This is a genomic window from Streptomyces sp. NPDC002845, assembly GCF_053591955.1.
In genome coordinates, this window is sequence record NZ_JBSFUU010000027.1 from 7,163 (window position 1) to 118,243 (window position 111,081).

Genomic DNA, 111,081 nt, shown 5'->3' on the forward strand with positions numbered 1-111,081 from the left:
GTACGACCGCACCGGACTGACTCGGGATGCCCACCGACACACCCGAATCCACCGGCTCCACCGGCTCCACCGCACCCGACTGACTCGGGATACCCACCGACACACCCGAATCCACCGGCTCCACCGGCTCCACCGCACCCGACTGACTCGGGATACCCACCGACGCGCCGGAATCCGAGCCGACGTGACCACAGGAATTTCCGAACGCGGGGTTGAGAACACTCACCACGTCCACGGAATTGCCGCACGCATTCACCGGAACACTCACCGGCGCCTGCACATTGTTGCCCGACAGGACACCGGGCGAGCCGATAGTGGCTCCGTCCGCGTCGGACTGACTCGGGGTGCCGTCCGACGCGCCGGTGTGACCACAGAAGTTGCCGAACGCGGGGTTGAGAACACCGACCACGTCCACGGAATTGCCGCATACATTCACCGGAACACTCACCGGCGCCTGCACATTGTTGCCCGACAGGACACCGGGCGAGCCGATAGTGGCTCCGTCCGCGTCGGAGTCGGCGAAGGCGGCGCTGCCGCACAGGTTCAGGATGCTCGTCGCGGTCGCAGCCACGACCGCCCCCCTGCTCAGGGTCTGTCGCATCGTTCGTTGTCTTCCTGCTTGGAGAGATGGGGAAAGCCGGCCCTGGAGTCGAAAGAGCGTTCCAAGGCCGGCTGTGACGCAGCCAGGGCGGCTGCTGCAACGCCGTCAGTTGATGCTGCAGATGGCGCCGGACGCCGGGTTCAGCAGACCGAGGGCGCTGATCGTGTTACCGCAGAGGTTGGCCGGAACGTGCAGAGGGATCTGGACCACGTTGCCGGAGATGAAACCCGGTGAGTTCGTGGCGGAGCCCTGGGCGCCCGTGTCGGCGATGGCCGGGGCAGCCGCGCCCACTGCCATGATTGCGCCCGCGACGACAGCAGCACTCTTCTTCATGAAGTTTCCCTTCTCTGTTCGGTCATGCCCTGTGTCGGCCGAAGCCGAAGCGAGCGCAGCATGAATAGCTCGCACCATGACCTACAGGCTGTAAACGAGGCATAGACAGCCGAAGCAACTGCGGAACGCGAGGCGATGTGAATTCACCCGAACGCTCCTTGGTAATTTCTTGCGACAATTCGCCTGCCTGGCACCAGGTCACCGGTTGTTACCGATAAGCCATCGGAGTGAACACGAGCAACCACACACGGCTGCGGCCGTTGACCAGAGCGCTCCGGTGGACGGAGTCTCTCAGAAGGGACCAGCTAGTGATCAAGAAGGTAATGGCCGCAACGGCTGTCGCTGTTTCCGTCGTCGGCGCCTCGGCTGCCGCCGCACCGCAGGCACTGGCAATCAGTGACGACGGTGGCACGACGTCCACCAACGGCGACGGTGCCATCCAGGAGTTCGGCAACTCGACCACGAACGGCAACATGAGCCCTCAGATGGCTCTGATCCAGGGTTCGCTGAACAAGCCGTGTGTCGGCCTGCCGGCCAAGGCGAACGCAGGCTCCATCGTCGGTGTCGTGCCGGTCACCGTACAGGACATCCCCATCCTGTCGGCCCCCCAGAACCAGCAGTGTGTCGAGAGCTCCACCCAGGCCAAGGGCGACGAACCGCTCTCGCACATCCTGGATGACATCCCGGTCCTGTCCGGCAACGGCACGAACAACGGCAGCTGACCGCGGCACCGTGCGAGCGGGCCGCCGAGCACATCGGCGGCCCGCTTTCGTGTGCCCACTTCGTCGTGCCGCCTTCGTGTGCCGACTCACTTCTTGGTGTAGAGCGCCTCGATCTGGTGCGCGTACGCCCTCATCACCGCGTGCCGCTTGACCTTGAGGGACGGGGTGAGCAGGCCGTTCTCCTCGTTGAACTCGCCCTCCACCAGCCGGAACTCCCGGATGGACTCGGCGCGGGAGACCGCCTGGTTCGCGTAGTCCACGGCCTTCTGGACATCGGCGCGCATCCGGGGGTCGTGGACCAGCTCGGACATGGGGGTGTCGGCGGGCATGCCGCGGACGTAGAGCCAGTGGGTGATGTCCTCGGCGTCGAGGGTGATCAGAGCGGCGACGTACGGGCGGTTGTCGCCGACGACGATGCACTGGCCGACCGGCGGGCGGCTGCGCAGGCGGTCCTCCAGGACGGCCGGAGAAACGTTCTTGCCGCCGGAGGTGACGAGGATGTCCTTCTTGCGGCCGGTGATGGTGAGGTAGCCGTCCTCGTCGAGGGAGCCCAGGTCGCCGGTGGCGAACCACTCGTCGGTGAGGACGGCGTCGGTGGCGGCCTTGTTGTTCCAGTAGGAACCGAAGACGATGCCGCCCCGGATGAGTACCTCGCCGTCCTCGGCGATGCGGACCGCCGTACCGGGGACGGGCTGGCCGACCGTGCCGGGGCGGGGCCGCAGCGGCGGGACGATGGTGGCGGCCGCAGTGGTCTCGGTGAGGCCGTAGCCCTCGTAGACGATGATGCCGGCGGCGTAGAAGAAGAGGTTGAGGTTGCGGTCGAGCGGGGAGCCGCCGCTGATGGCGTAGCGCATACGGCCGCCGAGTTCCTTGCGGACGCGGCGGTAGACCAGCAGGTCGTAGAGGGCCCAGGCGGCGTACAGGCCGAGGCCAGGCCCCTTGCCCGTGCCGAGAAACTTGTTCAGGTACGTCTCCCCGAAGCGGACCCCGATACGGTCCGCGCGGTCGAAGGAGGCGCCGCGGCCGATGCGTTCGGCGGTGGCGCGGCCCGTGGCGTGGATCTTCTCGAAGAGGTACGGGACGCCGACGAGGAAGGTCGGGCGGAATGCGTGCAATGCGGGGCGGAGTTCGTCGGGCTTGATGCTCGGGAAGTGACCCAGTTCGATGCGGGCCATCAGACAGGCGATCTGGAGGCTGCGGCCCAGGATGTGGGCGAGCGGGAGAAAGAGGAGGGTGGAGGCCACCTGGCCGGTGACTTCCTTGAAGACGGGGTGGAGCAGTTCGACCGTGTTGGCGGCCTCGGCGTGGAGGTTGGCGTGGGTGAGGATGCAGCCCTTGGGGCGGCCGGTGGTTCCCGAGGTGTAGCAGAGGGTCGCGGGTGTGTCGGGAGTGAGGGCGGTGCGGCGCTTGGTGAGCTCCTCGTCGGGGATGTCACGGCCCAGGTCGATGAGTTGGGTGAGCGCGTCCCCCGCTGTGTCAGCAGCTGATGTCGGCGTGAGCTGCCACAGGCGCGGGGGTTGGGAGTGACGGGCCGTGCCCGTGGCTACGGCCTCCGCGTTCTCGGCGGTCTCCACGATCACGAGGCGGGCGCCGGAGTCCCGTACGATCCACTCGATCTGCTCGGGTGAGGACGTGGCGTAGATGGGCACGGACTGGCCACCGGCCGCCCAGATGGCGAAGTCGAGGACCGTCCACTCGTAGCGGGTGCGGGACATCATCGCGATACGGCCGCCCGGTTCGAGGCCGGCGGCGATCAACCCCTTGGCGGCGGCGGTGACTTCGCGGGCGAAGACGGCTGCCGTGACCGGTTGCCAGGCACCGTGTGTCTCCCGGCGCAGGACCACGGCGTCGGGGGCCTCGGCCGCGTTGGTGAAGGGCAGGTCGGCGATGGTGCCGGTCGCCGCCCTCGGGGCGAGGGCGGGCGTGCGCGCCTCCCGGACGACGCCGTGCTCGTCTCTGACGACCTCGACCTTGACGCGATTCACCAGGTCGGAGCGCTGCTTCGCCTGCCTCAAGTCCTTACGTACGCTCATGACGGCTCCCGGTCGCGTCGTTGCTGACGTGTTGCCGTACGTACAACTGCCGCTTACTGGGAAGTAAACTTACCCAGGCGTAGGAGAAGTTCAACGGGTTTCACTCAATTTGCTCACCGGCCCCACGGGTGTGACAGGGCCCCGGACGCGGCCTGCCTGGTCCAGCCTCCGGGACGCCGTTTCGATGGCGTCTGCCAGGTCGTGCAGGTCCTCGTCCTCCGTGGTGTACGCCAGTTCCTCCGCCCGGTCGGACAGTTGGCGCAGGTCGGGGCGGCCGGGGAGGTCGCTCCAGCGGCTGTCGCCTTGGCGGAGGGCGTCGGCGAAGTAGGCGGCCACGGCGGCGACTTGGAGACGGTCGGGTGAGGCGTTCCACAGGTCGTCGTGGAGGGCGTCCGTCTCCAGGGAGCCCGACTCCTCGTGCGGCGCCCGGGTGTCGGGGTCGAGCCAGCGGACGGTCGCCGTGGCGAGGTGGCCGGAGGCGCCGGGCCGGACTCGGACGGCGTAGAGAGCGGTGACCGTGTGGCCGGGGCCGACCTCGCCGCCGTCGACCCGGTCGTTGCGGAAGTCCTCGTCGGCTACCTGGCGGTTGTCGTAGCCGATCAGCTGGAACTCGGCGACCGTCTCCGGGTCGAAGGTCACCTGCGCCTTGGCGTCGCGGGCCATGAGGTCGATGTTGCGCGGGAGTTCGGAGGAGAAGACCTCATGAGCCTCTTCCTGCGTCGACACGTACGTCGTGTGGCCGTCGCCCTCGTCGGCGAGGCGCTCCATGAGGGCGTCGCCGTAGTCGCTGCCCACACCGACACCGAAAAGCGTGATCCCGTGCTCGCGCCGGGACTCGGCGATGCGTTCGAGAATCGTGTCCGCGTCGGTCTCGCCGGTGTTGGCGAGCGCATCGGAGAGGAGCACGACCCGGTTCGTCGCGCCCTCGCGCAGGCCCTCGACGGCGGTGGCGTAGCCGGTGCCCACGCCTGCACCGAGGTTGGTGGAGTTGGTGGGTTCCAGGCTCTCGATGGCGTCGTGGACGCGGTCGCGGCCGCCGTCGTCGTCCAGGCGGGTCATCGGCAGGACCGTCTCCGCCTCGTCGCTGAAGGTGACGATCGCGACCGAGTCGTCGTCGCGCAGCCGGTCCGCCATCACGCCGAGGGCGTCCTGGGCCAGGTCGAGGCGGCCCGGTTCGCCCATGGAACCGGAGACGTCGATGACGAACGTGAGGACGGCGGGAGGCCGTTCCCCCTCGTTCTCCTCACCTCGCGTGGCCAGGCCCACCCGGACCAGGGACCAGTCCCCGTCGGCCGATTCCTCCGTGCGGGCGCCGTCGACCGTGACGGAGAAGCCGCTGCCGTCGGGGCGTTCGTAGTCCTGGCGGAAGCTGTTGACGAACTCCTCCGGGCGGACCGTCGACGGGGCCGGCAGGCCCCCGTCGGCGAGGGTGCGGCGCGCGTACCCGTACGAGGCGGTGTCGACGTCGAGGGCGAAGGTGGATAGGTAGTCGGAGGAGGGGGCGAACTCGCGGTAGTCGTCGCCCCGCTGCTCACCCTCGGCCGTGCCGTCGTCCTGGTCGGGGGCGGGTGCGGGCAGGCCGTCCGCACGGCCTCCGCTGCTGTTGTGGCGGTCGTACGACGACGAGTTGCCACCGCCGTCGCTGCCCGCGCCGCACGCGGTGAGCAACAGGCCGCTCGCGGCGGTCAGGGCGACGAACACGCCGCGCAGCCGCCGTGTTCGGTTGCGTTCCATCTCTGGTGCCCCCTCGGTCCGTTGACGTCGACCTTTGTGACTGTGACGCGCCAGGGGGCCGGGACGTGCGCGATGGAGCATTGCGGATGGATTGCGAAGCGGCCACGGCGAGGGCCCGTCGAGACCGGTAGGTGATCTTCCGTTGACCTAGGAGACCACGTCCTTGCGGGCGAAACCCCTGAAGGCCAGGGCGAACAGCACCAGTGCGTACGTTATGGAAATCGCCGTGCCCTGGATCATGCCGGCCCACTCCGGACGGGGCTGCACGGCGTCCGCCCACGCGAACTGCCAGTGCGCGGGCAGGAAGTCCCGCCAATCACCGAGGGCGGTGACCGCGTCGAGGACGTTGCCGACGATGGTCAGGCCGACCGCGCCGCCGACGGCACCGAGGGGCGCGTCCGTCTTGGTGGACAGCCAGAACGCGAGCCCGGCGGTGACCAGTTGGGACACGAAGATGTATGCCACCACAATGACCAGGCGCTGGGCGGCCGTGCCCGTGGAGAGGCTGCCTCCGGTGGGGATCTGCAGCGGGCCCCAGCCGTATGCCACCGCGCCGACGGCGAGGGCCACCAGCGACAGCAGCACCATCGCGGCGAGGCTGAGGCCGAGCCCCACGACGAGCTTGGACCACAGCAGGCGGGCCCGGGGTACGGGCGCCGCGAGCAGATAGCGCAGGGAGGACCAGCTCGCCTCGGAGGCGATGGTGTCCCCGCAGAACAGCGCGACGGGGATGACCAGCAGGAACCCGGCGGACACGAAGAGGTTCACCGCGGCGAAGTTCGCCCCGGACGCGGTGGCCGTGTCCATCAGGTTGATGCGGTTGCCGCCGCCGTCGCCGTCGCCCGGTTCGCCGCCGATGGCGAAGGCGACGGCCAGGACGAACGGCAGCGCGGCGAGGATGCCTCCCATGACGATGGTCCGGCGGCGCTTCAGCTGCCGGACGAGCTCCACGCGCAGCGGCAGCGTCCGCCCCGCCCGGTAGCCGGAGGCGACCTCGGCGCTCGCCGTGCTCTCGGCGAGTGTGCTGCTCATGCGGAACCTCCGATCAGGGTGAGGAACGCGTCCTCCAGGCGGCGGTGGGGTCCCACCGACTCCACGGGTACTTCAAGCCGTACGAGTTCCGCGATCAGGCGCTGGGCGCTGCCGTCGGTGTCGAGGCGGACCAGGAACCCGCCCTCGGCGCTCGCGGCGGAGGCCACGCCGGGCAGGGCGCCGACCTTCTCGACGACGGGCTCCTCCACGGGGGAGGCGGTGCCGACGAGCAGGGTCTCGCCCGAGCCGATGATCTCGCCGACCGGGCCCGCCTGGACGAGGCGCCCGCGGTCCATGACCACCAGGTGCGTGCAGGACTGCTCGACCTCGGCCAGCAGGTGGCTGGAGACGATGACCGTGCGCCCGGCGGCCGCGTACCGGATCAGGACCTCGCGCATCTCGCGGATCTGGGGCGGGTCGAGCCCGTTGGTCGGTTCGTCGAGGATGAGCAGGTCCGGCAGGCCGAGCATCGCCTGGGCTATGGCGAGGCGCTGGCGCATGCCCTGGGAGTAGGTGCGCACCGCGCGGGACAGCGCGTCGCCCAGGCCCGCGATCTGAAGGGCCTCGTCCAGGTGGGCGTCCTCGGGCGGGCGGCCCGTCGCCCGCCAGTACAGCTCCAGGTTGTCACGGCCGGACAGATGCGGCAGGAAGCCCGCGCCCTCGACGAAGGCGCCCACGCGGGACAGCACCGGGGCGCCCGGGCGGATGGCGTGGCCGAAGACGCGGATCTCGCCGTCGTCCGGCTTGATCAGGCCCATGAGCATGCGCAGTGTGGTCGTCTTGCCCGCGCCGTTCGGCCCGAGCAGGCCGAGGACCTGGCCCTTCTCCACGCGGAACGACAACTCCCGTACCGCGTACTGGTCCGCCGACTTCGCGTACCGCTTGCTCAAGTCGGTGATCTGGAGCGGGACGTCCGACAGGCCCGCCTCCGCCGCCGACGCGGGTGCACTGCGGTGGCGGCCGGTCAGCAGCAGGGTGAGCGCCACCAGCGCGCCCGCCAGCGGCAGCCACCACACCCACGCGGGCAGCGGCGCCGCCGCGGTGGACACCCCGGAGGCCGTCGGAACCAACAGGTCACTCTTCAGGGACACGGTGTACGTCGCCGAGGTCACCGGGGACGCGTAGCCGAGGTCGGTGGAGGCGAGGACCAGGCGGAGCCGGTGGCCCGCTTCCACCTCGTGGTCGATGGCGGGCAGGGTGATCGTGACGTCCTTGCCGTCCTTGGCGCCCTCGACGCGGAGGGGGGCCACCAGCTGGGAGGGCAGCACCTGCTGGGTGCCGGCCGGACCGACGTCGTAGACCTTGCCGAAGAGAACGGCGTCATCGGTGGAGGACGTCACGTGCACGGTGGCTGTCGGCGATCCGGTGATCCGCAGGTCCTCGCCGACCGGGGCCGACTCGAACTGGGCGTACTGGCCGGGGAAGTCGAGTGAGATCCCGACGCCGAGGGACGACAGCTGGGCGAGGCCACCGCCGCCGAGGCCCGGGAGGGCGGAGACGGCGGGCGGGTTGGCGCCCGGCGGGTTGTCGAAGGTCTGCTCGCGCCCGGTCAGGACGATGGTCTGCTGCCCGCTCTCCAGACCGGGGTATGTGTCACTGCTCGCGCCCCGCAGCTGGGCGGTGCCGTCGGTGGAGTCGATTCCGCCCGTCCGGGTGACACGGAAGGCGGAGCCGGTGTCGACGCCCGGCTCGTTCTTCAGATAACGGTCGAACCAGGCGGTGACCCGGGCCTCGACCCGGTCGGTCTCCATGTCGCCGCCGTCGTGCCCGCCCGCGATCCAGTCGACGTCCACCGGAGCGCCGTTGGCACGGATCGCCTTGGCGGCGGCATCGGCCTGGCCGAGCGGGAAGAGGGAGTCGGACTGGCCCTGTACAAGGAGGGTGGGCACCATGATGCGGTCGGCGACGGCGGAGGGGCTGCGCTCCTCCAGCAGCTCCACCGCGTCCGCGTCGGGCGTCCCGGACTCGGCGACCCGGTCGTACATCTCGCACAGCTGTGCCTCGAACCGGTCGCAGCCGCCGCCGCTGTTGAAGAAGATGCCGGTCCAGAGCTTCTTGAAGACGCCGTTCGGGAACAGCGCGTCCGCCAGGTTCCAGTACGTGATCGCCGGTGCGATGGCGTCCACCCGCTGGTCGTACCCGGCCGCCAGCAGCGAGATCGCCCCGCCGTACGAGGCGCCGGTGACACCCACGCGCGGGTCGCCGCTCTTGTCGAGCTCGACCTCGGGCCGCTCGGCCAGCCAGTCGATCAGACGGGAGACGTCGGCGACCTCGCCCTCGGGGTCGTTCAGCCCGATCCTGCCGGTCGACTGCCCGAAACCGCGCGCTGACCAGGTCAGCACCGCATACCCGTCGCGCGCCAGCTCCTCCGCCTGCTCGCGTACGCCGTCCTTGCTGCCGCCGAAGCCGTGGCCGAGCAGGACGGCCGGACGGCGACCACCCGAGCCCGCGGTGAAGTACGAGGTGTCGATCCGCGCCCCGTCTCCCAAAGCCATGACGCTGTCGGCACGTCGCACCGCCGGTGCATCGTCCGAGGCGCCGGCGGTCCACACACCGGCGCCGGCGAGCACGGCGACGGCCGCGGCCGCTGTCACGGCGACCCAGCGGCGCGGCCCTCGCAATGCGGACAGTCGAAGATCCATGCGTCAACGGTAAGGGCACCCACCGACAGCGAATGTCGCCGTCAGTCTGAACCCTGGACCATCCCACAGGATTACGGGTCCTCCTCCTCGTACCGCGAACGCGGTATGCGAAGCGACCTGAACCCCACGTGTGACCTGCGGAAACAAAGCCGGAGTACACCAGGTCGACCGGGAGGCACACCCTCCGGCGCACGGCGTGGCCTGTGCGCCGCACCGGAGCGACGGCGCACAAGTGACAGCTGATTGACAACAACGCTCGTGCCGCCGGCCGCGCTCAGTGGTTGCGCGGGAAGCCGAGGTCGACGCCCACCGGGGCGTCGGACGGGTCGGGCCAGCGCGAGGTGACGACCTTGATGCCGAGCCAGGGGCCGTCCTCGTAGCCCTCGACGGTGTACCCGGTGCCGTCCAGCACCACCTCGGAACCCCGGGCCGCCGCGCCCGCCACATAGGACGCCACCTTGTCGCGGTGCGCGGCGGTGATCAGCGGGCCAGTCTGGGACATCGGCGCGCACCCCTTGGGCACCGCCGAGTCCGGAAACGCAGAACCCGGGTGCCACTGTTGCAGATGGTCAGCCGACTGATCGCCGCGGTGGTGAGCCTCGCCGTCGCCATGGTCAGCGTGTTCAGCGGCATCGTCGTGCACGACCCGTTGCGCGAGATGGCAACCGACGCCCCTGCCGGCTCCGACGCGAACCACTGGTGGCCGCTGCTGGTCTACGGGCCCTGGGCAGTGGCCTCCTTGTCGATCCAGCGGGCCGCTCTGCACCAGCATCGCCGTGCCACACATTCATGGGGCGTTGTGCTGTTCCTACTCCGCCGTGGCCATGGTGCTGTGCGTCACCCGGGCGCCGAGGACACTCCCGGTATTTCCGCTGCGGCAATCCCGGCGATTTCGGCACTGACCTGTTTCCAGCGACGGTGCGTCACGCTGACCCGGGCGCCCCGCAAGGCCACTTCTCGGCACCGCAATGCCTCACCCTCCTCCAAGTGGGCTTTCAGAGCCTGAGTCCGGCACCCGGCGGCCCGGATCCGCCCATCCGAGGGACGAGTGTCCGGGACCAGGGGAACACCTGCTCCAAAAGCGAACATTCCGAATGTAATCGCCATGGTGCGCCACCCCTTCCGCGGAATAGAGATACCCACCAGCATGAACAGGCCGGGCCCGACCACCCCGGCAGCGAGGGGGAAGTACATCGTTGCGCGGGCTGACGAATCCCGGAGGGATCATCATGCAGAGAGCCGTGAAGCAGGCAAAACAGGCAATGGAGTGGCTGGCCGCCGCAGCGTCCAATCCACAGGCCTGCAAGCGCCAGTGGCGCGGAGAATCCGGCATCTCGGTGCTGGCCTGCGGGCGTTTCTGGGACGTGCTGAGCGTCCCGGAGGAGTTGGGCGTACTGGCCCTCGACACCCTGCTGTGCATCCCGCAGGCGCCCGGGCCCGCGCTCGCGGACGCCGCCGCCCGCCGCGTGGGCTTCTTCCTGCCTCCGGATCCCGCAGGCAGCTGGATCGGCTCGGACATTCGCTATCTGGGCAAAGGCGGGTGGATCAAAGCGCCCGCGCCGCATCGGGCGGCAGGAAATCTGCGCTGGCTGGTCCCGCCCGACGGCACCGGCTCCCTGTTCGTGCCCGCCGCCGTGGAGCTGGCCCTGCAGCAGGCCCTCGGCACCCTCGCCGCGCAGGCCGGCACGCGGCGGCGGTGCCCGATGTGCGGGACGGCCCCCGCGCGGCTCTACAGCCACAGTGGCGGCCGACCCGGCTGACCACCCACCCCCCGCCGAGGACATCGCGGAGTGAATGCGCCGAGGCGCGGGGGCATTCGGCAAAGGGGGGCCCTTCAGCAAACGGACACCAGGTCGGCCGGATGAGCCGGGGGCGGTTCGGCGACGCGTTCCCACCGGCCGGAACGGCGTGTGACGTCTGCCGAAGTCTGACGTTGCCACCACGTTGCCGCAGTGATCGCAACGAGGGCAGTCCACTGTGCGTCCTGCGCACCGGGGACCATCCGGCCACTGTCCTGCCACTCCGTGAGCAAGGCTGCGTAGATGGGTGGGTCGTCCCGGAGCATGCCGGTGAGGCCGCCGTACCGTACCTGTCGATCCGTGCTCGCCGGCAGGCGATAGGCGGCGATGCCTGTGCGTTCCATGTCGCTGCCAACGCGCCCGCGCACGACAGTGGTACGCCCGGGCCCCGGTATGCCCCTCATCGGGGGAAGCGGCATCCCCCGATCGGGGCCATACGGTTGTCGGAAAGGAGTATCGCCCGCCTCAGTGGTTGCGCGGGAAGCCGAGGTCGACGCCCGCCGGGGTGTCGGACGGGTCGGGCCAGCGCGAGGTGACCACCTTGCCGCGGGTGTAGAAGTGCGTGCCGTCGTTGCCGTAGATGTGGTGGTCGCCGAAGAGGGAGTCCTTCCAGCCACCGAAGGAGTGGTAGCCGACGGGGACCGGGATCGGCACGTTCACGCCGACCATGCCCGCCTCGATCTCCAGCTGGAAGCGGCGGGCGGCGCCGCCGTCCCGGGTGAAGATCGCGGTGCCGTTGCCGAACGGCGAGGCGTTGATGAGGGCGACGCCCTCCTCGTACGTCTCCGCGCGCAGCACGCACAGCACCGGGCCGAAGATCTCGTCCTTGTACGCGTCCGAGTCGGTCGGCACCTTGTCGAGCAGCGAGATGCCGATCCAGTGGCCGTCCTCGTAGCCTTCGACGGTGTAGCCCGTGCCGTCGAGGACGACCTCGGAGCCCTGGGCCGCCGCGCCGGTCACGTACGAGGCCACCTTGTCGCGGTGGGCTGCGGTGATCAGTGGGCCCATCTCCGACGTGGGGTCGTTGCCCGGGCCGATCTTGATCTTCTCGGCGCGCTCGCGGATCTTCTCCACCAGCTCGTCGCCGATCGCGCCGACGGCGACGACGGCGGAGATGGCCATGCAGCGCTCGCCCGCCGAGCCGTACGCGGCCGACACCGCGGCGTCCGCCGCCGCGTCCGGGTCCGCGTCCGGGAGGACCAGCATGTGGTTCTTGGCGCCGCCCAGTGCCTGGACGCGCTTGCCGTTCGCGGAGGCCGTGGTGTGGATGTAGCGGGCGATCGGGGTCGAGCCGACGAAGGAGACCGCCTTGACGTCCGGGTGTTCCAGGAGGCGGTCGACGGCCACCTTGTCGCCGTGGACGATGTTGAAAACGCCGTCGGGCAGCCCGGCCTCGGCCAGCAGCTCGGCGAGCTTCATGGCGGCCGAGGGGTCCTTCTCGCTGGGCTTCAGCACGAATGTGTTGCCGCAGGCGATGGCGAGCGGGAACATCCACATCGGCACCATGGCCGGGAAGTTGAACGGCGTGATGCCGGCCACGACACCCAGCGGCTGCCGGATCGAGGACACGTCGACACGACTGGCGACCTGCGTGGACAGCTCCCCCTTCAGCTGCACGCTGATCCCGCAGGCCAGGTCGACGATCTCCAGGCCGCGCGCGACCTCACCGAGCGCGTCCGAGTGCACCTTGCCGTGCTCGGCGGTGATCAGCTCGGCGATGGCGTCGCGGTTGGCGTCGAGCAGCGCGCGGAACTTGAAGAGGATCGAGGTGCGCTGGGCCAGCGAGGACTGGCCCCAGGTCACATACGCTTCCTTGGCGGCCTGTACCGCCGCGTCCACCTCGTCCACGGACGCGAGGGCGACCCGCGTGGTCACCGCGCCGGTCGCGGGGTCGGTGACCGGCCCGTACGCACCCGACGCACCCTCGACGGTCTTGCCGCCGATCCAGTGGTTGACGATCTTCGTCATGCCCAAGAACTCCTTCACAGATGCCGGCGTCGGGTCGAGACATGCCGGTCGTACACCTCGCGTGCCTTGACCGCCGACGAGCGGGTCGCGGTCTCGGCCACGGGTACATCCCACCAGGCCTGGGCGGGAGGTGCGCCCGACACTGTGTCTGCCGTTTCGGTCTCCACGTAGACACATGTGGGAGTGTCGGCGTCCCGTGCCTCGGCGAGGGCCGACCGCAGCTCACGGACGGTCTTCGCGCGCAGCACCGTCATGCCCAGGCTGGCCGCGTTGGCGGCGAGGTCCACGGGCAGCGGGGCGCCCGTGTAGGTGCCGTCCTCGGACCGGTAGCGGTACGCGGTGCCGAACCGCTCGCCGCCGACCGACTCCGACAGGCCGCCGATGGAGGCGTACCCGTGGTTCTGAAGGATCAGGATCTTGATCGGGATGTGCTCCTGTACGGCCGTCACGATCTCCGTCGGCATCATCAGATACGTCCCGTCGCCGACCAGCGCCCACACGGGCCGCCCGGGCGCGGCCATCCGTACGCCGATCGCGGCCGGGATCTCGTAGCCCATGCAGGAGTAGCCGTACTCCAGGTGGTACTGGTCCTTCGACCGCGACCGCCACAGTTTGTGCAGGTCACCGGGGAGCGAGCCGGCCGCGTTGATGAGGATGTCCTCCTCGTCGACGATCTCGTCGAGGAGGCCGAGCACCTGGGGCTGGGTGGGCCGGATGTCCGGCTCCTCCGCCTCGAAGCAGGCGTCCACGCGCTGTTCCCAGCGCTCCTTGTCCTGCGTGTACTCGGCGGCGTACGCCCGGTCCACCGTGTAACCGTGCAGTTCGAGCGCCTCGGTGAGCTCCTCCAGGGCCACCCGTGCGTCCGCGATCAGCGGCAGCGCGGCGAGCTTGTGGGCGTCGAAGGGCGCGATGTTGAGGTTGAGGAAGCGGACGCCGTCGGCGGTGAAGAGGGTGCCGGAGGCGGTGGTGAAGTCGGTGTACCGGGTGCCCACGCCGATCACCAGGTCGGCGGTGCGGGCGAGTTCGTCGGCGGCCGCGGTGCCGGTGTGGCCGATGCCGCCGACGTCCTGCGGGTGGTCCCATCTCAGGGAGCCCTTGCCGGCCTGCGTGGACGCGACGGGGATGCCGGTGGTCTCGGCGAGTTCGGCGAGCGCGCCCTCGCCCCGGCCGTGGTGGACCCCGCCGCCCGCGACGATCAGCGGCCGCCGTGCCGCGCGGATCTCCCGTACGGCACCGGACAGTTCGGACGCGTCGGGCGCCGGGCGCCGCACGGTCCAGGTCCGCTCGGCGAAGAAGTCCTCCGGCCAGTCGTACGCCTCCGCCTGGACGTCCTGCGGAAGCGCCAGCGTCACCGCGCCGGTGTCCACCGGGTCGGCGAGTACGCGCATCGCCTGCAGGGCGGCCGGGATCAGCGCTTCGGGGCGGGTGATCCGGTCGAAGTACTTCGACACCGGCCGCAGGCAGTCGTTGACGGACACATCACCGGCGTACGGCACTTCGAGCTGCTGGAGCACCGGGTCGGCCGGGCGGGTCGCGAAGATGTCACCGGGCAGGAGCAGCACCGGAAGGTGGTTGACGGTCGCGAGGGCGGCACCGGTGACCAGGTTGGTCGCGCCCGGCCCGATCGACGTCGTCACGGCGTGCGCCGACAGCCGGTTGGACTGCCGGGCGTAGCCGACTGCCGCATGCACCATCGCCTGCTCGTTGCGGCCCTGGTGGTACGGCATGACGGGGGGTGTGGGGGGTGTCCCCCCACTGGGCACAGTGGCGTACTCGATGAGCGCCTGCCCGAGGCCGGCGACATTGCCGTGGCCGAAGATGCCCCAGGTGGCGCCGATCAGCCGCTGCCGTGCGCCGTCCCGTTCCGTGTACTGGGCGGCCAGGAACCGCACCAGCGCCTGCGCGACCGTCAGCCTCGTCGTTGAGGTCATCGGGGTCATCGGTATCCCTCTGTGCTCTCCAGGGCCTGTCTGGGGTGGACCCTGTGCTCACCGGGCGGCGGACCGGATGGCAGCGGGTCCGCCGTTGTCGTCCATGGTGTGGCCGCGAACGCCCCGTGTGGGAGACCTCCGGCGCGGGGGCCGTAGCGGGCGGGGAGTCGTCGCTCGCACTTCGCTCCTGCCAGGGCGAAGCGGCTTCCCGCGCCGGAGGCGATCTGGTCCCGGGCGTCACGGGGCGCGTCCGTGAGGTCCGAGACCCCGCTGAACGCGCTTTCCCCGCCCGGGAAGGGGAACTGTCCGTCATCGAGGCGCGTCGCACAAGCCTCACCGCCCGGCGGCAGGAGGCGCCGGCCCTCGGGTACGTACAGCTCGGTCATGCGGCGGCCCTCACAACAGTCCTACCGCGGTGTCCACGGCCGCGGCGACATCGCCGTCCGCCGGGTACAGCAGCGAACGGCCCACCACCAGGCCCTGGACGGTGGGGAGCTGAAGGGCGCCGCGCCATTTCTCGTACGCGCCCTCCTGGTCGTCCCCGACCTCGCCGCCCAGCAGCACGGCCGGCAGGGTCGAGGTCTCCATGACGCGGGCCATGTCGTCGGGGTTCTCGGTGACGGGGACCTTCAGCCAGGTGTACGCCGAGTTCCCGCCCAGGCCGGAGGCGATGGCGATGGACCTGGTGACGGCGTCGGCGCTCAGATCGTTGCGGACCCTGCCCTCGGGGGTGCGACGGCTGAGGAACGGCTCGACGAACACGGGGAGCCGGCGCGCGGCCATGTCGTCGATGGCCCGGGCGGTGGACTCCAGGGTGTCGAGGGAGCCCGGGTCGTCGTAGTCGATGCGCAGCAGCAGCTTGCCCGCGTCGAAGCCGAGGCGCTCGATGTCCTGCGGACGGTGCCCGGTGAACCGGTCGTCCATCTCGAAACAGGCGCCCTGCAGTCCGCCGCGGTTCATGGACCCGAGGACGACCTTGTGGTCGAGCGCGCCGAGCAGGAGCAGGTCGTCGAGGATGTCGGCGGTGGCGAGGACGCCGTCGACGCCGGGCCTGCTGAGTGCCAGGCAGAGGCGTGTCAGCAGGTCGGCGCGGTTGGCCATGGCGAACGTGCGGTCGCCGACGGACAGGGCACCGCGGGCCGGGTGGTCGGCGGCGACGATCATCAGCCGGCCGGTGTCGCCCAGCAGCGGCCGCCGGGCACGCCGGGCTGCGGCCTCCGCCATGGCCTCGGGGTGCCGGGTGCGGGTGCGGACGAGGGCGGACACGTCGACGGCACTCACGGCGCTCATGTGACGGCTCCCGCTGTGAGGGCGGCCTCGACCTCGGCCTCGGTGGGCATCGCGGAGGAGCACTCCAGCCGGGACGCGACGATGGCGCCCGCGGCATTGGCGTACCGCATGATCCGCTCCAGGTCCCAGCCGTCGAGCAGCCCGTGGCAGAGGGAGCCGCCGAAGGCGTCGCCGGCGCCGAGTCCGTTGAGGACGTTGACGGGAAGGGGCGGCACCTCGGCGGTTTCGCCGGTGGCACCGACCGCGAGGACGCCCTTGGGGCCCTGCTTGACGACGGCGAGTTCGACGCCGGCGTCGAGGAGGGCGCGGGCCGCTGTGTGCGGGTCGCGCTCGCCGGTGGCGATCTCGACCTCGTCGATGTTGCCGACGGCGACGGTGGTGTGGCGCAGGGCCTCGGCGTAGAAGGCGCGGGCGGCCTCCGTGTCCTGCCAGAACATGGGGCGCCAGTCAAGGTCGAAGACCGTCGTACCGGCCTTGGCTCGATGGGCGAGGGCGGCCAGCGTCGCCGTACGGCTCGGCTCCTCGCTCAGGCCGGTCCCCGTCATCCAGAAGACACGGGCGTCCCGTACGGCGTCGAGGTCCAGCTCGTGTGCGTCGATCTCCAGGTCGGGGGCCTTGGGCTGCCGGTAGAAGTAGAGCGGGAAGTCGTCCGGCGGGAAGATCTCGCAGAAGGTGACCGGGGTGGGCAGGCCCGGGACCGGGGTGACCCAGCGGTCGTCGACGCCGAAGTCGCGCAGGGCCTGGTGGAGGTACTCGCCGAAGGGGTCGGCCCCGGTGCGGGTGATGACCGCCGTACGCCGTCCGAGCCGGGACGCGGCCACCGCGACGTTCGTCGCCGAGCCGCCCAGGAACTTCCCGAAGGACGACACCTGCGGCAGCGGGACCCCCGTCTGCAACGGGTAGAGGTCCACGCCGATCCGCCCCATGGTGATCAGGTCGTACGCCATCGAGTTCCCTTCCGCTGCGGCCGGACCCAAGGTCTAGCCTCGTACGGTGAGCCCTGTCAATGTTTTGTCCGGACATTCGGACCACCTATTGACAGTCTCGTTTGCGTGGCCTGAAGCTGACGCCCATGACGTCGTTGTCACCTCATTCCTCGTCACCCTCCTCACTCTCCCGTATCCGGGTCGGCTCGGCGCCCGACTCCTGGGGTGTGTGGTTCCCCGACGACCCGCGGCAGGTCCCCTGGCAGCGCTTCCTCGACGAGGTCGCCGCGTCCGGCTACGAGTGGATCGAGCTCGGCCCCTACGGCTATCTGCCCACCGACCCGGCGGTCCTCGCCGAGGAGACGGCACGGCGTGGCCTGAAGGTGTCGGCGGGGACCGTCTTCACGGGGCTGCACCACGGCCCGGACGTCTGGGAGAAGACGTGGGCCCACGTCTCGGACATCGCCGCACTGACCCAGGCCATGGGCGCGTCCCACCTGGTGGTCATCCCGTCCTTCTGGCGGGACGACAAGACGGGGCAGGTCCTTGAGCCGAGCACGCTGACGGTCGAGCAGTGGCGGCATCTGACCCAGCTCACCGAGCGGCTCGGGCGTCAGGTGCGGGAGCGATACGGGCTGGAAATCGTCGTCCACCCGCACGCGGACACGCATATCGACAGCGAGGAGAACGTGGTTCGCTTCCTCGACGGTACGGATTCGTCGTTGGTCTCGCTGTGCCTGGACACGGGGCACTACGCGTACTGCGGCGGCGACAGCGTCAAGCTGATCGAGACCTACGGGGAGCGCATCGGCTACCTGCACCTCAAGCAGGTCGACCCCGAGATCCTGGCCGAGGTCCGGGCCCAGGAGCTCCCGTTCGGGCCCGCCGTGGCCAGGGGTGTGATGTGCGAACCGCCGTCCGGGGTACCTGCGCTGGAGCCTGTGCTCGCCGCCGCGCAGAAGCTGGACGTGGATCTGTTCGCCATCGTCGAGCAGGACATGTATCCGTGCGAGCCGGACCGGCCGTTGCCTATTGCTCAGCGGACTCGGGCGTTTTTGAGGTCTTGCGGGGCGTAGGGGTCCGCCTGGCCTCCCGCGCCCTAACGTGTGACTCCTGCTTCAGGAGAGCGGGCACCCCTCCCTTTTCATCACCCGTGTCACAAACAACACCTTCGCGTCACACATGTCCCGCGTACGCGAATACCGCGTCACACTCAGTCGACAAGCACTGCCCTGTGGTAACTCTGTGTCGTTCAACGGGCACAGGTTTTGTGATCACCAGCGCAGCGCCCGGCTCCCCCTGACGGCCACCCCCGGCCGCCGCCGTGGCGCGCGCGGGGAGGTGTCATTGATGACGGACCGTCGGCTCTGGTCGTACAAGGAGATCGCGGCGCACATCCGAGTGCAGCCCGACACTGTGAGGTCGTACCGCAAGCACGGGCTCCTGCCGGCGCCCGATCACGTCGAGGGCAGAAAACTCTATTGGTATGCGGATACCGTCCGCGCCTGGGGCGCCGCCCGGCCGGGCAACCGGGGCCGCCGGGACGCCTGACCGGCCGTTCCTCAGCCCCTGGCCCCGTGCCCCGCCCCGAAGCGCTGCCCAGCGTTCCCCGGAGCGGGGCACGGCCCGTCCGGCCCGTCCACCCCGTTCAATCCGTCCGGCCCGTCGGACCCGTCCAGACCGTCCGGCCCGTTATTCCGTTGCCCGTGTCTTCGTGCTCTCCCGAGAATCGCGGGATGACCTCTGCCCCGACGCCTCCCACCCCAGCCGCCGACTTCTCCGTCAAGCCCGTACTCACCGGCGAAAAGGTCCTGTTGCGGCCCCTCGCCGAGGACGACGTGCCGGTGATGGCGCGGATTCTGTCCGACCCCGAGGTCATCCGGCTCACCGGCAGCCCGGCCGAGACATTCGGGCTCGACCGGCTGCGCTCCTGGTACGGCACTCGAAACGACCAGACCGACCGCCTCGACCTCGGGATCGTGGACCGGGCGAGCGGCGAGCTCGTCGGGGAGGCCGCGTTGAACGAGTGGGACGCGTGGAACCGCAGCTGTTGCTTCCGGATTCTGGTCGGTCCCGGTGGGCGGGATCGCGGGCTCGGCACGGAAGCCGTCCGGCTGGTCGTCGGGTACGCCTTTGAGCAACTCGGGCTGCATCGCGTCTCGTTGTACGTCTTCACCCACAATCCGCGGGCCCGGCGCGCCTATGAGAAGGCCGGGTTCGTGGCCGAGGGCGTTGAGCGGGAGGCCCTGTGGCAGGGGGGCGAATGGATCGACGCCGTGCGGATGTCGGTCCTCGAACACGAGTGGGCCGCTCATCGGGTGCGGCCCGGAAACGCGCCCGTCAGCTCCACGGTTCGATGACCGTCACCCCCGCTCCCGGCGCCGTACCCATCGCGACCAAGGCCGTCGGCGTCGCGTCCAGCGGGATCGTCGACGTGACCAGGAGGTCGGGGCGCAGGGCACCGGTGCGAACCAGTTCGAGCATGGGCGGGTAGGCGTGGGCGGCCATGCCGTGGCTGCCCAGGAGTTCGAGTTCCAGGGCGATCGCGCGGGCCATGGGGACGGGGGTCGTGCCGTCGGGTGAAGGGAGCAGGCCGACCTGGATGTGGCGGCCTCGGCGGCGGAGGCCGGCGACCGAGCTCGCGCAGGTTGCCGGGGAGCCCAGGGCGTCCAGGGAGACGTGGGCGCCGCCGGCCGTCAGTTCACGTACCGCCTCCGCCGTGTCCTCGACCTGCGAGGCGTCCACGCACTCCGCCGCGCCGAACTTCCTTGCCAGTTCCAGGGCTTGAGGCGATACGTCCACCGCCACGACCCGCGCGCCGGAAGCCGCCGCGATCATCACGGCGGACAGGCCCACGCCGCCGCAGCCGTGCACGGCCACCCATTCGCCGGCCGCCACCCGGCCCTGCGCCACCACCGCCCGGAACGCTGTGGCGAATCGGCAGCCCAGTGACGCCGCCGTCCCGAACGACAACTCCTCCGGCACCGCCACCAGGTTCACATCCGCGTGCTCCAGCGCCACGTACTCGGCGAACGAACCCCAGTGCGTGAAGCCCGGCTGCGTCTGCCGTTCGCACACCTGCTGGTCGCCCGCCGCGCAGGCCGCGCAGTTGCCGCAGGCGCAGACGAAGGGCACGGTGACCCGGTCACCGGGGCGCCAGGCGGTGACCCGGTCGCCGACTGTCTCTACGATTCCGGCGAGTTCGTGCCCGGGTACGTGCGGCACGGTGATGTCCGAATCGTGGCCCATCCAGCCGTGCCAGTCGCTGCGGCAGAGGCCGGTCGCCTCCACCCGGACCACGACCCCGTGCTCCGCCGGGACCGGGTCCGGCACGTCTCGTACTTCGGCCGGTTCCCCGAACCGTTCGAACACCACCGCGCGCATACGCTCTCGCCCTTCGTCCGGAGACAGAGATCATCATTCCGGGACGAACGGTAAACGGTAACCGGACGAACGCTAGCCGCGTGCCTCCACCTTGCCCTGGGAGTCCTGGGAATCCTGAATGTCATGGGTGCCTTGGGTGTCTCGGGCGCCTTGGGCTCGGTCCTCGCTCCCGGGCTCCGTCGTCTTCGCCCGCCCCTCCCCCTCGCTCAGCCCGAACCGCTCGTGGAGCCTGCGCAGTGGGGCGGGTGCCCACCAGGTGGCCCGGCCCGTCAGACGCATGACCGACGGGACCAGCAGGCTGCGGACGACCATGGCGTCCATCAGGACCGCGAGGGCGATGCCGAGGCCCAGCATCTTGGTGTTGGTCACGCGGGACGTGCCGATCGCGACCATCACGAGCGCCAGGATGACCGCGGCCGCGGTGATCAGGCCGCCGGTGCGCTGGAGGCCGAAGCGGACCGAGGCGCCGTGGTCGCCCGTGTGGTCGTACTCCTCCTTGATGCGGGACAGCAGGAACACGCCGTAGTCCATGGAGAGGCCGAAGGCCACGCAGAACATCAGGACGGGGAGGGTCGTCTCGATCGAGCCGGGGGTGGTGAAGGCGAGGGGGCCGGACAGGTGGCCTTCCTGGAAGACCCACACCACCGCGCCGAACATCGCCGTGAGGCTGAGCGCGTTGAGCAGGACCGCCTGGACCGGGATCAGCACGCTGCCCGTGAGAAGGAAGACCAGGAGGAGGGTGACGATCGCGATGAACGCCAGTGCCCAGGGGAGGCGATCCGCTATCGCGTCCTTGGAGTCGACCAGGACCGCCGCCGTGCCGGTCACCGAGGTCTCGAAGGGCGCTTCCGCCGCGCGGAGTTCGTCCACCAGGCGTTGTGCGCCCTCGTCGACGGCCTCGCCCCGCGGCAGCACCGTGAAGTAGGCGGAGTCGCCCTGCACCAGGGGGCCGTCCACCCGCAGGACCTCGGGCAGCTCGGCTATGCGGTCCTTGTAAGCGACGTACTGGGCATCCGTCGCCCGCCCCTCGGCCAGGACCTCCAGGCCGCCGCCGGGGCTGCCCGGGAAGCCGTCCCGGATGTGCTGCTGGACGACATGGGACTCGGCGGTCGAGGGCAGCTGGCGGTCGTCCGCCGTGCCGAACTTCACGCCCAGGAAGGGTAGTCCGAGAAGGATCAGGCCGGCGGTCGTGGCGACCGCGAAGTACGGGGCGCGGCGCATGACGAGTGTCGCCATTCGGCCCCAGGCCGCGCCCTCGTCGGATCCGCCCGCCGACGGCTGGGGCTTGCCTCGCCGGAACAGGCGCCGTAGGTCGAGGGAGTTGACCCGGTCTCCCAGCAGGACCAGTGCGGCCGGGAGGAGGATCAGGGCCGCGGCTGCCGCGAGGAGGACCACGGCGATGCCCGCGTACGCGAAGGAGCGCAGGAAGTACTGCGGGAAGAGCATCATCGCGGCCAGCGAGACGGCGACCGTGAGGGCCGAGAAGAGGACCGTGCGGCCCGCTGTGCGCAGGGTTGTGCCCACGGCCGTCAACGGGTCGGCCCCCGCGGCCAGTTCCTCGCGGAAGCGGCGCACGATGAACAGGGCGTAGTCGATGGCCAGGCCGAGGCCCAGGGCCGTGGTGAGGTTCAGCGCGAAGACCGAGACGTCCGTGAGCTCGGTGAGGCCGCGCAGCACCGCGTTGGTCCCCAGGATCGCGACGATACCGACGCCGAGCGGGAGCAGGGCGGCGACCGCGCTGCCGAAGACCATCACCAGGAGCACGAGGGTCACCGGCAGGGCGATCACCTCGGCGCGCAGCAGGTCCTCCTGGATGACCTGCTGCATCTCGCTCCGTACGGCGAGAGGGCCGCCGATCGTGACCTCGACCGGGCCGTGCGTACCGCGCAGCTCGGGCGCGATGCGGTTCAGGGTCTGGTTCGCGGTGGTCTCGTCGCCCGTGACGCGGGCCGCGATCAGCGCCTCGTGGCCGTCCTCCGCGCGCAGGGCGGGCGAGTTCTCCTGCCAGTACGAGCCGACACCTATGACGCCTTCCTCGGCGGCGAGCCGGGACACCAGTCGCTCGGCCTCGGCGGCGGCCTCCGGGTCGTCGACGGTGGCGTCGCCCGCGTCGACGAGGAGCAGCAGGTTCGGCTGCGAGGCCGGGAACTCGCGCTCCAGCGCCTTCGTCGCGTAGGTGGACTGTGCGTCCGGGTCCTCCCAGCCGCCGCTGCCCAGGCGGTCCGCGACGTCGCTGCCCGCCAGCACCGCGAGGGCGGTGAGGAGCAGGGCGATGAGCAGGGACAGCCGTGGGCGCGCGGTCACGAAGCGGGTCCAGCCGCCGATCGGCGGTGTCCCGTTGACTTCGGTCATTCTGCGGTGTCCCCTTCACCATGACCCCGTGTCCCGCCATTCGCGCAGGCAGCACGGGTCGACCATTGCCATAGACTGGCAAACACGAGTCGTTGCTCGCGTTTCCCTAGAATGCGAGCGACTGCTCGCGTTTGTCAATCGCATCCCGAGAGCTGGGGATAACTCGTGCCCGACAAGCAGCAGACCGAGGAGCAGACGCGGCAGCCCCGGCCCAGCACCGACCGGTCCGGGGCGGCACGGTCGGCGTCTACCCCGCCGGCCACCGACCGGCCGACCGCAACGCCACCGGACGCCCCCGACGCGACCCCGTCCGCCGAGAAGCCCCGTCGCCGTCAGGCCCGCGGTGAGCGCCGTATCACCCAGCTCCTCGAAGCCGCCGCCTCCGTCTTCTCCACGACCGGCTACACGGCCGCCAGCACCAACGCCATCGCCCGCGAGGCGGGGGTCTCACCCGGCACGCTGTACCAGTTCTTCCCGAACAAGGAGGCCATCGCGATCGAGCTGGGCACCCGGCTCCTGCACGACATGCGGACGACGTACGGGGAGGCCTTCGCGCCGGTGGACCCCGCGACCCCGCTGGAGGAGGCCGTCGGCTCGATCGTCGACCGGTTCATCGCCTTCAACTGCCAGAACCCGGCGCTGTTCACGCTGCTGCACGGCCCGGACCTGCCCGGCCGGATGACCGAGGAGCACGACGCCCTGCACGCGGCCCTGGTCTCACGCCTGCAGAACCTGCTCACCTCCCTCCTCCCGTCCGGCAGACCCCCGGCCGACGTCACCCGCGTCGCACAGATGACCCTCGGCCTGTACAAGGCGGGCCTGGAGCTCGTCCTCGCCCACGAGGGCGCCGAACGCGAGGCGTACGTCCAGGAGCTGAAGGACGTCCTCGTCCGCTACCTCGAACCTCTCATCGACGACAGGCCGGCCGACCGCACACCCTGACCCCGGCCGCCAGCAGCGCGAACGCCGCGAGCAGGGCCGTCGACCGGCCCGGTGAGCGCCCGCCGAGCAGCAGGGCCATGGCGATGTTCGGCCCGAACTCCCCGACCGCACCGAAGGCCATCGCGAAGGCCATCATCACGGAGCCGAAGCGGGAGTACCCGCGAAGAAGCCGGACATTGGGATCAGCATGCCCGATTGCGACATAAGCGGGTGTTTAGCATGAAGTCCGGCAGATTCGAGCGAGTGCCCGGCACCCCTCTTCGTGCACCCTCTTGGATTCATACCCCCTAGGGGTATAGAGTAGCGAGTGTCGAGGGGGAACCCTGGAATCCCAGCGCCCCCTTCCGCCCACGCACACACGCACGCTTCGACGAGGAGTAACGCCATGACCGCCCAGACCGACACCCCCGGCTCCGTCACGACCGTCTACAAGGTGAGCGGAATGAGCTGCGGACACTGTGAGGGTTCCGTCTCCGAGGAGCTCTCCGGGATCGCCGGCGTCACCTCGGTGAAGGCCGTCGCCACCACCGGCGAGGTCACCGTGGTCTCCGCCGCACCGCTCGACGAGGACGCCGTACGTGCCGCCGTCGACGAGGCGGGCTACGAACTCGTCGGCAAGGCCTGAGCCCGAGCATCCGGGCCGGGGTGCGGGGCCGCGGTCCCGCACCCCGGCCCTTCCAGAGCACGGAGCACGGAGCGCGAAGCATGGAGCATGGAGCATGGAGCACGAATATGAGCAGCACCACCACAGAGGTGCCCATAAGTGAGCCCCTTCAGGAGGTCGAGCTGAGTATCGGCGGAATGACCTGCGCCTCCTGCGCGGCCCGCGTCGAGAAGAAGCTCAACCGGATGGACGGCGTCACCGCCACGGTCAACTACGCCACGGAGAAGGCGAAGGTCACGTACCCCGAAGGGGTACATGTGGCCGATCTGATCGCCACCGTGGTGAAGACGGGCTACACGGCCGAGGAGCCACCGCCGCCACAGCCGCAGCCGGAAGCGGAAGCGGAAGCGGCCCCTGCGGAGGACCCCGAACTCGCCTCCCTCCGCCGGCGGCTCACCGTCTCCGTCGCCCTCGCGGTGCCCGTGATCCTGATGTCGATGGTCCCCGCGTTCCAGTTCGACAACTGGCAGTGGCTGTCGCTGACGCTCGCCGCGCCCGCCGTCGTCTGGGGCGGGCTGCCGTTCCACCGGGCCGCGTTCACGAACGCCCGGCACGGCGCGGCCACCATGGACACCCTCGTCTCGGTCGGCACGCTCGCCGCCTTCGGCTGGTCGGTGTGGGCGCTGTTCTGGGGCGATGCCGGGATGCCGGGGATGCGGCACGGCTTCGAGCTCACCATCTCGCGTACGGACGGCACGTCGGCCCTCTACCTGGAAGTGGCCGCCGGGGTCATCGCGTTCATCCTCCTCGGCCGCTACATGGAGGCCCGCTCCAAGCGCCGCGCGGGAGCCGCCCTGCGCGCGCTCATGGAGCTGGGCGCCAAGGACGTCGCCGTACTGCGCAGCGGTCGTGAGGTACGTGTTCCGGTGGCCGAACTGGCCGTCGGCGACCGGTTCGTCGTACGGCCCGGGGAGAAGATCGCGACCGACGGCACGGTCGTCGAGGGCGCCTCGGCGGTCGACGCGTCCATGCTGACGGGCGAGTCCGTGCCCGTGGACGTGACCGTCGGGGACGCCGTGACGGGCGCGACGGTGAACGCCGGGGGCCGGATCGTCGTGGAGGCGACCCGTATCGGCGCGGACACACAGCTCGCGCGGATGGCGAAGCTTGTCGAGGACGCGCAGAACGGCAAGGCCGAGGTGCAGCGGCTGGCCGACCGGATCTCGGCGGTCTTCGTGCCGGTGGTCATGCTCATCGCCGTCGGCACGTTCGGCGGGTGGCTCGGCGCCACCGGCGACACCGTCGCCGCGTTCACCGCCGCCGTCGCCGTCCTGATCATCGCCTGCCCCTGCGCGCTCGGCCTCGCCACCCCGACCGCCCTGCTGGTCGGCACGGGTCGCGGCGCCCAGCTCGGCATCCTCATCAAGGGCCCCGAGGTCCTGGAGTCCACCCGCCGCGTCGACACCGTCGTCCTGGACAAGACCGGAACCGTCACCACGGGCCGGATGAGCCTCCAGGAGGTGTACGTCGTCGAAGGCGCCGACGAGAAGGACGTCCTGCGGCTCGCGGGCGCCGTGGAGCACGCCTCCGAGCACCCGGTCGCCCGGGCGATCGCAGCCGGCGCCGAGGAGCGCGCGGGGGACCTGCCCACCGTGGAGGGTTTCGAGAACATCCCCGGACGGGGCGTACGCGGCCGCGTGGCGGGCCACGACGTCCAGGTGGGCCGCTTCCTCGACGAGCCGCTCCCCGAGGCGCTGACGGACGCCAAGGAGGCGGCCGAGGGCGAGGGGCGTACGGCCGTCGTGGTCAGCCGGGACGGGGTGGCGGTCGGTGTCCTGACGGTCGCGGACGCGATCAAGGAGACCAGCGCCGAGGCCGTACGGCAGCTGCGCGCCCTGGGGCTCACGCCCGTACTGCTGACCGGGGACAACGAGCGGGTGGCGCGCTCCGTGGCCGCGTCCGTCGGCATCGACGAGGTGATCGCCGAGGTGCTGCCCCAGGACAAGGTGGACGTCGTCGGGCGCCTCCGGGCCGAGGGCCGTACGGTCGCGATGGTCGGGGACGGCGTCAACGACGCGGCCGCGCTCGCCACGGCCGACCTGGGGCTCGCGATGGGCACAGGGACGGACGCGGCGATCGAGGCGGGCGACCTGACGCTCGTACGAGGGGATCTGCGGGTCGCGGCGGACGCGATCCGGTTGTCCCGGCGGACCCTTGCCACGATCAAGGGAAATCTGGTCTGGGCCTTCGGTTACAACGTGGCCGCGCTGCCGCTGGCGGCCGCCGGATTGCTGAACCCGATGATCGCCGGTGCCGCAATGGCCTTTTCGTCCGTATTCGTGGTGACCAACAGCCTGCGACTCAGGGCATTTTCCTGACGTCGGCATAGGAGTCCCTCTGGAGTCCTGCCGACGGCTCACATAAGCTCTTCACAAGGCTCGCGCACCATCCTTACGCTTGGGTCCCGATCGCCATATGTGCCTCTTGTGCATCTTCAGGACATGCACAAGAGACGCAGATCACAGTGATGGCAAGGTAACCATCGAAGGGGTTCGTGAGTCTAAGTTGGCGATGTCAGAAGCGTCTTGGGGGGCGTGACTGACATCTGGGGATGTCTTGGGGGACGTTCCCGGAAACGGCGTTGCCGGGGCACGTGCACCGGGGAGCTTTGAGCGGCCCTCCCGTACGTACGCGTCCCGGCAGACCGCAAAGAAAGTGGCAGGGCGAGTTCTGCTCGTTCTGCTCAGCGATTCAGGCGCTGGCCCACCAGACGCCCGGCCGGATCCCGTGGGGGGAATCCGCACCGGGACATGGGAAGGCGCCCTGCTCGCCGGCCCGTGGGGGGACCGGTGCTGCAGGGCGCCTTCTTTATTGCCTGCCTTGTGACCGTGGCTTCGCCATGTGGATCACTGTCCGGCGAGTGAGCCGAAGGGGCGCGCCGGTGTCGAGAGCCCGAGCGCGCGGAGGCCCCGACGAAGGAGGGGTCGAGCACGGTCGGGCTCTCGACACCGGCTTTTGCGCCCCGGAGGCGAACCGAGCCTAAAAAATCATCGAGCCTCGACCGGGACGAAGTCGCGCTCGACGACGCCCGTGTAGATCTGGCGCGGGCGGCCGATGCGGGAGCCCGGCTCCTTGATCATCTCGTGCCACTGGGCGATCCAGCCCGGCAGGCGGCCGAGGGCGAAGAGAACCGTGAACATCTCGGTCGGGAAGCCCATGGCGCGGTAGATCAGACCGGTGTAGAAGTCCACGTTCGGGTAGAGCTTGCGGGAGACGAAGTAGTCGTCGGCCAGCGCGTGCTCTTCGAGCTTGAGCGCGATGTCGAGAAGCTCGTCGGACTTGCCGAGGGCCGAGAGGACGTCGTGCGCCGCCGCCTTGATGATCTTCGCCCGGGGGTCGAAGTTCTTGTAGACGCGGTGCCCGAAGCCCATGAGCTTCACGCCGTCTTCCTTGTTCTTCACCTTGCGGATGAAGGTGTCGACGTCGCTGCCCGAGTCGCGGATGCCCTCCAGCATCTCCAGCACCGACTGGTTGGCGCCGCCGTGCAGCGGGCCCCACAGGGCGGAGATGCCGGCCGAGATCGAGGCGAACATGTTCGCCTGCGAGGAGCCGACCAGGCGGACCGTGGACGTCGAACAGTTCTGCTCGTGGTCCGCGTGCAGGATCAGCAGCTTGTCGAGCGCGGAGACCACGACCGGGTCGAGGTCGTACTCCTGCGCCGGGACCGAGAAGGTCATGCGCAGGAAGTTCTCGACGTAACCGAGGTCGTTGCGCGGATAGACGAACGGGTGGCCGATCGACTTCTTGTACGCGTACGCCGCGATCGTCGGCAGCTTGGCCAGCAGCCGGATCGTGGAGAGGTCGCGCTGCTTCTCGTCGAAGGGGTTGTGGCTGTCCTGGTAGAACGTCGACAGTGCGCTGACCACCGAGGAGAGCATCGCCATCGGGTGGGCGTCGCGCGGGAAGCCCCGGTAGAAGTTCTTGACGTCCTCGTGCAGCAGGGTGTGCTGCGTGATCTCGCTCTTGAAGGCGGCGAGTTGGTCGACGGTCGGCAGCTCGCCGTTGATCAGCAGGTAGGCCACCTCCAGGAAGGTGGAGCGTTCGGCCAGCTGCTCGATCGGGTAGCCGCGGTAGCGGAGGATGCCCGCTTCGCCGTCGAGGTAGGTAATGGCGGATTTATAAGCGGCGGTGTTGCCGTACCCGCTGTCCAGGGTCACCAGACCGGTCTGGGCCCGGAGCTTCCCGATATCGAAGCCCTTGTCGCCGACAGTGCTGTCGATCACCGGGTAGCTGTACTCGCCGTCGCCGTACCGCAGTACTACAGAGTTCTCGCTCACGTCTTCCCTCACCGACGTAGTGCCTCATCTTCGAGGTGCCCTGACTGTCTCTACCATCCCCCATTTGGCTCAGGAGAGTGCACTCGGGGTCGACCGTTGGGCTCATCGGCGGCACTCAGTGCCGCCAACTTGCTCATCCTGCCCCGTTCTCGGGGCATCTGGAAGTGCTGTGTGACCTTTACGACTCATTTGATCGATCATTTTTCTGGATACCCGCCCGATACCCATCCGGGCGGGCCTCAACCAGGCATCGGCCAGGCTTCCGACAGCATCCGGCAGACATCCGGCAGGCCGTAGTTCGGCCGGAACTGTGGGCCGGCCGACCCGTCAGCCGGCCGGCCCGTCAGCCGGTCAGGGGACGGGGTGCCAGCCGGAAGTCCAGGGCCGTGCACCTGCGGCCCGCGGACACCGAGCGGACCGCCTGGGCTATCGCCTTGCGGGAGCCGACGAGGACGACCAGCTTCTTGGCGCGGGTCACCGCCGTGTAGAGCAGGTTGCGCTGGAGCATCATCCAGGCGCTGGTGGTGACCGGGATGACCACCGCCGGGTACTCACTGCCCTGGGAGCGGTGGATGGTCACCGCGTACGCGTGGGCCAGCTCGTCCAGTTCGTCGAACTCGTACGCCACCTCCTCGTCCTCGTCCGTCAGCACCGTCAGGCGCTGGTCGACCGGGTCGAGGGCGGTGACCACGCCGACGGTGCCGTTGAAGACACCGTTCTCGCCCTTCTCATAATTGTTGCGGATCTGGGTGACCTTGTCGCCGACACGGAAGACCCGACCGCCGAACCGCTTCTCGGGCAGGTCCGGGCGGGCGGGGGTGATGGCCTGCTGGAGCAGCCCGTTGAGGGTGCCCGCGCCCGCCGGGCCGCGGTGCATGGGGGCCAGGACCTGGACGTCCCGGCGCGGGTCGAGCCCGAACTTGGCCGGAATCCGCCGTGCCGCCACGTCCACCGTGAGCCGGCCGGCTGCCTCCGTGTCGTCCTCGACGAAGAGGAAGAAGTCCTTCATGTTGTCGGTGACCGGGTGCTGCCCGGAGTTGATCCGGTGCGCGTTGGTGACGACTCCCGACTGCTGGGCCTGGCGGAAGACGCGGGTGAGGCGGACCGCAGGGATGGGGCTGCCGTCGGCGAGCAGATCGCGCAGGACCTCGCCGGCGCCGACGCTGGGCAGCTGGTCCACGTCTCCGACGAAGAGGATGTGGGCGCCCGGGGCGACCGCCTTGACCAGCTTGTTGGCGAGGAGGAGGTCGAGCATCGATGCCTCGTCGACGACCACCAGGTCGGCGTCCAGGGGACGGTCCCTGTCGTACGCCGCGTCGCCGCCGGGCTTCAGCTCCAGGAGGCGGTGGACGGTGGAGGCGTCCGCTCCGGTCAGCTCGGAGAGGCGCTTGGCGGCGCGGCCGGTGGGGGCGGCCAGGACGACCTTCGCCTTCTTCGCGCGGGCCAGCTCCACGATCGAGCGGACCGTGAAGGACTTGCCGCAGCCGGGGCCGCCGGTGAGGACGGCGACCTTCTCGGTGAGCGCGAGCCGGACGGCCTCCTCCTGCTCGGGGGCGAGCTCGGCCCCCGTACGCCCCTTGAGCCAGGTCAGGGCCTTGTCCCAGGCCACGTCCCGGAAGCCGGGCATCCGGTCCTCGTCCGTGCGCAGCAGCCGCAACAGCTGGGCGGAGAGGGAGAGTTCGGCCCGGTGGAAGGGGACCAGGTAGATGGCCGTCACGGGGTCCCCGCCGTCCGGGCCGGGCACCTGTTCCCGTACGACCCCGGGGTCGGCGTCGTCCTGAGGGGGTGCCGCCAGCTCGGCCAGGCACTCGATGACCAGGCCCGTGTCCACCTGGAGCAGCTTGACCGCGTCGGAGATCAGCCGCTCCTCGGGGAGGTAGCAGTGGCCCTGGTCGGTGGACTGGGACAGGGCGTACTGGAGGCCCGCCTTGACGCGCTCCGGGCTGTCGTGGGGGATGCCGACGGACTGGGCGATCTTGTCGGCGGTGAGGAAGCCGATGCCCCAGACGTCGGCCGCCAGGCGGTACGGCTGGTTCTTGACGACCGAGATGGAGGCGTCGCCGTACTTCTTGTAGATGCGGACGGCGATGGACGTGGACACCTCGACGGTCTGGAGGAAGAGCATGACCTCCTTGATCGCCTTCTGTTCCTCCCAGGCGTCGGCGATCTTCTTGGTGCGCTTGGGGCCGAGGCCGGGGACCTCGATGAGCCGCTTGGGCTCCTCCTCGATGACCGTGAGCGTGTCCAGGCCGAAGTGCTGGGTGATGCGGTCGGCGAAGACCGGGCCGATGCCCTTGACCAGGCCGGAGCCCAGGTAGCGACGGATGCCCTGGACGGTGGCGGGGAGCACCGTCGTGTAGTTCTCCACCGTGAACTGCTTGCCGTACTGCGGGTGGGAACCCCAGCGCCCCTCCATGCGCAGCGACTCGCCGACCTGGGCGCCGAGCAGAGCGCCGACGACGGTGAGCAGATCACCGGCGCCCCTGCCGGTGTCGACCCGGGCGACCGTGTACCCGTTCTCCTCATTGGCGTACGTGATCCTCTCCAGGACGCCTTCGAGGACGGCCAGTTGCCGCGCTCCGCTCCCCGCCTGCTGGGAATTCCCCGCCTGAATGGACATGATCCGACCGTATCGGGTCCGACCGACAGCGTCGGCGTCGATGTCGGCATCAATGGGGACCTGCGCCCTGGCGGGCTGGTCATCAGCGAGGGAGACAGTTCATGTACGACTACGACCTGCTGGTCGTGGGGTCGGCCAACGCCGATCTGGTGATCGGGGTCGAGCGGCGGCCCGCGGCCGGGGAGACCGTGCTCGGCTCCGACCTGGCCGTCCACCCGGGCGGCAAGGGCGCCAACCAGGCCGTCGCCGCGGCCCGCCTCGGCGCCCGTACGGCCCTGCTGGCCCGGGTCGGCGACGACGCCCACGGGCGGCTGCTGCTCGACTCGCAGCGGGACGCGGGGGTCGACACCACGGGGGTGCTGGCCGGCGGGGCGCCCACCGGGGTCGCGCTGATCACGGTCGACCCGTCGGGGGACAACAGCATCGTGGTGTCGCCGGGGGCCAACGGGCGGCTCACACCGGAGGACATCCGGGCCGCCGGACCTCTGTTGCGGTCCTCCCGGGTCGTCTCGGCGCAGTTGGAGATCCCCTTGGAGACGGTCGTGGAGGTCGTACGGAATCTGCCGGACGGCACCCGTTTCGTACTGAACCCGTCGCCGCCCCGGCCACTCCCGGACGAGGTGCTCGCGGCCTGCGACCCGCTGATCGTCAACGAGCACGAGGCGCGGGTCATCGTCGGCGGTGACCTGGAGGGCTCCCCCGAGGACTGGGCGCGGGCCCTGCTGGCGCTCGGGCCGCGTTCGGTGGTCGTCACGCTGGGCGCGGAGGGGGCGTTGGCGGCGTCGGCGGAGGGCACCGCCCGGGTCCCGTCCGTGAAGGTGGAGGCCGTGGACACGACGGGGGCCGGGGACGCGTTCGCCGCCGCGCTGGCGTGGAGGCTGGGGGCCGGCGCCGGGTTGGCCGAGGCCGCCGGGTACGCCGCCCGCGTCGGAGCGGCCGCCGTCACGAAGGCCGGGGCGCAGGAGTCCTTCCCGACCGCGGAGGAGGCGGCCGCCCTGTGAAGAGGGCCGGGATACTCAACCGTCATCTGTCCGCTGCGCCGGCCGAGTTGGGCCATGGGCACGAGGTGCTGGTCTGTGACGCGGGTATGCCCATCCCGTCCGGTCCGCGCGTGGTGGACCTCGCCTTCCGGGCCGGGGTGCCGTGCCCGCGAGCGGCGGACATGCTTCGAGGGACCCGGTCGATGGACCGGGTCCCTCGGCTTTCCCCTCCATATCAGAACCCCCGCGATCCCCCCAGATCCCCCTCCGAGTGGTCCCGATGCCAAGTACGACCCACCGGGTGCCGGAAGGGTTGCACGGTCTCCGAGGACTTTTTCGCGAGGTGCCGACGCGGCGCCGGGGAGGCGCCGGACGGGCGTGTCAGGCCCAGGGATCGAACGTGATGCCCGACGGCTTGGCCTTGTTGAGGTTGCTCTCGAAGTTGCCGTTCTTGATGGGGAAGTTGGCGCTGCCCCAGTTGTTGTCGGCCAGCCGGTCGCGGATCCAGGTCGCCGGGTACTGGTCCCAGCTGACCAGGTCCTCCCAGTGCCACTGCCCGGTCGCGTTCTCCGGCTCCTCGCCCCACTTGGCCAGGCGGAAGGCGTGGGTGCTCACGCCGTCCTTGTGGTACACGATCTTGGGGTGCTGCCGGTTGGCGTCCCACCACGGGACCTGGTCGGCGGGGTACGTGCTGAAGCCTCCGTGGGCCGAGACGGACACGTGGGAGGGCTGGCCGGCCCCCTGCCTCACCCAGACCACCACGCACTCCCAGTCGTGGCGGTGCCCGCCGCCGAACGGGGTCGCCTGGTCCTTCTCGAAGTACGTGGCGTAGATGATCCCGCACCAGCCCTGGTCGCACTTGGCCCGCGAGTAGCTGTTGTCGTTGTCGAGGTGACCCGAACCGCGGCACTGACCGGTGATGGAACCGGACGGATTCAGACCGCCGTTGAGGTTCCCGTTGGGGTCGACGGCGGCCGCCGGGTAACAGCTGTCCGTGTCGTAGTCGTAGACCGGCTCGAACGCCCGCTGGAACGCGGTGGCGTTGGCGGGCAGGGGCCTCAGCACCCCGGCGAAGGCGCTGCTCGCCAGGCTGACGGTGAGTGCGACTGTCATGCCCATGACCAGCAAGGGCTTGAGGATGCGGGATCTGCTGCTCATTGCGTCCTTCTGTTCGGTCACGCAGGTGGGTACGCGGTCTGGTTGACGCGCACGGTCACAGTCCCGACAGCCATGGAAGTTTCACGGGTCGCCATGTGTCCGGGCAGAGAACAATCAGCCAATACCGATGGGTGACGGGAACGGAGAGAGTAGCGGATGCCCCAACTCCCCAGTAACCCTTCGCGCGGACACGATCGGCGGCCGCCGGGGTACGGCTGTTCAGCCCGGAACCACTACGGATCAGGCCGTGGTTCCGTCACCATCCGCGGCGCCGTGCTCCGCGGGCGGGTCGTGGTCCGAAGTGGCGGGGCTGCTCCGCCCGAGCCGGGCCCCTCTGCTCTCCGCGACACGTTTGACGTCCAGCAGGGATTCGCTGAGCCGTCGGGCGAGGTAACGCAGTTCGCCGCTCGTCGTGCGGTGTTCCGCGAGGAGGGCGGCGGCGTGGTCGAGCAGTTGGCCCGCCATCCCCAGCTGGATGCTCTCGATCTGGTCCGAGAGACGCGAGACCCGGCCCGAGCCGTCGCCCACCAGGTAGCAGGGCTTGTCCTCCCGGCCCGCCCAGGGCAAGAGCCGTACGGTCACCTGCTCGCCGTATCGGCCGCGTGCGTCGTTCACGCGTTCACCTCCAGGCCGTGGGCCCGCTCGTACGCGAGCAGGTAAGGGCGTACCAGCGGGCTGCCCTCGTCGAGCGGCGGGTGCTCACTCGGGCGGCGGGCGGCCGGACCGCCGACGTGGACGTCATCGCAGGAGTACCGATACGGGTGCGCGGGCGGGGCCGGGGTACGGCGGCGTCGCCCTGCGGCGGGGAGGAGGACACGGAGGAGCGGGTCGAGGAGTCGGGTGAGCAGGTCTGTCACGTCACTCTGCCTTCTTCGGGTGGGTGCCACCAGGGCTGCACTCACCTGCGGCGACTGCGATGTGTGGCGAATCCATCACAGAGTGGGGTCGACGGTGGCTACGCTGCCAGGGGGTTGGGGTTGACACCGCGTCTGTCAAGAAGGGGAGTTGGCTGCGTGAACGATCGACGTACGCCTCGGACTCAGCGTGAGAAGTACGGGGAGGAGCTGAGGCTGCGGCGGACAGCGGCCGGGTTGACGCAGGAGCAATTGGCCGATCAGGTCGTGTGCTCGCCCACGCTGATCAGCCATTTCGAGGCCGGGAGGCGACTGCCGAAACCTGATGACGCGAAGCGGATTGATCGGGCGCTGAGGACGGATGGGTTCTTCGCACGGTGGCTGGAGGACCTGGACTCGAAATACAACGACCACTTCGCTCCCGTAGCCGAGTTGGAGCAACAGGCCACGCTCATCCAGCAGTTCGCGCTCTCGCTGGTGCCAGGCGTGCTCCAGACCGACGGCTACGCGCGTGCCGTGTTCCGCGCGTACCGGCCGAATCACACCACAGAGGAACTTGACGAAGCGGTTGTCATTCGAACAAAGCGTGCCCGGATTCTCGACGGGCCGTTGAGCCCGGTCGTCTGGACGTTGCTCGACGAGTCCGTGCTGCGACGCCGCGTCGGCGGCCCGCAGGTCATGGTCGAACAACTGCACAAGATCGCGGACTTGGCCGAGACGGGACGGCTGCGGCTGCATGTGCTTCCGTACGGTGTCGGGGCACACGCGCTCCAGCAGAGCTATCTCACACTCATGAGCTTCGAGGACTCTGCCCCGGTGGCCTACGTCGAAGCCTTTCTCACCGGCCACTTGATGGACGATCCTGCGCTGGTGGCCGCCAGTCAGACCGCCTACGCTCTTGCGCTGAGCGACGCGTTGTCGCAGCAGGAGTCACTGGCCCTCGTCAGGGCGGCAGCGGAGGAACACGCACATGGTCAGCAGTGAGCACACTGTTTCCGACTCGTCCACGCTCACCGGCTGGTCCAAGTCCAGCTACAGCGGGGGCGACCAGGGCGACTGCCTCGAAGTCGCCCGTGGCCACGCCGGCGTGCCCGTCCGCGACAGCAAGGCCGTCACCGGCCCGGCGGTGACCTTCTCGGCGGGCGGCTGGGCGGCGTTCGTCGACGCCGTCAAGGAGGGGCATGTCGGCGGCTGAGGCGCTGACGCCGTGATTCGGTGCCGGTGTCCGTGGCCGCCGAGCCCATGAAGTATTCGAGGGGCCCGGGCCGTCGACCGGGCCCCTCGGCTTTCCCCTCCTGCCAGGACCCCCGCGATCCCCCCCAGATCCCCCCAGATCCCCCTCCGGGAAGTCCTGATGCCACGTACAACCCACGGGATGAGGGAAGGGTTGCACGGAGGTCTGGGATTTCTTCCGGCCGCTGACGGGCTGTCCCGGCAGCGTCGGCGCAACGCGAAGGCGCTGACGGCTGACGCGCAGGCTGACGGCTTCAACCGCAGCTGAAGGAATTCTGTAGCGGCCCCCGGGAGGATGCCCCGGTCGGGAACCCGCCGACGGAGGGCAGAGTTCTGGAAGAGGCGTCGACGCCACCCGGTCCCGGGGCCGCTGCGGTCCCGGTTCACGAGTGCGGTGAACCGCTGGTCGATCTGCGGACGGTAGCGGCCCTGCGGGTCGCCCCGCAGCACGGCTCCCCGTTCGTGACGGCGGCGCCTTCGCTGCTTCGGCTGGGTGTCGTGGACCGTCTGGTCGCCGCGCAGACCCTGCTGCCGCCGGGACTGCGTCTGCTGGTGCTGACGGCACACCGGCCGCCGGCGACGGATGCGCAGGCTCGGCTGTGCGCCGGGCACGAGACGGGCGCGGCGGCCGATCTGACGCTGTGCACGATGGACGGCGTTGAGCTCTGGCTCGGGCCGGAAGGCCCCCATACCGCCGTAGCACCGTCCCGCGCCGCCTGCCCGCCGCTGGACCCGGTCGCCGTCGAGCACCGCCGCTCCCTGGGCGATGCGTTGAGCTTCGCGGGGCTGACCAACTACCCTGACGTGTGGTGGCACTGGTCGTACGGCGACCGCTACTGGGCCCATCTGTACGGCAGCGACCACGCACGATACGGCCCGCTGGAGCCTGTTTGACGGCCTGAAGGAAGCAGACATGCTGCAGCTGCGGCTGCTCGGCCCGGTCGAGGCGGAGACACGGGGCGGACGGATCGAACTGGGTGGCGGCAAGCCGCGCGCGCTCCTGGCGGCCCTGGCGCTGGAGACCGGCCGGGTGGTGCACACCGAGCGGCTGATCGACATCGTATGGCCCGAGCAGCCGTCGGCCAGTGCCCGCGCGCTCATCCAGACCTATGTCTCCACCCTGCGCCGAGCCTTCACCGACGCGGGCCACCCCGATGTCATCGTCACCCGCGCGCCGGGTTACGTGCTGCGCGCCGGGGCGGCGACGGTGGACGCGGACCACTTCGGCCGGCTGCTGGCCGAAGCGAAGGAGCAGGCCGCCGCACAGGACTTCGCCCCGGCGGCGACGCTGCTGCGCGAGGCCCGCGCGCTGTGGCGCGGCCCGGCGCTCTCCGGGCTGGAGGACTCACTGCTCGCCGGGGAGGCCCGGCGCCTGGACGAGCTGCGGATCTCCGCGGCCGAGGAACTGTACGCCGCCGAGCTGGCCCTGGGGCGGCTGAACCACCTTGCCGAACTCACCGCTCTGGTGGAGGAGTGTCCGGCGAACGAGCGGCTGCGCGGCCAGCTCATGGTGACCCTCTATCGGCTGGGACGCCAGGCGGACGCCCTCGCCTGCTACCGGACGGGCCGGGACACCCTCGTGGCGGAACTGGGGATCGAGCCGGGGCCGGAGCTGAGCGCCCTGCACTCGGCCATACTGCGCGGCGAGGACGAACAGCTGCCCGGCGCGGCGCCGCCGTCCACCGACGGCCACCGCGTCCCCGCTCTGCTGCCGCCCGGCCTGGCCGACTTCACCGGCCGCCACGAGGCGCTCACCGAGCTGACCGAGGCCCTGACCGCCGGGACACCGGCCGTCCAGGTGGTGGCCGGGCCGGGCGGCAGCGGCAAGTCGGCGCTGGCCGTCCATGTGGCCCATGGAGTGGCGGCACGCTTCCCGGACGGGCAGCTGTACGCGGAGCTGCGGGGCATGACCGAGGCCCCGGCCACTCCCGGCGAGGTCCTCGACAGCTTTCTGCGCGCACTGGGCGTGCCGGACCCGCGCGTCCCGGAATCGACGCAGGCCAAGGTGGAGCTCTACCGCACCCTGCTGGCGGGGCGGCGCGTGCTCATCGTGCTCGACGACGCCGCCCACGAACAGCAGGTGCGCCCACTGCTGCCCGCCGGCGGCGGCTGCGCGGTGCTCATCACCTCGCGGGACCGGCTCGGCGGGCTCGCGGGAGCGCGGCTGACCGAGCTGGAAGTGCTGACCGAGCAGGAGGCACACGATCTGCTGACGGCGATTGTCGGAGGGGACCGGATCCGGGCGGAGCCGGATGCCGCGGCCCGCATCCTCACCGCGTGCAGCCATCTGCCCCTGGCCATCCGGATCGCCGGGGCCCGGCTCGCCATGCGCCGCAAGCTGCCGTTGTCGGTGCTGGCCGAGCGGCTGGACGACGAGCGGCATCGGCTCGACGAGCTGTACGCGGGCGACCTCGCGGTGCGCAGCACCCTCAGCCTGAGCTACACAGCCCTCGACGGGGACGCCCGGACGGCGCTCGGGCGCGTGGGCCACCTGGGCCTGCCCGAGTTCTCCACCTGGATCGTGGCCCTGCTGCTCGACCGGCCGGAGGGGGAGGCGCAACAGCTGCTGGAGACCCTGGTGGACGCGCATCTGGTGGGCTTCACCGGTGTGGACGCCGCCGGGGACAGCCGCTACCGGCTGCACGACCTGGTCCGGCTGTTCGCCCGCGAGCGGGCCGAGGAGACGGAGCCGACGGAGGTACTGCGGGCGGCGGTGGAGCGGGCGCTGCACGGCTGGCTGGCCCTGCTGGGCGCCATTGCGGCGAGCAGCCCTCCCGCGGAGATGGCCTGGACTCCGGTGAGCGCACCCGTGCCCGAGCCGTCCGTGGAGCACGTGGAGCGGTTGCTGGGATGTGTCGCCCGTTGGCTGACGGGCGAGGAACCCGCCCTGACCACGACGGTGGAACGCGCCGCAGGGCTGGGGCTGGACCGTCTGGTGTGCGCCCTGGTGTCCGCTCACTCGGCGGTCGAACTCGGCAGCAACCGTTTCGAGTTCCGGGAGCGGATCACCGGTGTCGCCGTCACCGCGGCGCAACGGACCGGCGATCCGCACACCCAGGCCGTCGTCCAGGCCGAACTCGCCCAGCTGCGCTACGCGCAGGATCGTTTCGCCGAGGCACGCCGCCACTACGGGGAGGCACTGAGCGGCTTCCGCGCCGAGCGCGATGTGCGCGGGCAGGCGGCGGCGCTGGCCGGACTGGGCACGGCCTGCCGGGAGCCGGGGCATCTGGCCGAGGCACTGCACTTCCTCGACCAGGCCGGCACCTTGCTGCACGCGCTCGACGACCGGCCCGGCATCGGTCATGTCTACCGGGTCCGCGGCTCGGTACGGCTGGAGCAGGGCGACTACGCCGGTGCCGAGGCTGATCTCGCCGTGTCCCTCCAGGCGTACCGCCGGGCCGGCAGCCGCCGCGGGATCGCGATGACCCTGCGCACTCAGGGCATGTTGCACCGGGCCCGTGGCGCGTACCTGGAGGCGCTGCGCGCCTGCGCGGAATCGGCGGCCGTCTTCGCCGAACTCGGCGACGAGCTGATGCGGTCCTACGCCGTCCGCGCCCACGCCAAGACGCGGATGCGCATGGGCCACGGCGACGAGGCGCTCCCCCGCCTGGAATGGGCCCTGTCGGCGGCCCGTACCGCCGGTGACCGTTTCGGTCAGGCGGCGACGCTGCGGGTCATCGGCCAGCTGCATCTCGCCGACCGACGGCTCGACCTCGCGCGGAGCTGTCTGGACGCCGCGATGTCGCTGTGGGAGGCGATGGACACCCCGCTGTGGCGGGCGCGCACCGAGTACGACCTGTCCCTGGTGCACGAGGCGCTGGGCGACACGGCTGCGGCGCGGGCGGCCCGGACGCATGCTCTCGGCGTCTTCCGGGACCGCGGAGCCCGGGAGTACGCGGAGATCACCTGCGCTTCAGCGGAGGCTGCAGATCCCCTGAAGCACGGCTGAAGAGGTTCCGCCGAGTCTGTGTGGCGAAACAACCCTTCATCTCATCACCAGGGGGAAAGACATCATGCGTATCCGCCTGCGGCGCATGGTCACCTCGATCGCCGCCGCGCTCACAGTGACCCTGCTCGCGCTCACTTCCGCCGTCGTCACCGAGGTGGCCGGTCCCGGCACCGCCCAGGCCGCATCGTCGGTCGGCGGTTCGATCAGCCGCAACGAGATCCTGACCCGCGCCCAGTGGTGGATGAACAACTACGGCGTGATCTACAGCCAGGACCAGAGCGACGCCAAGGTGTCCGTCACCGGCGAGAAGTACCGCCCGGACTGCTCCGGCTTCGTCTCCATGGCCTGGCGCCTGCCCAAGTCGGGCGGCTGGGACCGCAACACCCGCAACCTCGACGGCTTCGGCGACACCACCAGAGTCTCCCTGAACAACCTCCAGCCCGGCGACGCCATCCTCGGCAGCGGCCATGTCGCGCTCTTCGACAAGTGGGCCGACTCCGGCAAGACCCGCATGTGGGTCTACGAGGAGTACGACTACGGCAAGGCAGGGCGCCACACCACCCACACCAAGTCGCACTACGAGAACTCCGGTTACCACGGCGTGCGCTACAACAAGGTGGTCGGCTCCACCGGCTCCGCCAACATCTACGGCACGCTGAGCGACGGCCGGCTCACCTTCACCCAGGTGGACACCCGGACCGGCAAGCGGACGCACGGAGCCGTGGCGTCCTCCGCGAAGCTGGGCTTCACACCGAAGGCCATGGCGACGCTGAACTTCAACACGATCCTGGTGACCTCGACCACGGGCCGTCTGTACCGCGTCGACGTCATCACGAACAACAACTCCCTCGCCTTCGAAACCCCGGTCTACCTGGGCAAGGGCTGGACGCATGACCTGCTCGCCTACGACGGGAGCGGTCACCTGTACGGCATCGCCGACGGCACCCTGCTCCGCTACACCATCGGCGCGTCGAAGCCCTCCGCCTCGCACATCACCAACTACACCACCATCGGCACCGGCTTCACACTGAAGACCCTGACCTCCACCGGGCCCGACTGGCTGCTGGCCACCACGAGCAGCGGAAAGCTGCTCTCGTACCGCATCTCCGGTGCCGGCAACTGGGAGCGCTACGAACTGCGGTCGTCCACCTGGCAGGGCATGGACAGCCTGGTCGCCCCCGGCGGCGGCGCGTTCTTCGGCCTCGGGTCGGACAACGGACTCAACCGCTACCTCGACACTCTCCCGTACAACGGCAGCGGTTCCGACCTGAGCGGCCTCGGGAAGGTGGACACGAGCGGATGGAGCCAGACCCTGCTGTCCGCCCAGCCGCGCACGGCCGCCTGACACTCCGCCCACGAGGCGCTTCCCGCCGGATCGGCCGCGGCCGCCGGGTGTCTCCCGACACCCGGCGGCCGTCGAGCCTTGCACGCATGACGTTCACGGCAGCACATGCTGGACGAAGCGTTCAGCCGTCTCCGCCAGGACCTCGCGCCCGTCCCGGGCCCACAACGCGTCGTTGAACAGCTCGACTTCGATGGGACCGGTGTAACCGGCGGCCTCCACGTACGCCTTCCACTCCCGCATGTCGATCGAGCCGTCGCCGATCTGGCCGCGGCCGGTGAGGACGCCCTCGGGCAGCGGGGTGGTCCAGTCGGCGAGCTGGAAGGTGTGGATACGGCCGCCCGCGCCCGCGCGGGCGATCTGCGCCGGAGCCGTGTCGTCCCACCAGATGTGGTACGTGTCGACCGTGACGCCCACCTGGTCCGCGGGGAAGCGTTCCGCCAGGTCCAGGGCCTGGGCCAGGGTCGACACCACGCAGCGGTCGGAGGCGAACATCGGGTGGAGGGGCTCGATGGCCAGGCGGACGCCGTGGGAGGCCGCGTACGGGCCCAGCTCGGCGAGCGCGTCGGCGATCCGCTCCCGCGCGCCGTGCAGGTCCTTCGAGCCGGGCGGAAGGCCGCCCGAGACCAGGACGAGGGTGTCCGTGCCCAGGGTGGCCGCCTCGTCGACGGCGCGGCGGTTGTCGTCCAGGGCCTTCGCCCGCTCCTCCGGGTCGATCGCCGTGAAGAAGCCGCCCCGGCAGAGGGTCGTGACGGACAGGCCCGCGTCACGGACCAGTTTGGCGCTCGCCTCCACGCCGTACGACTGGACCGGCTCGCGCCAGAGGCCCACGCCGGGGACCCCCAACTCGACGCATGCCTCGACCAGTTCGGGCATCGACAGCTGCTTCACCGTCATCTGGTTGATGCTGAAACGCGCGAGAGCACTCACTGAGCCACCCCATACATCGCCAGCAGGTTCTTCATGCGGCCCTTGGCCAGCGCCGGGTCCGGGAACAGGCCCAGGCCGTCGGCGAGTTCGTACGCCTTCGCGAAGTGCGGGAGCGAGCGCGCCGACTGGAGGCCGCCGACCATCGTGAAGTGCGACTGGTGGCCCGCGAGCCAGGCCAGGAAGACGACTCCCGTCTTGTAGAAGCGCGTCGGGGCCTGGAACAGGTGGCGGGACAACTCCACCGTGGGGTCGAGGAGTTCGCGGAAGCCCTTCACGTCACCCGTGTCGAGGACCCGTACCGCCTCGGCCGCCAGCGGGCCCAGCGGGTCGAAGATGCCGAGCAGGGCGTGGCTGAAGCCCTGTTCGTCGCCCGCGATCAGCTCGGGGTAGTTGAAGTCGTCGCCGGTGTAGCAGCGGACGCCGTCGGGGAGGCGGCGGCGCAGGTCGATCTCGCGCTGGGCGTCCAGGAGGGAGACCTTGATGCCGTCGACCTTGTCGGGGTGTGCGGCGATGACCTCCAGGAAGGTGTCCGTGGCCGCGTCGAGGTCGCTCGACCCCCAGTAGCCCTCCAGCGCCGGGTCGAACATCGGGCCGAGCCAGTGCAGGATCACCGGGTCGGCGGACTGGCGGAGGAGGTGGCCGTAGACCTCCACGTAGTCCTCGGGGCCCTTGGCGGCCGCCGCGAGGGCGCGGGAGGCCATGAGGATCGCCTGGGCGCCGGTCTCCTCGACGAGGGCGAGCTGCTCCTCGTACGCGGCCCGGACCTCCTCCAGGGTCCCCGAGGTGATCTGGTCGGTGCCGACCCCGCACGCGATACGGCCGCCGGCCGCCTTCGCTTCGGCGGCGCTGCGGCGGATGAGCTCGGCCGCGCCCGCCCAGTCCAGGCCCATGCCCCGCTGGGCGGTGTCCATCGCCTCGGCCACGCCCAGGCCGTGCGACCACAGGTGGCGGCGGAAGGCGAGGGTCGCGTCCCAGTCGACGGCGGCCGGTGAGTCCGGGGAGACGTCCGCGAACGGGTCCGCGACCACGTGGGCGGCGGAGAAGACCGTACGGGAGGTGAAGGGGGCGCCCGTGGACAGGGCGAGGGGTTCGGTGCGCGGGGTGTACGACCTCAGCGTCCCGCGCTCGTCCGGAAGTTGGATCGTCACAGCGAGATCTCCGGTACGTCGAGACGGCGGCCCTCGGCCGAGGACTTCAGACCCAGTTCGGCGAGCTGGACACCGCGGGCGCCGGCCAGGAGGTCCCACTGGTAGGGGGTGCCGGCGTAGACGTGCTTGAGGAAGAGCTCCCACTGGGCCTTGAAGCCGTTGTCGAACTCGTCGTTGTCGGGAACCTCCTGCCACTGGTCGCGGAAGGAGTAGGTGGCCGGGATGTCGGGGTTCCACACCGGCTTGGGGGTCGCGGACCGGTGCTGGACGCGGCAGTTTCTCAGGCCTGCCACCGCCGAACCCTCCGTGCCGTCGACCTGGAACTCGACCAGCTCGTCGCGGTTGACGCGGACGGCCCAGGAGGAGTTGATCTGGGCGATGGCGCCGCCGGCCAGCTCGAAGATGCCGTAGGCGGCGTCGTCGGCGGTGGCGTCGTACGGCTTGTCCTGCTCGTCCCAGCGCTGCGGGATGTGGGTGGCGGTGATGGCCTGGACGGACTGCACGCGGCCGAAGAGCTCGTGGAGGACGTACTCCCAGTGCGGGAACATGTCGACGACGATGCCGCCGCCGTCCTCGGCGCGGTAGTTCCAGGAGGGGCGCTGGGCGGGCTGCCAGTCGCCCTCGAAGACCCAGTAGCCGAACTCGCCGCGGATGGACAGGATGCGGCCGAAGAAGCCGCCGTCGATGAGGCGCTTGAGCTTCAGCAGGCCGGGGAGGAAGAGCTTGTCCTGGACGACGCCGTGCTTGATGCCGGCCGCGTTGGCCAGGCGGGCGAGTTCGAGAGCGCCCTGAAGGCCCGTGGCCGTCGGCTTCTCCGTGTAGATGTGCTTGCCGGCCGCGATCGCCTTCTTGATCGCTTCCTCGCGGGCCGAGGTGACCTGTGCGTCGAAGTAGATGTCGACCGTCGGGTCGGAGAGGACCTCGTCCACGTTCGTCGCCCAGTGCTCCAGGCCGTGCTGCTCGGCGAGCGCCTTGAGGGCGTACTCGCGGCGGCCGACCAGGATCGGCTCGGGCCACAGCACGGTGCCGTCGCCCAGGTCGAGGCCGCCCTGCTCGCGGAGGGCCAGGATGGAACGGACGAGGTGCTGGCGATAGCCCATCCGTCCCGTCACGCCGTTCATGGCGATACGCACCGTCTTGCGTGTCACGTCATTCCCTTTCGTACGCGTCCGGCGCCGCGTACGCCCTGGAAGAGGTGAGCGTTACAGCAAGCGCTTTCTATGCCAGGAGACGCTAGCCTCTGTGCGGCGGCTCGGACAAGACCACGCGGGTGAGAGTTGCGCGGTTTCGTGTACGACTTCCCGTACGGCTGCGCCCCGCCCACCTGGACGGCACGCCCGTACGGCAACCGGCGCGGCCGTACGGGCGTCTGGAGGACGGAAGGCCCAGTACGGGACGGAACAGGTGCGAACGGTACAGCCGGTGCAGGCAGTACAGCCGGTGCAGGCAGTACAGCCGGTATCAGCCGGTACAGGACGCCCCGGTGCGGCCCGGTTCGGGACGACCGGCTACAACTGGCGGGTTGGGGACAGGCCGCGACAACTGGCGGCAGGACGAGACGCGTGACCGGAGGACGAGGAAACGATGACTGTGACCCTGGCGGACGTGGCGGCACGCGCGCAGGTGTCGCCCGCGACCGTCTCCCGGGTGCTGAACGGGAACTATCCGGTGGCCGCGTCCACGCGCGAGCGGGTACTGCGGGCCGTGGACGAGCTGGACTACGTGCTCAACGGCCCCGCGAGCGCGCTGGCGGCCGCCACCTCCGACCTGGTCGGCATCCTGGTGAACGACATCGCGGACCCCTTCTTCGGGATCATGGCGAGCGCGATCCAGGCGGAGATCGGGGGTCCGGGCGGGCGCGCGGGCGGGGAGCGCATGGCGGTGGTGTGCAACACCGGCGGCTCCCCGGAGCGTGAGCTGACCTACCTCACGCTTCTTCAGCGTCAACGCGCCGCCGCGGTCGTTCTCACGGGCGGTGCGATCGAGGACGCGACGCATGTGGCCGCGGTCAGCACGAAGCTGCGCAAGCTGGCGGACGCGGGGACCCGGGTCGTCCTGTGCGGCCGCCCGCCCGTGCCCGAGGCGATCGCGCTCACCTTCGACAACCGCGGCGGCGGCCAGCAGCTCACCGAGCACCTCATCGGCCTCGGCCACCGCCGCCTCGGCTACATCGCGGGCCCCGAGGAGCGCACCACCACCCGCCACCGTCTGGAGGGCCACCGCGCCGCCCTCGCCGCCCACGGCATCGAGGACGGCCCGCGCCGCACGGTCCACGGCCGCTACGACCGCCGCTCCGGCTACGAGGCCACCCTCGAACTCCTGCGCCGCGACCCGTCGTTGACAGCCGTCGTCGCCGCCAACGACACGGTCGCACTGGGCGCGTGCGCCGCGCTCCGCGATTCGGGGCTCCGCATCCCGGACGACGTCTCCGTCGCCGGGTTCGACGACCTGCCGTTCAGCATCGACGCGGTGCCCGCCCTGACGACGGTGAGACTGCCGCTGTCCGAGGCGGGGGCGCGGGCCGGGCGGATCGCGATGGGGCGGGAGGAGCCGCCGCCCGGGGGGATCGCGACGGTTCAGGGGGAGTTGATGGTGCGGGGGTCCACGGGGGCGCCTCGGGAGTAGGGCTCGCGCTCGCCCGGCGGGTCTCTCCGGCTTCGGGCCGCGGTGCCCCGCGGCCGCCCGGGGCATGGTCCGCCGGACGGGCCCTCACGGGTTTCCGGCGGGTCTTGAAGCCGCCTTCCGGCCGGGTGACTGGGCGACTGGGACGTGTGCGCCCGACGAGGCGATCGGTACCTGACTAGGCACCCAGCGAGACACCTCACAGGTGCCTCACGGGGTGCCTCGCTGGGCGCCTCCCGCCATGCCGATCGGGCGCCGGAGGGCCGGCCAAGAGGCATCAGCTGCCCGTCTGGGGGCAGCTCCGCGCCGCACGCAGCTCGGCGCCGCTCTACGGACGAGCCCGTTGACATCCTCGCCTGCGTGAACGCAGGCGATTCCGGTCAGCACCGCTACGCGGTGCTCCCTTGGGTTCCTGCTTCATCGACCCCTGCCACCCGAGGGTGGTCTGACAAGGTCTCCACAGGCTTGACATCCCGCCAGTCCGGCGGTAGGTCCGCCAACTACGTTGTCGGACAAGGCGACTTCAGCAGTGCCGCTGCGGCCCTCCGGGCCGCTGGGCTCAGGATGCCCTACACCTCCACCCTGAAGGGTGGAGCCCTGAGCAAGTGTTCGGTAGCCGGAGTCCGCCGGCCGGGACGGCCTCCACTCCGCCGTCGCCGCTCCCCCGGTCTCCCGCTCCCCCGGTCTCCCGGTCTCCCGGTCTCCCGGCCATGGACGCCGCGCCCGGGCTCGTCGTACGCTCGGAAGCGTTACCTCTGACTGAGTCAACTATCCGGCACGAACGGACGAAGGTCGATCGATCATGACCGTGCAGGACATCCGCTCGTTCAACCGCTTCTATACGAACGTCATCGGCGCCCTCGACTACGGCCGCCACCTCTACGCCCCGTACACGCTCACCGAGACCCGCGTGCTGTGGGAGCTGGCGCACTTGCCGCAAGCCGAGGCGGCGGAGCTGAGGGCCGAGCTGTCACTGGACTCCGGCTACCTGAGCCGGATTCTGGCGAAGTTCGAGGAGGACGGGCTGGTGGAGCGGTCGCGCTCGGAGCGGGACCCGCGGCGCCGGTGCGTCACGCTCACCGCGCGTGGGCGGGAGAAGGCCGAGTTGCTCGACGAGCGGTCCACCGAGGCCATCGGGTCGCTGCTGTCCACCGTGCCCGCCGGCGAGCGGCCGCGGCTCGCCGAGGCGATGCGGACGATCCGGACCATCCTGGCCGACGGGCACGGACCGGCCGCCGAGGATGTACGGCTGCGCGAGCCCGGCCCCGGCGACCTGGGGTGGATCGTGCAGCGCAACGCGGCCGTCTACGCGGCGGAGTACGGGTGGAACGCGGACTACGAGGGGCTGGTCGCGAGGATCGTCGCGGACTTCGCCGAGGACCACGATCCGCATCTGGAGCGGGTGTGGATCGCGGAGCTGGACGGGCGGGCCGTGGGATGCGTGATGTGTGTGCGGGACGAGGCGCCCGGGGCGGCGCGGCTGCGGCTGCTGCTCGTCGAGCCGGACGCGCGCGGCCTGGGCGTCGGTGACCGGCTCACCCGGGCGTGCGTCGACTTCGCGCGCGAGGTCGGCTACCGCGAGCTGGTGCTGTGGACCAACGACGTCCTCGCCCCCGCCCGCCGCATCTACGAGCGGCACGGGTTCGTCCTCGTCGCCGAAAAGCCGCACCGTTCGTTCGGGGTGGATCTGATGGGGCAGGACTGGCGGCTGGATCTGCACGGGACCGAGGAGTGACGGGCAGGGTCCGCTAGGGTCCGCGGTATGAAGCTCGCCTTCTCCACGCTCGGTGTCCCCGGTCTCCCCCTCCCCGACGTCGTACGGCTGGCCGCCGACCATGGCTATCACGGCGTCGAGCTGCGCGCGCATCCCGAGGAACCGGTGCACCCCGGCCTCGGCATCACCGGACGGGCCGACGCGGCCGCCGAGTTCAAGGCGGCGGGCGTGGAGATCCTCGGGCTTGCGGGGTACGCGCGGGTCGCGGCACCCGGTGACGACGCTCCCGTGCTCGCCGAGATCCGTGAACTCCTCGACCTGGCACGGGACGTGGGCGCCCCGTACGTCCGTGTCTTCCCGGGCGGCGGTGACGAGCAGAGCCCCGAGGAGGCGGACGCGACGGCCGCCCGGCGGCTGGGCACGGCGGCCGAGTACGCGGGCGACGTCGGCGTACGCATCCTGCTGGAGACCCACGACTCGCACCGCACCGGCGCCGACGCGATGCGGGTGCTCGGGCTGGTCGGGCACCGTCAGGTGGGGGCGCTGTGGGACGTCATGCACACCTGGCTCGGCGGCGAGCAGCCCGCGCAGACGTACGCGGCGCTGTCCCCGTACCTCGGATACGTACAGGTCAAGGACATCGCCTCCGCCGACGACACGACTCCGCTGCCGCTGGGGGCCGGGGTGCTGCCGCTCACCGAGTGCGTGGAGCTGCTGTCGCGGCAGGGGTGGGACGGCTGGCTGTGCTGGGAGTACGAGAAGCGGTGGTACGAGGCGGCGGCCCCGCTGCCGGGGTTGCTGGCGGCCGGGCGTGACCATCTGGGGCGGTTGCTGAACGACTCGGCGTGACGGCCACCCCCCTTGGCCGCACACCGTGCGTCACGCCCTTGCGCCACAGCGCAAAGGGTTTCCCGTCCGGCGGTGATCAGGCAGAGTCGGGTGTGGGGGGAACAGCGCCAAGCGCGTTGACGAGGCGTGGCGACTCCGGCTGGGGGGCCGGGGGCGCCACGCCTCGCCCCATTTCGCGGGGTGTCCCAGCCGCCTCAGGTACGCCATGACGCGGCCGTCGGGGCCGACCGGTGGGACTCCGGACCCGCAGGCCCGCCCGAGGCCGTTGGCGACGTCGAGCCCGAGCCCTTCGGCCCGGTCGGCACAGGTGGCACAACCCGGCCCGGCGCCAAGGACGTCAGCGCCACCCCGCCCACCAGCAGTGCCGCGGCGGCCCAGCGCAGGCCGCTGATCGGTTCGCCGAGGAACAGGGCGGCCGAGGACATGCCGAAGACCGGGACGAGGAGGGAGAAGGGGGCGACCGTCGACGCGGGGTGGTGGCGGAGGAGCCAACCCCATACCCCGAAGCCGAAGACGGTTGTGATCCAGGCGACGTAGAGGATCACGCCCGCTCCTTGCCAGTCCAGCGCCCGCAGGGCGGCCAGGTCGGTGGCCGGGCCCTCCAGGAGGAGGGACAGGGCGAGCAGGGGCAGCACCGGCACCGTGCTGACCCAGACCATGAAGTTGAGGGCGTCGGGCGGGGACGCCTTGCGGGTGAGGACGTTGGACAGGCCCCAGCAGGCCGCCGCCGCGACGACGAGGGCGAAGGCGGCCAACGGGCCGCCCCTGCCCTCGTCGACGGCCGCGAGGGCCACCCCGGACAGCGCCACGGCCATGCCCGACAGCCGTACGCCGGTAGGCCGTTCACCCAGCACCGCGAAGGCGATCAACGCCGTGAAGACCGCCTGGATCTGGAGGACGAGCGACGACAGCCCGGCGGGCATCCCCGCGTCCATCCCGACGAAGAGCAGCCCGAACTTGGCCGCGCCCAGCACCAACCCGACCCCCACGATCCACTTCCACGCGACCTTCGGGCGTCCCACGAAGAACACCGCTGGCAGCGCCGCCGCCAGGAAGCGGAGGGCCGAGAAGAGCAGGGGCGGGAAGTGGTCGAGGCCGATCTCGATGACGGTGAAGTTCACGCCCCAGACGGCGGCGACGAGGACGGCGAGGGTGAGGTGTGCGGGTCGCATGCGTCGAGCATCCGCCACCTGATCATGCAGCACCAGCGCGGATTACTGGAGGGATGGATGAAGCAATGCTTACGAATGCCGCCGCAGGCGCAGCCTCAGCCGCCACGGGTCACCCGGCGACGGCATCGGCGTCTGCCGGTCCGCCTCGACCTGGATCTCGTAGTACGAGTCGGCCGCCGTCCCGTGGAACGCCTCGTCGTACGCGGCCATGGCCCCCCGGAGCCCCCCACCGGCCACACCACGGCGCCGGCTCACCACCGCCAGCCAGGTGCACAGCCCCAGAACCAGGGCGAGTCCGCCGACCATGATCAGAAACGGTAAGAAGGCATCCACGCCGCGAGCTTACGCTCTACGCCGGAAGCCCAGCCGTCACCAGCTCACCCCTGCACAAGGAGGACCCCGTGCTCGATCTCCAGCGCCTGCGTGCCCTGCACGCGGTCTCCGTCCACGGCACGATCGGCGCCGCGGCGACCGCCCTCGGCTACACCTCCTCCGCCGTGTCCCAGCAGATCGCGAAGCTGGAGCGGGAGACCAGGACCGTGCTGCTGGAGCGCCATGGGCGCGGGGTCCGGCTCACCGAGCAGGCGCACCGTCTCGCCGCCACCGCCCAGGAGTTGCTGGCCATCGTCGAGCGCGCGGAGACCGAGCTGGAGGAGCAACGCGGGCTGCCCGCCGGGCAGCTGTCGGTCGCGGCGTTCGCCTCGGCGGCCCGGGGCCTGATGCCGGGCGTCCTCGCCGACCTGGCCCGGCGCCACCCGGCCCTCGACACCCGCCTCACCGAGATCGACCCTCATCTGTCCGTCGATCTGGTCGCCAAGGGCGCGGTCGACATGGCCGTCGCCCACGACTGGGACATCGCGCCGCTGCCCGCGCCCGAGGGAGTCGAACAGGCGGTCATCGGCGACGACTTGTGCGACCTCCTCGTCCCCGCGGACCACCCCTTCGCCGGGCGCGCCTCGGTCCGCCGTACGGACCTCAAGGGCGAGCGCTGGATCTGCCAGCCCCCGGGCCGTGTCTGCCACGACTGGCTGATGCGCACGCTCCGCGCGGCCGGCTGCGAGCCCGACATCGTCCACCAGGCCGACGAGAACCCCACCCTCGTCGCCCTCGTCGCCGCCGGCCTCGGCATCGCCCTCATCCCCCGCCTCGGCCGCGGTCCCCTCCCCGAAGGTGTCGTCGAAGTCGCCCTCGACCCCATGCCCGTACGCCGTCTGTACGCCCTGTGGCGCACGGGCGCGTCACGCCGTCCGGCGATCGCGGAGACGGTGCGCACCTTGCAGGAACACTGGCCCGAAGTGGCGGCTCACCGGCCCCAGTAGCCACACGCCTCACCCCCGTACCGACTTCCGGGATTCGGCCGGTTCCCGGGAACCGGCCACCATCTCGCCCCGTCCAACCAGCATGCTGCCGGATGAGTCTCCGCAGTGCGGTGTCGGCTTCGCTGCTGGCTGCGATCGCTGACCCCCCTCTCCGCCGCCTGCGGCCGGCAGCACGCCGTCACCGGCGCGCCCCCTCCGACTGCGCCGGTGACGGCCCCTCTTCACGTCTCCTCTTCTCCTCTTCACGCCTCCTCTTCACGCCCCCTCCCCACAGCGACATTTCACGGTGGCAGCGGTGGTACGTTCCCTTGACCGGAAGAAACTTCCCGGATATTCGTGGCTCCTCGGAAGTTTCCTTCACAAGGGAAGGAGCGCACATGCGCGACTCCGGCACGGGAAGCACGGGAGACGCGGGAGACACGGGAGGCACGGGAAGCCGACCAACCCCCTCCAGACGTACCGTCCTCGCCGCCACCGCCGGCATCACCACCGGCCTCGCCCTCCAGCACGCGGTACCGGCCGACGCGTCCGATACCGATGCCGATGCCGAGGTCGACGACAAGAAGCTCCGCGCCCTCATCTCCCGTATGACGCTGGAGGAGAAGGTCGGACAGCTCTTCGTGATGCGGGTGTACGGGCATTCCGCCACCGCGCCCGACCAGGCCGACATCGATGCCAACCTCAAGGAGATCGGGGTACGGACGGCCGCCGAGCTGGTCGCCAAGTACCGCGTCGGCGGGATCATCTACTTCGCCTGGGCGCACAACACCCGTGATCCGCATCAGATCGCGGGACTGTCGAACGGGATCCAGAAGGCCTCTCTCGGCCTGCCCCGAGGGCTCCCCGTCCTCATCTCCACCGACCAGGAGCACGGGATAGTCGCGCGCGTGGGCAAGCCCGCCACCCTCCTTCCGGGCGCCATGGCCCTCGGCGCGGGCGCCTCGCGGGGCGACGCACGCACGGCCGGGCGGATCGGCGGGGCCGAGTTGCGCGCGATGGGCGTCCGGCAGGACTACGCGCCCGTCGCCGACGTGAACGTGAACCCGGCCAACCCGGTCATCGGCGTACGGTCCTTCGGTGCCGATCCCGAGGCCGTGGCCGGGCTCGTCGCCGCGCAGGTGAAGGGGTATCAGGGCGCCGGGGTGGCGGCGACCGCCAAGCACTTCCCCGGACACGGGGACACGGAGACCGACAGCCACTACGGCTTCCCCGTCATCGAACACACCCGCGAGCAGTGGGCCAGCCTCGACGCGCCGCCGTTCGAGGCCGCCATCCGCGCCGGGATCGACTCGATCATGACCGCGCACATCATGGTCCCGGCCCTCGACCCGTCCGAGGACCCGGCCACGCTCTCCCGCCCGATCCTCACCGGCATCCTGCGCGAGGAACTCGGCTACGACGGGGTCGTAGTGACGGACTCGCTCGGCATGGAGGGCGTACGGACCAAGTACGGCGACGACCGCGTGCCGGTGCTCGCCCTCAGGGCCGGGGTCGACCAGCTCCTCAACCCGCCCTCCCTGGACATCGCCTGGAACGCCGTCCTCGACGCCGTACACGGAGGCGAGCTGACCGAGGCCCGCCTCGACGAGTCCGTCCTGCGCGTTCTGCGGCTGAAGGCGAAGCTGGGGCTGTTCGGGAAGCCGTACGTCACCGACGCGGGCGTGGACCGGACGGTCGGCATCCGCGCGCATCTCGACGCGGCCGACCGGATCGCCGAGCGGACGACCACGCTGCTCGTCAACAGAAAGGCCGACGAGGGGGCCGGCGGCGACGCCCTGCTGCCGCTCTCGCCCCGCACCCACCCGGACCTGCTCGTCGTCGGCGCCGACCCCGCCTCCCCGTCGGGCACCACCGGCCCGCCCACCACCGTCCTGGCCGCCGCCCTCACCGAACTCGGCTTCACGGCAACGGCGTTGTCCACCGGCACCGCACCCTCGCAGGCGACCGTCGACCGGGCGGTCGCGACGGCGCGGGGCAAGGACGCGGTGGTCGTGGGGACGTACAACGTGACGGCGGGCAGTGCGCAGCAGAGGCTCGTCGCGGCGCTCGTGGCCACCGGGGTGCCCGTCGTGGCGGTCGCCGTCCGCAATCCGTACGACGTGGCCCACCTCCCGGGCGTGGGCGCCTGCCTGGCCTCGTACTCCTGGACCGATGTCGAACTGCGGGCGGCGGCCTGGGTGTTGGCGGGACGCGTGGCGCCGCGGGGGAAGCTGCCCGTGCCGGTGCAGCGGGCGGACGACCCGGCGCAGGTGCTGTATCCGATCGGCTACGGGCTGTCGTACTAGGGCATACGTCACCCAATCCAGCGCCCCCACTCCCAAGTGGCCCAAAGCCCCCGGCACGTGTGGCGTGGCCCTCCCTCGGCGGGTCACGCTGGACGGCGGGTACCGGGGGTATATCGGGGGGATTGGTGCATGCGCGGGGTTTGGGGAGCGCGGTCGGCCGTTGCCGTGTTCGCCGTCGCGGTGCTCTCGGGCTGTCAGGCGCTGTCCGGGGCCGATGACGTCGCACAGAACTCTTCCTCGTCCAGTACGGCGACACGGTCGCCCTCGGGGTACGGGGCGCTGTTCCTCGCGGTCGACGAGTGCAGTTCCTTCGGCACGACCAGCTTCACGGAGGTGCCCTGCGGCAGCGAGCGTGCCGCCGCGCGGGTGATCGCCCGCCACGGCGGCAGGGCCTCCGACGGCCCGCCGTGCCCGGCGACCACCGACTTCGTCCTCCACATCAGCGAGTCCGAGCCGGACTTCGACGAGGACGGCGACGGTTCCGTCCCCCGGGGCTTCGCCTGCATGCGCAACCTCGAACCCCCGCACCCTGGCGACCCCGGCGGCGGAGGAGGCCCGCGCACCATCGCCGGCGACTGCGTGTACGGCGCGGGCGAGGGCGAGGTCCGCGAGACGTCCTGCGACGGCAAGAGGGAGAACCCGCCCGAGTACCAGGTGACGTCGGCGGTCGGCAAGAGGTCCGAGTGCCCGTCGACGACCGAGCTGTACGTACAGCTCGGCGGCAGCAGGCCGGTGGGCTGCGCCCGGCCGGTGTGAAGGTGTGGAGGTGTGGAGGTGTGAAGGGCCGGGCGCAGCATTACGGAAATTGACTGGCCGTTATCAAGTACTACGGCCGCAGCGTCGGCTCCCGCTCGATGTCGTGCTTGTCGAGCCTGGCGTCGTACCCGGCCAGCGGCTTGGCGACCGAGGCGTCCTCCTGGACCGCCGGGGAGGCCACGCCCGCCCACTTGAGGATGCGGGCCGTGGCGAGGTCCTTCTCGGACTCGACCAGGCCGGCGACACGGGCGCCGTGGTTGGCACCGGGGGCCGTGAAGACGTACGAGTCACGGGCGCGCTTGCCGAGGTGGAAGGGTTCGGCGCCCCAGGGGTCGTTCTCGCCGTAGACGAAGAGCATCCGGCGGGCGTTGTTGCGGACCCAGGTGTCGATGTCGAGCATGGCCCACGGCTGGAACCTCATCGGGATCTCACGCGGGACGAAGTTCCGCGGCGGCAGGTAGCCGTGGCGGATGTACTTCTTCTCGATGTGCGGGAACACGATCGTCGGCGCGCCCAGCTGTGTACCCGCCTGGTAGAAGTACGGCTGGTACGGCTCCAGGCCCTGGTCCGTGTAGAAGGAGAAGCCGGAGATCGTGTCGATGGACGTCCAGATCTCGTCGTCCGTCGCGTTCGCCGCGTCCGCGGGGATCGTGTCGCTGTCGCAGTCCTCCAGCAGGCTGTACTGCCAGAAGCCCCACACGTAGTCGAGGACGGTCGCCTCGTACGCCTTGTCCAGGCTGCCGATGGTGGTGAAGGTGAAGCCCTCGGCGGCCGCGTACTCGGCGTACCGTTTCTCCAGCGGCTTCCGGCGCACCAGGGCCTCGCGCTGGACGGCGTTCAGCCGGTCGCGGCACTTCTTGGTGCCGACGGTGGCGAAGAACTCGTCGTAGGCCGAGTCCTCCTTGTTGATCACGTCGTTGGGGGCGACGTAGGCGACGACGCCGTCCATGTCGCGCGGGTAGAAGCGCTCGTAGTACGTGGCGGTCATGCCGCCCTTCGAACCGCCCGTGGAGATCCACTTCTTGCCGTAGACCGGCTTGAGGGCCTTGAAGATGCGGTGCTGGTCGCTCGCCGCCTGCCAGATGTCGAGCTTGGACCAGTCGGCCGGGTCGGGGCGGGACGGCGTGAAGAAGCGGTACTCCATGGAGACCTGGTTGCCGTCCACGATCTGGGTGGGCTCGGCGCGTCTCGGGGTCGTGGAGACGAAGTAGCCGCCGGTGTAGAAGACCGTCGGGCGGCTGGTGTCCTTGTGCAGCACGGTGATCCGCTGCTGGAACGTGCCCTTGGCCGGGTGCCGGTGGTCGATCGGCTGGGTGTAGTTCAGGACGAAGAAGCGGTAACCGGTGTACGGCTTCTCCTCGATCAGGCTCATGCCCGGTATCGCGAGGAGCCGGTCCTTGATGTCTTGCGTGGCCGTACCTGCGGTGCCTGATATGGCTTCCGGCTGGGCGGCGGTGGCCGCTCCCGCCGTACTCAGGGTGCCTATGAGCACCACGAGCGCCAGCAGCCATCTGAGCGCCTTGCGCATACGTTTCTCCCCTGTGAAACAGATGTGCGCCGGAACCTAGTCGAGCGACCGTCGGGGCACCAGGGGAGGAACAGCCCAACTGGCCATGTATCAGGCGGCGTTCAGCAGAACTCGGGAGAGATAGGGAAAACCCTGCGCGGAGTTGCTGTGCGGCCTTCGGCGCTCATTCCGCGTTCAGCAGAGGATCCAGCCCGAGCTCACCGAACCCCGGCCGACCTCCCCCTCGACCCACACGCACCGCCGCCCGGCGTGCACCTTCACCGGCCCGGCGCGGTACTTGAACCACCCCTCGTTCACCACCGGCCGCCCGCCCCACGCCCGCAGGCTCACGGACATCCACTTGCGCGTGCCCTGCTTCTTGGCGACGGTCACGGCACAGACGTATCCCCTGCGCTTGAAGACCTGCACGGACCCGGTGGAGAAGGGCAGCGTACGGACCTTGCGCCCCGGGCAGGGCGAGGCCGCCTCCGCGGTGCCCGGACTCGACAGCACGAACAGCCCGGACACGGTCAGCGCGGCCATGCCGAGCGCTACCCCCCGGCGTGGTCCCGCCGGTTTTCCAGCACGTTTCCCAGCACGTTTCCCACCCCTGCTCACTGCAGCCCCTCCCACCGCAGACACCGTACTGGTGTACGGACGCACGCCGTACGGCACACGGTTGCTTCCCGCTCATGCTTGACGGTTGCTTCCCGCGCGAGCCGCGCCGCGCGGGTCCCGGGCGCCCTCGCTCGTCTACATCTACCGTCTACGCGGCGGTGACCGGTTCGCCCACGAACGTCCGCCACAGGTCGGCGTAGCGCCCGCCCCGCGCCAGCAGTTCCGCGTGCGTGCCGTCCTCGGAGACCTGCCCGTGGTCCATGACCACGACACGGTCCGCGCGGGCGGCCGTGGTCAGCCGGTGGGCGACAATCAAGGTGGTGCGCGCGTAAGCGCCCGATGGGGGGCGGTGGTCGGGCGACGGGAGGGCCGTGCGGCGGCCGGCGAGGCGGTCGGTGGCCTGGTTGACCTGGGCCTCGGTGGCCAGGTCGAGGGCGGCCGTGGCCTCGTCGAGGAGGAGGATGTCGGGGTCGACGAGTTCGGCGCGGGCCAGGGCGATCAACTGGCGTTGCCCGGCGGAGAGGTTGCGGCCGCGCTCGGCGACCTCGTGGAGGTAGCCGCCGTCGAGCGTGGCGATCATGTCGTGGGCGCCGACCGCCCGTGCCGCCGCCTCCACCTCGGCGTCGGTGGCCTCGGGGCGGCCGTAGGCGATGGCGTCCCGGACGGTGCCCTGGAAGAGGTACGCCTCCTGCGGGACGACGCCCAGCCGGTGCCGGTACGAGGTGATGTCGAGGTCGCGCAGGTCGGTGCCGTCGACCAGCACCCGCCCGCTCGTGGGGTCGTAGAAGCGGGCGACCAGCTTCACCAGGGTCGACTTGCCCGCGCCGGTCTCGCCGACGAAGGCGACGGTCTGCCCGGCGGGGATGGTCAGGGCGACGCCGCCGAGGGCCTCTTCCGGTTCGTCGGCGGCCCCGTAGGCGAAGTGCACGTCCTCGAAGGTGATGTCGCCGCGCAGGGACCGCACCGCGAGCGGCTTCTCGGCCGTCCTCGTCGACGTCGGCTCCTGAAGCAGTTCCTGGACGCGGCCCAGCGAGACCGTGGCCTGCTGGTAGCCGTCGAAGACCTGGGAGAGCTGCTGCACGGGGGCGAAGAACAGGTCGATGTAGAGGAGGTACGCGACCAGCGCGCCCGTGGTCAGTGTGCCGGCGTCGACGCGGTGCGCGCCCACGACCAGGACGGCCGCGGCGGCCACGGACGCCAGGAGCTGTACGAACGGGAAGTAGACCGAGATCAGCCACTGCCCGCGGATACGTGCCTGCCGGTAGCTGTCGCTGCCCCGCGCGAACCGCTCGCCGCCGTCGCGCTCGCGTCGGAACGCCTGCACGATCCGCAGCCCGGACACCGTCTCCTGGAGGTCGGCGTTGACCCCGGACACGCGCTCACGGGCGAGTTCGTACGCCTTCACGCTCGCCCGCCGGAAGAAGACCGTGCAGACGATCAGCGGCGGCAGTGTCACGAAGACGATGAGCGCGAGCTCCACGTCGATGACGACCAGCGCGACCATGATGCCGAGGAAGGTGACGACCGAGACGAAGGCCGTGACCAGGCCCGTCTGGAGGAAGGTGGACAGGGCGTCGACGTCGGTCGTCATGCGGGTCATGATCCGGCCGGTCAACTCCCGCTCGTAGTAGTCGAGTCCGAGACGCTGGAGCTGGGCGAAGATCTTCAGGCGGAGGGAGTAGAGCACCCGCTCCCCCGTCCGTCCGGTCATCCGCATCTCGCCGATCTGCGCCGTCCACTGGGCCAGTACGGCGAGGAGTGCGAGTCCGGACGCGGCCCACACCGCGCCGAGAGCCAGCTCGGAGACGCCCTGGTCGATGCCGTGCCGGATCATGACGGGGAGGAGCAGTCCCATGCCCGCGTCGGTCGCCACGAGCAGGAGGCAGACCAGGAGAGGGAGCCCGAAGCCACGCAGGAGCCGCTTCAGGCCGTACGACTCCTCCGGCGTGACCGCGCGGGCCTCGTCGATGCCCGGAGTGTCGGTGGCCGGGGGCAACGCGTCGACCTGGGCCAGGAGTTCGGGGGTGGCGGGGCTGCCGTCGAACGCCAGGTCCCGGGGTTCGCGGTCGCCGGTCCACAGCCTGGGGGTGATACCGCGCTCGGCGTCGAACTCGGCGTCCAGTTCGTCGCGTACGGAGGTGTCCTCGGCCGGGCAGGTCGGCTGGACGTGGACGTGCCCCGGTGAGACCCCGCCGAGTTCGTCGGGGTCGGTGAGGAGGCGCCGGTACAGGGCGGAGCGCTGCTGGAGCTCCTCGTGGGTGCCGAGGTCGGCGAGGCGGCCGTGGTCGAGGACGGCGATGCGGTCGGCGAGGTTGAGGGTGGAGCGGCGGTGGGCGATCAACAGGGTGGTGCGCGCGTTAGCGCTCGATGAGGGGTGGTGGTCGGGCGACGGGAGGGCGGTGCGGCCCTCCATGACCTGCTTGAGGGCCTCGTGGATCTCGTGCTCGACGCGGGCGTCCACGGCCGAGGTCGCGTCGTCGAGGACGAGGAGGCGGGGGTCGGCGAGGATCGCGCGGGCGAGGGCGACGCGCTGGCGCTGGCCGCCGGAGAGGGTCAGGCCGTGTTCGCCGACCTTGGTGTCGTAGCCGTCGGGCAGCTCGGCGATGAAGCGGTCCGCCTGGGCGGCGCGGGCCGCGGTCTCGATCTGCTCCTGGGTCGCGTCGGGGCGGCCGTAGGCGATGTTGCGGCGGACCGTGTCCGAGAAGAGGAAGGAGTCCTCGGGGACGAGGCCGATGGCGGCACGGAGGGAGTCGAGGGTCAGTTCGCGCACGTCGTGGCCGCCGATGAGGACGGCGCCGCGCGTGACGTCGTAGAAGCGCGGGAGGAGCAGCGAGACCGTGGACTTGCCGGAGCCGGAGGAGCCGACGACGGCGAGCGTCTCGCCCGGACGGATCTCGAAACTGAGCCCGTCGAGGACGGGCCGTCCGTCCTCGTAGGCGAAGGAGACGTCGTCGAACTCGACGGTCGCGGGCGCGTCGGCGGGCAGGGCCTTGGTGCCGTCGGTGAGCGTGGGCTCGGTGTCGATGAGTTCCAGGACGCGTTCGGTGCCCGCGCGCGCCTGCTGCCCGACCGTGAGGACCATGGCGAGCATGCGGACGGGGCCGACGAGCTGGGCGAGGTAGGCGGAGAAGGCGACGAACGTGCCGAGCGTGATGTTCCCGCGCACCGCCAGCCAGCCGCCGAGCGCCAGCATCGCGACCTGGCCGAGGGCGGGCACGGACTGGAGGGCGGGGGTGTAGACCGAGTTCAGCCGGATCGTGCGCAGGCGGCCCGCGAAGAGCCGCCGGCTGACCTCCCGCACCTTCCCGGTCTCCTGGTCCTCCTGCCCGAAGCCCTTCACCACGCGTACGCCGCTGACGGAGCCGTCGACCACGCCCGCGACGGCGGCGGCCTGGGCCTGGGCGTACCAGGTGGCGGGGTGCAGCCTCGTCCGGCTGCGCTGGGCGATGAACCACAGGGCCGGGGCGACGGCGAGCGCGACCAGCGTCAGCGGGATCGACAGCCACGCCATGATCACGAGGGAGATCGCGAAGAGGAGGAAGTTCCCGATCGTCATCGGGAGCATGAACAGCAGGCCCTGGATCAGCTGGAGGTCGCTGGTGGCCCGGCCGACGACCTGCCCGGTCGACAGCTCGTCCTGGCGGCGGCCGTCGAGACCGGTGACCGTCCCGTACATCTCCGTACGGAGGTCGTGCTGGACGTCGAGGGCGAGGCGGCCGCCGTAGTAGCGGCGGATGTAGGTGAAGACGTAGACGAGGACGGCGGAGCCGATGAGGGCGCCCGCCCAGGGGGCCATGTCGCGGGTTCCGGCGCCGATGACGTCGTCGATGATCACCTTCGTGATCAGGGGGACGAGGGCCATGAGGGCCATACCGGCGAGGGAGGAGCCGAGGGCGAGGATCACGTCCTTGGGGTAGCGCCAGGCGTATCCGGCGAGGCGCCGGGCCCAGCCGGGGGGTGCCGCCGGTTCGACGGGTTCCGCCCGGCCCGGTTCCGCCTGCTCGGCCCCACCCTGGTGCGCTGCCACGCCTGCCGCCTCCGTCGATCTCGACCATTTGGACGCTTTGGTCCTTACCCCGCCGGAGTCACCAACGCCGAGGGAGGCGGATTTCATCCCGCCGGAGCGGTGAGCGGCGCGCACCGGCCGCGTGACGCGCGCCACTCCTGTCACACCGGGCATGTCTCAGGACGGTAACAAGGGGGGCGGGCGACGCCCGGAATTCCGCCAGGGAATTCCTTCTGCCCGATATCTCACCCCCCTGGACCGGAACGTAGCTCCGAAGTGACACGCCGTCATATCCGCCGGTCCCGGACGGGAAAAGCGCGACGCACTCGCCACCGCCGGACGGATAACACGAACCCCGCACGCCCATTTTTCCACCTTGATCACATTTGACCTGGGAGTTTGACAGGCACGCACCCGAACTCAATATTTATTACTCCACAGTAAGGCGGTTTTGAATTCACTCCGCCCTACGGCGTGCACCGCGCCAGAAATGGCCATGCGTGCATGCATAAAAGCAGCCACGGCTGCACAGAAAGGTGAACGTTCGAGTGACGGACAACACATTAAAGCCGCGGATTCGCACGCGGCGAGCGGCGGCGGCGGTCACAGCCCTGCTCAGCGCGGTCGCGAGCCTCGCGCTGGCTCAGCCCGCCCACGCCGGACCCGGCGGCGCCGTCAACATCCGGGGCGAGGAGCCCTGGGACACCGACGAGATGATGGCGCAGGTCTGTGGCGCCGACGGTGACACCGGTTACCAGGACTGGTACGTCAACATCAACACCGGCGAGCTCCGCGACCACTCCTCGTGGCGCAAGGAGCCGGTGTGGCACAAGGACGACGGCAAGTGGACGCTGCAGCCGGGCTGGGAGCGTTTCGAGGGCCGCTGCGAATATCCCGTGGCCTCCAGCTGGACCTTCCAGGACGCATGGCGGCCCATCAGCGAGCCGCGCTCCAACTGCACCGACAGCGGCGGGTACGGCCTGGAACTGGGCCGCGAATACTCGACCTCGACGTCGTACTCGCACTCTGTCGGCGGTTCCACCAGCGTGGAGGCGTCCATCGGCGACTGGTTCGGCACGTCGGTCGAGGCGTCGTACGAGTACTCCTGGGCCATCGAGGAGTCGGTGAGTGTCTCGAATACCGATGTGATCGACATCAGCCCGCAGAAGACGGCCTGGATCGAGGCCGCCCCCACAAAGCGCGTGGTGCGTGTGAACCCGGTCTTCAAGGTCGAGTCGTACACCTGGAATCTGACCGGAAAGTACGATGACATGGTGGACGTCGATTCATGGCGCGGCCGCGGCTACAACCGGATTTACTCGTACGGCAACTACATCGACGGCGTCGCCGATGAACTCAAGAAGGACGGAACGCCGAAAATGACGTTCCGGATGAAGGACCGGCCCGCCGGGAACGAATGCGACTGAGCGGGAAAGAGGAGACGCGTGGCCGCAGGGTGCCGGACGGCACCCTGCGGCTTTCGTCTTACGGCAGGCGCACGGTCAGCCGGTAGAAGCGGGTGATCTGGACGTCGTTCTGATTGTCGTCGCTCACCAAGAGCAGGCGCAGCCCGCCGTGGCCGTGGCCCGTGACCGTCATGCCCTCGATGTTGTCGAGCAACGGGTTGGGCTGGGGCTGCCTGGCGGTCGCGCCGAGGGGCGGGCAGTCCACGAGGTCGGCGAGCAGAGTCTTGCGGACGAGTCGTACGCCGTCGCCGTCCTGGCCGGTGAGTGTCTCGGTGCCGCCGGTGTCCGTGGCCCGGCGTGGGTCGGCGGCGTACAGGCGGACCGTGTTGCCGACGCCGGGGGTGTAGCCGCGCTCCAGCACGAGGAGGCGGCCACCGGGCAGGGCGGTGACCTCGACGACACCGAGGCCGGAGTCGGCGCGGTAGCCGTACTGGGCCGAGAGCTCGAACTCCTTGCCCCTGTGCCGCTCCCACGTCTGGAAACGGACCACCCCGGCCGCGTCCCCGGCCAGGGCGCCCTCCATCGAGGCGAGCAGGGTACGGCCGCCGGGGAAGAGGGTCAGGCCCTCGAAGGTCTGGTTGACGGCGGCGCGGCCCGCGGGGGCGACCCGGAGCGCGTCGGGCACGGGGAGGCTGCCCAGCGGGCGGCCGGCGCGGTCGTAGCGCCGTACGGACGGTTCGGTCTCGGAGCTGATCAGCCGCGTGCCGTCGCGGTCGACGACCAGCCCCTCGGAGTCGAGCGCGGCCCCGTTCTCGTCGGCGAGCGGGACGACGCCCGTCGGCCGGAGCGTCCGGCGGTCGAGCGAGAAGAGCGCGGACCGGTCGGAGACCGCGAGGAGGGAACCGTCACGGTCCACGGCGAGGGCGGAGAAGTTGCCGACGAAGGTGCCCTCGAAGGTCGTCTTGTCGAGGGCGTCGGAGAAGCTGTCGATGGACGCAGAGGGTGAACAGGCGTTCCTTTTCAGTGAGTTGGCGCCGTCGGCGGTGACGCCGTCGGCATTGGCGGGTCCGGCGGCGGCCAGGGAAGTGGCCGCCGCCAGACCGGCGGTGACAGTGGCGAGAAGAGTTCTCAGGCGCATGGCGTCACGGTAGGACGGGAGCGGTGGTGGGGAGGTGGACTTGCCGTGAACGTCAGGGAGTTCGGGCAGGGCGCCACGCACTGGCGGTCGTCGGCACGAGGTCCTCGTATCCGCCGTATCCGCCGTATCCGCCGTACTCATCGTATTCGCCGTATTCGCCGCAGCACCGGCCGGTAGCCGCCAGGGCGGGCCGATCAGGCTTCTCGTGCGGAGGCGTCGATGTCGCCGGGAACGCCGAGGCCGTTCCGGCCTCCTTCGCTGTCGTCATCGCTGTCGTCGTCATCGCCGTCGCCGTCGATGTCGCCGTCGATGTCGCTGTCGCTGTCGATGTCGCCGCAGGCGGGTACGGGGAGGCGGACGCCCCGGCTCTCGGCGATCCGGTGCACGTCGGTCAGCGCCTCACTCATGCGGGCGAGAAGGTACCGGAGATGCGCGGGAGTGGCCCGGCGGTCGGCGAGCATGTCGGCGGCGTGGCCGAGGAAGTCGCCCGCCATGCCGAGTTGCACGCTCTCGATGTTGTCGGCCAAGCGGGATAGGTATCCGTTGCCGTCGGTCACGAGGTAGCAGGGCTGCCCCTCCGATCCCGCCCAGGGCAGCAGACGTGCACCGCCGACACCGCCCTTCACACCGTCACCTCCGCCCCGCGGATGACACGCGGCCCGATGTCGATCCCATGCACAGCCAGCTTCACTGCCCGCCGCCGGACCTGCCGCTTCCGCTCCTCCTCGCGCCGCTCGTGGGCGAGGAGGTAGGGGCGGACCAGGGCGTGGTCCTCGCCGCGCAGGGGACGGGAGCCGGAGCGGCGTGCGGTCGGACCGTCGGCGTACGGGGCGGCTGTGGCCTGAACCGCCTCGCCGGTGGCAGCGATACGGCCGCGGCGGCGCCCCACGCCTGGCAGCAGGAGCCGCAGCAACGGCTCGACGAGGCGGGCGATACGGTGATTCATGTCGTCGACTCCTTGGGTTCGTTGACGGCCACGCCCCCGGACCGGTCGCACGGTCGCGGGGGTTTCGCCTTGTGTAGCGATCCACTCACAGAGTGAGACGGTCCGGGCTAGGCTCGCCAGAGAGGAGCAGGTGACAGGACTTTCGTCGCAAGGGGGTTGACGCGATGGGCACCATCTACGGCGATTGGCTCAAGCAGCAGCGCGAGGCGGCCGGGCTGACACAGCAGCAGTTGGCCGACATGGCGTTCATGACGCGCTCGCACATCGCGCACATCGAGGCGGGGCGCCGGGTGCCGTCCAAGCGGGACGCGCAGCGGCTGGACCGGGCGCTGAACACGGGGAACGTGCTGAGCAGCTTTCTGCCGCAGGACGATGTGGCGACCGCCGACTACTTCGAGGCGGTGCGCGTACTCGAACAACAGGCGGCAATGATCCGCGAGTTCGCCCTGGCGTACTTCCCGGGCATCCTCCAGACGAAGAGGTACGCACATGCGGTCCTGAGTTCGGCGTTCCCTCCGGTGAGTGAAGAGGAGCGTGACAAGCGCCTCGTCACACGCGTTGAGCGCGCGAAGATCCTCGAAGATCCGGTGACGCCCATGGTGTGGGTGCTGCTGGACGAGACGGTGCTGCGGCGCCCAGTGGCCAGCGGGGACATCATGGCGGAGCAGATCATGCACATCGTTCGTCTCGCCGAGACTGGACGCATCCGCGTACATGTGATGCCGTTCGGTGTGGGCCATCACCCCCTCATGCAGAGCATGCTCACGCTGATGTGGTTCGAGGACCAGCCACCTCTGGCATACGGCGAGGGCGATCGGATGGGGAAACTGCACGACTCCCCGTCCGTGGTCCGCGAGTTGCAGACTCGCTACGATCTCGCCCTGAGCGACGCGCTGCCGCTGAAGGAGTCACTGGCCATGCTCAGGGCTACTGCGAAAGATTACGGACACCATGACTGACCGAACCATCCCGAACGCCGCCGTGCTGAGCGGCTGGCGCAAGTCGTCCCACAGCAACGCCGACGCCGGCAGTTGCCTCGAAGTCCTTGACGGCCATGCCTTCGGCGTGCCCGTGCGCGACTCCAAGAACCCTCATGGGCCCGCCCTGCTCCTCACCGCGCCCGGGTGGTCGGCGTTTGTCGGAGCCCTCAAGAGCGGGGAGTTCCCCGGCTGATCGCGCCCCCGCTCGCCCCGGCCCGGGAGTGCCTCCCAAAACAGGCGTGAGCACTCCCGCCCCCACCGTTCAGACATCGCTCATTTGAGTGTCTGGGTGACATTCAGCGCCCGACTGCTCACACTTTTTGGACGATGGGGTGCCATGAGCCCGAGCTTCATGTTCGACCGCAACCCTCACAGCACAAGCCACGTGATCGCCACGGCGCGCATGCTCATGCATACCGACGGCCTGAACGTGTCCCTCGCCGCCATCGCCCGCGGCTGCGGCACATCGCGCAACTTCCTCTACGCCAACTGGAAGTCCGCCTCCGCGCTGCATCTGCTCGCGTTGAAGGCCGAACTCGCGGACGCCTTTGACGCCGCGCACCGCATCCGTCCCAGCGACGGCACGGTCCCGGGGATCACCGATCACCTGACCCACGTCGTGCGCATCATCCGCCGCCATCCGACCACGGCCGCCATCGCCCGCTCCTCCCCCACGGCGTTCACCACCGCGCACGCGGCCATCGAAGGGCCCTTGGTGCAGCTTGTGATGGAGCGGATCAACGATCTGCTCCACCCGCTCGTCCCCCATGGCGGGATCTGGGGCGATCCCGTGCTGAACTCCAGGCCCTGGAAGATCCTCTGGATCGCCCGCCCTGCCGCGCTCTGCCCTGAAGCCGTGGGCGATCAGCGCCGGGAGGACGCCCTGGACAACGCCCTCGCCGAGCTGCTGCACGACCTGCTCGCTCCCTGGTCCTCCCATCAGTAGCAGGTCGGTAGCGGGTCGGTAGCAGGCGAACACCGAGAGGTCGTCCCGCCGGGCGGCACAACCGATAGACAAAGCAGACAAGGATGCAGGTAGCGGCCGGAATCGAAGGCCTCACGGCTTCCCGCCTGCCGATAGTGCGTCAGCCTGCGGCGTGGGCACGGCCTGAATGTTCGCCTCCCTGATGGGCGGACGCCGGGGGATACCTCGGGCAAGGTCGCTTACAGCACGACAGGGGAGATGCCCCGCTTGATCCCCGGCACGGCGTCGTGGGACACGCCCCAACGCGGCGATTCCGTCACGTCTGACAGGGATGGTGTCCCGCCACGTGGTGTAGCCGATCAAACAAGCGGAACACCCAGGTCGCGGCCCCGATCGCCTTTGCCGGCTGCCCTGTTGGGGCTCACGAAGACGGGACCGGCGATGACTGCCAGGCTCCCCATAGCGGGGGCATGCCCGCCGGGCCCGGACCGGAGGCGACAGATCATGATCGGCCACACCACGACAGGGAAGGTGCCCCTGACAGGTCCGCGTGGGCAGTTGTGCGACGACCAAGGCGTCACTGTGGCCGAGCACCCTGGTTGGCCACGCCGGCGCTCAGTAGGCCGACTTGCGCACCATGAACACGCCCACCGAATCCTCGGTCTCGGCTGTGAACCCGTGCCGCTCGTACAGCCGTCGGGCGGGACTGCCCTGCAGCACGTTCAACCGGACGAGGACGCTGCTGCGGTCGCACCGCTCCAGCAATTCGCGCAGCACGCCCGAACCGATACCGCTGCCCTGAAGACGCGGGGCCAGATAGAAGTGCTCCAGCCGGTGGGCGTCCTCGGCCGGTCGCAGCGCCACGCGGCCGGCGAACGCGGCACCCACCTCGATCACCCAGGTGTGCGCCGGGTCGAATCCGTCCCGCAGCCGCTACCGCACCCGCCGCGCGTCGTACCGGCCGAGCCGTTCCAGATCCGCCCGCAGCACCACGGCACGCAACTCGGCCACCGCCTCGACGTCCGACACCGACACCGACACCGACACCGACCGGATGTCCCAGTCCGCCATGACCACCACGCTGTCGCGCCGGGCTCCTCCCGGTTTCGCTGATCCACTGGCTCCACGGAACCACGCGAACGTGTCGCCACCCTGCAGCCGGCAGCAGTGCACCGTGGGACAGGCACTCAACTCAGGACGTGAGCGGAGAAGTTCGGACCTGTTCCGCGATGCGCGATTCTCCCGAACCTGTCACACAACAGACTCGCGCCGTTCACACCCAGAAACTCATGTCCATGTCACCCTCCTGTCCGTTGGCCGATCACTCAACTCGCGTAGAACGGACACCTCCCATGCCCGCCACGCAGACCCGCCGCTGGAAATCAGTGGCTCTCGCGACCTCGGCCGTACTCATAGGCCTCGCCGTCCCCGCCGTCACGGCCTCCCCCGCCGCCGCGACGACCACGGCGTACGACAGCACGTACTACAAGAACGCGATCGGCAAGACCGGCACCAGCCTCAAGAGCTCGCTGCACACGATCATCAGCAGCCAGTCCAGGATCTCGTACTCCGCGGTCTGGAACGCGCTGAAGGTCACCGACCAGGACCCCCGCAACAGCGGCAACGTGATCCTGCTGTACTCGGGCAAGTCCCGCAGCAAGTCGCTCAACGGCGGCGACGTCGGCGACTGGAACCGCGAACACGTCTGGGCCAAGTCCCACGGCGACTTCGGCACCGCGACGGGCCCCGGCACCGACCTGCACCATCTGCGCCCCGCCGACGTCCAGGTCAACAGCATCCGGGGCAACAAGGACTTCGACCACGGCGGCAGCTCGGTCAGCGGCGCCGCCGGCAACTACACCGACTCCAACTCCTTCGAGCCCCGCGACGCCGTCAAGGGCGACGTGGCCCGCATGATCCTCTACATGGCCGTACGTTACGAGGGTGGCGACGGCTGGGCCGACCTGGAGCCCAACAACTACGTCTCCAACGGCAGCGCCCCCTACCACGGGCGCCTCTCCGTGCTGAAGCAGTGGAACGAGCAGGACCCGCCGGACTCCTTCGAGGAGCGCCGCAACGACGCCATCTACAGCAACTACCAGGGCAACCGGAACCCGTTCATCGACCACCCGGAGTGGGTGGAGGCGATCTGGTAGGCGCGGGCGGGGAGTTACGTCACCCCGGGCACGTCACCCAAGATGCGTCGGCGCGAACATCCGCAGTACCGCCGAGAGGAGGACCACCGAAGGGCCTGGAGCGGCCAGGGTCTTCGCCAGGTCCTCCCCCAGCGTCTCGGGGCTCGTACGCACCCCCGGCACCCCGAACGACTCCGCCAGCGCCACGTAGTCCGGCCGCGCCAGCTCCGTCCCCGTCGTCTCCCCGAACGCGTCCGTCATGTACTCGCGCAGGATGCCGTAGCCCGCGTCGTCGACGATCAGCCACGTGACGTTCAGGTCGTGCTGCCTGGCCGTGGCCAGCTCGGCGATCGAGTACAGGGCGCCGCCGTCGCCCGAGACGGCGAGGACCGGGTACGACGGGTCCGCCACCGCCGCGCCCAGGGCCGCCGGGAAGGCGTAGCCGAGACCGCCCGCACCCTGGGCCGAGTGCATCGTGTTGGGGAAGCGTGCGTCGAAGGCCGCCCAGGCCCAGTACGACAGGATCGTCATGTCCCAGAAGGAGGGCGCCCGGGGCGGGAGAGCCCGGTGGATGGACGCCAGCAGGTCCTGTTCGAGGGTGAGTTGCTGGGAGGCGATCCGTTCACGCACCCGCTCCAGCACCTCCCGCACCCGCCCCGGCGCCGACTCGTCCTCCCGCGCGTCCACCGTCTCCAGCAGCGCCTGAAGCGCCAGGCGGGCGTCCGCGTGGATGCCGAGGGCCGGGTGGTTGGACTCCAGCTTGCCGAGGTCCGCCTCGACTTGGATGACCCGGCCACGGGGCTTGAACGTGTGGTAGTTCGAGGACAGTTCACCGAGTCCCGAGCCCACCACGAGCAGTACGTCCGCGCCCTCCAGAAAGTCCGTCGTGTGCCGGTCCTCGATCCAGGATTGCAGCGACAGCGGGTGCGTCCAGGGGAACGCGCCCTTGCCACCGTAGGTCGTGACCACGGGGGCCTGGAGCCGCTCCGCCAGCTGACGCAGCTTGCCCGACGCGTCCGACCGTACGACTCCCCCGCCCGCGATGATCGCCGGGCGGGCGGCGCGCGACAGCAAGTCCGCTGCCACCGCCGTCAGTTCGGGGCGCGGGGGCAGCTCGTCCGGGGTCGCGTCGAGGCCCGTCACCACCGGCAGCACCGTCTCGGCCAGCAGCACGTCCTGCGGGATCTCCACCCACACCGGTCCGTGCGGAGCCGTCAGCGCCGACTTCCAGGCCGCCGCGATCGCCGACGGGATCTGGGACTGCGTACGGACGGTGTGGACGGACTTCACCACGCTCCTGAACGAGGCCGCCTGGTCCGGGAGTTCGTGGAGGTAGCCGTGGCGGCCGCCACCCAGGCCGGCGGTGGGGATCTGGCTGCTGATCGCCAGCACGGGGGCGCTCGCGGAGGCGGCCTCCTGCAGGGCCGCCAGCGACGTCAGCGCCCCCGGCCCCGTCGACACCAGCAGTGGCGCCGCCTCACCCGTGATCCTGCCGTACGCGTCCGCCGCGAACCCCGCGTTGTTCTCGATGCGCAGGCCGACGTACCGCAGACCGGAGCGGCGCAGCGCGTCGAACACGCCCAGCGCGTGCTGGCCGGGCAGCCCGAAGGCCGTCGTCGCGCCGAGCCCGGCCAGGGTCTCCACGACCAGGTCTCCGCCGTTGCGGCCGGGGGGAGGGTTGAGGGCCGCCTCCGTCTGCGCGGGCGTCGGACGGAGCACCAGGTCGTGGTCGTGGGTCACTTCGCTCGGGCCTCCGCAATCTGGCGCGTCATGATCGTCGTCAGTTCGTACGCCGTGTGGGATGCCGCCACCGACGTGATCTCCGCGTGATCGTACGCGGGGGCCACCTCGACGACGTCGGCACCGACCAGGTTGCGGGACGCGAGCCCCCGCAGGATCTCCAGCAGCTCGCGGGACGTCATGCCGCCCGCCTCCGGCGTCCCCGTGCCGGGCGCGTGCGCCGGGTCGAGGCAGTCGATGTCGATGGAGATGTAGAGGGGACGGTCGCCGATGCGCTGCCGGAGCTGGTCGGCGACCTCGTCGGCGCCGCGCCGGTAGATGTCCGCCGAGGTGACGATGCCGAAGCCCATCTTCTCGTCGTCCGTCAGGTCCTGCTTGCCGTACAGCGGGCCGCGCGTGCCGACGTGGGAGAGGGCGGAGGTGTCGAGGATGCCCTCCTCCACCGCCCGCCGGAACGGGGTGCCGTGCGTGTACTCGGCGCCGAAGTAGGTGTCCCATGTGTCGAGGTGCGCGTCGAAGTGGAGCAGGGCGACCGGGCCGTGCTTCTTCGCCACCGAGCGCAGGAGCGGGAGGGCGATGGTGTGGTCGCCGCCCAGGGTCATCAGGCGGGCGCCCGTGCCCAGCAGCTCGTCCGCCGCCGCCTCGATCGTCTCCACGGCCTCGTTGATGTTGAAGGGGTTGGCGGCTATGTCACCGGCGTCCGCGACCTGGGCGAGGGCGAAGGGGGACGCGTCCTGCGCCGGGTTGTAGGGGCGCAGCAGGCGGGACGCCTCGCGGATCGCGTTGCCGCCGAAGCGGGCGCCCGGCCGGTACGAGACGCCCGAGTCGAACGGCACGCCGACCACGGCGACATCCGCGCGGCCCACCTCGTCGAGGCGCGGCAGCCGGGCGAAGGTCGCGGGGCCGGCGTACCGCGGGACGAGTCGACGGGACCGCGGGGCGTCTCGTTGCTGCTCATGGAGAAATGCCTTCTTTCCTACGCTTCGCGACATCCGTACCCACGGCTACCGTTCTGAACTGACACTAGGCGGCCGTAAAGCGACAGCGAAATGTACGTTTCTTCTATTCGAGCCGTACGGGATGGGCGAAACGCACACCATGCCGACTGGAGCTCCGGTTCGCGCTCGAACACCTGTGAGTGACGCGTGTCCCAGCGTCCGGAACAGCGCGGACTCCCACAGGCGGCTGCTCCACAATGGACACCATGCCGATACCCGGGACACCCAGCCGCGCCGAGCTCGTCGACCACCTCGTGAGAACCCGTATCGCGGGCGATGTCGCCACCCCTCGCGAGAACAACCTCTCCCACTACCGCCAACTGGCGAACGGCGTCCGCAACTTCTGGCTCGGCCTGGAGCTCGGCGACCGCTGGACCGACGAGCAGGACGTGCTCGCGGTGATGGCGGAGCGCGTCGGCGTCAGCGACGACCCCGAGTACCGGTACGGACAGGACACCATCGACCCCGAGCTGACCCTCGACGCCCTGGAGCGACTGGCGGGGCGGCTGCGCAAGGCGGCCGAGGACCGGCAGCGGGTCCTGTTCGCCACCGGCCACCCGGGCGGGCTGCTGGACGTGCACCGGGCGACGGCCGCGGCGCTGCGGGCCGCCGGGTGCGAGATCGTCGTCATTCCGGAGGGGCTGCAGACGGACGAGGGGTACGTCATGCAGTTCGCGGACGTCGCGGTCCTCGAACACGGCGCGACCCTGTGGCACACGCACTCCGGCGAGCCGATGAAGGCCATCCTCACCGCGCTGGAGCGCGAGGGCCGCCCGCTGCCCGACCTCGTCGTCGCCGACCACGGCTGGGCGGGCTACGCCGGACAGCACGGCGTCGACTCCGTCGGCTACGCCGACTGCAACGACCCGGCCCTCTTCCTCGCCGAGGCGGAGGGCACGCTCCAGGTCGCGGTCCCCCTCGACGACCACGTGGTCAGCCCGCGCCACTACGACCCGATGACGGCGTATCTGCTGACGCAGGCGGGGCTCGCGTAACCCGCCGCCGAAACCCGGCCACCGACGCGGGGAGCGTGACGAGCGTTACGTGGGGGCTGGTCTGGACGGCCGTCTGTACTGGCCGGTACGGTGGGTGAGCAAGCGCTTAGCCAACGGACCGCAACCATCGATTGAGGAACCCCGACGGCGAGCAACCACATCCGCGAGAGCGGCGCCGGTTTAGGCGCAGAGAGGGGCCGGCAGTGCGCCGTACGGTGTTCAACGAGGATCACGAGGCGTTCCGGGAGACCCTCCGGGCCTTCATCGAGGCCGAGGTCGTCCCGGTCTACGACGAGTGGTACGCCGCGGGCGAGGCACCGCGCGACTTCTACTACAAGCTCGCCGAACTCGGCGTCTTCGGCATCCGCGTGGACGAGGAGCACGGCGGCGCCGGCATCGACTCGTACAAGTTCGAGGCCGTGATGTACGAGGAGACGGCCCGCGCCGGCGTCCAGTTCGGCGGCTCCGGCGTGCACGTCCTGCTCGGCCTGCCGTACATCAAGATGCTCGCCACCGACGAGCAGAAGAAGCGGTACCTGCCGAAGTTCATCTCCGGCGAGGAGATGTGGGCCCTCGCGATGACCGAGCCGGGCACCGGCTCCGACCTCGCGGGCATGAAGACCACCGCCAAGCTGAGCGAGGACGGCACGCACTACGTCCTCAACGGCGCCAAGACCTTCATCACCGGTGGCGTGCACGCCGACCGCGTGATCGTCTGCGCCCGCACCGCCGCCCCGACGGCCGAGGACCGCCGCCACGGCATCTCCCTCTTCGCGGTGGACACCAAGTCCGAGGGCTACTCGATCGGCCGCAAGCTCGACAAGCTCGGGCTGAAGACCTCCGACACCGCCGAGCTCGCCTTCGTCGACGTCAAGGTGCCCGTCGAGGACCTCCTCGGCGAGGAGAACAAGGGCTTCTCCTACCTCGGCCACAACCTGGCCTCCGAGCGCTGGGGCATCGCCTTCGGCGCGTACGCGCAGGCCAAGGCGGCCGTCCGGTTCGCCAAGGAGTACGTGCGGGAGCGCACCGTCTTCGGCAAGCCGGTCGCCCACTTCCAGAACACCAAGTTCGAGCTGGCCGCCTGCCAGGCCGAGGTGGACGCGGCCGAGGCGGTCGCCGACCGCGCCCTGGAGGCCCTCGACGCGGGCGAGCTGACCCCGGCCGAGGCCGCGAGCGCCAAGCTGTTCTGCACCGAGGTCGCGCACCGCGTCATCGACCGCTGCCTTCAGTTGCACGGCGGCTACGGCTTCATGAACGAGTACCCGATCGCCCGCCTGTACGCCGACAACCGCGTCAACCGCATCTACGGCGGCACCAGCGAGATCATGAAGTCGATCATCGCGAAGGACATGGGCCTGTAAGGCCCGCGGCAGCACTGCTCGACACGCCGACACCACTGACCCCATGAGTCAGGCACTCCAGGATCTCCTCGATCTGCTCGACCTGGAGCAGATCGAGGAGAACATCTTCCGCGGCCAGTCCCGTTCCGCCGTCATCCCGCGCGTGTTCGGCGGGCAGGTCGCGGCCCAGGCGCTCGTCGCCGCCGGGCGGACGGTCCCCGAGGACCGCCTCGCCCACTCCCTCCACGCGTACTTCCTGCGTACCGGCGACCCGGGCGCGCCCATCGTCTACGACGTCGACCGCATCCGCGACGGCCGCTCCTTCACGACCCGCCGCGTGGTCGGCGTCCAGCACGGCAAGCCGATCTTCGGCCTGTCCGCGTCCTTCCAGACCCACGAGGACGGCCTCGACCACCAGGCCCCGATGCCGCCCGCGCCCGACCCCGCCACCCTGCCCACCTCCGCCGAACGGCTGCGCGGGTACGACCACATGGCCCCCGAGGTCATCGAGAGGTTCCTTCAGGCGCGCGAGGCGATCGACCTGCGCTACGTCGAGGAGCCGCCGTACGGACGCTACGGCGCCCCGCGCGAGCCGCACTCCCAGGTGTGGTTCCGCACCAACGGCAAGCTGGCGGACGACCCCCTGCTGCATGTCGTCCTCGCCACGTACGTCTCCGACATGACCCTCCTCGACTCGGTCCTGCTCGCGCACGGCCGTGGCGGCTGGGCCGTCGGCGACGTCGTCGGGGCCTCGCTGGACCACGCGATGTGGTTCCACCGCCCGTTCCGCGCCGACGAGTGGCTCCTGTACGACCAGGAGTCCCCGTCGGCGTACGGCGGCCGCGGCCTCGGCCAGGCCCGCATCCACACCCAGGACGGCCGCCTGGCGATCTCGGTGATCCAGGAGGGCGTGGTCCGGGTTCCGCGGCGGCCACCGGGCACCGGGGAGTAGCGACCAGGGCGCAGTGCCCCGTGGGTGACAGGGGCTTCTCACTCCGCCCCAGTCGCCCCATCCGCGCCAACTGCCGCAACCGCTCCGAACGCCCCCCGAGCCATCCGATGCAGCAACGCCGCCGTAGCCCCCCGCCCCGGCAGTGACCCGGGCCGTCCCAGATGGGGGGTCGAGTTCAACAGGCCGAAGACCGAGTGCACCGCCGAGCGGGCCGTGGGCTCGGTCAGGCCCGGGTACACCTCCCGCACCACCCCCACCCACAGCTCGACGTACTGCCGCTGGAGTTGCCGTACGAGCTTGCGGTCGCTGTCCCGGAGGCGATCGAGCTCACGGTCGTGCAGGGTGATGAGGGGACGGTCGTCGAGCGCGAAGTCGATGTGCCCCTCGATGAGCGAGTCGAGGACCACCTCCGGGTTCCCGGCGGCCTCCGCCACCCGCCGCTTCCCCCCGGTGAGCAACTGCCCACTGATCCCGACCAGCAACTCGGCGAGCATCGCGTCCTTCCCCGCGAAGTGCCGGTAGAGGCCGGGCCCGCTGATGCCGACCGCGGCGCCTATCTCGTCGACCCCGACGCCATGGAAGCCGCGCTCGGCGAAGAGCCGGGCGGCTTCCTTGAGGATCTGCTCACGACGGGTGGGGGCGTCGGTTCTGGTGGCCATGGAAGCAATTCTAGACAGAGAGGTTAGCGGTCGTTAACCTGGAGGAAACGCGTTAACGCTCATTAACACGGTTCATGGACTTCATCGACTGGTGACCCACTGGCTGAGGGGACCGCAGGATGCAAGAGGCACCGGAGCTGACGACCGCGGCGGACCCCGCGTCGGAGGCCTGGCGGGCCAACGAGGCGGCGCACCGCGCGCTGGGCGAGGAGCTGCGCGCCAAGCTGGCCGCCGCCCGGCTCGGCGGCGGCGAGAAGGCGCGCGCCCGCCACACCGCACGCGGCAAACTGCTCCCGCGCGACCGCGTGGACACCCTCCTCGACCCCGGCTCCCCTTTCCTGGAGCTGGCCCCGCTCGCGGCCGACGGGATGTACGACGGCCAGGCCCCGGCGGCCGGGGTCATCGCCGGGATCGGACGGGTCAGCGGCCGTGAGTGTGTGATCGTCGCCAACGACGCCACGGTCAAGGGCGGCACGTACTACCCGATGACGGTGAAGAAACACCTGCGCGCCCAGGAGGTGGCCCTCGAAAACCGCCTCCCCTGTGTGTACCTGGTGGACTCCGGAGGCGCCTTCCTCCCCATGCAGGACGAGGTCTTCCCCGATCGCGAGCACTTCGGCCGGATCTTCTACAACCAGGCCCGTATGTCCGGCGCCGGCATTCCGCAGATCGCGGCCGTCCTCGGCTCCTGCACCGCCGGAGGCGCGTACGTCCCCGCCATGAGCGACGAGGCCGTGATCGTGCGCAACCAGGGCACGATCTTCCTGGGCGGCCCGCCCCTGGTGAAGGCGGCCACCGGGGAGGTCGTCACCGCCGAGGAGCTGGGCGGCGGCGAGGTCCACGCGCGCGTGTCGGGCGTCACGGACCACCTCGCGGAGGACGACGCCCATGCGCTCCGCATCGTGCGGAACATCGTCGCCACGCTCCCCGCGCGCGGGCCGCTGCCCTGGTCCGTGGAGCCGACCGCCGAGCCGAAGGTGGACCCGTACGGGCTCTACGGCGCCGTGCCGGTCGACTCCCGCACCCCCTACGACGTACGCGAGGTCATCGCCCGCATCACGGACGGCTCCCGCTTCTCGGAGTTCAAGGCCGAGTTCGGGCAGACCCTCGTCACCGGCTTCGCCCGCGTCCACGGCCACCCGGTCGGCATCGTCGCCAACAACGGCATCCTCTTCTCCGAGTCGGCCCAGAAGGGCGCCCACTTCATCGAGCTGTGCGATCAGAGGAGCATCCCGCTCCTCTTCCTGCAGAACATCTCGGGTTTCATGGTCGGCCGCGACTATGAGGCGGGCGGCATCGCCAAGCACGGCGCCAAGATGGTGACGGCGGTGGCGTGCACGCGCGTCCCCAAGCTGACGGTCGTGATCGGCGGCTCGTACGGCGCGGGCAACTACTCGATGTGCGGCCGGGCGTACTCCCCCCGCTTCCTGTGGATGTGGCCCGGCGCCAAGATCTCCGTCATGGGCGGCGAACAGGCCGCGTCCGTCCTCGCGACCGTCAAGCGGGACCAGTTGGAGGCCCGCGGGGACGACTGGCCGGCCGAGGACGAGGAAGCCTTCAAGGCCCCGATCCGTGCACAGTACGAGCACCAGGGGAACGCCTATTACGCGACGGCCCGCCTCTGGGACGACGGCGTGATCGACCCGCTGGAGACCCGGCAGGTACTGGGCCTGGCACTGACGGCCTGCGCCAACGCGCCCCTGGGTGACCCCCAGTTCGGCGTCTTCCGGATGTGAGGGGGACCTTGACGATGACGATGTTCGACACCGTGCTCGTGGCCAACCGGGGTGAGATCGCCGTACGCGTCATCCGTACACTGCGGTCGCTCGGCGTGCGTTCGGTGGCGGTCTTCTCCGACGCGGACACCGACGCACGGCACGTCCGGGAGGCCGACACGGCGGTACGGATCGGCCCGGCGCCGGCGGCGGAGAGCTATCTGTCGGCCGAGCGGCTGCTGGAGGCGGCGGCCTGGACGGGCGCACAGGCGGTGCACCCCGGGTATGGCTTCCTGGCGGAGAACGCGTCGTTCGCGCGCGCGTGCGCGAACGCGGGGCTGGTCTTCATCGGCCCGCCCGCGGACGCGATCACCCTCATGGGCGACAAGATCCGCGCCAAGGAGACGGTACGGGCGGCCGGGGTGCCGGTGGTGCCGGGATCGAGCGGCAGCGGGCTGACGGACGCCGAACTGGCTTCCGCATCGCGGGAGATCGGCGTGCCCGTGCTGCTGAAGCCGTCCGCCGGCGGGGGCGGCAAGGGCATGCGGCTGGTCCGGGACGCCGCCGCGCTGACGGACGAGATCGCCGCCGCGCGCCGCGAGGCCCTCGCCTCCTTCGGCGACGACACCCTCCTCGTCGAACGGTGGATCGACCGCCCCCGGCACATCGAGATCCAGGTCCTGGCGGACGGCCACGGGAACGTTCTGCATCTGGGCGAGCGCGAGTGCTCCCTCCAGCGCCGCCACCAGAAGATCATCGAGGAGGCGCCGAGCGTGCTCCTGGATGCCGGGACCCGTGCCGCGATGGGCGAAGCAGCGGTCCGGGCGGCCCGCTCCTGCGGTTACCGGGGCGCCGGCACGGTGGAGTTCATCGTGCAGGGCAGCGACCCGGCGTCCTACTACTTCATGGAGATGAACACCCGCCTCCAGGTCGAGCACCCGGTGACCGAGCTGGCTGTGTCCATTGGTGCGGCTGGCGCCGCGGGGGGCCTGGACCTGGTGGAGTGGCAGCTGAGGGTGGCGGCGGGCGAGCGGCTCACCTTCGGGCAGCAGGACATCCGGCTCACCGGACACGCGATCGAGGCCCGCATCTGCGCGGAAGACCCCGCGCGTGGGTTCCTGCCGTCGGGCGGCACGGTGCTCAGCCTGCGGGAACCCTCCGGCGACGGAATCCGCACCGACTCCGGGCTCAGCGAAGGCACCGAGGTCGGCAGCCTGTACGACCCGATGCTGTCCAAGGTCATCGCGTACGGCCCGGACCGCCCGACCGCGCTGCGCAGACTCCGGGCGGCCCTGGCGGAGACGGTCACCCTCGGCGTACAGACGAACGCGGGGTTCCTGCGGCGGCTGCTGGCCCATCCGGCGGTGGTGGCGGGAGAGTTGGACACCGGGCTCGTGGAGCGGGAGGCGGAGGGGCTGGTCGCGTCCGAGGTGCCCGTGGAGGTGTACGAGGCGGCGGCGGCCGTACGGCTGTCCGAGCTGGAGCCGAGCGGTGCGGGCTGGACGGACCCGTTCTCGGTGCCGAGCGGCTGGCGGCTGGGCGGTGAACCGACCCCGCTGTCCTTCGACTTGAGAGTGCCGGGACTCGAACCCGTGGCTCATCGCGTACAAGGCACGCACGCAGTCGACTCGGCTTCCGTGTCCGTCACCCTCGACGGCGTCCGCCACACCTTCCACAGGGCCGGGGCGTGGCTGGGCCGCGACGGCGACGCCTGGCACGTACGCGACCACGACCCGGTGGCGGCCGCACTGACGGGCGCCGGAGCGAGCGGGGCCGACTCCCTCACCGCCCCGATGCCCGGCACGGTGACCGTGGTGAAGGTGGCCGTGGGCGACGAAGTGGCCGCCGGGCAGAGCCTGCTGGTCGTCGAGGCGATGAAGATGGAGCACGTCATCTCCGCGCCGCACGCCGGAACGGTCACCGAGCTGGACGTCACACCGGGCACGACGGTCGCCATGGACCAGGTGCTGGCGGTCGTGGACCCGCACGAGGAGGTGGCGGAATGACCGTGCAGGGAACACAGGGACTCCCCATGACCGTACCGGCCCAGGGCCTGCCCACGCGGGTACGCATCCACGAGGTGGGCCCCCGGGACGGCCTCCAGAACGAAAAGACGACCGTACCGACAGCAGTCAAGGCCGAGTTCATCCACCGCCTCGCCGACGCGGGCCTGACGACGATCGAGGCCACCAGCTTCGTACACCCCAAGTGGGTGCCCCAACTTGCGGACGCGGAGACCCTGTTCCCGCTCGTGAGCGACCTTTCCGCCTCCCTCCCGGTCCTCGTCCCGAACGACCGGGGCCTCGACCGCGCCCTCGCCCTGGGCGCCCGCCGGGTGGCCGTCTTCGCCAGCGCGACGGAGTCCTTCGCGAAGGCCAACCTCAACCGGACGGTCGACGAGGCGCTGTCGATGTTCGCCCCGGTCGTCACCCGGGCGAAGTCCGAGGACCTCCACGTCCGCGGCTACCTCTCCATGTGCTTCGGCGACCCGTGGGAGGGCGAGGTCCCGGTCCCCCAGGTCACCGGGGTCTGCGAGGCGCTGCTCTCCATGGGCTGCGACGAGTTGAGCCTCGGCGACACGATCGGAGTGGCGACGCCGGGCCATGTGGCGGCGCTCCTGACGGCCCTGAACGAACAGGGGGTGCCCACCGACAAGCTGGGCGTGCACTTCCACGACACGTACGGCCAGGCGCTCGCGAACACGTACGCGGCGCTGGTGCACGGAGTCACGACGGTCGACGCCTCGGCGGGTGGCCTGGGCGGCTGCCCGTACGCGAAAAGCGCCACCGGCAACCTCGCCACCGAAGACCTCGTGTGGATGCTGCGCGGCCTCGGCATCGACACCGGCGTCGATCTCGACCGTCTCACCGCCACCAGCGTGTGGATGGCCGACCGACTGGGCCGACCCAGCCCGTCCCGCACCGTCCGAGCCCTCTCCCACAAGGAGTGACCCCCCATGGACCACAAGCTCTCCCCCGAACTGGAAGAACTCCGCCGCACGGTGGAGGAATTCGCCCACGACGTGGTCGCCCCCAAGATCGGCGACTTCTACGAGCGCCACGAATTCCCGTACGAGATCGTCCACGAGATGGCCCGCATGGGCCTGTTCGGCCTGCCGTTCCCGGAGGAGTACGGCGGCATGGGCGGCGACTACTTGGCCCTGGGCCTGGCGTTGGAGGAACTGGCCCGGGTGGACTCGTCGGTGGCGATCACTCTGGAAGCAGGCGTGTCCCTCGGCGCGATGCCGATCCACCTCTTCGGCACTCAGGCCCAGAAGCAGCAGTGGCTCCCCCGCCTCTGCTCCGGCGAGATCCTGGGCGCCTTCGGCCTGACGGAACCCGACGGCGGCTCGGACGCGGGCGCCACACGCACGACGGCCCGCCTGGACGCGTCGACCAACGAGTGGGTGATCAACGGCACCAAGTGCTTCATCACCAACTCGGGCACGGACATCACGGGCCTGGTGACGGTAACGGCGGTGACGGGCCGCACGCCGGACGGCAAACCCCTGATCTCCGCGATCATCGTCCCGTCCGGCACCCCGGGCTTCACGGTCGCGGCCCCGTACTCAAAGGTCGGCTGGAACGCCTCCGACACCCGCGAACTCTCCTTCTCCGACGTACGGGTCCCAGCCGCTAACCTCCTGGGCGAGGAGGGCCGAGGCTACGCGCAATTCCTGCGCATCCTCGACGAGGGCCGCATCGCGATCTCGGCCCTCGCCACAGGCCTGGCCCAGGGCTGCGTGGACGAGTCGGTGAAGTACGCACGCGAACGGCACGCCTTCGGCCGCCCCATCGGCGCCAACCAGGCCATCCAGTTCAAGATCGCCGACATGGAGATGAAGGCCCACACCGCCCGCCTCGCCTGGCGCGACGCAGCCTCCCGCCTCGTAACCGGCGACCCCTTCAAGAAAGAGGCAGCCCTGGCCAAGCTCTACTCCTCCACCATCGCCGTCGACAACGCCCGCGACGCCACCCAGATCCACGGCGGCTACGGCTTCATGAACGAGTACCCCGTCGCCCGCATGTGGCGCGACTCCAAGATCCTGGAGATCGGGGAGGGCACGAGCGAGGTGCAGCGGATGCTGATCGCACGGGAGTTGGGGCTGACGGGCTGACCGGGCCGATGCGCGGGGCGCGAACTTCACCCATGTCACCGAGCATTACGCTCTTCGGCGGATCACGGATGAGATCGTCTCCGAGCGGATGGCCACCCCACATGCCCGTGTAATGGCATACGAGGAACAGCCCACGCCCACCGTCCGCCTCGACCGGCACGGGGCAGAGAGGCCCTGGGCGCTTGTCGAACGGCGGCGGGATGTACGAGTTGGCATTCCAGACGCTCACCCGTAGCCGACCGCCACCAAGACCGCGAAGGCGGAGGTCGGCGGGACCGATGGAGCGGCGGTAGGCGTTGGTGACGAGTTCGCAAGCTATTTGCGAAAGCACGCTCTAGAAAATCCCCGTCGGTGCAGGTCAGCAGGGATGTGCCGTGTTGTCGGCTCAGCCGGCTACCGGGCGGCGGGCATGTTGCCCTCGCGCCGTCGACGACCACAGCGGAAGTGGCCGGAACCAGGCTGTTCGCGGCGGGGGCGTTCGGGTCGTCCTCGTAATCGCGCCTATCCATCGCCTTCCCCTTCCCAGACCGGAGTGCCCGGCCCCGCAGCTCCTCGACATGCGAAGCGAAGCGATCGAACATGCCCTCCATGCCCGAACTTCACTGGCAGAAGTCCACGTACAATCAGGAGGCCTCCGCCTGCGTCTACCTCACCACCACCCCCACCGGAACGATCCTCCTCCGAGAAAGCGACGCCCCGGAAACCGTCCTCACCACCGGCACACCCAGCTCACGGCCCTGATATCCACCGTGCGCACCGGCATAGGCCGACGGCAAAGTCACCCGAACGACTGAACGCACGCCATCGACCACCGGAGCGAACGTGAGCCGCTACGTTCCGTCACATGGTCAGCTCAGCGCATGAGGCGATGCATCAGATCTTTAGGGAGGATCCGGGACTCTTCGCCCGGGCCCTGCCCAGGGCCGGCATCGCATTCCCCGAACCCACCACGATCCAGCCTCTGGACACCGATCTCACCGAGATCAAGCCGTTGGAGCGCCGCGTGGACACCCTGTTGCGGATCGACACGGCAGACAGCGGCAGTTGCCTGCTGGCCGTGGAGGCCCAGGGCAGACGAGACACGGACAAGCTCAACAGCTGGACGTATATCTGGCACACCTGTACGCCAAGTACCAGCTGCCCCCGCTCCTCGTCGTCGTATGCCAGGACAAGGCCACCGCCTCCTGGGCCGCCGAGCCGATCCGCATCGGCCTGCCCTTCCACACCAGCATGGCGGTCTTCCCGCTGGTCCTGGGCCCCGGCAACCTCCCCGCGATCACCGACCCGGACGAGGCGGCCCAGGACCTCCCCCTCGCTGTCTTCTCCGCCCTCGCCCACACCAAGGACCCGGCCCTCCCTGCGATACTGGACGCACTGGCGACGGCGCTGGTCAAAACCGGCGGCGAGACCGCGGAGGACTGGGCGGAATGCACCGAGATCGGCCTGGGCGACGCCCGGACCCGTGCACTCCGGAGGCACCTGATGAGCACCACACGCGCCAGCCGCTTCCCCGGCAGCGGCACCCTCATCGAGGAGACCCGCACCAAGAGCATCGCGGAGGGAGAGGCCAAGGGCCGCGCCAAGGACATCCTCCGCATCCTCGACCTCCGCAGCATCGAGGTCCCCGAAGCCGCCCGCGAGCGCATCGCCGACTGCACCGACCTGGACATCCTCAACACCTGGTTCGACCGGGCCCTCACCGCCGCGAACACCGAGGAACTGTTCGGGGAGGCGTAACGCATCGGCCCGCTGACCTGCTGGCGGGCAGGTCAGCGGGTTCCGGTCCGGCCTCGATCCGTATCGGCGCCCGCCCCCACTCCCCCGGCAACTGGACCAGGCGGACCGGCCCCCCACATCGCGCAACCTCAGACGCGATGCACCGTATGCAACGTCCTCGCGTACGTCCCCGTCCCGTCCAGCAGCGAGTTGCCCCCGAGGTCCGACATGGTCGGCCCGTTGACGGTCTTGCGGCTGGAGAGGAAGCGGCGCTTGCCGGATGCGTCCGGGCCCAGGTAGATGCCGACGTGGTCGGCGGTGGGCGTCGGGTTGTCGTCGCCGGAGTCGGCGTTGAAGAGGACCAGGTCGCCGGGCTGGAGCAGGGGCGCGGCGGGCGGGTTGGTGCCGTCGGTGCGGGCGATGCGTACGCCGGGGGTGTGGTCGGCCATGTCCCGGGATCTTCGGGGGATGCGGAGCCCGGTGGTGTCCTGGCCCGCGGCCATGGGGACGCCCATGTGGTAGCCGTACACCATGCGCGTGTACCCCGAGCAGTCGAGGTTGCCCACCTGTTTGCTCGACGGGCCGGTGTAGCCGCCGTCGTCGAAGGTCCAGCCGGTGTTCATGTACTCGTGGAAGTCGGCGCCTTCGTAGCGGTAGCCCTGGGGGTCAAGGTAGCCGTACCCGGACTCGCCCAGCACCTGCTTGCCCTGGCCCGGCCCCGCCCCGGCCGTCACCGCCGGTGCCCCGCCGAGGAACATCGCGGCGTACGCGAGCACATCCGGGGCAGGGGAACCGGCCCAGCCGCGTATGGTGCGCTCCACGTCATCCGTCCACGTGCCGTCGAAGGGCTCGGGCAGGACGCGGACCCAGTCGGTGTGGGTGACGCTCGGCGGGGTGTCCCAGTTGGCGGCGTCCACCTGGAAGCGGCTGACGGCGAGCGTGACCGGGAGGTTGGTGCAACCGTTGTTGGCCAACGCTCGTAGGCCGACCCGGCCTTTGAGGAACGTGGAGTCGTCGACGTCGACAGCCCACGCGGACGGCTCCGGCGACGCCGAACGCCATGCCTTGGCCCGGATACGGGAGCCCTCGCGGCGTACCCGGATCGTCCAGTCGGTGCCCGCGGGCACGTCCGTGGCGAGGGTCTGGGACGGGACCAGCTGGGTGACCGCGTCGTCGACCTCTTTCTCGACGCGCAGTTGGACCGCGCCCGAGGTGACGAAGGACAGCCGGGCCCGGTAGTTGTTGTGGGTGTTCTGGTAGCCGAAGGACAGCGCGTACGAACACGCCTGGCCGGTGGGCACCTTGTCGAACCGGGCCACGGAGCGCACGTCCACGTCGGTGATCTCGCCGTCGCGCAGGCTGGCGTGGCGGCTGGCGTAGTCGGTGGTCAGGGCGATGAGGCCGGTGCCCGGCACCACCGAGTAGTCGGTGTCGACCGGCCCGAGCGTGGACCAGCTGCCGCCGCCGGGTGAGGTGCCCCAGTAGCTCCGCTTCTCCACCGGTAGCGACACGTCCGGCAGCGTGCGCTGGAAGTCGTCCACGAAGAGCCGCTTGTTCTCGGTGAACGTGCGCTGCGGGCCCTGCAGTACGACGGTCCGCGCGCCGTGCGTCAGCAGCGCGACGCGCTTGCCGCCGGAGGTGACCTCGGTGCGGGCCGGGGTCCCTGGCAGCACGGTCGCGGTGAGCGCGGCGCCCAGCGTCACCGGCGTGAAGTAGGAGGCGTCCAGCGGCGGCAGCGTCACGGAGGAGCGGGCCGAGGTCAGACCGGTCGGAGTCGAAGCCGCGAACGGCTCCACGGACGCGGCCGAGTCGGCGGCGCGCGCCGGAGCCGCGGCCAGAGTGCTGAGCGGGACGGAGGCGGCGGAGGCCGCGAACGCGGCCAGCAGGCCGCGCCGAGAAGTGTTCACCATGCGGCACATGATCTCGTGACGCGTCAGTGGTCGCGGTGAGCGGGGTGCTCACATCAGCTCACATCACTGGGGTCCCGCGCCCGGCGCCGTCTGCGGGCCCTCGACGCTGCCGTCTTCCGGCCGGTCCCGGCGCAACACCACGCCGCGGGTGCCGTCGACGCGGACTGGCTGACCGTCGGTGAGCGTGCGGGTGCCCTCGCCGGTGGCCATGACCGCCGGGATGCCGTACTCGCGGGCCACGATCGCCGCGTGCGAGGCCGCGCCGCCGCTGTCGACGACGACAGCGGCGGCGTGCTGGAACAGCGGGGTCCACGCGGGGTGGGTGTAGGGCGCCACCAGTACGTCGCCGGTACGCAGGCGACTGAACTCATGTGCGTCGTGGATGATCCGGGCCCGCCCGTCGACGATGCCCGGGCTGGCGGGGATGCCGTGCAGCACGGCGGCATCCCCGGCTTTCCCAGCCGGTTCGCGTACGGCGGCGGTCAGCCGTGGGTCCAGCAGCGGGGTGTCGGCGAGTTCGGCCCGTTTGCGTTTGCGCCGCTCCACGGTCTCGCGCAGCTCCGGCCGCCACGGCCTGCCGTGCTCCAGCTCGTCGAGCTTCAACTCGTCGAGCTTCAGGTGGAACACGTCCTGCGGGGCGTCCAGGATTCCCGCGTCGGTGAGTCGGCGCCCGAACTCCAGCAGGATCCGGCGGGTCACGGGCAGCGCCGTGGTTATGTAGTACCGGGTGTCTTCGCGCACCCGGACGAACCACGGCACCAGGTCAAGGGCCCGTACGGTCAGGGACCGCAGTGGCGGTACCCGTACCAGGGGGTGCGCCAGCAGGTCCTCGCGCACCGCCACGTCCGCCGGACGGCCGGAGGCTGTGGGCGGCTCGGCCGCGGCGAGCCCTTTGAGCAGGCCCAGTACCACCTCCGGAGCCGCGCTCCAGGTGGGCTGGGTGACGAGCAGCGGCGAGACGGTTTCTCGGTGCCCGTATCGCGCCAGGAATGTCCGTAGTTCGTCCTGGAAGGGGTGAGAGGCGAGGGCATGCGGCAGCTCGTCCGGCTCGTACGCGGCGAAGACCGCCCGCAGGCTGGGGTCGCCGCGGACCCTGTCGGCCAGCGCCGCCACGGCCCGGTTGACCCGCGCCGTCTGGATGTCGCCCGAGGAGAACAACGCCGACATCTGCGGCCTGCGGCCGAGCAGGCACAGCAGCAGGAACACATGGCCGATGGCCGCCACAGTTCGCGGGAAGTACCGCAGCCGCAGGCGCAGCACCGGAGGCAGGACGGCCTGCGCTTCCCGCAGCGCGGTGTGCAGTTCGTCCCACTCCAGGGCGGCCACATCGAGCCGTTCCACCGCCCGTACCCGGCCGATGCCCAGGGCCAGATCCGGGTCGTCCTCCCAGGTCCGCGGGTCGTACCGCACCGCGTTGCGCAGCAGCAGGGCGGGCAGCAGCAGCGCCCTCGGCGTAGGCGCTGGGGGCCGCATCCCGGCGAGCCGGACGGCGACCCCGTCCACCTCCTCGAAGGTCCACCACGTCGGCGAGGCCCGGAATCCGGCGGACCGCAGGAACTCCCGCCCCACGTCGAACAGTGCGCCGGTCCAGGTGGTCAGGTCGAGCGGGTAGGGCCGGACGGGGAAGAACTCGGGGACGAACATGGCGGCGGCGCGCTCCAGCGAGTACCGCCCGAGCGGCGGCGCGGGCAGGGCGGTGACGGGCCGGGTCTGAACGATGTACGCCCTGCCGTGTGCCCAGGCCCATTCGATGTCCTGCGGGGCGCCGAAGTGCCGTTCGACCGCCGCGCCCAGCCGCACCAGGCGGCGCAGTCGACGGCGGGTCAGGGTGCCGTGGCCGGCGTCGGCCGGCCGGGGGACGCGCTCGGTGCCGCCGCCGGGGCAGGGGCGTACGAGGACCTCGCGGCCGCCGGTGCGGGCCTGCTTCAGGCGCCGGGTCCGCTTGCCCAGTACGAAGTGGTCGGGGGTGGTCAGCCCGGCGACGACGGCTTCGCCGAGCCCGGCACCGGCGTCGACCACGATCTCGTCACGCGCCCCGGTCACCGGGTTCGCGGTGAACATCACGCCTGCGTACTCCGCGTCCACCATGCGCTGCACCACGACCGCGATGCTCACCTCCTCGTGGGCGACGCCCTGCCGTTCCCGGTAGGCGACGGCGCGCTCGGTCCACAGCGACCCCCAGCAGCGGCATACCGCGTCCAGCACCGCGTCCTCACCCACGACGTTGAGGAAGCTCTCCTGCTGTCCGGCGAACGCCGCCTGCGGCAGGTCTTCCGCGGTGGCGCTGGACCGTACCGCCACGGCACCGGCTCCCAGCGCCCGGTAGGCCCGCCGGACGGCCCCGGCCACCTCCTCCGGTATCCCGGCGGCCTCCACCGCCCGGCGTACGGAGGCCCCGTCCAGGGCCTCGCGGAGCAGCCCGGCCAGTTGTCGCCCCGCACCACTGCGCCGCAGGGCCTGCTCGTACGCGGCAGTGGTCACGATGAACCCGGCCGGCACGGGGAACCCCGCGCGCGCCAGCTCACCCAGGTTCGCCCCTTTGCCGCCGGCCCGGCGCAGGTCACTGCGGCCGAAGGCAGTGATCGGGGCAACGCAGTACCGCACCACCATGATCCGAATCTACGGTCGGCGCATCAGTCCCGCACGTCGTGCGCTCGGCGTCTCCGACTGACTCGGTGATCCTGGGTGTTGCTCGGGGGGTGAGCCCCTCACCTGATTCAGCCACGGGGCGCGCTCGCGCGGGCCGTTCCTCACCCCTCAAGCCCGGCCTTCACATTCACGATACGTCAGCCGGATCGCACCCCATTGACCATCCCCCCACACCCACTCACCTTCGATCCACAGGTTCCTCACAGAAACGGGCACACGTCGCCGAGACGTCCCAGTAACCGGAGCCACCCTCTGGGCAGCAAGTGAGGTTAGGCTAACCTTCATTCGAACTTGCCCACGGGCGATCCGCCCCGTTCGAAAGCAGCCGGACATGTCCAACGCCAGAGCCAACCACCTCACCCGCCGCGGTGTCCTCGCCGCCGGTGGCGCCCTCGGCCTCGGTGCCGTTCTCGCCGCCTGCGGAGACGACGACGCGAACAGTGGCGGCTCGACGGGCGAGGAGACGGCCGCTGCGAAGTCGGGTCCCTGGTCCTTCGAGGACGACCGCGGCGAGACCGTCGAACTCGACAAGGCCCCCACGAACATCGTCGCCTTCACCGGTGTCGCCGCCGCCCTCTACGACTACGGCATCGAGGTCAAGGGCGTCTTCGGCCCGACCGAGACCCAGGATGGCAAGGCCGACGTCCAGGCCGGCGACATGGACATCAGCAAGGTCACGATCCTGGGCAACACCTGGGACGAGTTCAACGTCGAGAAGTACGCCGCCCTCGCGCCCGAGGTTCTCATCAGCACGACCTTCGACGACGCCGGCACCCTCTGGTACGTGCCCGAGGCATCCAAGGACAAGATCGCCAAGCTGGCCCCGAGCGTCGCCGTCTCCGTCTACGACCGGCAGATGACGGAGCCTCTGGAGCGCATGTGGGAGCTCGCCGAGTCCCTCGGCGCCGACATGACCGCCGGTACGGTCACCGAGGCCAGGAAGAAGTTCGAGGACGCCGCCGCCCGGCTGCGCGCGGCGGCCAAGGCCAAGCCCGGCATCAAGGTGATGGCCGGTTCCGCGAGCCAGGAGCTCTTCTACGTCTCCGGCACCAAGCTCTCCATCGACCTGGAGTACTTCAAAGCCCTCGGCGTGAACTTCGTCGAGCCGCCGGAGGAGGCCAAGGCGGAGGGGGGCGGCTGGTACGAGAGCCTGAGCTGGGAGAACGTCGACAAGTACGCGGCCGACATCATCATGATGGACGACCGCTCCGCGACCATTCAGCCCGCGGACATCACCGAGGCGACCTGGAAGCAATTGCCTGCCGTCAAGGCCGGGCAGGTCGTCTCCCGTTCGCCGGAGCCGATTCTGTCGTACGACAAGTGTGCGCCGCTGCTTGAGACGCTGGCCGAGGCGCTGGAGAACGCGGAGAAGGTCAGCTGAGGTTGCACTTGGGCTGCGGGCCGGTTGTGGTGCTCGCGCCCACGCGGCGGAGCCGCATGATGTCACCGCCCCGCGCCCCTGAAAAACAGCTCCGCACCGCTCCCTGACAAGTACAAGTCTTCTTGGCCCCACATCTCGGAGGGCCGGCCCTCTCCCGACCGGTCCTCCGGCTTCACGCCACTCAGGAGTCCCCATGACGAGGGCCGAAGTCGCCCCGTTCCGTTTCTTCTCTCTGCAGGTCGTACGGACGACGGCGCTCGGCCCGTCTCTCGTCCGGGTCACCTTCGCGGGGGACGACCTGCGCGAGTTCCGCTCGGACGGCAGGGACCAGTCGCTGTCCCTCTTCCTGCCGCACCCGGGCCAGCCCGAGCCGGTCGTACCCCTCGAACTCGGCGACGACTGGTGGAAGGGCTGGCGGGAACTGCCGGACGACGTACGGGCGGTGATGCGGTCGTACACCCTGCGGGCCCTGCGCCAGGACACCGACGGGCGCACCGTCGAGATCGACATCGACTTCGTTCTGCACGGCGTCGAACCGGACGCCACCACCCCGGCCGGGCCCGCCTCCCGCTGGGCCTTCCGGGCCGCCGCCGGTGACCGTGTGCTGCTGCTCGGGCCCGCGGTGGCCGACAACCGGGCGATCCGTTTCCGTATGCCCGAGGACGCCGACCTCGTCGTCATCTGGGGGGACGAGACCGCCCTGCCCGCCGTCTCCGCGATCCTCGAGACGCTGCCGACCGGCATCCGCGCCCGCGTCTGGCTGGACGTCCACCACGCCGGTGACGTGCAGGAGCCCGCGACCGAGGCCGACGCCGAGGTCACCTGGCTCGTACGCGACGAGGGGTCCCCCATGGCCCTCGACGCGATTCGCGAAGCCCAATTCCCGGACGCCGAGCGGCCGTACGTGTGGATCGCGGGCGAGTCGGGCCGGGTGAAGGAGCTGCGCCGCCACCTGGTACGCGAGCGCGGGATCGACAAGAGGCGGGTGACGTTTGTCGGTTACTGGCGCCGGGGGTTGACCGAGGAGCAGCTGCGTGAGCAAGGGGAGTGACAGTAGTCACGGATGGGGACCTCCCCGACAGGCGGGCACCCCGGAGTACGGTCCTTGGGGGTGCCCGTCGTCATACGGACTCCAGCAGGGCCCCACGGAACCGGTGAAACAATCCCCCCATGGCGGAAATCATCCAGCGGGACGGAACGTGGGCCTTCGACGGCGACGCACTGCGGTTGACACCGGGACACGACAAGAACGTCAGTCTGCTCCGCAAGACCCTGGGCGAACTCACCGTCCCCCTGAGCGCGTTGGCGGGGATCTCGTTCGAGCACGGCAAGAAGTCGGGACGGCTGCGGCTGCGCCTGCGGGACGGCGCGGACGCGCTGCTGCTGGCGACCGGCGGCAAGCTCGCCGAGCCCAACGATCCCTACCAGCTCACCGTCGACTCCCAGCGCTACGGCGTCGCCGAGTACTTCGTGGACGAGGTCCGCAACGCCCTGCTGCTGGACGAGATCCCCTCCGAGGCCGTCGACCGCTACCTCCTGCCGGGCCCGGCCGTGCCGCTCTCCGTGGCCGCCGGGGACGGCAGCGCGAGTTTCGACGGGGAGCGCGTACGCCTGGAGTGGAACTGGAAGACGGAGGACGCGAAGGCCGCCGCCGGCACCCGGGTGCTCACGCTTGCCGACATCACGGCCGTGGAGTGGCACCCGGCGGTCGGCCTGGAGAACGGCTACCTGCGCTTCACCGTCCGTAACACCCCCACCAAAGCCCCGCCCAAGTACGACCCCAACTCCGTCGAGCTGTGGGGCTTCAAGAAGGACCCCCTGATGGCCCTGGTCGCGGCGGCGGTGCAGGTCCGCCTCCCCCATCCGTCGGCGCCCGTGGAGGACGTACCGCCGGAGCCGAAGGACCTCCGCAAGGCCCCCGAGCCCGAGCGGGCGGCGGCTCCCGAGGACGATCACGACGCCCTCCTCCGCCGACTGCGCGAACTGGGCGAACTGCATAAGTCGGGCGTTCTCACGGACGAGGAGTTCACGATGGCCAAGCAGGCGCTCCTGAAACGGATGTGACGAGAGACACCAGAGGGACGTTCCTCGCACGGCTTTTCACGGCAGGCTGCCCGGTACCGGGCAGGATTCTTGCGATTCGGCGCCCCTTACTCCAGGATCAACGGGTGCACGACGAACTTGTTGATCATCTGACGCGGTCCTCGCCCCTCAGCCGGGGCGAGGCGCTGCGCGTGATCCAGGACGTGCTCGCCTACTTCGACGAGACGACCGAGGACTACGTCCGTCGCCGCCATCGCGAGCTCCAGGCACAGGGCCTGGTGAACGCGGAGATCTTCGAACGGATCGAGGCGGACCTCAAATACCGCGCGGTCGCACCGCCGGAGCTCACGCTCAGGCAGCTGCGCCGTATCGTCTACGGCTAGGAATTCACCTGTATGTGCGGAATCGTCGGATACATCGGTAAGCGCGATGTCGCTCCACTGCTGCTGGAGGGCCTGCAACGGCTGGAGTACCGGGGCTACGACTCGGCGGGCGTCGTCGTGACCTCCCCGAAGGCGTCCGGTCTGAAGATGGTCAAGGCCAAGGGCCGGGTCCGCGACCTGGAGACCAAGGTCCCGGCGCGCTTCAAGGGCACCACCGGCATCGCCCACACCCGCTGGGCCACCCATGGTGCCCCGTCCGACGCCAACGCCCACCCGCACATGTCGGCCGACAACAAGGTCGCCGTCGTCCACAACGGCATCATCGACAACGCCACCGACCTGCGCCGCAAGCTGGAGGCGGACGGCGTCGAGTTCCTCTCCGAGACCGACACCGAGGTCCTCACCCACCTCGTCGCCCGCTCCCAGGCCGAGACCCTGGAGGAGAAGGTCCGCCAGGCGCTGCGGATCGTCGAGGGCACGTACGGCATCGCCGTCCTGCACGCCGACTTCCCCGACCGCATCGTGGTGGCCCGCAACGGCTCCCCGGTCGTCCTCGGCATCGGCGAGAAGGAGATGTTCGTCGCCTCGGACATCGCCGCCCTGGTCACCCACACCCGCCAGATAGTCACCCTCGACGACGGCGAGATGGCCACCCTCAAGGCCGACGACTTCCGTACGTACACCACCGAGGGCACCCGTACGACGGCCGAGCCGACCACCGTGGAGTGGGAGGCCGCCTCGTACGACATGGGCGGCCACGACACGTACATGCACAAGGAGATCCACGAGCAGGCCGACGCCGTGGACCGGGTGCTGCGCGGCCGCATCGACGACCGGTTCTCCACCGTGCACCTGGGCGGCCTGAACCTGGACGCCCGCGAGGCGCGCCAGATCCGCCGCGTGAAGATCCTCGGCTGCGGCACCTCGTACCACGCGGGCATGATCGGCGCCCAGATGATCGAGGAGCTGGCCCGTATCCCGGCCGACGCCGAGCCCGCCTCCGAGTTCCGCTACCGCAACGCCGTGGTCGACCCCGACACCCTCTACATCGCCGTGTCGCAGTCCGGTGAGACGTACGACGTGCTGGCGGCCGTGCAGGAGCTGAAGCGCAAGGGCGCGCGGGTGCTGGGCATCGTCAACGTGGTCGGCTCGGCGATCGCCCGGGAGGCGGACGGGGGGATCTACGTGCATGCGGGCCCGGAGGTCTGCGTGGTCTCGACGAAGTGCTTCACGAACACCACGGTCGCCTTCGCGCTGCTCGCCCTGCACCTGGGCCGCACCCGCGACCTGTCCGTCCGTGACGGCAGGCGGATCATCGAGGGCCTGCGGAAGCTGCCCGGGCAGATCTCCGAGATCATGAAGCAGGAGGAGGAGATCAAGAAGCTGGCCCAGCAGTACGCCGAGGCGCGCTCGATGCTCTTCATCGGCCGCGTCCGGGGCTACCCGGTGGCCCGTGAGGCCTCCCTGAAGCTCAAGGAGGTCTCCTACATCCACGCCGAGGCCTACCCCGCCTCCGAGCTCAAGCACGGCCCGCTGGCCCTCATCGAGCCCGCCCTCCCGACGGTCGCGATCGTCCCGGACGACGACCTCCTGGAGAAGAACCGCGCCGCCCTGGAGGAGATCAAGGCCCGCAGCGGCAAGATCCTCGCCGTGGCCCACCAGGACCAGGAGAAGGCCGACCAGACGATCGTCGTCCCCAAGAACGAGGACGAACTCGACCCCATCCTCATGGGCATCCCCCTCCAACTCCTCGCCTACCACACGGCGCTGGCATTGGGCCGGGACATCGACAAGCCCCGCAACCTGGCGAAGTCGGTGACGGTGGAGTAGGAAAATCCACCCACCCACCGAAGCGACAATTGAGCAACCCCCACGGCGAGCAACCACCTCCGCGAGAGCGGCGCCGGTTTAGGCGCACAAAACGGCCCCCCACGTGTGCCACCTCACGCGGGGGTCCGTTCTGATCGCCGAGGCCGCCCAACACCTCGGCGTCGGCTGCCAGTCAGCCGGTGGCCGTCACACCACGGCCGGCAGCACGCCTGGGAAGTGCAGTGGGCCAGTGAGCCAGGGCCGCGGTGGCCGCGTACCAGCCCACAAGACCGCTGGCCGCGGCGAACCAGCCACCGACCTTCGCGAGCCCCTCGCTGTCCCCGAACTGGGCTATGGCGAGCAGGAGAAGGGCCACGAACATCAGCGCGTACGTCCCCCGCGCGAGCGGCTTGGTCGCCGACGCCCCCAGCGTCAGACTGAGCGCCACAAGCGCGAACAGCAGCAGGAAGAGCCCCGCGGCGTTGGCGGAGACGGCGGTGTCGGCGCCCACGCCCCAGGTGAACCAGAGGGCACCGAGGCCCGCGAAGGCCGTACCGGTGAACGCGTCGCGGTCGCGGAACGCGAACAGACCGGCGACGAACAGGGCGATGCCGCCCACGTAGGTGGCGATCGAGACGGCGTCCCCGGCCGTCACGCCGTCGATCACTCCGGTGTGGCCGAGGCCGAAGGCCAACAGGGTGAGTCCGAGTGCGAGATGGCCGAGTGTGGTCGTGGTGCTTCCCGCGGAGACGTCGTTGTCCACGGCGGGCTCCCTTCGTGCATGTGCGGTTGTGCGGTGCCCGGTATATGCCCTTCACAAGAGCACAAACACATCTACGCGCGAGTAGATTTATGCGGCGCACAAAGGGAGTTGACCGTTCCCGTTGCTCATCCCACCTGGAACAACGGGCAGTTACGGAATAACAACGACCGGCCGCTGCGCCCGCTTCGCAAGCCGTCCCGCGACCGAGCCGAAGATACGCCCGACGAGACCGTGGGTGGAGCCGACGACGATCGCGTCGGCCTCGTACTCCCGCCCCACCTCTTCGAGTTCGTGGCAGATGTCCCCGCCGCGCTCAACGAGGATCCAGGGGACCTCGGCGAGATAGTCCGCGCAGGCGAGTTCGAGGCCGAGGACCTCGGTGCGGTGGTCGGGGACGTCGACGAAGACCGGCGGCTCGCAGCCCGCCCACACGGTGGTGGGCAGCCGGTTGGCGACGTGCACGATGATCAGGCCCGAGCCGGAGCGGCTGGCCATGCCGATGGCGTACGCGAGGGCGCGCTCGCTCGATGTCGAGCCGTCGAAGCCGACGACGACGCCGTGCTTGAAGGCGGGATCGCAGGTGGGGCGTGCTTCTTCTGCCGCCAGGGGGTCGGACGCCGTGGGATCGGCGACGGGCCGCCGCTCGCGGTCCGCGGGTTCGAAGAATTCGTGACCGGCCATGGATGTCTCGGCGTTTGGATCCTTGTGGGTGGGACGACAGTGTGCGCGGCGGAGCTGTGTCCGGGAATCATCTTCCCAACCCCATACCCCCAAGGGTACGGCGGCACGCCTCCTCTGCCCAGATCCCGCACAAGCCGCGCGGGGTTCCAGGGAGCATGCACGAGGCGGCGCCCGTAACGCAATGGTTGCTGCCCCGTACAGGCGGTTTGCACGGTGTTCACCCAGGAACGAGCCCTGGAACGAACGGTTCCGCGCAACGGTTCCGCACAGGGTGCGCGCGCCCCGGCAGTGACCGACCGCTCGAACACGCGTTGAACCGGGGTGAGCCACCGCCACAGGGAGTACCCCAGGGAGCACGCCGTGCCCAGTCACCCGACCGCCTCCCAGCCCTCCTCCGGAAACCCGGACCCGCACCCCCGCCCGCATCCGCGCCCGGCGGAGCGCCCCGCCACGGACACGGCCGGTGCCGCCCCGGAAACAGTCGGCCCCGCCCCGGACACGGCCGGCGACGTGGTCCGCTGGGCGGCCTTCAGCTGCGTCCTCGTCCCCGTGGTACTCGTCTGGTACGGCACCCCGCTCACCGGTGCCGCCGGTACGGCCCTGGGACTGGCGGCCGTGACGGGGGTTTGCCGGGTGCTGTTGCGGCAATCCGAGCGATGTGCGGCACAGGACGCCCGGCGGCCGGCCGAGGAGCCCGTGACCGAGGGGCCCGCCCCGCAGCGGGGGCGGCGCGGAAGGGGCGGCTCCGGGGCGCACAGGGGTGGACGACACTCAGGGGGGAATACGCCGGTCCGATGACCGGTTTCCGCGCACGCTCCCGTATCTTTTCAGCCAACTTCGGCGCACAGCACACCCCTTGCTCGAACGCCCCTCCACGCCCCGTTCCACCTGCACTGAAAGGGGCGGGCGGGGCTCGCGCACCCTACGGGGACCGGCCACTGCGACGAGGCGCACTTCCCTGCACGGCCAACGAGTGCAACGCTTCGTGATCGAATGCTTCACGCCAAGTTGCCAAGTCGACAATGTGCCGTGTGGCGAACTGGTCACGGCGGCACCACGGGACACAGTAGATTCGATCTTGACTGTCTTACGGCGGGGGACTCGTGCAGGACCGAGGGGAAACGTGCAGGAGCGACACAACCGAGGAGCCGCGACCACCGAGGGGGGCTTAGCAGTATGAGCCACGACTCCACTGCCGCGCCGGAAGCCGCGGCCCGGAAGCTTTCCGGGCGACGCCGCAAGGAGATCGTCGCGGTGCTGCTGTTCAGCGGCGGCCCCATCTTCGAGAGTTCCATACCACTGTCGGTGTTCGGAATCGACCGCCAGGACGCCGGAGTGCCTCGCTACCGGCTGCTCGTCAGCGCCGGCGAGGAAGGCCCACTGCGGACCACAGGGGGCCTGGAACTCACCGCACCCAACGGGCTTGAGGCGATCTCGCGGGCGGGCACGGTGGTCGTGCCCGCCTGGCGGTCGATCACCTCACCGCCACCGGAGGAGGCGCTCGACGCACTGCGCCGGGCGCACGAGGAGGGCGCCCGCATCGTCGGGCTGTGCACCGGCGCGTTCGTGCTGGCCGCGGCGGGGCTGCTGGACGGCCGCCCGGCGACCACGCATTGGATGTACGCGCCCACGCTGGCCAAGCGCTATCCGTCCGTCCACGTCGACCCGCGCGAGCTGTTCGTGGACGACGGCGACGTACTGACATCGGCCGGTACGGCGGCCGGAATCGATCTCTGTCTGCACATCGTGCGGACGGACCACGGCAACGAGGCGGCGGGCGCGCTGGCCCGGCGCCTGGTGGTCCCGCCGCGCCGGAGCGGCGGTCAGGAGCGCTACCTCGACAGGTCTTTACCAGAAGAGATCGGCGCCGACCCGCTCGCCGAGGTCGTCGCCTGGGCGCTGGAGCACCTCCACGAACAGTTCGACGTGGAGACGCTGGCGGCGCGAGCGTACATGAGCCGTCGTACGTTCGACCGCCGGTTCCGCTCGCTGACCGGGAGCGCGCCGTTGCAGTGGCTGATCACGCAGCGGGTGCTCCAGGCCCAGCGCCTGCTGGAGACGTCGGACTACTCGGTGGACGAGGTCGCCGGGCGCTGCGGCTTCCGCTCGCCCGTCGCCCTGCGCGGCCACTTCCGCCGTCAGCTGGGCTCGTCCCCGGCGGCGTACCGCGCGGCCTACCGGGCGCGGCGGCCGCAGGGCGACAAGCCGTCGGACGCCGACGGCCCGTCCGGCCCGAACGGCAGCGGGGGGCCGCCACCGATGCCGCAGGAGGCCGGTCCGGTGCCGCCGCAGCTCCGCCGTACGGCCGCCGCCGGTGCCCTGGCCCCTGCCGCGTCGCTCACTGCGGAGGGCGCGAAGCCGGAGCTGTACGCCCGTCCGAGCCTGCCGGGGCAGCGCAGCAGTACATGAGCGGGTAGGGCTGGTCACCGCTCGTCCGGGCCCGCGGGGAGGAAGCCTCCCCGCGGGCCCGGACCCGTCCCAGGACGCGCTCACCGGACACCGAGGAACCCAGGTGCGCTCCTCGGACACCGATCTGCGATCTGCGATCCGCGATCTGCTGGAAGTCGGGGGCATGGATGGCTCGGGTCTGGAAAGGCGAGGTGCTGAGACCACGTGGTTCCGCACGGCCCGAGGTGAGTGCCCGTTCCATGGGCGCCCGCGTCGCCACCACCAGCCCGACAACGGAGGTTTCGTCATTTTCGCTCGTCCGGATCAGAAGTTCGGAAACAACCCCGTCGACATTCGAGACACCGGGCATTACACCGAGGAATACGTTCCCAGCTTCGTCGAGAAGTGGGATTCACTCATCGACTGGGAGAAAAGGGCGGAGAGCGAGGGACAATTCTTCATCGACCTGCTGCGCGAGCGGGGCGTGAAGAGCGTACTCGATGTCGCGACCGGCACCGGCTTTCATTCCGTACGGCTCCTGGAGGCCGGATTCGACACCGTCAGCGCGGACGGCAGCGCCGAAATGCTGGCGCAGGCCTTCGAGAACGGTATGCGGAAGGGAGACCACATCCTGCGCGTCGTCCGGGCGGACTGGCGCTGGCTCAACCGGGATGTGCACGGCGAGTACGACGCCATCGTCTGCCTCGGCAACTCGTTCACGCATCTCTTCTCGGAACGTGACCGGCGCAGGGCGCTGGCCGAGTTCTACGCGATGCTGAAGCACGACGGCATCCTCATCCTGGATCAGCGCAACTACGACGCCATTCTGGACCGGGGGTACTCGAGCAAGCACACCTATTACTACTGCGGCGAGGATGTCGCGGTGGCACCGGACTACGTCGACGAGGGGCTGTGCCGCATGCGGTACGACTTCCCGGACGGCTCCGTCTACCACCTCAACATGTTTCCGCTGCGGAAGGACTACACCCGTCGGCTCATGTCCGACGTGGGCTTCCAGCACATCGAGACCTACGGCGACTTCCAGCACACATACCGGGACGAGGAGCCCGACTTCTTCGTCCATGTCGCCGAGAAGGAATACCGGGTGGAGGCCGAGGACGACAAGGAGGGTGCGTACGAAGGGGCGGTCAGGGCCGCCCGCAGCTACTACAACTCGTCCGACGCCGACACCTTCTATGCCACGGTGTGGGGCGGCGAGGACATCCACATAGGCATCTACGACCGCCCCGACGAACCCATCGCACGGGCCAGCCGCCGCACCGTCGAGCGGATGGCCGCGAAGCTGGAACCCACCGAGGACTCCGTGGTGCTCGACCTCGGCTCGGGCTACGGCGGCTCGGCCCGCTACCTGGCCGAGACGTACGGCTGCCGGGTCCTCGCGCTCAACCTCAGCGAGGTGGAGAACGAGCGCCACCGGGAGCTGAACGCGGCCCGCGGCCTCACCGACCGGATCGAGGTCGTGGACGGCTCCTTCGAATCCATCCCCTACCCGGACGCCTCAGTCGACGTCGTCTGGTCCCAGGACGCCTTCCTGCACAGCGGCAACCGCGTCCGCGTCCTGGAGGAGGCCGCCCGTGTGCTGCGCCCCGGCGGCCACCTCGTCTTCACCGACCCGATGGCGGCGGACGACTGCCCCGCGGCCGTCCTGCAGCCGATCCTCGACCGCATCCACCTGGACGACATGGGCTCGCCCGCCTTCTACGCCCGCGAGCTGGGCCGCCTCGGTTTCACCCCGGCCGACGGCACCGGCGGCGCCGGTGTCGCGGGCGGCGCGGACGTCGCGGACGGTTTCGAGGAGCACCGCGACCACCTGGTGACCCACTACGGCCGGGTTCTCCAGGAGACCGAGCGCCAGGAGGCGGACGGCCTGGCGGGCAAGGTCAGCCACGAGTACCTGGCCCAGATGAAGAAGGGGCTCGCCCGCTGGGTCGACGGCGGCCGGAACGAACACCTCACCTGGGGCATTTTCCACTTCGTCCGAGGAACGGGCCGGTAATCCACAGGCGACCGCCGGACACCTCGGCGTGACGGCCGGCGCGGGGCACTCCATCGGGTGCCCCGCCGTCGGTCGTCGCCGAGCCGTCGATCATGGGCGCCGCACGGTCGGCTCGGCTCACGGCGGCGCGCCGTAAGGTGAGACACATGAACGATCGCATGGTGTGGATCGACTGCGAGATGACCGGCCTCTCGCTGTCCTCCGACGCACTCATCGAGGTGGCCGCGCTGGTGACCGACTCCGAGCTGAACGTGCTCGGTGACGGGGTGGACATCGTGATCCGCCCGCCGGACGCGGCGCTGGAGACCATGCCGGAGGTGGTGCGCCAGATGCACACCGCCTCGGGCCTGCTCGCCGAACTGGCGTCCGGTACGACGCTGGCGGACGCCGAGGAGCAGGTCCTCGCGTACGTACGCGAACACGTGAAGGAACCCGGCAAGGCCCCGCTGTGCGGCAACTCGGTCGGCACCGACCGCGGCTTCCTCCTGCGTGACATGCCGACCCTGGAGGACTACCTCCACTACAGAATCGTCGACGTGTCGTCCATCAAGGAGCTGGCCCGCCGCTGGTACCCGCGGGCGTACTTCAACAGCCCCCAGAAGAACGGCAACCACCGCGCGCTGGCCGACATCCGCGAGTCCATCGCGGAACTCCGCTACTACCGCGAGGCCATCTTCGTCCCGGCCCCCGGCCCGGACTCGGACACGGCCCGCACGATCGCGGCGAAGCACGTGCTGCCCGCGGACTCGCCCACGGACTCACCAGCCGACTGACCTGCGCGATGCCCCGCCCCGCGGGCCCGCACCCCACCCCGGCGAAAGCCGTGCGCGGGCACCCCTTCGGACCCTGTACACTTTTTCTCGGCCGACCGGGGAAACCACTCGGAGAACCGTCGGTCATGGTGGGTGTAGCTCAGCTGGTAGAGCACCTGGTTGTGGTCCAGGAAGTCGCGGGTTCGAGTCCCGTCACTCACCCTTGATGATCAGCCCCTGACCTGGGAGAACGGGTCAGGGGCTGATCTTGTTTAGTTGTTGGCCAAACCATGGCCACACGGTCGCCCGGCTCCCCTTCATGTTCGGCGGGCGGTACGTAGTCGAGCGCGGAGTGGAGGCGCTCTTCGTTGTGCCACGTTACCCACTGGAAGATCGCCCGCTCGACCTGGTCGACGACACCGCCCAGGAGCGGTGTCAGCTGAAAGAAGGGTTACGACGAGCACCTCGCGGAACACGCGCGTACAGGGCCCTGATCTTCTGCCCCCTCTCGGCCTTCGCGGGGTCGGGAGAGGGCCTGTCATCATGCCCGGAGTCAGCGTGGGTTCAAGGCTCGCCGGGCATGGTTGATCACGTTCTGCGCGTCGGCGCCGTACACCGCCGACTCCCGCAGCGTCTCCCACACCCGCAGGTACGACGCAACCGTACCCGCGTCGTCGAGCCACAGCTCCGCGTGCCAGTCCTCAACGATCACAAGCCGGTCGTCCAGGACCCAGAACCCGTTGGCCGTGGGGATCTTCAGTGATGCGCCAAGAGGGATGATCCCAAGCTCCACGGTGTCCATCCCGATCACGCCCGTGAGCCGGTCGAGCTGAGCGACGAGAACGGACGGAGGACACACCAGGGCATGGAGGGCCGCCTCCCACACCAGGGCGTGGAACCGGCGGCCTTCCTCGTACAACCACTCCTGCCGCTTCATCCGTGCGCGGACCGCAGCGTCGGTATCGCGCACTGAGCCCTGAAGGTCGGCGTACCGCAGGAACATGTGCCGTGCATAGTCCGCCGTCTGAAGCATGCCGGGGATGACGGCCTCTTCCCAAGCGTGGATGACTCTGGACCGCTCGACCTCGACGTTCCAGCTGTCCTGTACGGGCCGGTGCCCGGCGGCCAGCTGGCGGCGCCAGGAGCGGATATGAGACTCGAAACCCTGGAGCCGAGCGTGCAGTTCATCGAAGACGCCGGGCTGATCGACGCCGTCGGCCCAGGCCCGCAGGTCTTCCGTAGTGGCAGTCTGCTGCCCGTTCTCCAGCTTGTAGATCTTCGAGTGCGGCCAGCCGAGCCGCTGGGCAAGTTGCGTGCCGGTGAGCCGGCCTCCAGGGGCCGAGAGCCGTAGCTCTCTCAGTCGCGCCCCGAGGGCCTCCCGAGCCTGCTGGAAGTCTGTGCTCACCGGCGCCGCTCGCTAGCCCTTCGTGCCCAGCTGTGCCGCGAACTGGTCGTACGGAACGGCTCCGTGGACTGCGGCGTCACGCACCTGGCAGTACCGCAGGACTTCCGCAGGTTCCGTGATCACCTCAACGTCGTGAAAGACGTCCTCGCTGTCGAAGTTGAGCACGGCGACCAAGCGGCTGTCGAAGATCCAGAAGTCCTCAGCAGGCAGCCGGAGCCGCTCTGCGTCCTCACGCCATAGGTTCCGTACGTCCTCGCCCGTAGCCGCGTTGCACTTCGCGTAGTCGAGCAGGAACAACTGCCCCTCGGTCGGAGGGTTGTCGACGACGCGCACCCGCCCCACATACTTGCCCGCCGAGGTCTGCCGGCGGATGTTCGTGCACCAGTCGCTGTCGAGGTCGCACTCGGCCGTGCCGGTCTTGAGGAACTCCGCGTACGACGGGTCTTCCCTGTCCGATGCGTAGCCGCGTCGGGTTTCGAGGTGCCAGGCCGAGTGCTCGAAGGTCTCGAAGAGCTGGCCGAACTCCTCCAGGCCGATCAGCTTGGGCACGCGCTCCATCTCCTTGGGGCCGTGATTGACGAGCAGTTCGCGCGGTACGACCACGGCGGCGTCGCCGGGGCCGAGGTGCTGGAGCCGGGCGATGTCCTCCGGGTCGGTGAGCGGTGTCCCCTGGACGATGATCTCACCGCTGTCGAGGTCCTCGTGCACAGCGGGGCATCCGCCGTTCTTGCTGTCGGTGCCGTTGAAACGCAGTCGCCGCATGATCTTCTCCCTCAGGCGTCGGGCTGTCGCATTCAGCATCACCACGTCAGATGTCCCGTACTACAGCGTGCGCGCCCCTTCGTGAGACCACACGAGAACATTCAGCCAGCCTGCGAGAACATTTGAGAACATCGCATGGCGCCTGTCAACGCCGCCTTCCTACCGTCCTGTTCATGGTCAAAGCACGCGAGTCGCAAGACGTCGACCCTTTCAGAGCCATGGAGTCGCTGAGATCGGCCCTCGATCAGGCAGGGATCGTGCTGCCGTCGCTCGCGGTCGATATCGCATCGCGGGCCCTCGGCCTCGTGGAGCTGGGTCGCGTACGCGCGGATGTGGCCATGCGACTGGCACACGCACTCCGGCGAGGGGAACCCCAGGCATGAGCACGATGCAACAGGTTGATGCTCCGAGCGCGGACGCGCCGGACCCGCACCCGGTCGATCTCTCGACCATGCGCGCCGCCGCGCGCCGTCTGCTCGCCGAGGACGCCGAACCGCCCACGCCGGAGGAGCTGGAGACGCTGACGCTCCAGCTGCGCGGGCACCTGATGCTGACCGCTCCCGAGGTAGAGAGCGCCGCCGGTCGGCTCCCCGAGGACGACATCCCGCGCGCCTGCGCCCTCGCCTGCGTCGGCACCGCCCGCATGCACCTCGGCCTCGCACCTGGCCGCACCGTGCCCGCGAACTTCGCGTACGCGCAGCGCCTCGCCCGCTCCGTGAACGCCCTGTGCGACCACGTCGAGAACCTGAGGCACGGATCATGAGCCAGACCGAGTGGCAGTGGCGCGACGAGGGCAGTGGAGCCGGCCACATGCAGCGCGTCATCCGGCACGACGAGGACGACATCACGCGGGCCCGCAGGATCCTGCGGGCACACCTGGTGCGGCGCCAGCGAGCGCCTCTACGCGGCCTACCAGCGCACGAAGGAGCTGGCCTCGTGACCGCCACCACCGACCGGGCACCACTGTCGGCGCACTGCGACGTCGCGCAGCGGCCCGAGTACAAGCATCTGCACCGCGAGTGCCGCCGGACCAAGGACGTGCCCCTGCCGCACTACATCAACGTGCTGCTCGTACGGCGCTGCGGCTGCACCTGCCACTCCTGGAACCGAAAGCCGACCACCTGAACTACGCCTCCGCCCTGGTGTCGAGGGACTCATGGCAGCCCAGGGTCAGCGCACAAACTCGCCGAGGGGGACGCCAATGACGTACGGCAGGTCGCGGCCCACATCTGAACGCGCCCCTCGCCCCGTCACCCGGCGCGACGGTCACGACGAAGCCCGCATCACCAGCTCCGTAGGCAACACCACCTGCCGCCGCTCCAACCCCCGTGACGCCGCCGGACGGCGATCCGCGATCTCACCGAGCAGGAGGTCGATCATGGCGCGGCCCATTTCCTCGATGGGCTGGCGGACGCTGGTGAGGGGTGGGTCCATGTGGCGGGCGATGGCGGAGTCGTCGTAGCCGACGAGGGCCACGTCGTCAGGTATACGGCGGCCGGCCTCGCGGAGGACCTGGCGGGCGCCGGCGGCCATGACGTCCGACTCGGCGAAGACGGCGTCCAGGTCGGGGCAGCGGGCCAGGAGTTCGGTCATCGCCCGGCGGCCGCCCTGCTCGGTGAAGTCGCCGGGGGCGATGAGGCGTTCGTCGACCTTGCGGCCCGCGTCGGAGAGGGCGTCGCGGTAGCCCTCGATGCGGCGCTGGGCACCGTAGACGTCGAGGCGGCCGGTGATGGTGGCGATACGGGTCCGGCCCCGCCCGATCAGGTGCTCCACCGCCGAGCGGCCGCCGCCGTAGTTGTCCGAGTCGACCGACGGCAGCGTCTCGTGCTCCGAGCGCGGGCCGCTGATCACAGCCGGGATCTCCAGCTGGGCCAGGAGGTCGGGGAGGGGGTCGTCGGCGTGGACCGAGACCAGGAGGACGCCGTCGACGCGGTGGGCCGCCAGGTACTGGGCCAGGCGGCGCCGCTCCCGGTCGCTGCCCGCGAAGATCAGCAGCAGCTGCATCTCGGTGTCCGACAGCTCCGCGCCGACGCCCTTCACCATGTCCGAGAAGTACGGCTCGGCGAAGAAGCGGGTCTCCGGTTCGGGGACGACGAGGGCGATCGCGTCCGTGCGGTTCGCGGCGAGGGCGCGGGCCGCCGTGTTCGGGACGTAACCGAGCTCCGCGACCGCCGCCTCGACCGCCGCGCGGGTCGCGTCGCTGACCCGGGGCGAGCCGTTGATCACCCGGGAGACCGTCCCACGGCCGACACCGGCCCGCGCGGCGACCTCCTCCAGGGTCGGCCGCCCGCCGCTCCGGCCCCGCGTTCCGTGGCCTGCCATGGTCGCCTCCCGTTCACACCGCGCTGGCGTGGAATCTAACAGCCCTGGTCCTCGTACGATGTCCCGGGAACGGGTCATCCGGGCCGGGACCTGATCAAACCGGGCCTTCGCCCCATCCCACGCAGAAGCCTCACGTGTACCGCACCGGGGCACGTCCGTCCGGCACCCCCGGGTTAGTTAACAGGCAGATAACCGAACGCATCTCGCCGCGTCTGTGCCCTTGACACCCCCGCACGAACCGACGACTCTTCAACACATCACCTGTGGGAGCGCTCCCACAGTACCTGACACATACACAACCCGCACGTTCCCCGCCCGAGCCGCAGCATGAGACAAACGGGCCCAACAACGCAGTTGGCCGGGGGGTCGGCACGTCAGGGCAACAGGAGGACGCAATGCGAGCACGTACCCGTATCGCCCGCAAGACGATGGTCCTCGCGGCCGTCGCCGCGCTGGGCTCCGGGCTGCTGGCCGGCTGTGCCGACGACGGTGACGACGAGGGCAGCTCGTCGTCGGGCGGCGACAGCAGCGGCAAGACCACGATCACTCTGGGGCTCTTCGGCAGCTTCGGCTTCGAGGAGGCCGGGCTCTACGAGGAGTACGAGAAGCTCAACCCCGGCATCAACGTCGAGCAGAACGTCATCGAGCGGAACGAGAACTACTACCCGCCCCTGGTCAACCACCTCACGACCGACAGCGGTCTGCAGGACATCCAGGGCGTCGAGGTCGCCAACATCAACGAGGTCGCGAACACCTACGCGGACAAGCTGGTGGACCTGTCCGAGTACGGCAAGGAGAGCGACTTCCTGCCCTGGAAGTGGCAGCAGGCCACCACGGAGAGCGGGGAGACGATCGGCCTCGGCACCGACGTCGGCCCGATGGCCATCTGCTACCGCAAGGACATGTTCCAGGCGGCCGGCCTGCCCACCGACCGCGAGGAAGTGGGCGAGCTGTGGGCGGGCGACTGGGAGAAGCTGGTCGAGGTCGGCCGGCAGTACCAGGAGAAGGCGCCGGAGGGCACCACCTTCATGGACTCGCCCGGTGGTCTGCTGAACGCCATCATCGGCAGTGAGGAGGAGCGGTACTACGACTCCTCCGGTGAGGTCATCTACAAGTCGAACCCGGCCATCAGGGCCGCCTTCGACCTGACGGCCGAGGCCGCCGAGGACGGGCTGGTCGGCAACCAGACGCAGTTCCAGCCCGCCTGGGACACGACGATCGCCAACAGCAAGTTCGCCGCGATGTCCTGCCCGCCGTGGATGCTCGGCTACATCGAGAGCAAGTCGAAGCCGGAGAACGCGGGCAAGTGGGACGTGGCCGCGCCGCCCGAGGCCGGCAACTGGGGCGGCTCCTTCCTGGCCGTGCCCAAGTCGGGCAAGAACGCCGAGGAGGCCGCGAAGCTGGCCGCCTGGCTGACCGCGCCCGAGCAGCAGGCGAAGCTCTTCGCGGAGCGGGGCAGCTTCCCGAGCGCGCAGGCCGCGTACGACATGACCGAAGTGACGGGCGCGACGAACAAGATGACCGGTGACGCCCCGATCGGGACCGTCTTCGCCGAGCTCGCCAAGGAGAGCCCGATCCAGGTCATCGGCCCGAAGGACCAGATCATCCAGCAGGGCCTGACCGACAACGGCGTGATCCTCGTGACTCAGGGCAAGTCGCCCAAGGAGGCCTGGGACAACGCGGTCAAGACCATCGACAACAGCCTGGAGCAGTGACCGGTATGGCCACCCGGCACGACACCGCCGCGCCCCCCGCGAAGGGGGGCGCGGCCCCGGGCCGTCCTCCGGCCGACGCGGTACCTGAGGAGGCGGCGAAGAAGCGGGCCCGGCTCTCCCGCCGCTGGCAGCGGGACATGCGCTGGAGCCCGTACGCCTTCGTCACGCCGTTCTTCCTGCTCTTCGCGGCCTTCGGTCTGTTCCCGCTGCTCTACACCGCCTGGGCCTCGCTGCACACGGTGGAGCTGACCGCGCCCACCGACATGGAGTGGGCGGGCCTGCACAACTACACCCGTATCTTCGACGACGACTTCTACTGGAACGCGGCATCGAACACCCTGATCATCGGGATCATCTCCACGGTCCCGCAGTTGCTGATGGCGATGGGCATCGCCCACATCCTCAACTACAGGCTGCGCGCCTCGACCTTCTACCGGGTCATGATGCTGGCGCCGTACGCCACGTCGATCGCCGCCGCGACCCTCGTCTTCGTCCTGCTGTTCGGCCGTGACTACGGCATGATCAACTGGGCGCTCAACTTCGTCGGCATCGACAGCATCGACTGGCAGAACGACACGTGGGCCTCCAAGATCGCCGTGTCGACGATCGTCATCTGGCGCTGGACCGGCTACAACGCGCTGATCTACCTGGCCGCGATGCAGGCGATCCCCCAGGACCTGTACGAGTCTGCGGCCCTCGACGGAGCCAGCCGCTGGCAGCAGTTCATCCATGTCACGCTGCCGTCGCTGCGCCCGACGATCCTGTTCACCGTCGTCGTCTCGACCATCGGCGCCTCCCAGCTCTTCGGTGAGCCGCTGCTGTTCGACGCGAACAAGGGCACGTCCGGCGGCCCCGAGCACCAGTTCCAGACGCTCGGCCTGTACATGTACGAGCAGGGCTGGATCAACCACCACCTGGGCCGGGCCTCCGCGATCGCCTGGACGATGTTCCTGATCCTCATCGTGATCGGAATCGTCAACTACGTCATCTCGCGCCGGCTGACCTCCAGTGGTTCACCGGCAGTCAAGGAGAACCGGCCGTGACGACGACCCTGACGAAACCCGACTCGGACGCCCCCGAGGAGTCCCGGCGGGCGCGGCGGGCGCGCGGACTCAAGGCGGCCCGCGCGGGCGGGACGATGCACGCGGGACCCATCGCGTACGTCATCCTCGCCCTGTTCACCATCGGCTCGCTGTTCCCGCTGGTGTGGACGGCGATCGCCGCCTCGCGCACCAACCAGCGGCTGGCCGAGACACCGCCGCCGTTCTGGTTCGGCTCGAACCTGTTGGACAACCTGGACTACGCCTGGAACGACGCCAACCTCGGCGAGGCGTTCATCAACACGACGTTCGTGGCGGGCGTTTCGGCGGCGAGCATCGTGTTCCTGTCGACGATCGCCGGTTTCGCCTTCGCCAAGCTGCGCTTCAAGGGCCGTAACGCCATGATGCTCCTCGTCATCGGCACGATGATGGTGCCGCCGCAGCTCCAGGTGATCCCGCTGTACATGATGGTCGCCAAGCTCGACTGGACCGACCAGCTCCAGGCGGTGATCCTGCCGACGCTGGTGAGCGCGTTCGGCGTCTTCTTCATGCGGCAGTACCTGCTGCAGGCCCTGCCCGACGAGCTGATCGAGGCCGCCCGCGTGGACGGCGCGAGCAGCTGGCGTGTGGTGTGGCACGTGGTGTTCCCGGCCGCGCGCCCGGCGATGGCCGTGCTCGGCATGCTGATGTTCGTCCAGACCTGGAACGACTTCCTCTGGCCGTTCCTCGTCCTCACCCAGTCCGGCAACCCGACCGTCCAGGTCGCGGTCGCGGGCCTGGGCCGTGGCTACACCCCCGAACAGCCCCTGATCATGGCGGGCGCGCTGCTCGGCACGCTGCCGCTGCTGCTGGTCTTCGCGATCTTCGGCAAGCAGATCGTGGGCGGCATCATGCAAGGGGCGGTCAAGGGCTGAACTCCGGTTCGCCCCGGCGTTCTTCAGCGTTCTTCAGCGTTCTTCAGTTTCCTTCCATGTTCTTCCGTGTTCTTCCGTGTTCTTCGGAGGCCGGGTCACCGCTGCCCCGGCTCCGTCTCCCCTCCCCCCCATCCCTCCACCCGTCGGTCTTCACGACCACCTACGGCCTCTATGGGAGCGCTTCCATGCCTGAACCCGTGAACCCGGTGACCCCGGTGACCTTTCCCCCCGCCTTCCTCTGGGGCGCGGCGACCTCCGCGTACCAGATCGAAGGTGCGGTGCGGGAGGACGGCCGTACGCCTTCGATCTGGGACACCTTCAGCCATACTCCGGGCAAGACGGCCGGTGGCGAGACCGGTGACATCGCTGTCGACCACTACCACCGCTACCGCGACGACGTGGCGCTGATGGCCGACCTCGGCCTCAACGCGTACCGCTTCTCCGTCTCCTGGTCCCGCGTCCAGCCCACCGGCCGCGGCCCGGCCATCCAGAAGGGCCTGGACTTCTACCGCCGCCTGGTGGACGAGCTGCTCGCCAAGGGCATCAAGCCGGCCGTCACCCTCTACCACTGGGACCTCCCCCAGGAGCTGGAGGACGCGGGCGGCTGGCCCGAGCGCGAGACCGCCCACCGCTTCGCCGAGTACGCCCGCATCATGGGCGAGGCGCTGGGCGACCGCGTCGAGCAGTGGATCACGCTCAACGAACCGTGGTGCAGCGCCTTCCTGGGCTACGGCTCCGGGGTCCACGCGCCGGGCCGTACGGACCCGGTGGCGTCCCTGCGGGCGGCGCACCACCTCAACCTGGCCCACGGGCTGGGCACTTCGGCCCTGCGTTCGGTCATGCCCGCCCGCAACGCGGTGGCGGTGAGCCTCAACTCGTCGGTGGTGCGGGCGGTTTCCGAGGACCCCGCGGACGTGGCGGCGGTCCGGAAGATCGACGACCTGGCGAACGGAGTGTTCCACGGGCCGATGCTGCACGGGGCCTACCCGGAGTCGTTGCTCGCGGCGACCTCGTCGCTGACGGACTGGTCGTACGTCCTGGACGGGGACCTGGCGACGATCAACCAGCCGCTGGACGCGCTGGGATTGAACTACTACACGCCGACCCTGGTCGGGGCGGCGGAGGAGCAGCTGAGCGGTCCGCGCCCGGACGGCCACGGCGCGAGCGACCACTCCCCCTGGCCGGGCGCGGACGACGTGGCGTTCCACCAGACGCCGGGCGAGCGTACGGAGATGGGCTGGACCATCGACCCGACGGGCCTGCACGAGCTGATCATGCGCTACACGCGGGAGGCACCGGGTCTGCCGCTGTACGTCACGGAGAACGGCGCCGCGTACGACGACAAGCCGGACGCCGACGGCCGCGTCCACGACCCGGAGCGCATCGCCTACCTCCACGGCCACCTGCGCGCGGTCCGCCGCGCCATCGCCGAGGGGGCCGACGTCCGCGGCTACTACCTCTGGTCCCTGCTCGACAACTTCGAGTGGGCGTACGGCTACGAGAAGCGGTTCGGGGCGGTGTACGTCGACTACGCGACGCTCACCCGTACGCCGAAGTCGAGCGCCCAGTGGTACGGGCGGGCGGCACGGACGGGTGCGTTGCCGCCGCTTGAGGGCGTGTAGCAGGGGGTTCGGGGGAACCGGCGGGGGACGGGGCGCGGCACGGGGAGGGGGGTGCCGCGCCCTGGCGCGCCTGGCTGTAGGTCCGTGGATTCAGCGGACTCACAGGGACGGCTCAGGTGGTGCGCAGATGCCTCTCAGTGAGGGGGCGTCTGATCGGAGTCATGGAATTCATCGCGCTGGTCACGCTGACGCTGATCATCGGCGGAGCGGTGGTGCTCGCCGTCCGGCGGAAGTCGGGCGATCCTCCGCCTCCTGTCCTTCACTCCCCGGCCCCAGGAGAGCAGCCGTACGACGGCGAAGCCCGCGGCTGGGTGGAGCGGCTCGGCAGCAGCCTGTCCGCGCTGGACGCGGGTGACGAGAAGGCCGCCCGCCAGGCACTGACGGACGCCGAGGAGCGCCTCCGTACGGCCCGGTCCCAGCTCACCACCGCTTCCGCTTCCGCCGACCCGGCCCGGTACGTGGCGGCCAAGCAGACCGCTATCGAGGGCCTGCACTGCGTCCGCGCCGCCCGCATCGCCCTGTTCCTCCACCCGGGCCCGCCCCTGCCCGACCTGGGCACCGGCGCGGTCACGGCCCGGGACGGCCGGGTGACGGTCGCGGGTGAGACGTACACGGTCTCGAACCGACCGGGGGCGGCGACCCCGCACTACTACCCGGGCGGGGTTGTCAACGGTCGTAAGGTGCCCGGGGGTTGGTACAGCCTGCGCTGGTGGACGGGTGCCCTGGTCGTCGGGGCGGTGTGAGGCGGGGGACGGACCCTCGAACCACTCGAATCAACTGTCGCTTCGTGACTGCCGTTTGGGCCGTTTGGGCTGTTTGGAAAATCCCGGGAACTTTTCGGTGCACGCGAACGACAACCTGGACACGGTGGTTCGTCCGCGCCCCGGTACGACCGGGAGCGGGTCCCTCGGCCACCGGCCGAACGTCCCCGCACGAAGACGGAGTGTCCAGTGTTCAAGTCCCCCCAGCAGCGGACCGGCCGGCCCACAACGGCGATAACCTCTCTCGCCGTCGCGGTGCTGAGCGCCTTCGCCCTCACCGCCTGCGGCGAGAGCGAGAGCGATACGGCCTCGGGCGACGCGAAGAACGACTCCGCCGAGGCGTCGGCGTCCGCCTCGGCTTCGGATGCGTCCTCGAAGGACGGCGACGGGACGGCCATGGACGAGATGGAGGGCATGGAGGGCATGGAGGGCATGGAGGGCATGGAGATGGGTGATCCCGACGCCACGCCCGCCGACGAGATCAAGGGTGCCGATCTGAAGGAGGGCACGTTCACCGTGCTCGACACCGCTCCCCCGGGCTCCGACGGCGTCAAGGGCACCGCGTGGCTCGCCCAGCACGACGACGGCACGACCGTCACGGTGATGCTCACCGGCCTCGAACCCGGCACCGACTACATCTCCCACCTGCACGAGCAGACGTGCGCGAAGGACAACGGGGGCGACCACTTCCAGTTCGAGAAGGGCGGCGCGGCCACCCCGCCGAACGAGGTGCACCTGGCCTTCACCTCCGACGAGGACGGCACGGGCATGATGACGGTGAACAACGCCGGCAAGGTGGGCGACGGAGCCAGGGCGCTCGTCGTGCACCCGGCCGCCGCGATGGACAACAAGCTCGCATGCGCCGACTTCTGATCCTCCTGCTGGTGTGCGTGGGAGCCCTCACCACTCCCACGCCCGCCGCCGCGCACACCACCCTGATCAGCGGCTCCCCCGGCCCCGGTGAGTCCGTCACCCCAGGTCTGGAGGTGATGGCGCTCACGTTCGGCCCACTGCTGGAGCCCAGGGCCGACGCGGTCCGCATCACGGGCCCGGACGGCGCGGCGGTGGCGTCCGGTGCCCCGGTCGTGGCGGACGGCGGCGGCAACGACACGCTGTGCCTGTCGGTGGAGGCGCTGAAGGACCCGGGAACGTACACCGTGAGCTACTCGGTGACCAGCACGGACGGTGACCCGTTGGAGAGCGCGTTCCAGTTCGCGGTGGACGGGTCGGCCGAGGGCGCGGTCACTCCACCGCAGTGCGCCGACCGTAGCCTTCCGGCCCCTGGCACCGCCTCGGAAGCGTCGGACGTGAGGGAGGCACAGGCCCAGGAACAGGAGGGGCAGGACCTGGCGCAGGGCGCGGACACCGGTTCGGGGCTGTCCGGCACCCAGTGGGCGCTCGTGGCCGCCGGGGCGGGAGTGGCGGTCCTCGCCGCGGTGATCCTTCTGGCGACGGGGCCTCGGAGCGGGGGCCGGGGCCGGGCGGACCGGAACGGAAGCTGACTTCGGTACGGGACCTGGCTCGGTCAGACGCTGCCCGGGGGTACGAGCCACTGGGTCGGCTGCCCGGTGACCGACGCGATGGTCTCGAAGTCGTTGTCGTAGTGCAGCGTGGTCAGCCCCTGGAGTTCCGCGGTCGCGGCAACGAGCAGGTCCACCGCGCCCGCGGAACGGTGCCTGCCCTTCTCCGTGAGTTCCCGTTGCACGTCCCATGCGCGCGTCACTGCCCGGTCGTCCAGCGGTGTCCAGCCGAACAACGCGTCCAGGTCCTGGACCAGCTCCGCTCGGTCGTCGGCGTTTCTGGCGCTGTAGAGGAACTCGACCTCGGTCAGGGGGCAGCGGGCGATCAAGCCCTCTTCCAGTGGCTTCTCCCAGCGGGCGCGGGCCGGTCCCTTCAGGATCCGGACCAGAGCGCTGGTGTCGATGAGGTAGGCGGCCGTACTCATCGACGGTAGTTCTCCTTGTCCAGCAACATGTCGAAATCCCCCGCGTCCGCCCGTGCCGCGAGCCGGGCCAACGCGAGCGCGCGCTTCTTACGCTCGACACCTTCCCTGAGCGCGGCATTGACAGTGTCCTTCTTGGTCTTGGTCCCGAAAGCTATGGCGGCCTCGGCCAGCAGTTGCTCGTCGATGTCGATCAGCGTCTTGGTCATGAGAACCTCCTGGATATCCGCATCTAGGTCGAGTATATCCAGCGGGAGCAGTCAGTGACGTTTTTCAGCGAAATGATCTGCGCGAAGCGGTGTGAAACAGACCATGCGTGGGTGGGTCGGGCGAACTGGGCCCGGCTGCGAACAGACGTAAAGCCCCTG

Annotated in this window: 93 protein-coding genes, 1 tRNA gene and 7 pseudogenes; 56 read left to right on the top strand and 45 right to left on the bottom strand. The window is 70.2% G+C overall.

The genetic code is table 11. From position 1 onward, the window contains the following. A partial coding sequence (locus ACWD3C_RS20795; protein ID WP_451145911.1) for a chaplin occupies window positions 1-601 on the bottom strand: 601 nt, incomplete at its 3' end. 105 nt (window positions 602-706) lie between these two features. After that, the gene (locus tag ACWD3C_RS20800; protein ID WP_451145913.1) at window positions 707-934 is read right to left on the bottom strand and encodes a chaplin; all 228 of its coding nucleotides are present in this window, start codon (window positions 932-934) and stop codon (window positions 707-709) included. Between the two features lie 308 nt (window positions 935-1,242). On the opposite strand from ACWD3C_RS20800, the gene ACWD3C_RS20805 reads away from it, so the two are divergent. Beyond that, complete coding sequence (locus tag ACWD3C_RS20805; RefSeq protein WP_451145915.1) at window positions 1,243-1,656, top strand: rodlin; 414 nt, start codon at window positions 1,243-1,245, stop codon at window positions 1,654-1,656. Between the two features lie 86 nt (window positions 1,657-1,742). Here ACWD3C_RS20805 and ACWD3C_RS20810 read toward each other — a convergent pair whose 3' ends face one another. The 5 genes and pseudogenes from ACWD3C_RS20810 to ACWD3C_RS20830 form a co-directional block, all read right to left on the bottom strand. After that, entirely contained in the window at window positions 1,743-3,689 is a 1,947-nt protein-coding gene (locus tag ACWD3C_RS20810) for an AMP-dependent synthetase/ligase (RefSeq protein ID WP_451145917.1), read from the bottom strand. Window positions 3,690-3,779: 90 nt separating this feature from the next. Continuing rightward, window positions 3,780-5,423 (bottom strand): YfbK domain-containing protein, encoded by a 1,644-nt coding sequence (locus tag ACWD3C_RS20815; RefSeq protein WP_451145919.1) that lies wholly within the window; start codon window positions 5,421-5,423, stop codon window positions 3,780-3,782. A gap of 147 nt (window positions 5,424-5,570) precedes the next feature. After that, the gene (locus ACWD3C_RS20820) at window positions 5,571-6,455 is read right to left on the bottom strand and encodes an ABC transporter permease (RefSeq protein ID WP_451145921.1); all 885 of its coding nucleotides are present in this window, start codon (window positions 6,453-6,455) and stop codon (window positions 5,571-5,573) included. Next, window positions 6,452-9,097: an alpha/beta fold hydrolase gene (locus ACWD3C_RS20825; RefSeq protein ID WP_451145923.1), complete on the bottom strand. Its 2,646-nt coding sequence runs from the start codon at window positions 9,095-9,097 to the stop codon at window positions 6,452-6,454. The genes ACWD3C_RS20820 and ACWD3C_RS20825 overlap by 4 nt, the downstream gene beginning before the upstream one ends. 274 nt (window positions 9,098-9,371) lie before the next feature. Continuing rightward, window positions 9,372-9,596, bottom strand: a pseudogene (locus ACWD3C_RS20830) (hypothetical protein); the annotation flags it as partial. 66 nt (window positions 9,597-9,662) lie between these two features. Between ACWD3C_RS20830 and ACWD3C_RS20835 the strand changes: the two are divergent. Then, on the top strand, window positions 9,663-10,103 hold the full coding sequence (locus ACWD3C_RS20835) for a hypothetical protein (RefSeq protein WP_451145925.1): 441 nt from the start codon (window positions 9,663-9,665) through the stop codon (window positions 10,101-10,103). Between the two features lie 223 nt (window positions 10,104-10,326). Beyond that, window positions 10,327-10,857, top strand: coding sequence for a hypothetical protein (locus tag ACWD3C_RS20840; protein WP_451145927.1), 531 nt, complete (start codon window positions 10,327-10,329; stop codon window positions 10,855-10,857). Between the two features lie 504 nt (window positions 10,858-11,361). Here the strand turns inward: ACWD3C_RS20840 and mmsA are convergent. From mmsA to iolC, 5 genes and pseudogenes are all read right to left on the bottom strand, one after another. Continuing rightward, window positions 11,362-12,864, bottom strand: a complete 1,503-nt coding sequence (mmsA, locus tag ACWD3C_RS20845; protein WP_451145928.1) for a CoA-acylating methylmalonate-semialdehyde dehydrogenase — start codon at window positions 12,862-12,864, stop codon at window positions 11,362-11,364. A gap of 14 nt (window positions 12,865-12,878) precedes the next feature. Beyond that, window positions 12,879-14,804: a 3D-(3,5/4)-trihydroxycyclohexane-1,2-dione acylhydrolase (decyclizing) gene (gene iolD / locus ACWD3C_RS20850; RefSeq protein WP_451145930.1), complete on the bottom strand. Its 1,926-nt coding sequence runs from the start codon at window positions 14,802-14,804 to the stop codon at window positions 12,879-12,881. A 137-nt stretch (window positions 14,805-14,941) separates the two neighbouring features. After that, window positions 14,942-15,148, bottom strand: a pseudogene (locus tag ACWD3C_RS20855) (5-deoxy-glucuronate isomerase); the annotation flags it as partial. 43 nt (window positions 15,149-15,191) lie between these two features. Continuing rightward, window positions 15,192-16,085, bottom strand: a complete 894-nt coding sequence (locus tag ACWD3C_RS20860; protein ID WP_451145932.1) for a Cgl0159 family (beta/alpha)8-fold protein — start codon at window positions 16,083-16,085, stop codon at window positions 15,192-15,194. Then, entirely contained in the window at window positions 16,082-17,032 is a 951-nt protein-coding gene (gene iolC / locus ACWD3C_RS20865; protein WP_451145934.1) for a 5-dehydro-2-deoxygluconokinase, read from the bottom strand. Before iolC ends, ACWD3C_RS20860 begins: the two co-directional genes overlap by 4 nt. 125 nt (window positions 17,033-17,157) lie before the next feature. Here iolC and ACWD3C_RS20870 point away from each other — a divergent pair, with 125 nt between their 5' ends. The 3 genes from ACWD3C_RS20870 to ACWD3C_RS20880 all read left to right on the top strand — a co-directional run bounded on the left by ACWD3C_RS20870 (window position 17,158) and on the right by ACWD3C_RS20880 (window position 19,371). Further along, complete coding sequence (locus ACWD3C_RS20870; RefSeq protein ID WP_451145936.1) at window positions 17,158-18,087, top strand: sugar phosphate isomerase/epimerase family protein; 930 nt, start codon at window positions 17,158-17,160, stop codon at window positions 18,085-18,087. A 274-nt stretch (window positions 18,088-18,361) separates the two neighbouring features. Then, the gene (locus ACWD3C_RS20875) at window positions 18,362-18,562 is read left to right on the top strand and encodes a helix-turn-helix transcriptional regulator (protein WP_451145938.1); all 201 of its coding nucleotides are present in this window, start codon (window positions 18,362-18,364) and stop codon (window positions 18,560-18,562) included. A gap of 185 nt (window positions 18,563-18,747) precedes the next feature. Then, entirely contained in the window at window positions 18,748-19,371 is a 624-nt protein-coding gene (locus ACWD3C_RS20880; RefSeq protein WP_451145940.1) for a GNAT family N-acetyltransferase, read from the top strand. Here the strand turns inward: ACWD3C_RS20880 and ACWD3C_RS20885 are convergent. After that, on the bottom strand, window positions 19,352-20,395 hold the full coding sequence (locus tag ACWD3C_RS20885) for a zinc-dependent alcohol dehydrogenase family protein (RefSeq protein ID WP_451145942.1): 1,044 nt from the start codon (window positions 20,393-20,395) through the stop codon (window positions 19,352-19,354). The two genes, ACWD3C_RS20880 and ACWD3C_RS20885, sit on opposite strands and share 20 nt — an antisense overlap. Window positions 20,396-20,467: 72 nt before the next feature. After that, window positions 20,468-22,747 (bottom strand): MMPL family transporter, encoded by a 2,280-nt coding sequence (locus ACWD3C_RS20890; RefSeq protein ID WP_451145944.1) that lies wholly within the window; start codon window positions 22,745-22,747, stop codon window positions 20,468-20,470. A gap of 165 nt (window positions 22,748-22,912) precedes the next feature. Between ACWD3C_RS20890 and ACWD3C_RS20895 the strand changes: the two genes are divergently transcribed. Then, entirely contained in the window at window positions 22,913-23,689 is a 777-nt protein-coding gene (locus tag ACWD3C_RS20895; protein ID WP_451145946.1) for a TetR/AcrR family transcriptional regulator, read from the top strand. Window position 23,690: 1 nt separating this feature from the next. Here the strand turns inward: ACWD3C_RS20895 and ACWD3C_RS20900 are convergent. After that, window positions 23,691-23,840: pseudogene (locus ACWD3C_RS20900) on the bottom strand (cation:proton antiporter); the annotation flags it as partial. Between the two features lie 234 nt (window positions 23,841-24,074). On the opposite strand from ACWD3C_RS20900, the gene ACWD3C_RS20905 reads away from it, so the two are divergent. Beyond that, complete coding sequence (locus ACWD3C_RS20905) at window positions 24,075-24,314, top strand: heavy-metal-associated domain-containing protein (RefSeq protein ID WP_451145948.1); 240 nt, start codon at window positions 24,075-24,077, stop codon at window positions 24,312-24,314. A 107-nt stretch (window positions 24,315-24,421) separates the two neighbouring features. After that, a complete protein-coding gene (locus tag ACWD3C_RS20910) occupies window positions 24,422-26,671 on the top strand; it encodes a heavy metal translocating P-type ATPase (protein ID WP_451145950.1) in 2,250 nt (749 codons plus the stop codon). Between the two features lie 669 nt (window positions 26,672-27,340). On the opposite strand, the gene ACWD3C_RS20915 is transcribed toward ACWD3C_RS20910, so the two are convergent. Then, complete coding sequence (locus ACWD3C_RS20915; RefSeq protein WP_451145952.1) at window positions 27,341-28,630, bottom strand: citrate synthase; 1,290 nt, start codon at window positions 28,628-28,630, stop codon at window positions 27,341-27,343. A gap of 343 nt (window positions 28,631-28,973) precedes the next feature. Continuing rightward, window positions 28,974-31,250, bottom strand: a complete 2,277-nt coding sequence (recD2, locus tag ACWD3C_RS20920) for an SF1B family DNA helicase RecD2 (RefSeq protein WP_451145954.1) — start codon at window positions 31,248-31,250, stop codon at window positions 28,974-28,976. Between the two features lie 101 nt (window positions 31,251-31,351). On the opposite strand from recD2, the gene ACWD3C_RS20925 reads away from it, so the two are divergent. After that, entirely contained in the window at window positions 31,352-32,251 is a 900-nt protein-coding gene (locus ACWD3C_RS20925) for a ribokinase (RefSeq protein ID WP_451145956.1), read from the top strand. Further along, window positions 32,248-32,394, top strand: a pseudogene (locus ACWD3C_RS20930) (RbsD/FucU domain-containing protein); the annotation flags it as partial. The gene ACWD3C_RS20925 and the pseudogene ACWD3C_RS20930, both read left to right, overlap by 4 nt. 217 nt (window positions 32,395-32,611) lie before the next feature. On the opposite strand, the gene ACWD3C_RS20935 reads toward ACWD3C_RS20930, so the two are convergent. The 3 genes from ACWD3C_RS20935 to ACWD3C_RS20945 all read right to left on the bottom strand — a co-directional run bounded on the left by ACWD3C_RS20935 (window position 32,612) and on the right by ACWD3C_RS20945 (window position 34,245). Continuing rightward, complete coding sequence (locus ACWD3C_RS20935) at window positions 32,612-33,388, bottom strand: NPP1 family protein (RefSeq protein WP_451145958.1); 777 nt, start codon at window positions 33,386-33,388, stop codon at window positions 32,612-32,614. A gap of 240 nt (window positions 33,389-33,628) precedes the next feature. Further along, window positions 33,629-34,003, bottom strand: a complete 375-nt coding sequence (locus ACWD3C_RS20940) for a hypothetical protein (RefSeq protein WP_451145960.1) — start codon at window positions 34,001-34,003, stop codon at window positions 33,629-33,631. Beyond that, entirely contained in the window at window positions 34,000-34,245 is a 246-nt protein-coding gene (locus tag ACWD3C_RS20945; protein ID WP_451145962.1) for a hypothetical protein, read from the bottom strand. Before ACWD3C_RS20945 ends, ACWD3C_RS20940 begins: the two co-directional genes overlap by 4 nt. A 156-nt stretch (window positions 34,246-34,401) precedes the next feature. On the opposite strand from ACWD3C_RS20945, the gene ACWD3C_RS20950 reads away from it, so the two are divergent. The 5 genes from ACWD3C_RS20950 (at window position 34,402) to ACWD3C_RS20970 (ending at window position 40,769) form a co-directional block, all read left to right on the top strand. Beyond that, entirely contained in the window at window positions 34,402-35,226 is an 825-nt protein-coding gene (locus ACWD3C_RS20950) for a helix-turn-helix domain-containing protein (protein WP_451146083.1), read from the top strand. Beyond that, window positions 35,213-35,437 (top strand): DUF397 domain-containing protein, encoded by a 225-nt coding sequence (locus ACWD3C_RS20955; RefSeq protein ID WP_451145964.1) that lies wholly within the window; start codon window positions 35,213-35,215, stop codon window positions 35,435-35,437. Before ACWD3C_RS20950 ends, ACWD3C_RS20955 begins: the two co-directional genes overlap by 14 nt. A 536-nt stretch (window positions 35,438-35,973) precedes the next feature. Beyond that, window positions 35,974-36,369 carry a hypothetical protein gene (locus ACWD3C_RS20960; protein WP_451145966.1) on the top strand — a complete coding sequence of 132 codons (396 nt, stop codon included), beginning with the start codon at window positions 35,974-35,976 and terminating at the stop codon, window positions 36,367-36,369. A 19-nt stretch (window positions 36,370-36,388) separates the two neighbouring features. Further along, the gene (locus tag ACWD3C_RS20965; protein WP_451145968.1) at window positions 36,389-39,424 is read left to right on the top strand and encodes an AfsR/SARP family transcriptional regulator; all 3,036 of its coding nucleotides are present in this window, start codon (window positions 36,389-36,391) and stop codon (window positions 39,422-39,424) included. 64 nt (window positions 39,425-39,488) lie between these two features. Then, window positions 39,489-40,769 carry a hypothetical protein gene (locus ACWD3C_RS20970; RefSeq protein WP_451145970.1) on the top strand — a complete coding sequence of 427 codons (1,281 nt, stop codon included), beginning with the start codon at window positions 39,489-39,491 and terminating at the stop codon, window positions 40,767-40,769. Between the two features lie 93 nt (window positions 40,770-40,862). Here the strand turns inward: ACWD3C_RS20970 and ACWD3C_RS20975 are convergent, their stop codons facing one another. The 3 genes from ACWD3C_RS20975 to ACWD3C_RS20985 are packed head-to-tail and all read right to left on the bottom strand — an operon-like array spanning window position 40,863 to window position 43,992. Beyond that, the gene (locus ACWD3C_RS20975) at window positions 40,863-41,663 is read right to left on the bottom strand and encodes a sugar phosphate isomerase/epimerase family protein (RefSeq protein WP_451146085.1); all 801 of its coding nucleotides are present in this window, start codon (window positions 41,661-41,663) and stop codon (window positions 40,863-40,865) included. A gap of 29 nt (window positions 41,664-41,692) precedes the next feature. Beyond that, the gene (locus ACWD3C_RS20980) at window positions 41,693-42,844 is read right to left on the bottom strand and encodes a dihydrodipicolinate synthase family protein (protein ID WP_451145972.1); all 1,152 of its coding nucleotides are present in this window, start codon (window positions 42,842-42,844) and stop codon (window positions 41,693-41,695) included. Then, window positions 42,841-43,992: a Gfo/Idh/MocA family protein gene (locus ACWD3C_RS20985; RefSeq protein WP_451145974.1), complete on the bottom strand. Its 1,152-nt coding sequence runs from the start codon at window positions 43,990-43,992 to the stop codon at window positions 42,841-42,843. The genes ACWD3C_RS20980 and ACWD3C_RS20985 overlap by 4 nt, the downstream gene beginning before the upstream one ends. Before the next feature lie 436 nt (window positions 43,993-44,428). Here ACWD3C_RS20985 and ACWD3C_RS20990 point away from each other — a divergent pair, with 436 nt between their 5' ends. The 3 genes from ACWD3C_RS20990 to ACWD3C_RS21000 all read left to right on the top strand — a co-directional run bounded on the left by ACWD3C_RS20990 (window position 44,429) and on the right by ACWD3C_RS21000 (window position 48,029). Then, the gene (locus ACWD3C_RS20990; protein WP_451145976.1) at window positions 44,429-45,469 is read left to right on the top strand and encodes a LacI family DNA-binding transcriptional regulator; all 1,041 of its coding nucleotides are present in this window, start codon (window positions 44,429-44,431) and stop codon (window positions 45,467-45,469) included. 799 nt (window positions 45,470-46,268) lie between these two features. Further along, entirely contained in the window at window positions 46,269-47,201 is a 933-nt protein-coding gene (locus ACWD3C_RS20995; RefSeq protein WP_451145978.1) for a bifunctional helix-turn-helix transcriptional regulator/GNAT family N-acetyltransferase, read from the top strand. A 27-nt stretch (window positions 47,202-47,228) separates the two neighbouring features. Then, entirely contained in the window at window positions 47,229-48,029 is an 801-nt protein-coding gene (locus ACWD3C_RS21000) for a sugar phosphate isomerase/epimerase family protein (RefSeq protein ID WP_451145980.1), read from the top strand. A 194-nt stretch (window positions 48,030-48,223) separates the two neighbouring features. Here ACWD3C_RS21000 and ACWD3C_RS21005 read toward each other — a convergent pair whose 3' ends face one another. Next, on the bottom strand, window positions 48,224-49,201 hold the full coding sequence (locus ACWD3C_RS21005; RefSeq protein WP_451145982.1) for an EamA family transporter: 978 nt from the start codon (window positions 49,199-49,201) through the stop codon (window positions 48,224-48,226). Between the two features lie 69 nt (window positions 49,202-49,270). After that, window positions 49,271-49,534 carry a hypothetical protein gene (locus ACWD3C_RS21010; RefSeq protein ID WP_451145984.1) on the bottom strand — a complete coding sequence of 88 codons (264 nt, stop codon included), beginning with the start codon at window positions 49,532-49,534 and terminating at the stop codon, window positions 49,271-49,273. 68 nt (window positions 49,535-49,602) lie between these two features. On the opposite strand from ACWD3C_RS21010, the gene ACWD3C_RS21015 reads away from it, so the two are divergent. The 3 genes from ACWD3C_RS21015 (at window position 49,603) to ACWD3C_RS21025 (ending at window position 53,561) form a co-directional block, all read left to right on the top strand. Then, entirely contained in the window at window positions 49,603-50,520 is a 918-nt protein-coding gene (locus ACWD3C_RS21015) for a LysR family transcriptional regulator (RefSeq protein ID WP_451145986.1), read from the top strand. Window positions 50,521-50,897: 377 nt separating this feature from the next. Further along, on the top strand, window positions 50,898-52,805 hold the full coding sequence (locus ACWD3C_RS21020; protein ID WP_451145988.1) for a glycoside hydrolase family 3 protein: 1,908 nt from the start codon (window positions 50,898-50,900) through the stop codon (window positions 52,803-52,805). Window positions 52,806-52,934: 129 nt separating this feature from the next. Further along, window positions 52,935-53,561: a hypothetical protein gene (locus tag ACWD3C_RS21025; protein WP_451145990.1), complete on the top strand. Its 627-nt coding sequence runs from the start codon at window positions 52,935-52,937 to the stop codon at window positions 53,559-53,561. A gap of 70 nt (window positions 53,562-53,631) precedes the next feature. Here the strand turns inward: ACWD3C_RS21025 and ACWD3C_RS21030 are convergent, their stop codons facing one another. The 3 genes from ACWD3C_RS21030 to ACWD3C_RS21040 form a co-directional block, all read right to left on the bottom strand. Beyond that, a complete protein-coding gene (locus ACWD3C_RS21030; protein WP_451145992.1) occupies window positions 53,632-55,089 on the bottom strand; it encodes a S28 family serine protease in 1,458 nt (485 codons plus the stop codon). 174 nt (window positions 55,090-55,263) lie between these two features. Further along, entirely contained in the window at window positions 55,264-55,611 is a 348-nt protein-coding gene (locus tag ACWD3C_RS21035; RefSeq protein ID WP_451145994.1) for a hypothetical protein, read from the bottom strand. Between the two features lie 223 nt (window positions 55,612-55,834). Next, a complete protein-coding gene (locus tag ACWD3C_RS21040; RefSeq protein ID WP_451145996.1) occupies window positions 55,835-59,713 on the bottom strand; it encodes an ABC transporter ATP-binding protein in 3,879 nt (1,292 codons plus the stop codon). A gap of 527 nt (window positions 59,714-60,240) precedes the next feature. Between ACWD3C_RS21040 and ACWD3C_RS21045 the strand changes: the two genes are divergently transcribed. Further along, window positions 60,241-61,119 carry a hypothetical protein gene (locus ACWD3C_RS21045; protein ID WP_451145998.1) on the top strand — a complete coding sequence of 293 codons (879 nt, stop codon included), beginning with the start codon at window positions 60,241-60,243 and terminating at the stop codon, window positions 61,117-61,119. A gap of 58 nt (window positions 61,120-61,177) precedes the next feature. On the opposite strand, the gene ACWD3C_RS21050 is transcribed toward ACWD3C_RS21045, so the two are convergent. From ACWD3C_RS21050 to ACWD3C_RS21060, 3 genes and pseudogenes are all read right to left on the bottom strand, one after another. After that, window positions 61,178-62,236, bottom strand: coding sequence for an esterase-like activity of phytase family protein (locus tag ACWD3C_RS21050; RefSeq protein WP_451146000.1), 1,059 nt, complete (start codon window positions 62,234-62,236; stop codon window positions 61,178-61,180). A gap of 341 nt (window positions 62,237-62,577) precedes the next feature. After that, a pseudogene (locus tag ACWD3C_RS21055) lies at window positions 62,578-62,862 on the bottom strand (hypothetical protein); the annotation flags it as partial. After that, window positions 62,859-63,182, bottom strand: a complete 324-nt coding sequence (locus tag ACWD3C_RS21060) for a hypothetical protein (RefSeq protein ID WP_451146002.1) — start codon at window positions 63,180-63,182, stop codon at window positions 62,859-62,861. The pseudogene ACWD3C_RS21055 and the gene ACWD3C_RS21060, both read right to left, overlap by 4 nt. A gap of 164 nt (window positions 63,183-63,346) precedes the next feature. Between ACWD3C_RS21060 and ACWD3C_RS21065 the strand changes: the two genes are divergently transcribed. The 3 genes from ACWD3C_RS21065 (at window position 63,347) to ACWD3C_RS21075 (ending at window position 65,108) form a co-directional block, all read left to right on the top strand. Then, window positions 63,347-64,141, top strand: coding sequence for a helix-turn-helix domain-containing protein (locus tag ACWD3C_RS21065; protein ID WP_451146004.1), 795 nt, complete (start codon window positions 63,347-63,349; stop codon window positions 64,139-64,141). Next, entirely contained in the window at window positions 64,134-64,355 is a 222-nt protein-coding gene (locus ACWD3C_RS21070) for a DUF397 domain-containing protein (RefSeq protein ID WP_451146006.1), read from the top strand. The genes ACWD3C_RS21065 and ACWD3C_RS21070 overlap by 8 nt, the downstream gene beginning before the upstream one ends. Window positions 64,356-64,499: 144 nt before the next feature. Then, window positions 64,500-65,108 (top strand): hypothetical protein, encoded by a 609-nt coding sequence (locus ACWD3C_RS21075; protein WP_451146008.1) that lies wholly within the window; start codon window positions 64,500-64,502, stop codon window positions 65,106-65,108. 594 nt (window positions 65,109-65,702) lie between these two features. Here ACWD3C_RS21075 and ACWD3C_RS21080 read toward each other — a convergent pair. Beyond that, window positions 65,703-66,158: pseudogene (locus tag ACWD3C_RS21080) on the bottom strand (GNAT family N-acetyltransferase). Window positions 66,159-66,439: 281 nt separating this feature from the next. Between ACWD3C_RS21080 and ACWD3C_RS21085 the strand changes: the two are divergent. Continuing rightward, on the top strand, window positions 66,440-67,243 hold the full coding sequence (locus ACWD3C_RS21085) for an endonuclease I family protein (RefSeq protein WP_451146010.1): 804 nt from the start codon (window positions 66,440-66,442) through the stop codon (window positions 67,241-67,243). A 33-nt stretch (window positions 67,244-67,276) separates the two neighbouring features. Here ACWD3C_RS21085 and ACWD3C_RS21090 read toward each other — a convergent pair whose 3' ends face one another. After that, window positions 67,277-68,962 (bottom strand): thiamine pyrophosphate-binding protein, encoded by a 1,686-nt coding sequence (locus ACWD3C_RS21090; protein WP_451146012.1) that lies wholly within the window; start codon window positions 68,960-68,962, stop codon window positions 67,277-67,279. Continuing rightward, window positions 68,959-69,920, bottom strand: a pseudogene (speB, locus tag ACWD3C_RS21095) (agmatinase). Before speB ends, ACWD3C_RS21090 begins: the two are co-directional and overlap by 4 nt. Before the next feature lie 246 nt (window positions 69,921-70,166). Between speB and ACWD3C_RS21100 the strand changes: the two are divergent. The 3 genes from ACWD3C_RS21100 (at window position 70,167) to ACWD3C_RS21110 (ending at window position 73,247) form a co-directional block, all read left to right on the top strand. Continuing rightward, on the top strand, window positions 70,167-70,955 hold the full coding sequence (locus tag ACWD3C_RS21100) for a phosphatase (RefSeq protein WP_451146014.1): 789 nt from the start codon (window positions 70,167-70,169) through the stop codon (window positions 70,953-70,955). A 203-nt stretch (window positions 70,956-71,158) separates the two neighbouring features. Continuing rightward, window positions 71,159-72,316, top strand: coding sequence for an acyl-CoA dehydrogenase family protein (locus tag ACWD3C_RS21105; RefSeq protein ID WP_451146016.1), 1,158 nt, complete (start codon window positions 71,159-71,161; stop codon window positions 72,314-72,316). 43 nt (window positions 72,317-72,359) lie between these two features. Next, on the top strand, window positions 72,360-73,247 hold the full coding sequence (locus tag ACWD3C_RS21110; RefSeq protein WP_451146018.1) for an acyl-CoA thioesterase: 888 nt from the start codon (window positions 72,360-72,362) through the stop codon (window positions 73,245-73,247). A 38-nt stretch (window positions 73,248-73,285) separates the two neighbouring features. Here the strand turns inward: ACWD3C_RS21110 and ACWD3C_RS21115 are convergent, their stop codons facing one another. After that, entirely contained in the window at window positions 73,286-73,906 is a 621-nt protein-coding gene (locus ACWD3C_RS21115; protein WP_451146020.1) for an SACE_7040 family transcriptional regulator, read from the bottom strand. Window positions 73,907-74,025: 119 nt separating this feature from the next. Here ACWD3C_RS21115 and ACWD3C_RS21120 point away from each other — a divergent pair, with 119 nt between their 5' ends. The 6 genes from ACWD3C_RS21120 (at window position 74,026) to ACWD3C_RS21145 (ending at window position 81,475) form a co-directional block, all read left to right on the top strand. Beyond that, on the top strand, window positions 74,026-75,642 hold the full coding sequence (locus tag ACWD3C_RS21120; RefSeq protein WP_451146022.1) for a carboxyl transferase domain-containing protein: 1,617 nt from the start codon (window positions 74,026-74,028) through the stop codon (window positions 75,640-75,642). A gap of 20 nt (window positions 75,643-75,662) precedes the next feature. Then, the gene (locus ACWD3C_RS21125) at window positions 75,663-77,627 is read left to right on the top strand and encodes an acetyl/propionyl/methylcrotonyl-CoA carboxylase subunit alpha (protein ID WP_451146087.1); all 1,965 of its coding nucleotides are present in this window, start codon (window positions 75,663-75,665) and stop codon (window positions 77,625-77,627) included. Next, complete coding sequence (locus ACWD3C_RS21130; protein ID WP_451146024.1) at window positions 77,624-78,571, top strand: hydroxymethylglutaryl-CoA lyase; 948 nt, start codon at window positions 77,624-77,626, stop codon at window positions 78,569-78,571. Before ACWD3C_RS21125 ends, ACWD3C_RS21130 begins: the two co-directional genes overlap by 4 nt. Window positions 78,572-78,577: 6 nt before the next feature. Continuing rightward, on the top strand, window positions 78,578-79,738 hold the full coding sequence (locus ACWD3C_RS21135; protein WP_451146025.1) for an acyl-CoA dehydrogenase family protein: 1,161 nt from the start codon (window positions 78,578-78,580) through the stop codon (window positions 79,736-79,738). 588 nt (window positions 79,739-80,326) lie between these two features. Beyond that, a complete protein-coding gene (locus ACWD3C_RS21140) occupies window positions 80,327-80,479 on the top strand; it encodes a DUF397 domain-containing protein (protein ID WP_451146027.1) in 153 nt (50 codons plus the stop codon). Between the two features lie 303 nt (window positions 80,480-80,782). Next, the gene (locus tag ACWD3C_RS21145) at window positions 80,783-81,475 is read left to right on the top strand and encodes a hypothetical protein (protein WP_451146029.1); all 693 of its coding nucleotides are present in this window, start codon (window positions 80,783-80,785) and stop codon (window positions 81,473-81,475) included. 128 nt (window positions 81,476-81,603) lie between these two features. Here the strand turns inward: ACWD3C_RS21145 and ACWD3C_RS21150 are convergent, their stop codons facing one another. Then, entirely contained in the window at window positions 81,604-83,364 is a 1,761-nt protein-coding gene (locus tag ACWD3C_RS21150; protein WP_451146031.1) for an NlpC/P60 family protein, read from the bottom strand. Window positions 83,365-83,427: 63 nt separating this feature from the next. Beyond that, window positions 83,428-85,974 carry a PEP/pyruvate-binding domain-containing protein gene (locus ACWD3C_RS21155; RefSeq protein WP_451146033.1) on the bottom strand — a complete coding sequence of 849 codons (2,547 nt, stop codon included), beginning with the start codon at window positions 85,972-85,974 and terminating at the stop codon, window positions 83,428-83,430. A 370-nt stretch (window positions 85,975-86,344) separates the two neighbouring features. Here ACWD3C_RS21155 and ACWD3C_RS21160 point away from each other — a divergent pair, with 370 nt between their 5' ends. The 5 genes from ACWD3C_RS21160 (at window position 86,345) to glmS (ending at window position 91,650) form a co-directional block, all read left to right on the top strand. Beyond that, window positions 86,345-87,394 (top strand): ABC transporter substrate-binding protein, encoded by a 1,050-nt coding sequence (locus ACWD3C_RS21160; RefSeq protein ID WP_451146035.1) that lies wholly within the window; start codon window positions 86,345-86,347, stop codon window positions 87,392-87,394. A gap of 193 nt (window positions 87,395-87,587) precedes the next feature. Continuing rightward, on the top strand, window positions 87,588-88,445 hold the full coding sequence (locus ACWD3C_RS21165) for a siderophore-interacting protein (protein ID WP_451146037.1): 858 nt from the start codon (window positions 87,588-87,590) through the stop codon (window positions 88,443-88,445). A 119-nt stretch (window positions 88,446-88,564) separates the two neighbouring features. Beyond that, a complete protein-coding gene (locus ACWD3C_RS21170; protein ID WP_451146039.1) occupies window positions 88,565-89,458 on the top strand; it encodes a DUF4429 domain-containing protein in 894 nt (297 codons plus the stop codon). A 104-nt stretch (window positions 89,459-89,562) separates the two neighbouring features. Next, entirely contained in the window at window positions 89,563-89,820 is a 258-nt protein-coding gene (locus tag ACWD3C_RS21175) for a hypothetical protein (protein ID WP_030040312.1), read from the top strand. Window positions 89,821-89,832: 12 nt separating this feature from the next. Continuing rightward, the gene (gene glmS / locus ACWD3C_RS21180; RefSeq protein ID WP_451146041.1) at window positions 89,833-91,650 is read left to right on the top strand and encodes a glutamine--fructose-6-phosphate transaminase (isomerizing); all 1,818 of its coding nucleotides are present in this window, start codon (window positions 89,833-89,835) and stop codon (window positions 91,648-91,650) included. A 172-nt stretch (window positions 91,651-91,822) separates the two neighbouring features. On the opposite strand, the gene ACWD3C_RS21185 is transcribed toward glmS, so the two are convergent. Beyond that, window positions 91,823-92,392, bottom strand: coding sequence for a GPR1/FUN34/YaaH family transporter (locus ACWD3C_RS21185; RefSeq protein ID WP_451146043.1), 570 nt, complete (start codon window positions 92,390-92,392; stop codon window positions 91,823-91,825). Between the two features lie 150 nt (window positions 92,393-92,542). Further along, window positions 92,543-93,073 carry a universal stress protein gene (locus ACWD3C_RS21190; RefSeq protein ID WP_451146045.1) on the bottom strand — a complete coding sequence of 177 codons (531 nt, stop codon included), beginning with the start codon at window positions 93,071-93,073 and terminating at the stop codon, window positions 92,543-92,545. 510 nt (window positions 93,074-93,583) lie between these two features. On the opposite strand from ACWD3C_RS21190, the gene ACWD3C_RS21195 reads away from it, so the two are divergent. From ACWD3C_RS21195 to ACWD3C_RS21215, 5 genes are all read left to right on the top strand, one after another. Then, window positions 93,584-93,871: a hypothetical protein gene (locus tag ACWD3C_RS21195; protein WP_451146089.1), complete on the top strand. Its 288-nt coding sequence runs from the start codon at window positions 93,584-93,586 to the stop codon at window positions 93,869-93,871. A gap of 378 nt (window positions 93,872-94,249) precedes the next feature. Beyond that, window positions 94,250-95,482: a helix-turn-helix domain-containing protein gene (locus ACWD3C_RS21200; protein ID WP_451146047.1), complete on the top strand. Its 1,233-nt coding sequence runs from the start codon at window positions 94,250-94,252 to the stop codon at window positions 95,480-95,482. A gap of 103 nt (window positions 95,483-95,585) precedes the next feature. After that, window positions 95,586-97,478, top strand: coding sequence for a glycine/sarcosine N-methyltransferase (locus ACWD3C_RS21205; RefSeq protein ID WP_451146049.1), 1,893 nt, complete (start codon window positions 95,586-95,588; stop codon window positions 97,476-97,478). Between the two features lie 146 nt (window positions 97,479-97,624). Continuing rightward, on the top strand, window positions 97,625-98,251 hold the full coding sequence (orn, locus tag ACWD3C_RS21210) for an oligoribonuclease (RefSeq protein WP_451146051.1): 627 nt from the start codon (window positions 97,625-97,627) through the stop codon (window positions 98,249-98,251). Window positions 98,252-98,379: 128 nt separating this feature from the next. Then, window positions 98,380-98,452, top strand: a tRNA-His gene (locus ACWD3C_RS21215). Here ACWD3C_RS21215 and ACWD3C_RS21220 read toward each other — a convergent pair. The 3 genes from ACWD3C_RS21220 to ACWD3C_RS21230 form a co-directional block, all read right to left on the bottom strand. Continuing rightward, window positions 98,448-98,669 carry an integrase core domain-containing protein gene (locus ACWD3C_RS21220; protein ID WP_451146091.1) on the bottom strand — a complete coding sequence of 74 codons (222 nt, stop codon included), beginning with the start codon at window positions 98,667-98,669 and terminating at the stop codon, window positions 98,448-98,450. The two genes, ACWD3C_RS21215 and ACWD3C_RS21220, sit on opposite strands and share 5 nt — an antisense overlap. Window positions 98,670-98,783: 114 nt before the next feature. Further along, window positions 98,784-99,635 (bottom strand): helix-turn-helix domain-containing protein, encoded by an 852-nt coding sequence (locus tag ACWD3C_RS21225; protein WP_451146053.1) that lies wholly within the window; start codon window positions 99,633-99,635, stop codon window positions 98,784-98,786. Between the two features lie 12 nt (window positions 99,636-99,647). Beyond that, window positions 99,648-100,400 carry a DUF6879 family protein gene (locus ACWD3C_RS21230; RefSeq protein ID WP_451146093.1) on the bottom strand — a complete coding sequence of 251 codons (753 nt, stop codon included), beginning with the start codon at window positions 100,398-100,400 and terminating at the stop codon, window positions 99,648-99,650. Between the two features lie 170 nt (window positions 100,401-100,570). Between ACWD3C_RS21230 and ACWD3C_RS21235 the strand changes: the two genes are divergently transcribed. Genes ACWD3C_RS21235 through ACWD3C_RS21245 form a run of 3 tightly spaced genes read left to right on the top strand, consistent with a single transcriptional unit; the run spans window position 100,571 to window position 101,522 of the window. Then, window positions 100,571-100,780: a hypothetical protein gene (locus ACWD3C_RS21235; protein WP_451146055.1), complete on the top strand. Its 210-nt coding sequence runs from the start codon at window positions 100,571-100,573 to the stop codon at window positions 100,778-100,780. Continuing rightward, window positions 100,777-101,160 (top strand): DUF6415 family natural product biosynthesis protein, encoded by a 384-nt coding sequence (locus ACWD3C_RS21240; RefSeq protein WP_451146057.1) that lies wholly within the window; start codon window positions 100,777-100,779, stop codon window positions 101,158-101,160. The genes ACWD3C_RS21235 and ACWD3C_RS21240 overlap by 4 nt, the downstream gene beginning before the upstream one ends. Continuing rightward, window positions 101,157-101,522 carry a hypothetical protein gene (locus ACWD3C_RS21245; protein ID WP_451146059.1) on the top strand — a complete coding sequence of 122 codons (366 nt, stop codon included), beginning with the start codon at window positions 101,157-101,159 and terminating at the stop codon, window positions 101,520-101,522. The genes ACWD3C_RS21240 and ACWD3C_RS21245 overlap by 4 nt, the downstream gene beginning before the upstream one ends. 141 nt (window positions 101,523-101,663) lie before the next feature. Here the strand turns inward: ACWD3C_RS21245 and ACWD3C_RS21250 are convergent, their stop codons facing one another. Beyond that, window positions 101,664-102,719 (bottom strand): LacI family DNA-binding transcriptional regulator, encoded by a 1,056-nt coding sequence (locus ACWD3C_RS21250; protein ID WP_451146061.1) that lies wholly within the window; start codon window positions 102,717-102,719, stop codon window positions 101,664-101,666. A gap of 395 nt (window positions 102,720-103,114) precedes the next feature. Between ACWD3C_RS21250 and ACWD3C_RS21255 the strand changes: the two genes are divergently transcribed. The 7 genes from ACWD3C_RS21255 (at window position 103,115) to ACWD3C_RS21285 (ending at window position 110,273) form a co-directional block, all read left to right on the top strand. Next, complete coding sequence (locus ACWD3C_RS21255) at window positions 103,115-104,434, top strand: ABC transporter substrate-binding protein (protein WP_451146063.1); 1,320 nt, start codon at window positions 103,115-103,117, stop codon at window positions 104,432-104,434. Between the two features lie 5 nt (window positions 104,435-104,439). After that, window positions 104,440-105,477, top strand: coding sequence for a carbohydrate ABC transporter permease (locus tag ACWD3C_RS21260; RefSeq protein WP_451146065.1), 1,038 nt, complete (start codon window positions 104,440-104,442; stop codon window positions 105,475-105,477). Continuing rightward, window positions 105,474-106,388 (top strand): carbohydrate ABC transporter permease, encoded by a 915-nt coding sequence (locus ACWD3C_RS21265; RefSeq protein WP_451146067.1) that lies wholly within the window; start codon window positions 105,474-105,476, stop codon window positions 106,386-106,388. The genes ACWD3C_RS21260 and ACWD3C_RS21265 overlap by 4 nt, the downstream gene beginning before the upstream one ends. A gap of 185 nt (window positions 106,389-106,573) precedes the next feature. Next, entirely contained in the window at window positions 106,574-108,010 is a 1,437-nt protein-coding gene (locus tag ACWD3C_RS21270; RefSeq protein WP_451146069.1) for a GH1 family beta-glucosidase, read from the top strand. A 161-nt stretch (window positions 108,011-108,171) separates the two neighbouring features. After that, complete coding sequence (locus ACWD3C_RS21275; protein ID WP_451146071.1) at window positions 108,172-108,753, top strand: PspA/IM30 family protein; 582 nt, start codon at window positions 108,172-108,174, stop codon at window positions 108,751-108,753. A gap of 207 nt (window positions 108,754-108,960) precedes the next feature. Continuing rightward, the gene (locus ACWD3C_RS21280; protein WP_451146073.1) at window positions 108,961-109,644 is read left to right on the top strand and encodes a superoxide dismutase family protein; all 684 of its coding nucleotides are present in this window, start codon (window positions 108,961-108,963) and stop codon (window positions 109,642-109,644) included. Beyond that, window positions 109,629-110,273, top strand: a complete 645-nt coding sequence (locus ACWD3C_RS21285; protein WP_451146075.1) for a copper resistance CopC family protein — start codon at window positions 109,629-109,631, stop codon at window positions 110,271-110,273. The genes ACWD3C_RS21280 and ACWD3C_RS21285 overlap by 16 nt, the downstream gene beginning before the upstream one ends. A 23-nt stretch (window positions 110,274-110,296) precedes the next feature. Here ACWD3C_RS21285 and ACWD3C_RS21290 read toward each other — a convergent pair whose 3' ends face one another. Both ACWD3C_RS21290 and ACWD3C_RS21295 read right to left on the bottom strand, forming a co-directional pair. After that, window positions 110,297-110,716 (bottom strand): PIN domain-containing protein, encoded by a 420-nt coding sequence (locus tag ACWD3C_RS21290; protein WP_451146077.1) that lies wholly within the window; start codon window positions 110,714-110,716, stop codon window positions 110,297-110,299. Continuing rightward, the gene (locus ACWD3C_RS21295; protein ID WP_451146079.1) at window positions 110,713-110,922 is read right to left on the bottom strand and encodes a type II toxin-antitoxin system VapB family antitoxin; all 210 of its coding nucleotides are present in this window, start codon (window positions 110,920-110,922) and stop codon (window positions 110,713-110,715) included. The genes ACWD3C_RS21290 and ACWD3C_RS21295 overlap by 4 nt, the downstream gene beginning before the upstream one ends. Window positions 110,923-111,081: the final 159 nt, after the last annotated feature.

Bases quoted from the DNA above. Each gene is read 5' to 3' on its own strand.
- iolD (WP_451145930.1), bottom strand. From the start codon at position 14,804: ATGACCCCGATGACCTCAACGACGAGGCTGACGGTCGCGCAGGCGCTG.
- ACWD3C_RS20905 (WP_451145948.1), top strand. From the start codon at position 24,075: ATGACCGCCCAGACCGACACCCCCGGCTCCGTCACGACCGTCTACAAG.
- ACWD3C_RS21165 (WP_451146037.1), top strand. From the start codon at position 87,588: ATGACGAGGGCCGAAGTCGCCCCGTTCCGTTTCTTCTCTCTGCAGGTC.
- ACWD3C_RS20810 (WP_451145917.1), bottom strand. From the start codon at position 3,689: ATGAGCGTACGTAAGGACTTGAGGCAGGCGAAGCAGCGCTCCGACCTG.
- ACWD3C_RS20880 (WP_451145940.1), top strand. From the start codon at position 18,748: ATGACCTCTGCCCCGACGCCTCCCACCCCAGCCGCCGACTTCTCCGTC.
- ACWD3C_RS20875 (WP_451145938.1), top strand. From the start codon at position 18,362: ATGACGGACCGTCGGCTCTGGTCGTACAAGGAGATCGCGGCGCACATC.
- recD2 (WP_451145954.1), bottom strand. From the start codon at position 31,250: ATGTCCATTCAGGCGGGGAATTCCCAGCAGGCGGGGAGCGGAGCGCGG.
- ACWD3C_RS21035 (WP_451145994.1), bottom strand. From the start codon at position 55,611: ATGGCCGCGCTGACCGTGTCCGGGCTGTTCGTGCTGTCGAGTCCGGGC.
- ACWD3C_RS21065 (WP_451146004.1), top strand. From the start codon at position 63,347: ATGGGCACCATCTACGGCGATTGGCTCAAGCAGCAGCGCGAGGCGGCC.
- ACWD3C_RS20815 (WP_451145919.1), bottom strand. From the start codon at position 5,423: ATGGAACGCAACCGAACACGGCGGCTGCGCGGCGTGTTCGTCGCCCTG.
- ACWD3C_RS21255 (WP_451146063.1), top strand. From the start codon at position 103,115: ATGCGAGCACGTACCCGTATCGCCCGCAAGACGATGGTCCTCGCGGCC.
- ACWD3C_RS20800 (WP_451145913.1), bottom strand. From the start codon at position 934: ATGAAGAAGAGTGCTGCTGTCGTCGCGGGCGCAATCATGGCAGTGGGC.
- ACWD3C_RS21235 (WP_451146055.1), top strand. From the start codon at position 100,571: ATGGTCAAAGCACGCGAGTCGCAAGACGTCGACCCTTTCAGAGCCATG.
- ACWD3C_RS20965 (WP_451145968.1), top strand. From the start codon at position 36,389: ATGCTGCAGCTGCGGCTGCTCGGCCCGGTCGAGGCGGAGACACGGGGC.
- ACWD3C_RS20885 (WP_451145942.1), bottom strand. From the start codon at position 20,395: ATGCGCGCGGTGGTGTTCGAACGGTTCGGGGAACCGGCCGAAGTACGA.
- ACWD3C_RS21160 (WP_451146035.1), top strand. From the start codon at position 86,345: ATGTCCAACGCCAGAGCCAACCACCTCACCCGCCGCGGTGTCCTCGCC.
- ACWD3C_RS21070 (WP_451146006.1), top strand. From the start codon at position 64,134: ATGACTGACCGAACCATCCCGAACGCCGCCGTGCTGAGCGGCTGGCGC.
- ACWD3C_RS20860 (WP_451145932.1), bottom strand. From the start codon at position 16,085: ATGAGCGCCGTGAGTGCCGTCGACGTGTCCGCCCTCGTCCGCACCCGC.
- ACWD3C_RS21270 (WP_451146069.1), top strand. From the start codon at position 106,574: ATGCCTGAACCCGTGAACCCGGTGACCCCGGTGACCTTTCCCCCCGCC.
- ACWD3C_RS21290 (WP_451146077.1), bottom strand. From the start codon at position 110,716: ATGAGTACGGCCGCCTACCTCATCGACACCAGCGCTCTGGTCCGGATC.
- ACWD3C_RS21025 (WP_451145990.1), top strand. From the start codon at position 52,935: ATGCGCGGGGTTTGGGGAGCGCGGTCGGCCGTTGCCGTGTTCGCCGTC.
- ACWD3C_RS21100 (WP_451146014.1), top strand. From the start codon at position 70,167: ATGCCGATACCCGGGACACCCAGCCGCGCCGAGCTCGTCGACCACCTC.
- ACWD3C_RS21190 (WP_451146045.1), bottom strand. From the start codon at position 93,073: ATGGCCGGTCACGAATTCTTCGAACCCGCGGACCGCGAGCGGCGGCCC.
- ACWD3C_RS21060 (WP_451146002.1), bottom strand. From the start codon at position 63,182: ATGAATCACCGTATCGCCCGCCTCGTCGAGCCGTTGCTGCGGCTCCTG.
- orn (WP_451146051.1), top strand. From the start codon at position 97,625: ATGAACGATCGCATGGTGTGGATCGACTGCGAGATGACCGGCCTCTCG.
- ACWD3C_RS20910 (WP_451145950.1), top strand. From the start codon at position 24,422: ATGAGCAGCACCACCACAGAGGTGCCCATAAGTGAGCCCCTTCAGGAG.
- ACWD3C_RS21120 (WP_451146022.1), top strand. From the start codon at position 74,026: ATGCAAGAGGCACCGGAGCTGACGACCGCGGCGGACCCCGCGTCGGAG.
- ACWD3C_RS21150 (WP_451146031.1), bottom strand. From the start codon at position 83,364: ATGGTGAACACTTCTCGGCGCGGCCTGCTGGCCGCGTTCGCGGCCTCC.
- ACWD3C_RS20970 (WP_451145970.1), top strand. From the start codon at position 39,489: ATGCGTATCCGCCTGCGGCGCATGGTCACCTCGATCGCCGCCGCGCTC.
- glmS (WP_451146041.1), top strand. From the start codon at position 89,833: ATGTGCGGAATCGTCGGATACATCGGTAAGCGCGATGTCGCTCCACTG.
- ACWD3C_RS20870 (WP_451145936.1), top strand. From the start codon at position 17,158: ATGACGTCGTTGTCACCTCATTCCTCGTCACCCTCCTCACTCTCCCGT.
- ACWD3C_RS21110 (WP_451146018.1), top strand. From the start codon at position 72,360: ATGAGTCAGGCACTCCAGGATCTCCTCGATCTGCTCGACCTGGAGCAG.
- ACWD3C_RS21295 (WP_451146079.1), bottom strand. From the start codon at position 110,922: ATGACCAAGACGCTGATCGACATCGACGAGCAACTGCTGGCCGAGGCC.
- ACWD3C_RS21085 (WP_451146010.1), top strand. From the start codon at position 66,440: ATGCCCGCCACGCAGACCCGCCGCTGGAAATCAGTGGCTCTCGCGACC.
- ACWD3C_RS21030 (WP_451145992.1), bottom strand. From the start codon at position 55,089: ATGCGCAAGGCGCTCAGATGGCTGCTGGCGCTCGTGGTGCTCATAGGC.
- mmsA (WP_451145928.1), bottom strand. From the start codon at position 12,864: ATGACGAAGATCGTCAACCACTGGATCGGCGGCAAGACCGTCGAGGGT.
- iolC (WP_451145934.1), bottom strand. From the start codon at position 17,032: ATGGCGTACGACCTGATCACCATGGGGCGGATCGGCGTGGACCTCTAC.
- ACWD3C_RS21240 (WP_451146057.1), top strand. From the start codon at position 100,777: ATGAGCACGATGCAACAGGTTGATGCTCCGAGCGCGGACGCGCCGGAC.
- ACWD3C_RS21200 (WP_451146047.1), top strand. From the start codon at position 94,250: ATGAGCCACGACTCCACTGCCGCGCCGGAAGCCGCGGCCCGGAAGCTT.
- ACWD3C_RS20955 (WP_451145964.1), top strand. From the start codon at position 35,213: ATGGTCAGCAGTGAGCACACTGTTTCCGACTCGTCCACGCTCACCGGC.
- ACWD3C_RS20935 (WP_451145958.1), bottom strand. From the start codon at position 33,388: ATGAGCAGCAGATCCCGCATCCTCAAGCCCTTGCTGGTCATGGGCATG.
- ACWD3C_RS20825 (WP_451145923.1), bottom strand. From the start codon at position 9,097: ATGGATCTTCGACTGTCCGCATTGCGAGGGCCGCGCCGCTGGGTCGCC.
- ACWD3C_RS21000 (WP_451145980.1), top strand. From the start codon at position 47,229: ATGAAGCTCGCCTTCTCCACGCTCGGTGTCCCCGGTCTCCCCCTCCCC.
- ACWD3C_RS21005 (WP_451145982.1), bottom strand. From the start codon at position 49,201: ATGCGACCCGCACACCTCACCCTCGCCGTCCTCGTCGCCGCCGTCTGG.
- ACWD3C_RS21250 (WP_451146061.1), bottom strand. From the start codon at position 102,719: ATGGCAGGCCACGGAACGCGGGGCCGGAGCGGCGGGCGGCCGACCCTG.
- ACWD3C_RS20925 (WP_451145956.1), top strand. From the start codon at position 31,352: ATGTACGACTACGACCTGCTGGTCGTGGGGTCGGCCAACGCCGATCTG.
- ACWD3C_RS21130 (WP_451146024.1), top strand. From the start codon at position 77,624: ATGACCGTGCAGGGAACACAGGGACTCCCCATGACCGTACCGGCCCAG.
- ACWD3C_RS20995 (WP_451145978.1), top strand. From the start codon at position 46,269: ATGACCGTGCAGGACATCCGCTCGTTCAACCGCTTCTATACGAACGTC.
- ACWD3C_RS20835 (WP_451145925.1), top strand. From the start codon at position 9,663: ATGGTCAGCCGACTGATCGCCGCGGTGGTGAGCCTCGCCGTCGCCATG.
- ACWD3C_RS21050 (WP_451146000.1), bottom strand. From the start codon at position 62,236: ATGCGCCTGAGAACTCTTCTCGCCACTGTCACCGCCGGTCTGGCGGCG.
- ACWD3C_RS21115 (WP_451146020.1), bottom strand. From the start codon at position 73,906: ATGGCCACCAGAACCGACGCCCCCACCCGTCGTGAGCAGATCCTCAAG.
- ACWD3C_RS20840 (WP_451145927.1), top strand. From the start codon at position 10,327: ATGCAGAGAGCCGTGAAGCAGGCAAAACAGGCAATGGAGTGGCTGGCC.
- ACWD3C_RS21140 (WP_451146027.1), top strand. From the start codon at position 80,327: ATGCCCGAACTTCACTGGCAGAAGTCCACGTACAATCAGGAGGCCTCC.
- ACWD3C_RS20890 (WP_451145944.1), bottom strand. From the start codon at position 22,747: ATGACCGAAGTCAACGGGACACCGCCGATCGGCGGCTGGACCCGCTTC.
- ACWD3C_RS21020 (WP_451145988.1), top strand. From the start codon at position 50,898: ATGCGCGACTCCGGCACGGGAAGCACGGGAGACGCGGGAGACACGGGA.
- ACWD3C_RS20975 (WP_451146085.1), bottom strand. From the start codon at position 41,663: ATGACGGTGAAGCAGCTGTCGATGCCCGAACTGGTCGAGGCATGCGTC.
- ACWD3C_RS21170 (WP_451146039.1), top strand. From the start codon at position 88,565: ATGGCGGAAATCATCCAGCGGGACGGAACGTGGGCCTTCGACGGCGAC.
- ACWD3C_RS21125 (WP_451146087.1), top strand. From the start codon at position 75,663: ATGTTCGACACCGTGCTCGTGGCCAACCGGGGTGAGATCGCCGTACGC.
- ACWD3C_RS21075 (WP_451146008.1), top strand. From the start codon at position 64,500: ATGAGCCCGAGCTTCATGTTCGACCGCAACCCTCACAGCACAAGCCAC.
- ACWD3C_RS21285 (WP_451146075.1), top strand. From the start codon at position 109,629: ATGCGCCGACTTCTGATCCTCCTGCTGGTGTGCGTGGGAGCCCTCACC.
- ACWD3C_RS21135 (WP_451146025.1), top strand. From the start codon at position 78,578: ATGGACCACAAGCTCTCCCCCGAACTGGAAGAACTCCGCCGCACGGTG.
- ACWD3C_RS20820 (WP_451145921.1), bottom strand. From the start codon at position 6,455: ATGAGCAGCACACTCGCCGAGAGCACGGCGAGCGCCGAGGTCGCCTCC.
- ACWD3C_RS21275 (WP_451146071.1), top strand. From the start codon at position 108,172: ATGGAATTCATCGCGCTGGTCACGCTGACGCTGATCATCGGCGGAGCG.
- ACWD3C_RS21260 (WP_451146065.1), top strand. From the start codon at position 104,440: ATGGCCACCCGGCACGACACCGCCGCGCCCCCCGCGAAGGGGGGCGCG.
- ACWD3C_RS21155 (WP_451146033.1), bottom strand. From the start codon at position 85,974: ATGGTGGTGCGGTACTGCGTTGCCCCGATCACTGCCTTCGGCCGCAGT.
- ACWD3C_RS20990 (WP_451145976.1), top strand. From the start codon at position 44,429: ATGACTGTGACCCTGGCGGACGTGGCGGCACGCGCGCAGGTGTCGCCC.
- ACWD3C_RS21245 (WP_451146059.1), top strand. From the start codon at position 101,157: ATGAGCCAGACCGAGTGGCAGTGGCGCGACGAGGGCAGTGGAGCCGGC.